Here is a 115,343-nt window from a genome sequence, read left to right on the forward strand (position 1 = left end):
ATATCAACATTAAAAGTGGAAGAGTCAAAAGATCCATTATATATAAAGAATAGAAATGAGACATTTGACCGTGTTGGAGCGTTTGTTAACATTCATGAGTTCTCTAAAACTGTGTCAAAAACCCAGTCCGTAATATCTTTTATTATAGATAGTTTCAAGATATTAAGAAGTTCTTTATATCTTGCTAAGGAAGTTGATATTATCCATGCAAGAAGTTATGGAGGAGGAATGTTGGCATATGTCCTGTCTTCAATATTAAGAAAGCCCTTCATATTTGATATGAGAGGTATTCTTCCTGAGGAAACAGTCCAAGTTGGTAAAATTAAAAATGGATCTTTTAAATATAAATTGCTTAAATTTTGTGAGCGTTTGTTGATAAATAAAGCAAGCTCTGTTTTTACTGTATCAAATAATTTTTCATCATATTTGCTAAGCAACTTTTCGATTGAAAAAAATAAAATATTTAATATCAGTAATCCAACTGTTTATGATAATTCCGTTTCCTTAAATAAGAGAACTGATATCGTCAACTTTTTATATAGTGGTTCATGCCAAGAATGGCACTGCCCAAAAGAAACTTTGCTTTTATTCAATCAGTTAAGAAAAAAATATCGGGATAAGGTTTTTTTAAGGATATGTTCGGCGGATGATGAGAAGTTTATAAAATTAGCAGATGAAGTTGGTTTACCTAAAGATTCTTTTTCAATATCTAGAGTTCCTTTTATTGAAATGAAAGATGTTTATAAAGAGGCGCATATTGGTTTTTGCTTTAGAAGGAAAGGTCTAACATCTCTTGTTAGTTGCCCCGTTAAATTTGCTGAATATATTTCATCCGGTATCTATGTAGTCTCTAATAAAGGTGTAAGTGATTTTGATGTTTTGTATCGAGATAATCCAGGGGTTGGCCTGATATATGACGAATTGTCAGATAATATGGATACCAGAGATCTCGAATTATACGTCGATAAGATTTTATCTGGTGGAGTCGATTTTAAGGCTTTGCATATACCTGAATTCGATTGGGATTATATGTCTGAACAGGTTTATAAGCAATATAAAAAAATATTAGGTGCTGACCTATGATTTATATATCTGTTGTATCTCATGGCCATTTTGATGTCATTAATAGAATTAACACACTCCCAAGTTTGGCTTTTAATGGAATTAAAGTTTTAGTTGTTGATAATATTGGTGAAGTTGCATTGAAGCTCTATTGTGAAAAGTATAATTTATGTTACTTTTTTGATGGTAAAAGAAGAGGTTTTGGTGCTAATAATAATTTAGCTTTTGATTATTTTTCTGATAAATTTGACCTTGGTTCTGAAGATAGTTTTATTTGTCTCAATCCAGATATAATAGTCTCCGCAGATTCAATTTTTCGCTTAGTTTATTTTTCTCAAGAAAGTAAATCAAAACTTTCTACTTTGAACTTGTATTTAGATGATAATTACGAAGATTGCGATCAATGTATAAGGAAGTTTCCTACCTTTAGTGATTTTTTTTACTCTTTCATCGGCTATAAGAATGACTATATTATAAATAAGAATGATATACTTGATAGCAAGCTTTATGTGGATTGGTGTGCTGGTTCGTTTTTATGTTTCAATGTCAACGCTTATGAAGATTTGAAAGGGTTTGATGAACGTTATTTCATGTATTGTGAAGACATAGATATATGTTATCGATTCTATAAAAAATTTAACGAAAAAGTGCTTTTTTTTAAAGACATTAAAGGGATACACTTGCGAGGCTTAGAAAATCGTAAGGTTTTTTCTCGTCATTTTTATTGGCACTTAAAGAGTATAATCAGGTTTGTTATGATGAGCCGTCGTTTTTTCAAAAGAACTCTATTTTAGCTTTTTATATTTTAATGGCTGTTTATCTTATTTTCGGAAGTTTGGTTAAGTTTTTAAATGCTGTATCTATTGTTTTAAATTTCAATTTATTATGTCATCTATATATGTTTTTCTAGGTTTTAGGGTTGTAGGTTTTGTGTTCGTCATTTGAGTTTTTATTGGATTGTTTTAAGCGAAATTAGTTTAAATATATTATGCAAGGTTTTTATAATGATTTTACCAGTAATAATGGCAGGTGGCTCAGGCACCCGTTTATGGCCGCTATCTCGCGGTAATTACCCGAAGCAATTTTTAAAGTTAAGTGGTGACTTTACGATGTTGCAAAGCACACTAAGTCGTTTGAATGGGATATTACATTCACCTGCTTTGGTTATTTGTAATGAAGAGCACCGCTTTATTGCTGCAGAGCAAGTTCGTCAATTAGGTGCAGAACATGGCGGTATTTTTTTAGAGCCAGTAGGACGTAACACGGCACCTGCAATAGCCCTAGCTGCTTTTAAAGCGATTGAAAATGAGCAAGACCCACTGTTACTAGTTCTTGCTGCAGACCATGTAATTGAAGATTCAGCAGCATTTCAGGCTAGTGTCAATAAAGCAGCTGCATTAGCAAATCAAGATAAACTAGTGACATTTGGCATTGTCGGTAATAGCCCTGAAACAGGTTATGGCTATATCAAACGTGGTGAAGCGGTAGAGCATGGTTATGTTGTTGACAGTTTCGTTGAAAAGCCAAACCTAGACACAGCCAAACAGTATATTGAAAGCGGTGATTACTACTGGAATAGTGGTATGTTTCTATTTAAAGCAAGCCGCTATCTAGAAGAATTAAAAGCATTCCGCCCAGATATCTATGCAGCTTGCGAAAAAGCCATTGCAGTACAAAGCAGCGATATGGACTTTATTCGCGTAGATAAAGCTGCTTTTGAAGCCTGCCCAGATGAGTCGGTTGACTATGCTGTAATGGAGCACACAAAAGATGCAGTTGTTGTGCCTATGGATGCTGGTTGGAGCGATGTAGGTGGTTTTGCTGCCCTTTGGGAAGTGTCTTCACAAGATGAAAATGGCAATGCTTTTAAAGGTGATGTAAAAGCGGTAGATACAAAGAATACGCTTGTATTTGGTGAAGACAAACTTGTTGCAACAGTAGGTGTTGAAGACCTAGTAATTGTAAATACGAAAGACGCTATTTTAGTTGCCCATAAAGATAAATCACAAGAAGTTAAAGCGATTGTAAATCAGCTGAAAGCTGAAGAGCGCTCTGAAGTTACTTTCCATCGTGAAGTGTATCGACCATGGGGAAAATATGACTCAGTTGATAATGGTGAGCGCTTCCAAGTAAAACGTATAACTGTAAAACCAGGTGCTAAGTTGTCGGTACAAATGCACCACCACCGCGCAGAGCATTGGATTGTAGTATCGGGGACGGCAAAAGTACAAATTGATGATACAGAGCAATATGTAACAGAAAATGAATCTGTTTATATTCCAATTACAGCGGTTCATGCGTTAGAAAACCCTGGTAAAGTTGACTTAGAGTTAATCGAAGTGCAATCGGGTTCGTACTTAGGTGAAGATGATATCGTGCGTTTTGAAGACCGTTATGGTCGAGTGAAATAAGGCAAACTCGAGATATTAGATGTAGATAAACATAATAGATGGCTGTTATCAGGTTTTTAGCTGTCAGTCGTCAGTTTTACAGCTAGTACAACTTACTTTGCACTAGCTGTGTACTTATTGAAGAATTAATTAGATAGGTTTTTTATGGATAGCCAGTTAGTTTGCTCTGAAGTCATTGCAAAGAGTGGTATTGCTTTTGGTACCAGTGGTGCGCGAGGCCTTGTTAAAGATTTTACCCCTAATGTAAATGCTGCTTTTGCTTTAGCCTTTATTTCAGCGATAGATAATGAATTTAATTTTGACACAGTTGCAATTGCTATAGATAACCGCCCAAGTAGTTATGCAATTGCACAGGCATGTGCTGAGGTACTAAAACAGCGTGGCTTGAATGTTGTTTATTATGGTGTAGTACCTACTCCAGCACTTGCCTACAAGGCAATGCAAGACAATATGCCATGTATTATGGTAACAGGTAGCCATATTCCATTTGATCGCAATGGCTTAAAGTTTTACCGCCCCGATGGTGAGATTACAAAAGCAGATGAGCAAACTATTCTAGCAAGCAATGCTGTTTTCACAGCTTTACCTGAAAACCTTGCAGAGCTGACATTGGATACTACCGCTAGTGAATCTTACACTAAGCGTTATACCTCACTTTTCAGTGCTGATACGCTTAAGGGTAAGAAAATTGGTATTTATGAGCATTCAAGTTCAGGGCGTGATATCTATAAGGTATTGTTTGAGCAATTAGGTGCCGAGGTTGTTAGCTTAGGCCGCAGCAATGAGTTTGTACCAATTGATACTGAGGCTGTATCAGACGAGGACAAACAAAGAGCATTAGGTTGGTCAAAAGAGTTTTGCTTTGATGCTATTTTCTCAACGGATGGTGATGGCGATCGCCCACTAGTTGCTGATGAAAATGGCAATTGGTTACGGGGTGATATTTTAGGTTTGTTATGTAGCCAGTTATTAAATATCGAAGCGCTTGCTACACCGGTAAGTTGCAATACAGCAATTGAAAAAACTAAAAGCTTTAAAGAAGTTAAGCGTACTAAAATTGGCTCTCCCTATGTAATTGCAGAGTTTGTAAATTTAGCTAAGCACTACGCATCAGTCGCTGGCTTTGAAGCTAATGGTGGTTATTTACTGGGCTCAGATATTAACTATAATACAAAGCTGCTAAGAGCTCTACCTACAAGAGATGCGTTATTGCCTGCACTTATTTTATTTTCTCAGCAAAAGGATATTTCGAAACTTTTAGATAACTTACCACAGCGCTTTACTGCAAGTGATAGGGTGCAATGTTTTCCTCGCGAACGTAGTTTAAGTCTACTAACAGAGCTCAAGGAAGATGCGAGTGTATTCTTATCTAAATTAGGTTTTGAAGGAAGTTATGAAATAGACACAACTGATGGGCTACGCATAACGCTAAACGCGGGATACATTGTTCATCTTAGGCCTTCAGGTAATGCACCTGAGTTAAGGTGCTACGCAGAGGCTGAAAGTTACGAGTCAGCCCAAGAAATCGTGAAACAAGTATTAAAATTAGTAATTCAGTAACTCTAAAATTACACATTCATAAATGTGTTAGGTAGCTTTAGCACTGTACTTAATTTTGCAACTATTTTTGTTGCAGGCATTGCTAAAGCTACTTTTATAATGCTTACAATCAGTTAAGTTTCTCACGTAAAAGTTTTGACTATTTAAAAGAAAGAAGCGTAGCGAAAACAATCTTTTTGTATTAGAATTTTATCATCAATAAATTATAGACAATCAAATTCAAGGAAGGATTATGTTTATCGACCTCACATTTACTTTTTTAATTGCCTTTGCAATTCTATTTCTAATGCGCAAAGTAGCTAAAACCATTGGTTTAGTGGATAAACCATCTGGCAGAAAGCTACATACTGGCAATGTTCCGCTTGTGGGCGGAATATCAATTTGCATTACAATAGTTCACTATATATTTTCTCATCCCGGAATGATCCCTCATGCTGATCTTTTCATGATGTCTATTACTGCGTTAACAGTAGTTGGGGCAATAGATGATCGTTTTGATTTAAGTGTTAAAATACGCATGGGAGTGCAGGCTATTGTGTCGTTAGTTATGATATCTTTCGCTGACGCTGAGTTGAATAGCTTAGGAAACTTACTCGGCTTTGGGGGGATTCAACTAGGGGCAATAGGAGGTGTTATTACCGTTTTTGCAGTGATAGGTTGCATTAATGCTTTTAACATGGTTGATGGCATAGATGGCTTATTAGGGGGCTTGTCAATTGTTACGTTTGGTAGCATTGGTCTGTTATTAGCTATTGGTGGCGAGCAACATTTGAGCTATTTATGTTTGCTTTTAGTGGTTTGTATGTTGCCGTACATTACTATGAATTTAGGTCTTGTTGGCCGTAGACGTAAAGTGTTTATGGGCGATGCGGGAAGTATGATGATAGGCTTCACCGTGATCTGGCTTCTTATGGGGGCAAGCCAGAATGAAGGTAGCCCTCTGTTACGCCCTGTTACTGCATTGTGGTTGATTGCTGTGCCATTAATGGACATGGTTGCAATTATGTTCCGCCGTATCAAACAAGGCAAATCGCCTTTTAGGCCAGATCGCGAACACCTTCACCACATTTGCCAACGTTTAGGTATGTCGCCGCTGCAAACACTTTTGTTTATTTGCACTATTGCAGCATCATTTGCAGGAATAGGTATTTTAGGTGAAGTTCTAAAAATTCCTGAATTCATCATGTTTTATGGGTTCATTGCGTTATTTGTAGTTTATTTGGCAACTCTCCTAAATTATTGCAACGTTGTGAATTTCTTTCGCAAAAAACTAAACCTCCCTGAAAAAGTTTATACTTAGGGCTGATTTACATGATTACAGCCGTTAGTTATACACTTCCTAAAGGATCAAAGTTACATTATTCTTGGCATATATTTGCGTAATATACCTACGCTGGGTATTAGTGTTTCAAAGGTGAAACTTAAGAACTATAGTTCTAAGTAATACAGGCTTAGTGCTAGACAAACAGAAGTTTAAGGAATTTCATAATGAAAATTGCAGTTGTTGGTACAGGCTATGTTGGTCTGTCGAATGCAATGTTATTAGCACAAAATAATAAAGTAGTTGCATTAGATATTGATGAACAAAAAATTAGTTTATTGCAAGACAAGCAATCACCGATTGTTGATACTGAAATAAGCGATTTTTTAGTTAATAAACCGCTTAACTTTACTGCTACCACTAACAAAGAGTCAGCCCTGTTAAATGCTGAATTTGTTGTAATTGCTACCCCAACAGACTACGACCCAGATACTAATTACTTTAACACTCGCTCTGTTGAGTCGGTAATTAGCGATGTTTTGGCAATTAACCCAACCGCAACTATGGTGATTAAATCAACCGTACCTGTTGGTTACACTAAATCGGTTAAAGAGCAGTTTGGTACAGATAATATTATTTTCTCGCCAGAGTTTTTACGTGAAGGTAAAGCACTTTACGATAACTTACATCCATCACGCATTATTGTTGGTGAACAAAGTGAGCGTGCAAAAACATTTGCAAATTTACTTGCTGAGGGCGCCTTAAAAACTAACATCGATGTTTTATTTACTGACTCAACCGAAGCAGAGGCTATTAAGTTATTTTCGAATACTTACCTAGCAATGCGTGTAGCCTACTTTAACGAGCTAGACAGCTACGCCGAAAGTCATGGCCTTGATGCAAAGCAAATTATTGAGGGCGTAGGGTTAGATCCTCGCATAGGTAAGCACTATAACAACCCATCGTTTGGCTATGGTGGTTACTGTTTACCTAAAGATACTAAGCAGCTACTCGCTAACTACCAAGATGTACCTAACAATATGATTCGCGCGATTGTAGATGCCAATACGACCCGTAAAGACTTTATTGCAAATTCAATTATTAAGCAAAACCCTAAGGTAGTTGGTATTTATCGTTTAGTAATGAAGTCGGGCTCAGACAACTTTAGAGCATCTGCTATTCAAGGCATTATGAAACGCATAAAAGCAAAAGGTATTGAGGTGGTCGTTTACGAGCCGAGCTTTGAAGGAAATGCGTTCTTCAATTCGCGTGTAATTAGAGACCTTAATGAGCTTAAAAGTATCTCTGATGTAATTGTATCGAACCGAATGGCTGATGAGCTGCAAGATGTAGCCGACAAGGTTTATACCCGTGATTTATTCGGAAGTGATTAAGGAAAAGGCGGTATCGTAGGCGTGAAATTTATTTCTTTGGTAAGTCGTATCTCTTTTACTCTTTGTAAACATCAGTATTAAAGAAAAATAAAATTAAAAAACATTCAGCTTGTATCTACTTTGGTACTGTTAGTTTGGTGTTATTGTAGATTTAATTATTAAATAAGGGACTAATTATGAAAGCTGTGATTCCTGTTGCGGGCCTTGGCACCCGTATGCTTCCAATGACTAAAGCTATTCCAAAGGAAATGTTACCTATAGTTGATAAACCGCTTATTCAGTACATTGTTAACGAATGTATTTTGGCCGGTATAAAAGAAATTGTATTAGTTACACACAGCTCTAAAAACGCCATTGAAAACCACTTTGATACCAGCTTTGAGCTAGAAGCAACACTTGAAAAGCGTGTAAAGCGCACACTGCTTGAAGAAGTGCGATCTATTTGCCCGCCAGATGTAACCATTATGCATGTTCGCCAAGGCGAAGCTATGGGCCTAGGTCACGCAGTGTTATGTGCAAAACCAATTGTAGGCGATGACGACTTTGTTGTAGTACTGCCAGATGTAATTTTAGATGGTTACACCGCAGACCAAAGAACCGAAAACATTGCCGCGATGGTCAAGCGTTTTAAGGATGTTAAAGCAAGCCAGATCATGCTTGAACCTGTACCGCAAGAAAGTGTTCATAAGTATGGTATAGCTGATATCGGTGGCGTTAAAATTAAAGCGGGCGAAAGTGCGCCAATTAAAACTATGGTTGAAAAACCAAAAGCTGAAGAGGCACCTTCTAACTTAGCGGTTGTTGGCCGTTATGTGTTATCAAAAGCTATTTGGCCTTTACTTGCTAAAACACCTGCGGGAGCTGGTGGCGAAATTCAATTAACCGATGCTATTGATGAGCTGATGAAAACCGAAGTTGTGGAGGCTTTCCACATGAGTGGCCGAGCTCACGACTGCGGTGACAAGCTAGGTTATTTAAAAGCGATTATTGAGTACGGTATGCGTGATGAAAAACTAGGTGATGAGTTCTCTGAGTTTTTAAACGATATCGTTTCACCTAAAGTGAGTCATTTGAAAGCAGTTTAATCTGTTTTTGAGTTTCTGAAATATTCAAACGCCTACACTGTGTGTAGGCGTTTTTGTTTATTAGATAGAATTTTAAACACAAAGGGGGCGAGGATTACAGATTGAGATAATTAATAGACTTAAGGTGAATGTGTAGACTCTTTACTAAAGTGATATTTGATACCGTAGGTCTGAAATTTATTATGCACGTAAGATCTCTTTTGAACCACAGAGAGCACAGAGGTAAATACGGCAAGACTAAAAACTCAGAAAGAGCTGTTTGGTAGTGTTATGTTAGTTTGTGGGATGTTTTGGATACCAAAATTTTAAGAGCTTTGAACCACAGAGGGCACAGAGGAAGAGAAAGAGGTATAAGGTGCTTTATCTTCAGCCCGGTGTTTTATGAGCTTTAGAATTAATTTAATTTTCTCTATGTAGCGCGTAGCGCCTCGGTGTGCTCTGTGGTTCAGAGTGTTTATGTCTTTAATCTAATTAGAACCGCAGAGGGCATAGAGAGCACAGAGGAAGAGAAGGAGGTATTTAAGCTTTTTTCTCTAAAGCGAAGCGTCTAATAATCTATTTGTGAATCAAAGATCTTTTTATAACCACAGAGGACATAGAGAGCATAGAGTGAGAGAAAGAGGTATAAGGTACTTTCTCTTCTGTTTGGTGTTTTATGAGTTTTAGAATTAATTTGGTTATCTCTGTGTAGCGCGAAGTGCCTCGGTGTTCTCTGTGGTTTATAGTGTTTATGTCTTTAATCTAATTAGAACCGCAGAGGGCATAGAGAGCACAGAGGAAGAGAAGGAGGTATTTAAGCTTTTTTCTCTAAAGCGAAGCGTCTAATAATTTATTTGTGAATCAAAGATCTTTTTATAACCACAGAGGACATAGAGTAAGAGAAAGAGGTATAAGGTACTTTCTCTTCAGTTTGGTGTTTTATGAGTTTTAGAATTAATTTGGTTTTCTCTGTGTAGCGCGAAGCGCCTTTGTGTTCTCTGTGGTTCAATATGTTTTTACACAATTTGCACAAAGAGAAGTTAATGAGAAAAGAATGAGTAAGCCAAAAACATCTTAATTTATTCCACTGAAGCGAAGCGTCTCTTAGCCTCTTTGTGAATATTAATTTTCTTTAATGGTTGTCATAGTCTCTAGCCAGAAGCTATTTCAATCTTGGTTTTATCGCCCAGTAGGGCTTGGTATTTTTTAGCCAAGGTTGCTTTAGCTTCGTCATCGCCGTGAACAATTTTGATTAACTTTGGTTTCTTTTTCATGCCCGCTACAAACCTTATTAAACCGCTTTGGTCTGCGTGGGCGCTGTAGCCACTGATGGTATGTATTGCTGCATTTATATAAACCTTTTCGTTATTAATATAAACGTAGCCACCTCTAGGCCCATAAGTTTGAATATCGCGCCCTAACGTGCCCTTACCTTGATAACCCACAAAAATAATATCGGTTGTTTTGTCTGGTAAAAACCGCTCTAAATAATTAACGATTCTACCACCGGTGCACATGCCACTGGCTGCGATTATAATTGCTGGCTGTTGCCTTGAACTTAAAAAGTTAATGAGTGCCATGTGCTCTTGATGGGTATCAATTGTATGCAGCTGGCTAAAGTCTAACGGGTGGCGGCCTTGTTTTATGCGCCTTTTTGCCTCGTTATCCCAAAGGGTTTTAAAGTGTTGGTACTCAGCAGTGAAATTAGCAGCCATCGGCGAGTCAACAATAACTTGCAGCTTATGCCACATTGAATTTTTGCGTGCAGAGTGAATAATTTGCTCAAGCTCATAAAGTAGCTCTTGCGTACGGCCAATACTAAACGCAGGAATAAGCACCACGCCGTTATCTGCAACGGCTCGCTCTATAATATTTTTTAAAACCTTTACCCGTGCCTTACGGCCATCATGGTTTTTATCACCATAGGTAGATTCAATCACAAGCGTATCGGCACGATAGGGCGGTTTAGGCGATGGCAATAACGGTGTGTAAGGCGCACCCAAATCACCAGAAAATACTACTCTGTGGTTATTTGGCTTTTTACCAAGCTCAATTTCTAAATAGGCAGAGCCAAGAATATGACCGGCGCGTTGTAGGCGGATTTTAAATAAAGTTTCTTGGCTTTGGGAGCTCAAGGCTGCTTTTTCGGGGCTAAAGCCCACTCCTACAGGTATGGAGTACCATTTATTAAAATCTAGACTCACTATTTGCTGTTTTAGTCTTCTTATACAGGTGTTTATTATGGCTTCATCACGTGTTACGCCTAGTTTTAAGGCGTCTTCAATAACGAGTGGTAATAGTTTTGCGGTAGCAATAGAGGTATAAATTGGCCCTTTAAAGCCAGCTAAAAATAGGTAAGGTATGCGACCTACATGATCAATATGGCAGTGGGTAATTATAAGCGCTTTTACTGTAGATATATCAAAGTCGATGTTGAGATCTTCGTGGCTGTCTTCGCCCTGAAACAGCCCACAATCAATGAGTATTGAGTTGTTGTCGTCAATAATAAGCTGGTGGCACGAGCCTGTAACACCGTTAACTGCTCCGTGGTGTTTGATATGCATAATTATATCCTTATTTTTGAAGCACATGTTCAGCATAGAGGTTATTGATTACAACGGCAACGAGCAAAGTTCAACATGGAGTGATGGAATTTTCATAAATCACGGGCCATCAGTTTTCAGCTGTCAGTTTGAGGCTGAATGGTGTTGCTTGTTGGTGATGTGATAATTTGTTAGTAGGTTGCTGAATTCAGCCTAATTTTTAAAGAACATTTGCACAAAGAGAAGTGAATGAGTAAAGAATGAGGAAACCTTAATATTGTTTTCTTTTAAGCGAAGGATTTATAACTATTTTTAAGTTTTTAACTTTTTCTGACCACAGAGTACATAGAGAGCATAGAGGAAGAGAAGGAGAGACCAAACCTCTTTTAAATATTGGTTTCTCTGTGTAGCGCGCAGCGCCTCGGTGTTGTGGTTCAAATATTGTTTTTACACAAAGAGAAGTGAATGAGAAGAGAATGAGGGATCCTATAAATCTTATAAGTTGTTTTCTCTTAAGCGCAGCGTCTCTTATCCTCTTTGTAAATTAAAGATCTTTTTTCTAACCACAGAGGGCACAGAGAGCACAGAGGAAGAGAAGGAGAGACCAAACCTCTTTTAAATATTGGTTTCTCTGTGTAGCGCGCAGCGCCTCGGTGTTCTCTGTGGTTCAAATAAGTTTTGCACAAAGAGAAGTGAATGAGAAGAAAAAGAGGGATCCAATACATCTTATAAGTTGTTTTATCTAAAGTGCAGCGTCTCTTATCCTCTTTGTGATATTTTGGTTTTATCTATGATTTAAATTTCATTTTTGTATTAACTTTTTAAAGATGAATAACTAACTAAATTAATTAATTAATGCTATATTGGCGTTAACAAAAAATTCTAATAATTCTTCATGGATTCGAGTTATGCTAAAGGCGAACACTTTACTCATTAGCGGGTTAGCTACTCTTTGCGCTCCTGTGCTAGCTTCAGAAAAAATAAATAACTATCAATCTTTTACTGGCTATACAGGCCTAATTAATACTCCTAACGCAAGTGTTATTGATGTTGGCAATATTGATATTGGTTACAACAATATGCTTGACCTAAGAGGTAAAGAGTATGTTGATGGTCATAATTTTATTTTTTCAGCTGGTTTATTTGATGGCCTTGAGGTAAGTGGCCAAATAGCAGCCGAATCAATGAATGACAATTTGTTTTATACTGAAGGCAGTGGTCAACTGCGCGATTTATCATTTAATGCTAAGTATCAATTACCTTATATACCTAAAGAGTGGTTTACTGTTGCAATTGGTGCAAAAGATATCGGCGGTGCAGCAAATAACTACGAAACCTATTATGCAGTTGCCTCTAAAGAATTATGGGATTTTAGGTTCTCAGCAGGTTACGCTGTAAGTGAGCGTATTAGCGGCCAAATGGATGGCCCGTTTGCGGGGGTTGAATGGCAACCATTTGACTGGTTTGCACTACAAGCTGAACATGACGCAGATGCTTTTAATGCCGCAGCAAAAGTTACGGTCCCTAAAAAGTGGCTATATGATATAGGTGAATTAACATTCACTAGCCGTTTTTATAGCAATACAGACTACAGTGAAGAAGACACTTCATGGGGCGTTAATTTTAAAATGCCTTTATTCACAAAACCTGAATATGAGGCTATTGAAAGTGCGCCAGAACCCGTTTTATCAGAAAGTGACGAATTAGCATACTTTAAACTAACGGCTAATAAAGAACCTGTAACCATTAAAGACCCTAATGCACACCGTTATTTCGAAAGCAATAAAGAAATGACCAAACAAGCAGCTACTTTAAAGCATGCTTTGGTTAAAGATGGCTTCGAAAGTGTACAAGTCGGTTTTAACAGTGATAAGCAAATTGCAGTAAAATTTGAAAACTCAGTATTTAACCGTAACGACCTTGATGCTATAGGCCTTGTGCTTGGGCGCATTTCTCAATATGTAACCAGCGAAGGTGCTGAGTTTAATGTAATGATGTCTAAGCAAGATATTCCTCAGCTTAGCTTAAAAGGTAATGTAGACGAATACCGCGAATTTATTCTTGCGAAAAAACACCCAGAAGTAATTGTTTTTCAAGGCTCAATGCCGTTGCCAAGAGCATTAACTTGGGTTGGTTTAATGAATACAAGTACGCCTTATTTTAAACCAAGAGTGTCACTAAGCCCTGTGCTTAGAAATAACTACGCCACTGAACTTGGCGTATATGATTTTTCATTTGCGGTGCGTGCAGACGTTGATGTGCCATTATGGCAGGGAGCTGGGCTTAATTTTGGTGGCCAAGTGCACGTAGCCGACAGTGATGACTACGAAAAAGATGCACCGTTTAGATATTATCGCGAAGAGTCAGAGTTCGACAGAGCAACACTTTATCAAACATTTGCATTGCCTTACGGTATTTATAACCAAACCCAAATTGGTTATTTTAAAGATTACCAAGACTATATGGGTATTCAAAACGAAACAACTTGGTTAAGCCCTGAAGGCCGACATAAAGTGAGTGCCAATATAGGGTATTTCGATTATCAAGATTATGATGCACACAAAGATATCCAGGTAGTTTCTTATCAGTTTAATTGGGTTGAACAAGACATTACCTTGCATGCTGAGGCTGGTAATTACTTTTATGACGACTCTGGTTTTAAAGTTGAAAGCCGCTTTTGGTTTGGCGATAGTTATCTTGCAGTTTATGCGCAAGACACGAGCGTGAAAAAAATTGGCTTTGCTTTTAGCATCCCGCTTACACCAAGAAAAGACATGAGTGTGAGCCGCTATGGCCAAATTAAAGGTAACCAAGCATGGCGTCACGTAATTGATACTCAAGTGGGTCAATCTCATAATAATGTAGTATTTAACCGTGCGTACACGCCATTTAATAATATAAGCTTAGACCGCAAGTTCTTAAATCAAGGTCGTTTATCAAAAGCTTATGTGTATGCTAACTTTAGCCGCTTGCGAGATGTATACCTAGAATATAAGTAACCAATTTACCTATGTTTTTTTTCTGTTAATTTGAATACACAGAGAATGAAATTATTTTTTGTAATCATAATTGATGGATTGTAAATATTACCTATAATTCACATTGAGCCTTTTTAGTGAAAAATAAAGGCTCAATATGCGAAATGACTGTTGCAAATGTTGTGATTGTTATTTAACCTACTAGGTAGCTGTGTAAAGTTGTTACCTAATAACTCTTAGATTAGAGTCGGGCTAATAACTTTTCATTATTAATCGACCTTATTTGATACGTTTATTTAAAAAAGGAATAAAAGGACTCCCTATGTTTACTAACAAAAAAACGCTACTAGCAATGTCTGTAGCATCTGTTTTTGCTCTTTCAGGCTGTTCGAGTGATGACGACAAAAATGAGGTCGTACCTGATCCGGTAGATCCACCTGTAACCGTCATTGTTCCACCTGAAGCGCCTGCTGAACTAGGCCTAGTTGTTAACACTAGTGTTATTGATTCTGCTACAACTGATGTGGTTGATGCTACCGTAACATTTTTAGAAGACGGTGTTGTATCTAGTAACATCGTTGATGTTGATGGTGAAGCGTTAACAACTACTACAACTGAAGACGGTAGTGTTACTTTCACCGTTAAAGACGGTGCAACACTTGAAGAAGTAACTGTAAACGTAACTGCAGATGGTTATGTTGGTAAAACATTCGCAGTTAGCCTAGTGGCTGAAGAAGGCGAAACTTCAATTGATCAAGTTTTACCTCTTACATCAAAAACTGCTGAAGGTATTGCCGATACTGTAGTTGAAGCTACAGTTGAAGCGGGTGGTACTACTTCTGCACCAATCGAAGCAGCTACTGAAGAAGGCGCTTCAAGTGCGTCTGCAACTGTACCAGCGGGTGTTATTTTACTTGATGAAAATGAAGAACCTGTATCTGGTGAAATTTCATTAAACGTAACAGGCGCTGATGCTACATCTTCTGCAGCACAATCTATTGTACCAGCAAATATTAATGACGCTGATGCAGAAACAACAGTTAAAGCTGTTGGTGTTGCTAATGTTACAATGACAAACAGCGAAGGTAAGAAAATTAAGAAATTCTCTGACCCTATCACTGTTTCAATGGCTATTCCATCTGACACTATGATCAATGGTGAAGCTATTCAAACTGGCGATATGCTAGGTCTTAAGTCTCATAACGAAGACACGGGTTTATGGCAGTCAGAAACTAATATGGTAACTGTAGGTGCTCTTAATGCAACTTCAGGTACTTACACTGGTAGCTTCCAAACAAGCCACTTAACATTCTTTGCTTCAACTGCACCGGTAGATGTTTGTAGTTCGGGTATTTCTGTAGCTGTTAGTGGTGATGATGTTCCAGCTAAAGGCTTAACGGTTTCTCTAGATTCTTCTGATGCAAGCTACACTAGTAAAATTAGCTCAAACAGCTCAAATAATATTGTAGTAACTTCGGGTCAAGCTAAGAAAGAAGGTATTTCTTCTAGTGCAACTGCATCTGTAACTGTAACTGACGGTAACGGTCAAGTTTGGTTTGAATCTAACGGCGAAGTTGATGTATGTGGTGAGGTACCTGTAGTACTAGCTAATCCAGTAACTTACACTTCAGAAGATTTCACTGTAACGGCTGCATGTTCTAACGATTCTACTCAAACAATCGATATGAGCGGTGCTCTAGTTAAGTATAGCTTAGCTAACAAGAAGAAAGTTGTTGCTTCAGGTTCAGGTGGTACATTCTCACTAGCTGACCTTGTTGAAGGTAGCACTTACAATGTAACTGTTAATGCACGTATCCCACTGTCTACAGGTGGTTCTACTGCAACTACAACTATTACTGCTGACGGTACTGCTGAGTCAATCGCATTATCTGCAGTTTGTGAAACAGTAACTGGTAGCTAATATATTTGTTAGTAATACTCAGGGTTTAATCCCTAAATAAAAAGCCGCTTTAAGCGGCTTTTTTTTGTCTGGATTATAGTAGCCGTAAGCCATCAGGCTGAATTGCGATGTGTTTGTTTACTGCTATTGTGGTGAATGCCATACGAGCCAAGCAAGCGTGACGCCTACGGTGGATGTAGGCGTGAAATTTATTTCGCGCATAAGATCTTTTTTGCGAAAAGAGAAGTGAATGAGGAAAGAACGAGAAGACAATAACATACCAAATTGTGTTTCTCTAAAGCGTAGTGCCTCTTATCCTCTTTGTGAATATAAAACCTAGCCCTTGTTTATATCTAAAATCGCTTTTAACGTGTGCTCTTTTTCAAGAATATCGCGATATAGAGCAAATTGGTTGCGGGCGCGCTCAAGGTTGTGGTTTGCATGTTTGGTGGCAAAGTAATTATCGCCATCAATAAAGTCTGTTAAAAAGCGCAGGCCAATCATAAAGGTCATGACCTTGGTGCCTAACCAAAAGCTTTCTTTTTCGGCGTTGGTGATCACATCTTGTAGTGGCTCGACATAACCTTTAACGATGGCAGCAAAGATCTCTTCACGAACACGTACATTATTTAGATTGGTTGAATCTTCTTGCTCAGGTGAGCAGAAGGTGCGCACCATGTCGCCAAAATCAAATAGCCAATAACCTGGCATACAGGTATCTAGGTCGATAACTGCTTTTGCATCATCTGACTGTGTGCAAAACAGCATGTTATTGATTTTTGTATCGTTATGGCATGGTCTTAAAGGAATGTTACCTTCAAGCTGTTTTAGCTCTTCAACAAGAGATTGCTGAGCTAAACAAAAGTCGATGTCGTCTTGGCAAAGTGCTACACGATTTACAGGATCTTTTTCGAGCACCTTTTTAAAGGCATCAAAGCGCATCGCTAAGTTATGAAAATCAGGGATCACATGATGTAGCTGTTCAGCCTGAAAATCTTGTAAAGCCAGTGCGAATTGGCCAAATGCATTGGCTGCAGTTTGTGCTTGCGAGATAGTTGCTACAACATCTTCACTATAACTGCCGCCAATAAATTCGAGTGCACGCCAAACACCTTGATCGCATTCAACTAAAAAGTCATTTTCGAGAGTTGGAATATGTCGAATAATTTCGAGGTTATATTCACCATTGCTAAGCTTTTCGCTTAGGTGTTGCTCAATTAGCCGTGCATTTTCAACTAGGTGCTCAGGATTAGGGAACACATCGGTATTTAATTTTTGCACAACTAAAGCGTTTTCTTCAGCTTTAAGCAACATGGTTGTGTTGATGTGGCCATTGCCAATTGGCTTTAGCGTTACGTTATCTGTACCTAAGCCAAAGTGCTCAGAAAGATAAGTTGCAACAGGATTCGACTTCATTAATTTTCCATTACTTATTTTTTGCAAGAAGAGGCGAGGGCTAATCGTTTTGTTTTTGACGTAACTGACATAAAGTGTGTGCTATTGCATCCAATTCAGCTTTGTAGGTCACGCCATACCATGGCTCTTTTGCAGTATAAACGGTTACAGCTTGGCGGTTATCTTTAATCGCGAGTTGTATCTCATTGGGTAAATAGTACTCTTTAATGACACCGTTGTCAGTATTTTCTAAAAACTCAATAAAGCCTTTTTCTAAGTCTTTAAATAAACTAGGTGTTATTCCCCAAAAGCTCATTGAGCCAAGTGAATCGTCAGCTATTGCTAACCTTTCACCATCTGGGTTGTTACCCTTTAAAACATTATTTTCGAGTTTAATATCTAGGTACTCAACCACATCAGTCAAGTGCTGCAGGCTATTAACAGAGCATACACCACGGTTTACACCACCCTGTGCCGAAAGGGTATCTTTTATCGGGTAACCTACCATGGCCCAGTTACTATGCTGTTTGAAGTGTTCGCTAAGAACAGCAAAAGAAGACTCGCCATAATAATCATCGGCAGTAATGACAATAGCAGGGTTATTCACATAGGGTTTTGCACAAAGTAAAGCATGGCCTGTGCCCCACGGCTTTTGGCGTTCAGCGGCTAAGTGTTCATAACCATTTGGCACAGCACTAATTGCTTGCTCAACTAGAATTACTTCAAGCGATTCAGGCAGGCGCGGTAAAATTGTTGCCTCAAACTCAGCACGAATTTTTTTATTAATGATGATCACCGCTTGGCTCACACCTGCTTTAACCGCATCTTGAATACTAAGCTCCATAATGGTACAGCCCAGCCCCGGAATTTCGGCAATTTGTTTGTTTCCGCCAAAGCGGCTACCCAGCCCGCCAGCCAATACGATTAAAGTAAGAGAGTGTTGAGTCATCGCGCATGTTAAATAAAAAACAAAGGAAAAGTGTACCAGAAACAATCACGCAGGAGGAAGAGGAAGGGAGCTTTAAGCTTTAATTCATAAGTTTTAAGTCGAGTGGTGTTGTTTGTTGGTTCTGTATTAATTTGCAGGCTTGGTGCTAAATGCAAGACGCGCCAAGCAAGCGTGACGCCTACGGTTTGATGTAGGCGCGAAGTTTATTTCGCGCGGAGAGCTTGATTGAACCACAGAGGGCATAGAGAGCACAGAGGAAGAGAAGGAGAGGCCAAACCTCTTTTAAATATTGTTTTCTCTGTGTAGCGCGAAGCGCCTCGGTGTGCTCTGTGGTTCAATATGTTTTTGCACAAAGAGAAGTGAATGAGAAGAGAATGAGGAAACCACGAGATTATTTTTACTTCCTCTGAAGCGCAGCGTCTCATAATCTCTTTGTAATAATTTGTTTTCTCTATGTAGCGCGCAGCGCCTCGGTGTGCTCTGTGGTTCAATATGTTTTTGCACAAAGAGAAGTGAATGAGAAAAGAATTAGGAAACCACGAGATTATTTTTACTTCCTCTTAAGCGCAGCGTCTCTTAACCTCTTTGTGAGTAATTGGTTTAAGCCATAAATTAGGCTTGCCAAGTAAGGGTGACACCTTCAATCGTTGTAACTTGTAACTTGTAACTTGTAACTTGTAACTTGTAACTTACCCCTCGTCTCTCAAACCTAATAGCTTCATATTTACGTAGGTGGTATATTCTCTTTGTGGTGATTAACCCTTTTAGGTAGAAGATTAATGGCAAAAGATAGATACGCGCCAAAGGCTGTTGGCGATATTATGGCGGGCTTGAGTGGTCGCTTAGCATCTTATGCTGGTAAAACCCAAGGCTTGTCTTCTCAACAAACTATTCTTGATGACTTTTTAGGTGAAACGCTTTCAAAAAAATGCCGAGTAAGTAATTACCGTGATGGTACTTTGATGATAGAAGCGGTTTCTGCACCGATTGCGCTGCGTTTAAATTACTTAAAAATGGATATGCTTTCTCATTTTCGTGCCGCTGGCATGGTTGAGCTTGGGCAAATTAAAATTACCGCAAATCCACAAGCAACACAGCGTTTATCGGCAACAAATAAGCCAGAGCAAAAGCCTGTTTCTAAACGTCAAATGAGCGAGCAAACTGCTGATTACCTCAGCGCCATCGCCGCAGACGCCCCGCCATCTTTAAAAGCCAAATTAGAGCGCTTAGCGCAACATGGGCGGAAGAAGTAAATAAAGCCGTCAGCTGTCAATTTTGAGCCGAACGGTGTGGTTTGCGTGTTCTGTATTAATTTGTAGGCTTGGTGCTTAATTAAGACGCGCCAAGCAAGCGTGACGCCTACGTTTGATGTAGGCGTGAAATTTATTTCGCGCGGAGAGCTTGATTGAACCACAGAGGGCATAGAGAGCACAGAGGAAGAGAAGGAGAGGCCAAACCTCTTTTAAATATTGTTTTCTCTATGTAGCGCTCAGCGCCTCGGTGTGCTCTGTGGTTCAATATGTTTTTGCACAAAGAGAAGTGAATGAGAAGAGAATGAGGAGACCACGAGATTATTTTTACTCCTCTTCAGCGAAGCGTCTCTTGTCCTCTTTGTGACAATTTGGTTTTTTCTGTGTAGCGCGAAGCGCCTCTGTGTTCTCTATGGTTCAAATATTTTTTTCGCAGACTGAGCAAGTAGGTCGTGCTTTAGCACGTCATTGGTGAAGGATATAATATATTGTCGCCATAAATGACTACCTACATTTACAAAATCGAATTTCGTCACTCTAATCGCCTTTTTTCACCCCTGATCTTGATTTTATTTCGATTGTCGCCATATCTACTCAGTGGTCTTGTTTTCACCTTTTTTATGGGGTTAGATCAAAGATTATGGCTGATTTTTAAATTTTCTTGCCGAAATTCCATATCTTCACACACAGAAGGTTTGATGTTGCGCAGACTCTGGTATGATAGCGCACGAAATAAGCGGTGTTTTAAACAGCGTACTGACAAATTGTTAATTAATATGCCCTACATCATGAGCATAAGCGCATATTAATTATCAATTGAAGAAAATGGGTTGGCTAATGACTAGCTAACAAAGAACATATTGTAACGGTTTTATCATGATATCTAATTTATTTACCAAGATTTTTGGTAGTCGCAATGACCGCACTATTAAAAACCTAAGAAAGACGGTCGCTCTAATTAATGCGCTTGAAAAGCAATTAGAAGCGCTTTCTGATGAAGATTTAAAAGCAAAAACAGCTGAATTTAGAGAGCGTTACGATAACGGACAAAGCCTAGATGATATTTTACCAGAAGCATTCGCTGTGGTACGTGAAGCATCTAAGCGTGTAAATGGCATGCGTCACTTCGACGTACAGCTACTAGGTGGTATGGTTTTACATCAAGGCCGCATCGCAGAAATGCGTACCGGTGAAGGTAAAACACTAACAGCAACATTACCTGCATACCTTCGTGGTTTAACAGGTAAAGGTGTTCACGTTATTACCGTGAACGATTACCTTGCAAAACGTGACGCCGAAACTAACCGCCCACTATTTGAATTTTTAGGCCTAACAGTAGGTTGTAACGTACCTGGCATGATGCCACAGCAAAAGAAAGTAGCTTACGCTGCTGACATCACTTACGGTACTAATAACGAATTTGGCTTTGATTATCTTCGCGATAACATGGCATTTAGCATTGATGAGCGTGTGCAACGCCCACTTTACTACGCAGTAGTGGATGAGGTGGATTCAATTCTAATCGATGAAGCGCGTACGCCGCTGATTATCTCAGGTCCAGCTGAAGACAGCTCTGAGCTTTACATCGAAATTAATAAAATTGTGCCAGAACTTGAGCTACAAGAAAAAGAAGATGAAGAAGGCGTTGAAGGCGACGGCGACTTCACTATCGATGAAAAGTCGAAACAAGTTCACTTAACTGAACGTGGCCAAATTAAAGTTGAAGAGCTACTGATTGAGCGTGGCTTAATCCAAGAAGGTGATTCACTTTACTCTGCATCAAGCATCACATTATTAAGCCATGTGTATGCAGCACTTCGTGCTCACAAGCTTTATCAAAAAGACGTTGATTACGTTGTTAAAGAAAACGAAGTTATCATTGTTGATGAGCATACAGGCCGTACAATGGAAGGTCGTCGTTGGTCAGAAGGTTTACACCAAGCTGTTGAAGCTAAAGAAGGTGTACGCATTCAAAATGAAAACCAAACACTGGCATCAATCACATTCCAAAACTACTTCCGTTTATACGACACTCTAGCGGGTATGACAGGTACTGCAGACACTGAAGCGTTTGAATTCCAGTCTATCTATGGTCTAGATACAGTTGTAATGCCAACTAACAAACCGATGATCCGTGACGATCGTGCTGACCTTGTATACTTAACACAAGAAGAAAAGTACGAAGCAATCCTTGCAGATATCAAAGATTGTCAAGAACGAGGTCAACCGGTACTTGTTGGTACTATTTCTATCGAAAGTTCTGAGTACTTATCGCAGTTCTTACGCAAAGAAAAAATTAAGCACAACGTACTTAATGCTAAGTTCCACGCGCAAGAAGCAGACATTGTCGCCGATGCTGGTTTACCTGGCACAGTAACCATTGCAACTAACATGGCCGGTCGTGGTACCGATATCGTGTTAGGTGGTAACTGGAATAGCGAAGTTGAAAAGCTAGAAAACCCAACGGATGAACAAATCAAAGCGATTAAAGATGAGTGGCAAAAACGCCACGATGCGGTAATCGAAGCGGGTGGTCTACACATCATTGGTACTGAGCGTCACGAGTCTCGTCGTATCGATAACCAGTTACGTGGTCGTTCAGGTCGTCAAGGTGATGCAGGTTCAAGCCGTTTCTACTTATCAATGGACGACGCGCTAATGCGTATCTTTGCTGGTGAGCGCATGACTAACATGATGCGTAAACTAGGTATGCAACGCGGCGAAGCGATTGAGCACCCTTGGGTTAACCGCGCAATCGAAAACGCACAACGTAAAGTTGAAGCACGTAACTTCGACGTTCGTAAGCAATTACTTGAGTACGATGATGTAGCAAATGACCAACGTCGTGTTGTTTACTCACAGCGTAACGAACTACTTGAAGAAGGCGATATTTCAGAAACTATCACTGCAATTCGCAGCGATGTTCTAAACGGCACGATTGACCAATACATTGCACCGCAAAGCTTAGCGGAAATGTGGGATATCCCAGGTCTTGAAGAGCGCTTAAAACAAGATTTCTTAATTGAGCTGCCAATTTCACAATGGCTAGCTGACGATAGCAAACTATACGAAGAGAAACTTCGTGAGCGTATCGAACAAGCGGTTGAACAAGCATACAAGCAAAAAGAAGAGATGGTAGGCGAGTCAGTTCTACGTCAATTCGAAAAAGCGATTATGCTACAAAGCCTAGACCAACATTGGAAAGATCACTTGGCAGCTATGGACCACCTTCGTCAAGGTATCCACTTACGTGGTTACGCACAGAAGAATCCTAAGCAAGAGTACAAGCGTGAATCGTTCGAGTTATTCTCTGAAATGTTAGAGAACTTAAAAATCGACGTTGTGGGTATTTTAAGTAAAGTACAAGTTCGCGCTGAAGAAGATGTTGAGAAAGTTGAAGAGCAACATCGCCGTAGTGAAAATGCACCTCGTGAATATCAACATGAAGAAGCTGAGCACATCGGTGGCGAAACACCAGAAGGCGCAGTAGTTACTCAACGTGCAGAGCCTAAAGTTGGCCGTAACGAGCCGTGCCCATGTGGTTCAGGTAATAAATATAAGCAGTGTTGCGGTAAATTAAAATAACCAAAACATGGTGATAAAAAGCGACGCTTGCGTCGCTTTTTTTATGATTAAGGAAACAACAAATGACTAAAAAAGTAGTGCATGTTGCAGTTGGCGTTATTTATAAAGATCAGCAGTTATTTATTTGTAAGCGTCCAGATGACAAACACCAAGGCGGCTTATGGGAATTCCCAGGCGGTAAAGTAGAGCAGGGCGAGAGCGTATTTGCAGCGCTAAAGCGTGAGCTGTTAGAAGAAGTAAACCTAACGGTTAATGGCAGTGAAGAGCTGATGGTTATTGAGCACGACTATGGCGATAAATGTGTGCGCTTAGATGTGCACATTGTAGATGATTTCTCAGGTATTGCTCATGGCGCAGAAGGCCAACAAGGCAAATGGGTTGCACTCAGCGAGCTTGATGATTACAGCTTCCCAGCTGCCAATGTTGAGATTATCGAAAAGATAAAGCAGAGATTTGAGCAATAATAGCCGCCAGCCTTCAGCTGTTAGTTTGAAGCTTAATGTAATACGCGCCAAGCAAGCGTGACGCCTACGGTTTGATGTAGGCGTGAAATTTATTTCACGCGAAAATAATTGCACAAAGAGAAGTGAATGAGTAAAGAATGAGGAAACCTTAATATTGTTTTCTTTTAAGCGAAGGATTTATAACTATTTTTAAGTTTTTAACTTTTTCTGACCACAGAGTACATAGAGAACATAGAGGAAGAGAAGGAGAGACCAAACCTCTTTTAAATATTGGTTTCTCTGTGTAGCGCGCAGCGCCTCGGTGTTCTCTGTGGTTCAAATAAGTTTTTCACAAAGAGAAGTGAATGAGAAGGTAATGAGCAAGCCAAAAGACAAATTCTCTTAAGCGGAGCGTCCCTTATCCTCTTTGTGAGTATTAAGAGCACTTTGCGATATAAAATCGCGCCTACAATGCTCACTTACTGTTTATTTTCCCCTCCCACCGCTCAAAAATGCGGCTCACCTTGTTTTGATAAGAATTGTTACATATTAGGTTTTATTGTTTAGCGCGAGAGGTTTATTATGGGGAAAGCGAAAAACTAATGATTAATTATGTTTACTAGTTTTTCGATAAATACTTCAAAAATAATTAGTACGGGACTCCCATGAAAAAAGTAACACTTACCGCGGCAAGTATCGCACTTGCGCTCGGTCTTGTTGGTTGTGGTGAAAAAGAACAAGAAACTAAAGCACCAGCAACTGCGGCCGTAACTGAAGCAAAAGCACCTTTAAATTCAGGTATTGAACTTGCGAACATGGACAAATCTGTTCGTGCACAAGATGACTTTTACTATCACGTAAACGGCGAATGGTTAGAGAAAACTGAAATTCCAGGTGATAAATCAAACTACGGTTCATTTACTCAGCTTTACGATGATTCGCAAAAAGCGATGAAAGAAGTGCTAGAAAAAGCAGCGGCAAACAAAAATGTTATGCCGGGCTCTGATGAAGCTAAATTAGCTGCATTCTATAACAGCTATATGGATGAAGCGGGTCGTGAAGCGGCAGGCATCAAACCATTATCGCCAGTTCTTGAAAGCGTTGATGCAGTAAAAAACAAATCTGATCTTGTTGCTTTAATGGCTGAGCTTCGCATTAAAGGCGGTAGCTTACCTTTTGGTTGGTACGTAAACAACGATGCGAAAAACTCTAGCGAAAACGCGATGTATGTTTATCAATCAGGTTTAGGTTTACCAGATCGTGATTACTACTTAAAAGATGACGAGAAATTCACAAAAATTCGTGAAGCTTATCAAGAATATGTAACAGCTATCTTAAGCAAAGCGGGTGTAGCTGATGCAGAATCTGCGGCTAAAGCTATTATTGATCTTGAAACAAGCATTGCCGAGGCGCAGTGGAGCCGTGTTGAAAGCCGTGATGCAACTAAGTCTTACAACAAGATGAGCGTTGCTGATGCGAACAAACTGACAGGTGACTTCGACTTTGCTGCTTATCTTGATGCGTCTGGTATCAAAACAGAAGACGTAATTATTCGCCAGCCTAGCTACCTAGAAAAGTTCGCGGGAATTTACAGCGATACAGACTTAGCTACTTGGCAGAACTACCTTAAGTTCCACTTTGTTAGTAACTATGCAGGCCTTTTAGATAAAGAGTTAGTAGACCTTAACTTTGATTTCTACAGCACAACACTGCGCGGTGTAACAGAGCAATCACCACTTTGGAAAAAAGCAGTTGATGCATCAAACGGTGTGTTAGGTGAAATACTTGGTAAAGTATACGTGAAAGACAACTTCCCACCTGAAGCGAAAGCACGCATGGAAGAGTTAGTTGATAACGTAATCAAAGGTTACGCAGTTGCGATTGAAAACCTTGAGTGGATGAGCCCAGAAACAAAAATTGCTGCAAAAGAAAAACTTGATAAGTTCACGCCAAAAATCGGTTACCCAGATAAATGGAAAGACTACTCAGCACTTGAAGTTAAAGGTGACGACTTAGTAGGTAACTACATTCGCCACAGTGAGTGGGAATATGCAGATATGACCGACAAACTAGGTAAGCCAGTTGACCGTTCTGAGTGGCACATGACACCACAAACAGTAAACGCTTACTACAACCCAGTGAACAACGAAATCGTATTCCCAGCGGCTATCTTACAACCGCCATTCTTTAACCTAGAAGCTGATGATGCTGTTAACTACGGTGCAATCGGTGCGGTAATCGGCCACGAATTAGGTCACGGTTTTGATGACCAAGGTGCGAAGTACGATGGTGACGGTAACTTACGTAACTGGTGGAGCGAATCAGACCTTAAACAGTTTGAAGAGCGTACAGGTCAGTTAGTTGCTCAATACAATGAGTACAAACCATTTGAAGATGCAAGCGTAAATGGTCAGCTTACATTAGGTGAAAACATAGGTGACTTAGGTGGCTTAACCGTTGCTTATACTGCTTACCAGTTATCACTTGGTGATGAAAAAGCACCTATCATTGATGGTTACACAGGTGATCAACGTTTCTTCATGGGTTGGTCGCAGATTTGGCGTCGTAAATATCGTGACGAAGAGTTACGTAACCGTCTAATGACAGACCCTCATTCACCAAGCCATTACCGTGTAATCGGTATTCTTTCAAACATGCCAGAGTTTTATCAGGCATTTGATGTGAAAGAAGGTGACAAGATGTATATCAAACCAGAAGATCGCGTAAAAATTTGGTAATTGATTATCGATTTAAAAAAGGCTCTGAGTGAACGCTCAGAGCCTTTTTTGTATTAGGAGCTGTCAGCTTTTGACGTGGGTCGTTTTTACACTGAACATGTTTATCTTTTTCACGGCTAAAGCCGTTCCTACGGGTGCGAGAAATTGTTTGGAGTTGTTGTTTGTTGATGGTGTTGTAGGAGGTGTTTTAACACCGAACATGCTTATCATTTCACGGCTAAAGCCGTTCCTACGAGATATGAGAAATTGTTTGGAGTTGTTGTTTGTTGATGGTGTTGTAGGAGGTGTTTCAACGCTGAACCTGCTTATCTTTTCACGGCTAAAGCCGTTCCTACGAGATGCGAGAAATTGTTTTAAAGTTGTTGTTTGCTGATGATGTTGTAGGAGGTGTTTTAACGCCGAACATGTTTATCTTTTTCACGGCTAAAGCCGTTCCTACTAGGATTTAACTTGATTCTGATTCGTCTTTGTCTAGATTTAAGATAACAAATGGAGGGTTATGGATGACCGCACATTATCAAAATCTAAGAAAGCATAGGGTATCAATCCCATTTCATTATTACTCTGTCACCACTTCAACGCTTGATAGAAACTGTTATTTCTCTGACTTTAATAATGCACGAGTTTTAATTAACACTCTAAGGTCTATAGAAGATATTAAAGCTAAAACTATTTGTTTTGTGGTAATGCCTGATCACCTACATTGGTTATTTCAATTACAAGATAAAGTACCTTTAGCTCGATTGATTCAAGAGGTTAAAGGGAAGAGTTCATATCTCATAAACAAGTCATTATGTTCTAAACGAAAAATTTGGCAGCCAGGATATTATGATTCTTTAATAAGGAGTGAAAAACATTTACTTGGAGTATCGAGGTACATCATCGCAAACCCATTGAGGGCTGGAATTGTTAAAAGTGTGCGTGATTATCCTTTTTGGGATTGTATCTATTTATAGGTAAACTCTTCACGGCTAAAGCCGTTCCTACGAGATGCGAGAAATTGTTTTAAAGTTGTTGTTTGTTGATGATGTTGTAGGAGGTGTTTTAACGCTGAAATATTTAAATGGTTGTTGTATGTAATATTCACGGCTAAAGCCGTTCCTACGAGATGCGAGAAATTGTTTGGAGTTGTTGTTTGTTGATGGTGTTGTAGGAGGTGTTTTAACACCGAAATGTTAGGTGATTGTTGTACGCGATATTCACGGCTAAAGCCGTTCCTACGGGGTTGTCGGAGTTATTTTAAAAAGCCGCATAACTTTCATTAAGCGGCTTTCTGCATACAAATTAAACCATAATCGCATCTTTAAGATACTGGAATAACTCTTTGTAACCTTTGGCAGGCTTTTCTGCTTTCACTTCTTTTGCGGCGCTACGCACTAATTGGCGCATTTTTTGGCGCTCAAGAGCAGGGTATTGATCAATTGTTGAATTGATCAACTCATCACCTTGTTTGATCAGATTATCGCGCAGAGTTTCGATTTTGTTCATCAAAACATCGGCTTGATTGTTTTTGTTAAGCATGATGTCGATCATTGCTTGGATTTCATCAACGTTTTCTGTTGTACGTAATACTTTTGCGATGTAGTTTAAGTTACGACGATAAGCATCACTTTTATCACTGACTTTATCCGAAACAACTAACGCTTCTTTTAATTCATGATTGAGTGGCAAACGATCGCGTTGCTTTTTCGGCATTTTTGCGATTTCAGCACCCAAACCATGATATTGCATGGCTTCACGTTTTAATTCGCTTTTTGATACGTAAATAATTTCTTCTTCAATTAGTGGCTTTTTCTTCTTCGCCATAAGGATGCTCATTCAGTAAACTTAACTATTCACTATTATACGTCATTTAGTTAATGATTAATATTAGCTGATGCACGTCTCTCAGTGTGTTAGCATTCGCTACACTATAAAAAATATCAGAACCTAGGACACACAAGATGAAAGATCCTATTTATCAACACATTTCTGAAGTGAAAGACGCGGTAAGCGAAGTACTAGAGCATGCAAAAAAGTTAGGTGCTACTGCGGCTGAAGCGGCAATGTCGAGTACTTCAGGTTTGTCTGTCAGCACGCGCATGGGTGAAGTTGAAACAATAGAGTTTAACCAAGATGGTGGCTTAGGTATCAGTGTTTATGTCGGTAATAACAAAGGCTCTGCATCTACAGCCGATTTAAACCCTAAAACGTTACGTACAGTGGTAGAAAAAGCCATTGATATTGCTAAGTTCACTTCTGACGACCCATTTAATGGCATCGCTGATAAAGAGTTGCTTGAGTTTGCACCGCAAGATTTAGATTTATACCACCCGTGGGAGGTAAGCCCAGAGCAAGGTATTGAGCTTTGCCATCAAGCAGAGCAAGCTGCGCTGAATGCCGATGAGCGCATTGTAAATTCGGATGGTGCGAGTTTTTCTTCTCACCAAGGTTTACGTGTTTATGGTAACAGCCATGGTATGATTGCAGGTTACCCACGCACTCGTCATAGCATTAGCACTATGGTGATTGGTAAAGAAGGCGAGCAAATGCAGCGCGACTCGGCTTATACAGTAGCGCGTCATAAAGATAATTTGAATGACGCTGCAAAGGTAGGCCTAGAAGCGGCAACAGAAACTCTGGCTAAGCTTAATAGCCAAAAGCTTGGAACCATGAAAGTGCCTGTTATCTTCAGAGCAGATATTGCTAACTCATTATTTGGCCACTTAGTGTCGGCGATTGGTGGTGGAGCGCTTTATCGTAAATCAAGCTTTTTGCTTGATAGCTTAGGCACAAAAGTATTCAGTGACTGTGTGAATATCTCTGAGCGCCCACATTTATTAAAAGGCTTAGCGTCTTCACCGTTTGATGCTGAGGGTTTAAAAACTGTAGACCGTGAAATTATTCAAGGTGGTGAGCTGCAAACTTACCTTTTAGCAAGCTACGCAGCACGCAAACTGTCTATGGCACCAACGGGTCATGCTGGTGGTATTCATAACTGGCTAGTTGAGCAAACTCATGCTGACTTAAAAGCATTATTAAAAACCATGGGGACAGGTTTATTAGTAACTGAACTTATGGGTCAAGGTGTAAATACCGTAACTGGTGATTACTCGCGTGGCGCGGCTGGTTTCTGGGTCGAGAATGGCGAAATCCAATATCCAGTGAGTGAGATCACGATTGCTGGTAACTTAAAAGATATGTTTAAAGCAGTAGTTGGTTTAGGTGGTGACATCGAGCGTCGTGGCGGTATTCAAACAGGCTCTGTATTGATTGAACAAATGCAAGTTGCTGGTAGTTAATTCATAAATAACAAATCATTTTTAAAAGCCTCACTTTAGTGGGGCTTTTTTATTTAAAAAAGTGCTTTACCTAAACTTAACTTGAGGTTTTATCTTGGTGGTAGTTTAAAAATAAAAAGGAAAACTACCATGTATTTAGAACACGTAAACCTTGTTGTTAGTAATGTTGATGCCATGCTGCACTTTTATAAAGCGGCATTCCCGCACTGGCGTGTGCGTAGCCAAGGCGATAGCAAGTGGTCTGGCAAACCGCGTAAATGGTTGCACTTTGGTGATGATTACCAGTATCTAGCATTAAGCGATAACGGTGAAGCTGAAAACCGTGATTTAGCTGGACATCAAGTTGGCCTTGCCCATTTTGCTTACGTGACAAACGATATTAATGCTGTCATTGAACGTCTAGTTTCAGCCGGTTATGAGATTGATAAGCACGGCCCAGACAACCCTTATCGTAAAAATGTATATTTCATTGACCCTGCAGGTTTCGAGGTGGAATTTGTCGAGTATTTCAGCGATATCCCAAGCGAAAGGAATAATGAGCTTTGAAGCTTTAAGCTAAATACGTCGTAGGAGGTTCTTCAGTGCTGAAAAAGAGATTGCTTTGCATGGCTATAGCCGTTTATATGAACTCCTCCTATTGCACGAATACCCTTCGTTAATTTTGTCAGACGGCGTACTCCTACGTTTGATATAGGCGTGAAATTTATTTCGCGCTATGTTGTTATTTAATGCGTAATCCAGAATAGTGTTTGTAATGCCTGCTTATATCTACTAGCAAAAACCTAGCTTTTTTTCGTTCGATATTTAACCATCAGTAATAATTACTGCGTATTACATTAAAAAAACTTCAAGATTTAGCAAAATTAGCTTAAATCCATCAGTTAATTGATGAATTTTTTTGCTACAATTGGGGGGCAAGTAATGTGAGTGAGTTCAACAACAGCTAATGCAGAATTCTGTTTCCTCTTAGTGAGGTTGATCTTGGTCAGTATATTGTTTTTTTATATGCGTTATCATAACCAGCGGCTTCATACTCGAGCTAACCTAAATTAATAATTCATTAAATAGGGTTTATTCGAGCATGAGACTGTGAATAACCTTGTTTTAATCAAGGCTTTTAATTATGATCGCGTCTATTTTGAAATTTCTAAAAATTAACCTGCTGTAACTGATGTTCTCAATATGGCAAGTGTTGGGAATCATAGTGGAGATAAGTGGATGAGCAATGCGCCTGTAGACAATGGCCGACGTCGCTTTTTAACCATAGCTACCTCTGTTGTTGGTGGTGTTGGTGCGGCTGGGGCTGCTGTTCCTTTTATTGCGTCTTGGAATCCAAGTGAGCGAGCTAAATCTGCGGGTGCGCCTGTAGAAGTAGATATCAGCAAGCTTGAGCCTGGACAATTAATACGTGTTGAGTGGCGAGGAAAACCTGTTTGGGTTATTAATCGTACACCTAAAATGCTTGAACAGATGAAAGAACACGAAGGTCAACTTCGTGATCCTGCGTCTGAAGAGCCTCAACAACCTGAATCATCAACCAATGAATACCGTTCGCAACGTCCTGAGATCTTCGTTGCTGTTGGTATTTGTACGCACTTAGGTTGTTCTCCTAGCTTCCTACAAGGTGGCTTTGGTGAAAAAGTAGAGGGCACAGACGACGGTTTCTTCTGTCCGTGTCACGGTTCTAAATTTGATATGGCTGGTCGTGTATTCCAATCTGTACCTGCTCCATTAAATCTAGAAATCCCTCCATATACCTTCCTTGATGACACGACTATTTTAGTCGGTGAAGAAAAAGGAGTGGCGTAATGTTTGGTAAAATTATTGGTTGGATCGACGATCGTATTCCAATGACACGTGTTTGGAACATGCATATTGCACAGTATCCAGCACCAAAAAACTTTAACTTCTGGTACTTCTTTGGCTCACTAGCCATGTTAGTACTTGTTAACCAAATCGTAACTGGTATCTGGTTAACAATGAACTTCGTACCGTCTGCTGAAGGTGCTTTCGCATCTGTAGAATACATCATGCGTGATGTTGAATACGGTTGGTTACTTCGTTACCTTCACTCAACAGGTGCTTCAGCGTTCTTTATCGTTGTATATCTGCACATGTTCCGTGGCATGATCTACGGTTCTTACCAAAAACCACGTGAATTACTGTGGTTATTCGGTATGTTCATTTTCTTAGCGCTTATGGCTGAAGCTTTCATGGGTTACTTACTTCCTTGGGGACAAATGTCTTTCTGGGGTGCACAGGTAATCATTTCACTATTCGGTGCGATTCCGGTTATTGGTGATGATTTAACGCTTTGGATCCGTGGTGACTACGTAATTTCAGGTGCTACGCTTAACCGCTTCTTTGCACTACACGTAATTGCATTACCTTTAGTTATTGTTATCTTAGTATTCTTACACATTGTTGCACTACACGAAGTGGGTTCAAACAACCCTGACGGTGTTGAAATCAAGCGTAAGAAAGGTTCTGTAGCTGAAGAAGATAAGCCTAAATTCAAATTCCACGAGTATTACACCAACAAGAAAGACATTGTTGATGCAATCCCGTTCCACCCTTACTACACAGTGAAAGATATTGTGGGTGTGGTTGGTTTCTTAATCTTATTCTGCTGGGTTGTATTCTTTATGCCTGCGATGAATGGTTTCTTCTTAGAAGCGCCAAACTTCGAAGCAGCTAACCCACTGAAAACACCAGAGCACATTTTCCCTGTTTGGTACTTTACGCCATTCTATGCAATCCTTCGTGCAATCCCTAACAAGTTAATGGGTGTTGCGGCGATGGGTGCATCTATCGTAGTGCTTGCGTTACTACCTTGGATTGACCGTGGCTCGGTTCGTTCTATTCGTTATCGTTGTGGTTTACACAAGTTAAACATCGCACAATTTGTGGTAACTTTCGTTATCTTAGGTTGGGTTGGTGCTACTCCACAAACTGATTTCAAAACGCTGTTATCACAAATCACGACTGTGACATACTTCATGTTCTTCGTATTGTTATTTGTTTACAGCAAGAATGAGAAAACTAAGCCATTACCAACGAGGTTGACGAAATGATGAAAAAGCTAATTATCGGTTTATTCGCATTATTGCCATCGTTGACAATGGCAGCAGGTCCTTCGGTTCCTTTAATGGATGCGAACATTGACCTTAAAGATAACGCGTCTTTACAACGCGGTGCTAAATTGTTCATGAACTACTGTCTTGGTTGTCACCAAATGCAGTATCAACGTTATGAGCGTACGTTCCGCGATATCGGTATTCCTACTGAGATTGGTCAAGAGCAACTAATTTTTGATGGCTCAAAAGTTGGTAGCCACATCAAAAATGCGATTGGTAAAGATGACGCAGCTAAATGGTTTGGCGCAGCGCCACCGGACCTTACGCTTGTAGCGCGAGTTCGTGGTACTGACTGGATCTACACTTATCTGAAGTCATTCTACAAAGATGAATCTCGTCCGTTTGGCGTAAACAATATTGTTTTCCCATCGGTAGGTATGCCGCACGTTCTTCAAGAACTACAAGGTTTACCAACACCAATCACTGAAGAAGTGGAAGAACACGGTCACACTGTGACTAAAGTTGTTGGCACTGAAACAGATGGTTCTGGTGAAATGAGTGACGACGAGTACGATCGCGCTGCTCGTGACTTAACTAACTTCTTAGCTTACGTTGGCGAACCGTCACGTTTAGAGTCAGAAGCGTTAGGTCTTAAGGTAATTGGTTTCTTAGTGATTCTATTTATCTTGGCATTCATGCTGAAGAAAGAATACTGGAGAGATGTTCACTAATCCTGGGCATTTTGAAAGGTAATTTTGTGATAGGGGCTTAAGCCCCTATTGCTGTTTTTGTAATATAATGGAGGTAGGCATGGCCGTAGCTGCCAATAAGCGCCCTGTAATGACCCTGTTTTCTGGTGCTAACTGTATGTATAGCCATCAAGTACGTATCGTACTTGCTGAAAAAGGTGTAAGTGTTGACATTCACCTGGCTGAAAAGGATAACCTGCCAGAAGCACTTCATGAGATTAACCCTTACGGTACAGTACCAACACTGATCGATCGTGAGCTTGGTTTATATCAGGCAAACATCATCATGGAATACCTTGATGAACGTTTCCCTCATCCTCCACTAATGCCAGTTTATCCGGTTATGCGTGGCCGTAGTCGTCTAATGATGCATCGTATCGATACTGATTGGTATAGCCTAGCTAACAAAATCACTAGCGGTAGCAGCGAAGCTGCGCAAGCACGTAAAGAGCTTACAGAAGCGTTACTTGCAATTGCACCGATCTTCTCTGAAGCTCCTTACTTCATGAGCGAAGAGTTCAGCTTAGTTGATTGTTACTTAGCACCGCTACTTTGGCGTTTACCTGAGCTTGGCATTGAGCTTAATGGTGCTGGCGCTAAAGAGCTTAAAGAATACATGTTACGTTTATTTGAGCGTGAATCATTCCAAGCTTCACTAACTGAAGCTGAGCGTGAGATCCGTTTATAATGACGCCTAATCGTCCTTATTTACTACGCGCCTTCTTTGATTGGATTGTTGATAATCAGTGCACACCACACTTAGTGGTTAACGCTGATTTTCCTGCTGTACAAGTACCAACACAGTTTGTACAAGACGGCCAGATCGTTTTGAACATAAGCCCATCAGCGGTAACACAATTTGCAATGGACAACCAACAACTTAGCTTTAATGCGCGTTTTGGTGGTCAACCAATGCAAGTTTACGTACCAATGGGTGCTGTGCTCGCAATTTATGCACGTGAGAATGGTGAAGGGACTGTATTTACTGCAGAAGAATTCATCGAGGACGAAGACGATTTTACTCCGGTATTAGAAAGTGTTGAAACACCTGACGATATTACGCCAGATGATGAACCACCGACAAAACCAGAGAAGAAAAAAGGTGCTCACTTACGAGTGATTAAGTAACCTTATTCAAATACAAGAAACCCGCTTATTAGCGGGTTTTTTATTATCAATTTACGGTTTGAGATTATAAATATTCAAACACTTTAATAACACGTTCAACGCCTGATACGTTACGTGCTACATCAACCGCTAAATTTGCTTCAGAGTCGCTCACTAAGCCCATTAAAAAGACTTCGCCATTCTCTGTAACTACTTTGATGTTATTACTGCTGATGCTCTCTGTGGTGAGTAATTGGGTTTTAACTTTAGAGGTAAGCCATGAGTCATGAGTTTGTGTGCTTATACCAATATTTGAACCAATGCGAATTTGGTTGTGTATCTTACGAATGCCATCAACGCCTTCGATAGCACGTTGTGCTTCGTCTTTCATTTCTTGATTGGCAACTTGACCAATCATAAGCACAATACCATTAACGCTAATGACGTTAACGTTAGCATATTTATGTAAGCGCTCATTTTCACTGATAGCAATTGAGCTTTTAATTTCGATATTGTTATCGTCGATTTGTGAACCAATTGTGCGGCGATCATTCGCGGCTGTTACAGCACCCGCTGTACCAGCCACGACAGCAGCTGCACAGCCCTGCAGCAATAAAACGGTACCAAATACAATTAAAGACTGTTTAAACATTAATTTTCTTCCTGTGGGAATAGGGTTAAATCGATAAGCTCACTTAGACAGTGTAAGTTGACTAAGTGCGACTCAACAATGCGGCTTGGGCGTTTTGAAGGCACACGAATTTCAACATCATTTGGCCCAAGTAAACCGACTAATTCACCGCCATCATCGCCAACAAGTACAATGACTTTCATATCACGAGTCAGTGCAGCTTCGACTGCTGAGATAATCTGCTTTTCATTACCATTCACCGCAATTGCTAGTAAAAGGTCACCTTGTTGTGCAAATGCTCGAATTTGTCTGGCAAAAGTTTCGTGCTCATCGTTATTTGCCGTTGAGCCTAAGTTAACTTGATCTTGTGCAAGCGCAACTGCTGGAAGACACGGGCGCTCGGTCTCATAAAAGTTAATTAATAACCCTGCCATGTGCTGTGCCAACATATGACAGCTAGGGGTGCCACAGCATAGTAATTTATTGCCGTTAATTAGGCTTTGCGCGATGGTGAACGCTGCTGATTCAAGTGCGCTCGGAAGTACTTCACCTGCAGCTATTTGAACTTGAATATTTTCGGTAAAGATTTTTTTAATCGTTTCTTGCATAACCTACCAAATTAAGCCGACGCCAGAAGGCGTTAGTAAACATTTTTAAACCAGTTAAGGCTGCTATTAAGCTCACCCGTTATAGCGACATAATCTATCCGCATTAACTGATTTGAGATCTTTTTTTCGGCAAGATAATGGCTAATCGTTCGCCTTAATCGTTGCTGTTTTAGCTTGCTGAGCGCGTAGTTTGCGCCGCCACGAAGGGCGTTTTTCCTAAATTTTACTTCTACAAATACCAGTGTTTGCCCGTCGCGCATTATCAGGTCGAGCTCACCGTATTTACAAAAATAATTACGCTCAATGGTCTTTAAGCCATGTTGTATTAAATACTGTTCAGCCTGTTTTTCGTAATACAGGCCTTTTTCGCGGCTATTTTGCCACAATTGCTTAAACCACGACATAGCTTCATCCTTGAGCTGGTAGTATTTTGAAATAACCGTTTATTTAGCAGCGTTAATCCCAACAGCAGATTGCATGAATAGTGGAATTGGTTGCTCTGTTGCTAAATCAACAGCAATAATTTTTTTGTTCTTGTACTGTGCCCAATCTAAAGAGCGTGTTACATAACCATTACTGGCAATGCTTAATTGACCACTAATACCACTAAAGCGTTTGCCTTGTACCATGCTTAACTGCTTTACATCACCCAACATACTGGCTGCATCGAATGCCATTGCGAATAAGCGCTGACTTATATCAGCGTTCTCTGGCCATAAACTATCGTATTGCTGGCGTAAATTATATTGTGCAATTTGACCGTCAAGCATCCAAGGTAGTTCCGTAAAATAAAGGCCATCTAAATCGCCTTTATCGGTTCTATCAATTTGTTTACTGTGGCTTTTTGAGCTGGCATAAAGCGGAATACGATCAGCAAAAGTACTCACGTTAACGTCTAAATATGGTTTAATTAGGCGTGTTTCGGTGGCATCACCTAAAATATAAACTACATCGATATCACTGCGTGAGCGGGTTTCGCTTTCAACTTCTTGTTTAAATAATGATTTTACGACTTTTATGCGCTCTTTACTTTGGTCTACTTCTAATAGGCCTGTAATAGTCTTAGGCATATCGTCTTTGCCAGAATAAAATCCGATTTGTGGTTTAACTTCGCTGTAGCGTTGCCATTGCGCATTGAAGTATTCAACTAAGCGTTGACCGTTACTGTTATTCGGTGCCAAAAGCATAGGTTTTTGATAGCCTGCAGTTAAAAAACGTTCTAAGGCTTGTTGAACTTCATGCTCAGGGTTTAATGCAAAGAAAAAATGCTGCTGAGAAATACGCTCACCATCAAAGGTGTTTAAATGCATTACCGGGTAATCAACAAGCGTTTGCGCGCTAGTCAACTTTTCAATGTTACTTTTTAATAATGGGCCAATAACAAAGTCGGCTTTAAACTCGCTGAGTTTAAGTGCAATTTCTGGAGCAGATAGTGACTCATCAATAAATAATGTTTGTTCTAATGATTGTCCATCAAGGGCCGCGAGAACACCCGCTTTTAAAGCATCACCTAATCGCTCATTGGCACCTGATTGTGGAAGTAATACAGCTAGGCGTTTTACATTTAAAGGCTCAATTTGTACCAGCTCAGTCACTTTTTTTGGAAGCACTTCTGCTGCCGGGTGGCCAGGGTAGCGGCGCAACCAGTTATTCATTGCTTGGTGTAATTCGACCGGCGCACCCAAATACACTTGGTGGTAAAGCGCTAGATTAACCCAACCTTGTTGTACCACAGAACCACGATTAAAGCGTTCGAGTGCGTACGAAGAAAGCTGGGTTAGGCTTTGCCATAAATCTTTATTGAGATTCGCAACGGTAAAGTTGTTTTTGCTGCTAAGTGTTGATGCCTTAAAAAAGTAAGTCATTGCTTGTTTTGGCATGCCTTGCGATGCATAAACACGCGCTGTTAAGTATTGATGCCATGCTTGATGCTCTGGTTGGCTTAACTGTGGCTCAAGTTGTTGTAATTGTGCCAGAGCTAAGTCGCTCTTACCTTGATGCTCTTGAGCTAGTGCAATATAAAGTTTGTTTTGAATTTGGTCTACGCTCGGAGTCGCTTCTAATTCAAGGCAGACCTTTTCTAAAAGTGACCAGCGCTCTTCGCTAATGGCAGCATCTCGTGCAGTGTATAAAAGCTGAATTTTATCAGCACCGTGACGATTTAGTGCCGCTTGGTACATAGATTGTGCGTCGGTTAGTTGTGATTGAGCCATACTCGATTGGCTCGATTGATTTTCTGTATTATTTCGTTGTTTTTCGGTTGTGCTACAAGCCGATAACCCTGACAATACAATTAATAGACTAACAAGTTTAAGTCGCACAATGATTTCCCGATACGTTAACGCGATTTGCTTATATTACTGACTGACGCAGGAGACCTCAATGTTAAATGAGGACAATTCAGATAAAATCGGCACTCTTTACATTGTTGCCACGCCTATTGGTAACTTTGACGACATCAGCCAGCGTGCCATTCAAACCCTATCTGAGGTTGACTTAATAGCCGCTGAAGATACTCGTCACACAGGAAAGTTGTTAAGCCATTTTAATATCAAAGCAAAAACCTTTGCTTTACATGACCATAACGAGAAACAAAAAGCGCAACAAATTGTTGATTGGCTAGAGCAAGGAATGAATATTGCTCTGGTATCTGACGCCGGCACGCCACTTATCAGCGACCCAGGTTATGCGGTAGTCAATTTATGCCGTGAACAGGGCGCGCATGTCACGCCAGTACCGGGGGCATGTGCAGCAATTACCGCTGTATGTTGTTCTGGTTTACCGACAGATCGCTTTCAGTTTATTGGTTTTACACCTGCAAAGAGTAAAGCAAGGCAAACCTTTTTTATCGAAGCGGTAAACTCAGGTATTACTAGTATCATGTATGAAAGTACCCACCGTATTATGGCGAGTCTTGATGATTTAGAGGAAGCACTCGGTACAGAGCAGCCTGTAGTGTTTGCAAAAGAGCTTACTAAAACCTTCGAAACTTTTTTCAATGGCACAGTTGCCGAGCTAAAACAGTTTTTAACGGATGATCCAACTAAGCAGCGCGGCGAAATCGTATTGATGTTACCAGGTAAGGTAAAGCAAAGTGACGATATTCCAGAAGATGCGCGTCGTATGCTAGGTTTGCTTGAAGCTGAAATGCCACTGAAAAAAGCTTGCGGTGTGGTGGCTGAGTATTTTGGTTTGAAGAAAAACGCACTTTATAAAGCAATTATTGACGAAAAAGACTAATTCTTTACTGCATAGACGTGCGCGCTCAGGTATACTGCGCGCCGAGTCAGCCGAGATAATCGCTGCCTGCAACGAAAATGCGCAGGGGGAGGAAAGTCCGGGCTCCACAGGGCAGGGTGCCAGCTAACGGCTGGGGGGCGCGAGCCTACGACAAGTGCAGCAGAGAGGAGACCGCCAACTTCGGTTGGTAAGGGTGAAAGGGTGCGGTAAGAGCGCACCGGGCCACTGGTAACAGTTGGTTGCAAGGTAAACTCCACCCGGAGCAAGACCAAATAGGGTTCCTTATGGCGTGGCCCACGTTGGAACCGGGTAGGTTGCTTGAGCCATAGAGCAATTTATGGCCTAGACGAATGATTATCCACGACAGAACCCGGCTTATTGGCTGACTCACCAAATTATACAAGAGCCTCGGTATTTACCGAGGCTTTTTGTTTTTAGGGTGGAGAAAATCCACTCCGCGCATATAAAACAGCGGCTTATTGGCTGACTCACCAAATATTATAAAAGCCTCGCAGCAATGCGGGGCTTTTTCTTTCTATATCTTTACGTAATTAAGAAAAACCACTCCGCTCATACAAAAAGTGGTTTACTGGCTTTGAATAAGAGTATTAAAGGGAGAGTGTGACGAGTTTTCACTGTTTAGTTTATGGCTACTGCGGAGTAACCATTATGTGTAGTAGTGAAATTTATCATTATTGTTAAACCACCAAATTCACCATTTTTAAACTGTGTTTTACCATTAAGAACTGAAACACGTTCAACAATTCCTAACACTCCAAACCCTCCTTTTGAATTAGAATTTGGCTGTGCAGATAAGCCAATACCATTGTCATTAATGATTACTTCAAGCTTATTTTGTAGATAAGTTATATCGATTGAAAACTCTGTGGCCAGAGAATGCTTAACAGCATTGGTTGATGCCTCTTGGCATATACGGAATATAGCTATTTTAAAATCATCATTTAAGTTATCTATCGGTCCACTTATTTTGCATTGATAAGCTATTCCAGCTTCATTTAGGTGCTCAGAGAATAACTCGCTTTTTAATGCTGCTTCTAAACCCAATTCGTCTAATAGACGAGGTCTCAGCCAGTGCATTAACCTATATACCGAGTCATACATATGGCTTGAAACGTTTTGGAGTCGTGTAATTGTCGATGCTAGCTCGTTATGGTTGGCTGTTTTCTTTTCTAATATTGCAATATTTGTTTTTAAAGCTGTTAGGTTTTGACCTATATCATCATGTAATTCTTGTGAAAGCTGGCTTCGCTCAGATTCTTGAACATTGACAACTTTAGAGGCTAAGTTTTGAGTTAGCGTGCTAAGTTCAATTAATTCTTTATTTTGCTCTAATAATGCGGATTTAGACTTATTTAATTCAGTAACAAATGCACTGAGCAAAAGAGCCAGAACGCTGTAACTTATTATGTAAAGTTGCGTAGTCAGGAGTAACTCGGTTTCATTCACACCATAGACGTTAATGAGTAAGGATATAACAGTTACACTTGCATAGCTCATAGCCCCTAAGGCCCCGTATCGATAGCTAAACCATATCAATGGAAATATAGCGAGCATTCGCAAGAGATAAAGTGATTTAGGTTCAAACAAATAAACCCCAATAAAAACAGTGAGGCAAAAACACAGCTGCACTAAGAGAGTACTAACCTCTTTAGTTATGAGTTTATTTAATTGCTGGTAAATTGTTTTAGCATGAAACGCGAAAAGCAACATGATAAGTGTCGTTATGATACCGCCAAGCTGATGAGCTAACATCATTTCAAAACGATCTTCATCAGCAATAAGCCGGTACTTGTTTTGGCTATCACTCGGTAAGATAATGAGCATTGATCGTATAAAGCGATATGAAATTGCAATAAATAATACTGTAACAGCACTTTTAACAGTTTGAATATCTAATCGAACTTTGAAAAGCTTTGCCAGCAGAAGAGGAGTAAGAATCAAAAACTCTCGGCATGCAAAGCTAACAAGCCTATAGAGGGCATCATCAAGAGGAACATCATAAAAATACCAAACATAACTGATTTGTCCTAATGTAAAACCGACTGCTAATGCTGGCCAATAACGCAAAGGAAAAAACAGATAACAAACTACTCTAAAGCCAACCGGAAAGTACCAGCTAACAAAGTCCTCATACACAACATAGTTAAAGGAAAATAAATAAAGACTATTTTCGATAATGGGTGCAATTAAAACGATTAAGCACGATAACAGTACAAACTTTACAATTTCAGTGCGCTTGATGCTTTTAAAGTGAGAAGCAAGAGTACCAAAAGAACTTTTGTTGAAGACTCTATCCATGAGTAAGCATAACCTTTTTATAATATGTAAACTTGCGTCGTATCAAACTGTTGTTTGGCGCTAGGGTTGCACAAAGTATAACGTTGTGTAACTTGGATTTCAGCTTTATTACCAATAAGTTGTAATAAATGCCCTTTAGCAATATCAGACATATTACGCTTATGCTTCACAATCACTTCACGGCCTAGAGCCCCTTGCAAGCGTGGTTTAGGGAAAGCTGTTTTGGTTACTGGCTTGATATGCTCGCACTGAGTAAAATAATCTAAACATCGCTGTTTGGCTTTATTGATGGTTTCATCGTTACTTTTAATTATGTCTACATTTTTGATGAAATGAACAAAAGCGGCATTACGTGAAGTAAAGTTAGCTGCAACATCCGTTAAGGCTTTCGCTTCTGGCCATTTTCGCATTACTACGTATTTATTTTTACCTGTTTTGACTAGGTTAGTAGACCCTTTTGTCATTTTACTTGTCCACTCAATACGATAATTTGACTCACCTATGTAATGTAGTAATACGGTGATGTTTTGAAAGTGGCTTGTTTCCCCTGCGAATTTATTCATGGCTATTTCCTTATCATTTAGGGTTAGTTTACTAGGAGGGCATCAAAAAAATTATTTCCACTTTTCTTAGGCTTATAAGAATTTTTCTTACCTGAGTGCGTTTTTACCGCGTTATAATGGGGATTAATCAATACATGGAGTTGTTATGAAATTTGCGCTTATTGACGATCATCAAATGGTAAGAGAAGGTTTTAAGGCTCTTATCGAAGAAGAAGACCCTGATTGGCAAGTTTCTTTTGAAGCTAGTAGCTACAGTGAGTGTCTACACAAAATAGATGATATTGATATCGATTGCTTCGTTATCGACATTTCTCTGCCAGATAGAAATGGGTTAGAAGTCGCTCAACTAATTGGCAAGAAGTTACCAAGTGCTAGGCGTATCATTTTGAGTATGTATGAGGAAAAGTCTTACATTCAAAGAGCGTTAGACTTAGGTGTTGATGCTTATCTATCGAAACGAGATGCAGCTGAAGAGCTAATAACTGCAATACATTCTATCGTTAAAAACCAACTATTTTTAAGCCCATCAATTAACACGCATTTCTTGAAACCTCAAAAAACTGACAATGTATTAAACAAGCTTACGCGAAGAGAGTTAGAAGTTTTTAAGCTACTTGCGCAGGGCTTTAATGCGAAACAAATTTCACAAGTGATTGATATAATGCCTAAAACGGCTCATGTTCATCGTGCTAGCATTATGAGCAAACTGAACTTAACTTCGCAAATTCAAATTACTAAACTAGCTCTTGAAAAAGGGGTAATTCTTATTGATGACATAGGGTAAATCCATCCCCGTTTTGTATGCTGTTTATCAATTGCTTAAGTTATCAAAAACGGAAATTTCTAGTTTGAACGCTATATTTTCTGAATCGTTGTGATTATTGATCTCGGACAAGGTTGCTGCGTTGACTCTGTTTGTTACAGTGATACAGTGAAATTGAACTTAAATTCTAGCCAAAGGAGTTGCCCATGCTAGGCGAAAAACACTCGTTATTGAACGAATTCCCGGAGTTTAATGAATTAATCCATAATCTTGCTAAAAATGATGCTCACTTCAAGAAAACCATGCAGCGTTATGATGAGATGGATAAAGAAATTCGTGAGCTTGAATTGCAAAATTCGCCAATTGAAGATGCGGATATGCATGAAAAGAAACACCAACGCGCCGCGCTAAAAGATGAACTTTATGACTTTTTAAAAGCCAACACTTAACAATTTAAAAAGCTAATGCCCCTACCAATTGCATACTCATAGTAGGGGCTTTTTATTTTCTGTTTTTACTACTCAATCGTAGTTAATCGCAATATCCCTTTACTCAATCAAGGTTATGGTAGTCTTAGCGCGATTTTTTCAGGCAACAATAGAATAGTGCTTTGCACTGACTAGGATTAACATGATTAAAAAAAATATTATTACTACTTCATTAGCACTAATGGGTGTTGTCGCTGTAGGTAGCGCATACGCTGATGAAGGGCAGTGGCAACCGCATCAATTAAAACAATTACAAAGCGAGTTTGACCGCGTTGGTATCGAATTACCGGCTTCACAAGTGGCAGATCTCAACCAATACCCACTCAATGCAGTGGTTGGTTTAGGTTATTGCTCTGCGTCATTTGTGTCACCAAAAGGCTTGGCGGTAACTAATCATCACTGTGCTTATGGCGCGATTCAAAATAACAGCACACCAGAAAACAACTTAATTGAAAAAGGCTTTTTAGCAGCTGACTTATCAAAAGAGCTACCTGCAGGCCCACAAGAGCGTTTGTATGTAACAGAACAAGTGGATGATGTCACTGAGCGCGTACTGGGTAACTTACCCGCAGAACTACACGGCAAAGCGCGTTATGAGGCGATTCAAGCGAACCGCAAGGCGTTGATCAGCGAGTGTGAATCAGATCCTAACTACCGTTGTACGGTTCGAGATTTTCACCATGGCTTAGAGTACTTCATGATCAAGCAACTAATGATCAAAGATGTGCGCTTAGTTTATGCCCCAGCAGAAGCATTGGGTAATTTTGGTGGTGACATCGATAACTTTGAATACCCACGTCATACAGCTGATTTTACGTTTGTACGTGGCTATGTCGGTAAAGATGGTAAACCTGCAGATTACAGCGAAGATAACGTACCTTATAAGCCAAAGTCGTTCTTAAAAGTGAATGCGAGCGGCGTAAGCTTAGGGGATGGTGTGTTGGTGGCAGGTTATCCGGGTCGTACAAGCCGCTATAAACTAGCAGACGAAGTAAATTATTCAGCGAGTTGGTATTACCCGACACTGCTTAATACTTACAACATGACCCTTGATGTGATTGCCAAGCAGAGTGAAGGCGATGAGCAAGCACAGGTAAAATATGCCTCTCGTGTAAAAAGCACCAACAACCGTTTAAAGAAACTTGAAGGTTTACAAGACGGTTTTAAAGTAACGGATATTCCGGGAATTAAAGCTGCGCAAGAGCAAGAATACCTAGCTTGGTTTGCACAAAGTGCTGAACGTAAAGCCTATGCAGAATCATATCACGCATTAAAGTCATTATTAGTTGAAGCACATGCTCAGCAACAAAGTCACTTTTACTTTGATTATGCAAAACGAGCAGACTTACTAAGCACTGCAATTCGTTTATACCGCTTAGCAAAAGAGAGCAAAAAACCTAATGCAGAGCGTGAAATGGGTTACCAAGAGCGCGATCTTCCTATGCTTAAAGCCCGTTTAGAGCGTTTACAAAAGCAGTTTACGCCTGAGGTCGATAAAGCCTTATGGTTAAGCTACTTAGGTAACTATTTAGCACAAGACAAAGCTGCGCAAGTAGCGGCATTAAACAATGGCTTAGGTATCACAGACACTACAACACAAGCCGAACTTGAAGCGATTATTGCTGACTTCTATGCTGAAACAGAGCTTGCAGATGCCGCAACGCGTGTTAGCTGGATAGGTAAATCAGTAGCCGAATTTGAAGCATCAAATGACCCATTCATTAAGTTAGCTGTTGCGCTATACGATACCAATATGGCACAAGAGGCTGACGAAAAAGAAATGGCCGGTCGTTTAGCTGAAATTCGTCCGCAGTATATGCAAGCAGTCATCGCCTTTAATAATGCTAAAGGTAAGCCAGTTTACCCAGATGCAAATGGCACATTACGTGTAAGTTACGCACAAGTTGATGGTTATCCAGCAGCAGATGCAGTGTATAAAACGCCATTTACATCACTGCGTGGCTTAGTGGCTAAACACACTGGCGAAAAACCGTTTGTTGTTACAGACAAAGTGCTTGAAGCATATAAAAAGCAAGCGTTTGGCGCGTACTACCGTGGAGACTTAGGTCTACCTGGTGTAAGTTGTAGCTTATTCAGCTTTGGTTGTGAGCCAGAGGCGGCTAAACCTCTTGAACTAAACTCAGTGCCGGTAAACTTTTTAAGTAGCGCGGATACCACCGGTGGTAACTCAGGTTCGCCAGTGATGAATGGTAAAGGTGAATTAGTGGGTCTTAATTTTGACTCTACTTATGAATCAATCACCAAAGATTGGTACTTTAATGCGAAGATCACCCGTGCGATCCACGTTGATATTCGATACATGCTTTGGTTAATGGAAGAAGTTGATAACGCAGGTTACCTACTTGATGAAATGACCCTAGTTAAATAGCCCCGCTATTTTGAAAATAACCGCAGCAATCGCTGCGGTTTTTTTATGTCTTTAATTTATGCCAATCTAACGTTTTTAATTTGTTTATTTTCAATACTTTTGTAATGTACAAAATAGATACTTTTATTTGGGAAACATAATGAGCGCCAAACAAATAATAAAAGCCATTTCAGTGAGTGTTGTGGCAATAACGGCAAGCTTTAATGCCAGTGCAACGAATACTGAAGCAATGTGGCCGGGCACAGCTTACGAAAAGCAAATACCGACATTTAAACAAGTACTAGGGTACGACGTAGGTGAGCGCATCACTAATTACAGCGATATGCGCCGTTATCTTAGCGCCCTTGAACAGGCTGCGCCTGATCGTATTAAAGTGTTTAAGTACGCAAACAGCTGGGAAGGTCGCGAGCTGGTTTATGCGGTGGTTGGAACCGCTGAGCATATTCGTTCATTAGAAACCCTTGCGAATGACACACAAGCTTTGGCTGATCCGCGTATTACCTCTGAAAAAGAAGCGAAGTCGCTAATAAAAAATTTACCGACTTCAGTTTGGCTTCAATATGCAGTGCACGGTAATGAAATTAGCTCAACCGATGCTGCATTATTTACTGCGTATCACTTATTAGCTGCTCCTAATGATGCCGTTAACAGCAAAATTTTAGACAACACCGTGGTCTTTATCGACCCATTGCAAAACCCAGATGGTCGTGAGCGCTTTGTTACACGTTACTATGCAAGCGTCGGTCTTGAGCACAGTGCTGATAGGTTAAGTGCAGAACATAATGAGCCGTGGCCAAGAGGCCGAACAAATCATTATTTGTTTGATATGAATCGTGATTGGTTAGCGCTTACTCAGCCTGAAAGTAAGGGAAGAGTGGCAGCAATCAATAAATATAAACCACAAGTGGTGGTGGATATTCATGAAATGGGCGGCGATCAATCTTACTACTTTGCACCAGCTGCTCAACCATTTAACCCGCATATGACGAAAACTCAAATCGCCAACATGGATGCAATTGGTCAAAATCATGCGAAGTATTTTGATGAATTTGGTTTTGATTATTTTACCCGAGAAATTTTTGACGCCTTTTATCCTGGCTACGGCGATAGCTGGCCAGTATTTTATGGTGCGTCTGCATCAACCTACGAAGTCGGCTCAGCCAGAGGTCATGTATTTGAGAAAAACACTGGTGAGCTGCTCACTTATTTTAATACTGTAAAACGTCAATTTGTGGCCTCAATCTCGACCGCCGAAGGTGCAGCCAATCAACGCGAAAAATTACTGGGTGACTTTTATCAATATCAAGTTGATGCAATTGATTCGGGTAAAGATAGCAAAGAGCGTGTTTATATTTTACCTAAGCAAAGTAACCGTGAAGGAGCTCATAGGTTAGCAACCTTAATGGCTGAACATGGTGTTGAAGTTAAACAAGCAACCGAAGATTTCAAAGCTTGTGGCGTTAAGTATAAAGCGGGTAGCTACTTTATTGATACCGCCCAGCCACGTGGGGTATTTGTACGCACCACATTTACAGACCAAGTAGATATGGCTGAGGCATTTGTAAAAGAGCAAGAAAGACGCCGTGCTCGTAACCTGAGTGATGAAATTTACGATGTCACAGGTTGGTCACTGCCGATGATGTTTAATGTTGATAGCGATAGTTGTGGTCGCGCTGTTAGCGCAGACAGTAAAGCAGTTAAGGCCGACGACACATTGCTTGGTAAAGTGAATAACCCAGATGCCTCAGTGGCTTATATTGTTGCCTGGGGCGATACGGCCGCAGCACGATTTTTAACAGCGGCACTACAAGCTGGCATTAAACTGAAAAGTGCTGACCAAGCATTTGTATTAGGTGATAAAACTAACTACCCAGCGGGAAGCTTAGTAATCGAGAAGCGCCTAAACGAAAAGGACTTACTAACTAAAATTAGCCAAATTGCTGAGCAAACTGGTGCAATTGTTGATGGTGTGGATTCAAGCTGGGTGATTGAAGGCCCAAGCTTTGGTAGTAACAAAATAGTGCCTATGGTGGCACCAAAAGTGGCGATTGCATGGGATGCCGCTACTCGTGAGCTAAGCGCCGGTAACACTCGTTTTGTTATCGAAAGACAGCTTGGCTACCCAGTAACCGCGATTCGTACGCCAATGCTTGCATGGGCTGATTTAAGTGATTACCAAGTGCTTATTTTACCAGAAGGTAATTACGAGCAAGCATTAGGTAAATCTGGCGCAGCTAATTTAAAAAGCTGGGTTGAAGCGGGCGGCGTGTTGATTGCTTTAGGTAATGCAAACCGTTTTACCACCAATGTTGATTACGGCTTATTAGATGTGAAGCGAGAGCAAGCTTACCGAGAAGATAAAGCCGATAGCAGCGATAATAAAAGCAGCAAAGTGGCAGGACAGTTATTCACTTCTCGTGATGATTTGAAAGCGGCAAGCATCGAGTCACACACATCGCCAGACTATGTAGCCGGTGTACTTGCTAATGTTGAAGTAGATCAAGAGCATTGGTTAACGGCTGGGGTTGATAAAGACCTCGTTGCGGTGGCTTATGGTAATGATATTTACACGCCAATAAAACTTAACTCAGGTAAAAACTTAGCGTGGTTTACAGGTAAAGACGATGTGCTGGCAAGTGGTTACCTTTGGCAGCAAAATAAAGCGCAGCTTGCATATAAACCATTGCTTGTGCATCAACCTCAAGGCAAAGGCATGGTGATTGGCTTTACACAATCACCAACCTATCGTGCCTACCTTGAAGGCATGAATGTACTTTTAACTAACACGATTTTCCGTGCTGCAGCGCATGCTCAGTAATTACTAAGCACAATAAAGACGGTACCTGCTTAGGTGCCGTTTTTATTAAGGAAGGCATGCTTTTGCTGGCTTGTTTGCATTTAAGTTTAGATCAATGATCAAGCAGCGATCGTTTTCACCATCTGCTAGCTTTTCAAAAATCATAAGGGCTTTGCTAAGACCTATCTGTAGCGTACAAACATCAACGGTTTGTGCTATTTTCCTTACTTTTTTTGGTATACATTGCCCCATTGTATTTAATTGCTGGGCCATGACTTTGTATGCTTTTAGGTGTTTTGTCGGAATGTCCTTAAATGCCAAAGATCCTGCATTTCTGAGTAAATAAAAATCGCGTATAAACTCAAATAGAGTGACTCCTTTTAGCACGCGCTCAGAGTGTCGTGTTAAAGGCTTGTTTATTGGAGTGTCGTATAGTCCTAATAGCTCGTGGAAACTGAATGAGAGTAACAAGTTTCTAAAACTTTCCGGCCATTCCCTTGGTATAAAACGCCAACGCGTAAGGCCAGCGAGGTGGCGCAAAGTAAACTGATGATAGTCTTCACTATCTAGGATATCCGCAAGCCATTTTTCATCTGGAGCATGCTCAGCTAAGTAACTGTATTCTTTTTCATAGGCAGGAAATAGCGCGTCAAAGCCAGCAATAGAATCAAGAAGGACTGTATCAACTTTGGCTTCACTGCCTTTGATGCTGACCAATTTGTACGCCGGACGGTATGCACTTATTGAAGGGGCTTGAATGTTATAAAGGGTATTTTTTGTAGTTTTAATAAAGCTGGTGTCATTCATATGCATATGGCCGCCTATATGCAAACGTAGTCCAGTTTCCGCTAAGGTCGCTTGCGTATTTCTGGTTGGCTCTCTGGTGAGCTGAAAAGCATCGCTGCCATACAGCTCTTTAATCGATGCACTTTGTTGATCGTAAAACTCACCCATCGGAAAATGGCTAAATGCAATAAGCGTTTTATTTTGCTTTTTTGCTGCACTCACAATTTGCTTTATCCAAGTTATTAAATATGGCTTTTCAGTAAGTACTTTATTGTATCCAGCGTTTCCAGAACCTTTGAATGTTAGTTGGTTGTTTTTAAACTCAGGTAAATACACATTTGCATCTATGGCTAAAAGCCACAATCCAGCAACGGGTTCCACTAGATAACTGGTGTCAGGGATCATTACACAGTGTTTTTTATCCTTGCTACACTGTTGATATTGGCGTTCTGACAAGGCTGCATGATCACTTATAAAAGGTGTTTGCCAAAGCAAATCTTGGCTATTAGGCATTAAACCAAAATCAGCCATAGCAGAGACAACTTCCTGATAGCCACCATGAGCAATGCCATCATCGCAAAACAAAGTGTCGGTCTGTGACGTTTTACAGTTTCTATGATCTCGACTAAAAATAGCAACTTCGCGTCCTTCATTGTTCAAAAAGTCAGACTTACCAGCCGCGGTTTTTATTGGTTTAACAGGATCATGGTTTCCTGGAATAGCAAAAAAACGCATGTCGAAGCGTTTTGAGTAATCATTTAATAATGCTTTTAGCCCCTTTAGGTGAGCGGGCTGTCCATCGTCAGTAAAATCTCCGGGCAAAGCGATTAATTTCACACCGCGTTCGGCAATATCATCTAAAGCCGCTATCAGAGCAAAATAGTTTTCATTGAAAAGTCGCGTTGAGTGAAGCTGGGCTTTCATACTCCGAATTGCAACGGGTTTTGTTTGGCTATCCAGTTTTACCCCTTTAAAGCCGCTCTGACTAAAGTCAGCATAGATATCGTGAAAATGAACATCGGGAATAAATGCAATTTGTGTGTTTAGCTCTTTGCCATAGGTTTGAAGCGTAACAAAAAGCAGTGAAAATAGCGTAAATAATCGCATTAAAGTTGCCTTGCTGAAAAAAAATTGGGGCACAAAGGCCCCGATAAAGTATTTAGAAATTGCCGCGTAAGCCCAGTGAGAAGCGACGACCTGAGAACTCATACATAGTTGGGAAAGTCGGAGCAATAGTGTAGCCCGTTGTTTCTTCATCTGTGATATTGATCCCCTCAAGAGTGACTTTAAACATGTCGTTTATTTGATAACCTAGCGAGATATCTGTTTGACCGTAGGCATCGCGGTAAACAGGGTACATATCGCGTTCAATATACTCTACGTATTTGTCTTTATAGTTGTATGAGATACGAGCATCAAAGCTGTCATTTTCGTAGTAAAAAGTAACATTATAGGTTTCGTCAGCTAAGCCCTCAGGTGGTGTTGGAATTGCTAAATCAGAGGCACCTGTAAGTGAGTTATCAAGCGTCGTATAGTTAGCGTTAATACCGAACCCCTGTAACATTGGGTGAAAACGTGCAAATGGAATTTGTGCAATGAACTCGATACCACTTACATCATATGAACCATCCGCATTTACTTTTTGATAAACATCAAAGTCGTAAACACCATCAACAGTACCATTGTCATTATATTTAGTTACATCATTAACAACACCTGTTAGAGATTCACGCACTACGCCTTCAATTTCTTTTTCGAAATATGAAACAGCAAGTAAACCACCTTCTTCTAAATACCACTCTAGCCCGGTTTCCCATTGATCTGCATATGTTGGTTTTAAATCAGGGTTACCATCGCGGTATTTAAATTCACTTAAACTCACAGTACGTTTATAAGCAATATCAGTTAGTGCTGGTCGGATAAATGTTTCTGATGCTGCCGCGCGGAATAATAAGTTTTCAGTTAGCTCTAAGCTAAAGTTAATGCTAGGTAGAGTTTCTTTATAGTTACCTTCTTTTGAGATAGGTGTTGGCGTATAGTTTGTGCTGCCATCATCAGCTTGCACTTGATGATACCCTGAAGAGTCAACATCGGTATCAATGTAACGAACACCAGTATTTAAAGTGGCTGGTAAGGTGCCAATTTCAAATGCAAAGTCAGCCATCATATAAATAGCGGTGGTTTTTTCTGATACTTCGTAGAATTGATCTGGTTCGTAGTCAACGCCGAAACCATCGTAACGTAATTCATTACGTGCATAACTATTTGAAATTTGACTCCAGTCTTGTTTAGACGATACGTCAGATAGGTACTCACCACCGGACACTAAATCTGAAATCGTATGTATTTCGCTATCAGCTAAGGTACGTGTGCCTACCCAAGATGAATCACCCGAGGTAGGGCCTGTGATTCTATTACTTCCATAATTACGTTGTTTAGATTTATCAGTATAACGCGCACCAAACTGAACTTTTGACAATGCAGGTAAGAAACCTAGTTGGAAATGGCGGCTGAAATCGAGTTGAGCTGCATATTTATCATCTGAGATATCTTCTAGATTTACTTCATAGTAATCAAATGTATAAGCTTCAGGAGAATTATACATATCGAATGTGTCGGGATTATCGCTGGCAATGGTTTCACCGCCTGATGATGTGTAACGAGTACGAGTTGGGCGATAAGCAGTGTGCTTTAAGTTAGTTGTTTCTGCTAACTTATCTGCACCACTGTAGCCAACGACACCGTAAACTTCCCAGTCACCTATCATCCAATCAAGGGTTAAGCTAAATTGCTGGTAGTCTGTATCGCTACTATTTTCTTTACTTAAAAACTCATGCTGGGTTGCGGCATAGTTAACATCAGTTAAAACGGTAATACCATAATCTGCAAGGGTGGTGTTATCGTAATCGTTTATTTTTTCTAATGCACTGATACTTGAGGCCGAATAAGCTGCAGCATCATACTGGTCTTCATGATTATCAAAGTTGCCCAGTAGTGCATCAAAAGTGAGGCTAAATTCACTGCTTGGTTTGTATTGTAGTGATAAAGTTGCGCCCCATTTTTCTTGTTCAGTTAAGAAAGCTCTGTCGCCGACTTTATTTATAAACACAACGCGGCTGGTTTCATCTTTGTTGAAGCGATCATTTATAGTGATCCCCGTATCGCGCTCTAAAACGTCAACAGTTTGGTCTGATTGCCATTGTGATGAACCTGATTTTTCTGTCCAACGTGACAGAGGACGAAAATCAATACCAGAGTTACTATCTGTTCTATTTGTACGCTCTGAATAAGCGAATGAAGCAAGCGCGCCCCAATAACCAAAGGTATTACTCGCTAAAAACGCAAACTTAGGATCGCTTTGTTCAGAGATATCGTTATATGCGCCTTCAACCGATGCCACTACTTGACGACCATCATAGTCAAATGGGCGAGCAGTCGTAATTGCAACAGAGCCTGCAATGCCGCCTTCTTCATCTGCAGCTGTTGGCGATTTTTTAACGGTGACACTTTGAATAATTTCTGACGCAAACATATCAAATTCAACATCACGGCCACCACTGCCAGAGGCTGTCGCAAGGTTGTTAATAGAAACAAAGGTAAATTCAGACGGTAAGCTACGTACATTTACTTTTTGACCGAGCCCTTTATTACGCTCAATCGTAACACCCGGCATACGCTGTAAAGCTTCTGCTAAGTTTTGTTCTGGGAAATCTGCGATATCAGACGCGACAATTGAATCTGAGAAGCCAATATTAGTGCGTTTTAAATCAATCGCTTTTTCTAAGCTTTTTATGTAGCTGCCAGTGACAACAATTTCTTCCATTGGCTCTGGGTTTTCTTCTGCGTAAGTGGGAGCAATTAATAATGAGCCAACAGCAAGCGCTAAAGGTGATAATGAAAATGCACGGTAAGTCATGAGGGTTAATTCCTGTTAAATGCAATATTTGGTTTAAATTCGCCTCTAAAGACGCTGCATTAACAAAGAAGGGGACCTATTTTTTAATGAAGCTTTCATGACACTTTTAAGTCGATAGTTACTTAAAACTGTCACCAAATGATCATCAAACTGCTGTCCCCTTTAGGCTAGCATTTACGTCATACTCAGATAAATAAGCTAGCCTTTAACTTAAATATGTCTTTACCTTCAATGACTAACGGCTTTGATAATAAGATCACAGAGCAAAGCAGAACACTTTTACAATGCTTCATAGCAAATCAAGACGCTTTAAAAGGCTTTTTTTGCAAAGCAGTGGCAGAGCGTGCTGATGCGGATGATTTATTTCAGAAGCTACTTCTCAAGGCACTTAGATCAGAACACCTAGACGTGATAGATAATCCGCTCGCATATGGTTATCGGATGGCTCAGCACTTGATAATAGATCACCACCGTGAGCAGAAAAAAACACCAGAAAGTTTAGAGCATGAGCCTCATTGTGAGGCGTTATCGCTTGAGTCCGCACTTGAATATGAGCAACGTATTGAACTTTATCAGCGCGTTTTGTCGCAAATGCCGGCATTGCGCAGAGATGTGTTTATTCGCCGCCGTATTAAAGGCCAAACACGAGCTGAGATTGCAAGTAGTTTGGGGATCTCAGAAGAAGCAGTTAAAAAACATATTTCACGGGCAATGGATATGCTGAAAAATGCCATGGCTGAGTATTTTTTAGTACATGAATGTCCCCGTCATGACAGTTAATCCGTCATATTAGTATTACCAGCAATTGAGACAACGATGAATTCTTCACACCAACATGATTATGAATCTGATAATGCGCTAGAAAAGGCTATTTGGGACGACCCTGCATTATTAGCCGCGCTTGAGCTGGTGGATGCACAACAGAATGAACAACTCGAACAAGCTAAAAAACGCCGTCGTTTAGCGCAGTATTCTTGGGGGGGCGGTGCTGTAGCAGCATGCTTTGCTATTTTAATGTGGACTTTCATGCCATCAAATGAACAGACGCCCATATCTTCTTCTGATTTTGTAGCTGTTCAGCAATTTGCTAGTGATAAAGCACAACAAGTGAATTTGTCTGATGGTACACAGGTCGCAATGAACGTGAATACGCAACTTGAATTCAGTGAAAATAGACATGCTCGAAAAGCAATCTTAGCAAATGGCGAAGCATATTTTTCTGTACATCGTGATGAATCGCGCCCTTTCACAATTGATACGGGCAATGCCACGATCGAAGTTCTTGGTACGGCTTTTAATGTGGACAAAACATTGCGAGAAACATTAGTTGATGTTTTTCATGGTAAAGTTTCAGTAACCAGTTTAGATGGAACGCAGCACGTTGAATTAGTGAAAGGGCAGCGTGCCCGAGTAAGTGATTCTACAATACAGGTCTTGCAATTTAATGCCTCACAACCTGATTGGCAGCAAGGATGGTTGGACTTAGATAACGTGTCTATCAATGATGCATTATTTCAGTTAAATCGTTATAGCGAAAAACCTGTGATATTAAGTAATGTACCAAGTGATATACATGTAAGTGGTCGCTTTGCTGTTGACGACATTCTTGGTGCTGCAAAGCTCATAGCTCAGCTAAATGCACTTGATGTAAACCAATACCCAGATAGTATTGAGCTAAGTCAAAAGGCTGAAAACTGACATGATGTTGTCATAAACCTTTCATTGAAAATAGGCACAATGTTTTCCTCTAGTAATGAGGATGCAAATTAATGGGGCGTATTTTCTGCTTTGCTTTGATGCTGATTGGTGTGTATGCCAAGCAGCTATATGCTGCACAAAGCACCCTAAAAGCAGCGCTTAATGCACTGGCTGAGCAGTACCAAGTTGCAATTATTTATCCAGACAACCTAGTAAGTTCAGTTATCTTAAACTCAGCTACGTTATCTGAAACAGTTAGTCTAGAGGCAAGCCTTGATGCCTTGTTGCTAAAACATGACTTTATTTGGCAACAAACATCATCGGGCATTATTATTTCTAAGCCAAGCCAGACACAACATCATTCACTGCCACAGCCCTTCATAGAGGAGGTGACTGTGAAAGGTGATAAAAACAATCAGGCTTCTTCTTTGGTTTATGCTCGTGATTATCAACAAAGTGCCGATTACGCGCAGCAGCAAAAACAAAACTATATTGGCGAAGCTGACTTTGCTAACGGCACAATGCTTTCTCTTCTACCAGCTGAAAATTTGGCTGAAGCACTGCAAGCAATTCCTGGGGTTAGTATTTCAAGGGATCGCGGAGAAGCACTTAACATTAATGCGATGGGACTAGGCCCTGAGTATCAATTAACCTTGTTAAATGGACACAGATTAGCAAATACTGAAAACGTTCGTAACTCGAATCAATATGGTCAGCAGTATCGTTTTGATACATTCAGCGCCGAACTTTTTTCCAATATTGCCGTATATAAACTCGCTGATGCAAGGTTACCTAGCGGAGCAGCTGGAGCGACAGTCAACTTAATAAGTGATGATCCGCTTTCATTTGATGATGATCATCTAAAAGTAACCTTAACCAGTGCAGCCCTTGCAGGTGAGCGTAACTTTCAACCAAGCTTTGGTTTAATCGCCAATACTATTTCAGCTGACAGTAAGTTAGCTGCTGTCGTTAAGTTTAATTACGAAAACCGCTTACAAAGGCAATTTCAATTTGAAACGTGGCATTGGGGGAATAATGGTGGGGCTCCAGCAGCATATCAGTGGCAAGGGCTTGAAAATAATAGCTTAGTTCCCACTGATACGTTAGCACTTACAATCGAGCATGAAGACAGAACTCGTGCAAGTTATTACACAAATATTGCTTGGCAGCCGAGTCAGCGATTTGAATTAAATACACTTTGGCTTCGTTCAGACACCGATTTTACCTACGATGAGCACCGGCTCTCAATTAATCCATCAAGTGATGATGCAACAGCCATACTAAGTGAACATCAAAACAGTATTCAAACTGTGCAATTTAATGCGGCAAAAAGTAAATCTTCACGCGAAGAGTCAGGGCTTTACTACCATACTCAAACCTTACAAATATTGCCTACATGGTACGCAAAAGATGGTAGCCATTGGCAAATAAGTCCGTTTTACAGCCACAGTAAATCGTTAAGTGAAACACAAACCCCAATTACCCGAACTCATGTTGAATTAAAAGCTGTACCTGCAGAGGTTTCTATTTCTGGAAAACATCTGGGCTACTATGAGTTGGACAGTAATTTAGCGCTTGTTGATAGTTACTCACAGTTATCACAATTAAGCCGCCGCCAGATTGAAGTAAATGATGAAGTAACAGAATGGGGGATAGATAGCACTTGGCAAATATCATCCATTTGGGGGTTGTCGAGTTTACAGTTTGGCGCAGTAAAGTCTACGCACTCTCATCAGTATCTTCGCCAAGATGTAAGTTTATCGCAAATACAGTTAACTGATTTACCAGCGCTTGATGGCCGTTGGTTAGAGCCATTAAATACGGAATTTCAAGCCGATTTTCTGTCACAGCCTACGCAAGCTTGGCTGATCCCAAAGCGTGACCTTTTACAGTTGTATGATATTGACCTACCATTTGCTGATCGGCAAGCCAATGATTACTTAAATAGTTATGAAACTGAATTTACTGCCTATGAAAGCTATATCCACAGCGTATGGCAAATATCAGAACTTAAAAACTTAACGACCGCTTTTGGACTCAGGCACAGCTATGTAAAAAGTAAAACATTAGGGCATCAGCTCAATGAAAGCGGCCAACTAGAAAAGCTTTCTGAGCAGGTTAACATTTCTACTTGGTTACCTTCTTTGAATTTCAAATGGCAGTTGTCTGAGAAATGGCTTGCTCGCTTAGGTTATAGCCGTGCAATGAATCGGCCTAACTATTCTGATTTAAATCCAAAACTACATGTTAATTCTGGCGGTTTACCCTATGCCGAATTAGGAAACCCAGCTTTAGAACCTGTAGTAGCAAACTCCACTAGCCTATCTTTTAGTTGGTCAGGTGAAGAAAGTAGTTTGCAATTGATGGCATTTAATCATCAGCTCGATAACTTTATTGTTGAACAAATCAAAAACGTAACCTATCAACAGCAGCAATACCCAGCTTTACAAGCCAATAATGATGGACAAGCAGCAATTAGTGGGCTGCAATTTAGTACTGATTTGAAACTACCTGTGTTATCAAATTCTCTACTGCAAAGTCGAATGATATCGAGTGTTAGTCAGTTATTGGACGCCAAATTAACGGCGGAGCAAATCGACAACACAGATATTGAAGGGGTATCTGAATTAACTGCAAATCTGCGCTTACTGTTTAACGCAAAGCAATGGCAAAGTGCTGTTAATCTTAATTACCGGAGTGATTTTTTAGAGCAGCGAGACTTATCGAATAATGCAGATGTTTATGTCGATAATTTTACAAGTGTAGACCTAAGTTACAGTTGGTTTTTCTCTGATTTGGTTGCGTTGCGATTTGATATTTTTAATGCCACAGATAAGAGCCTAGTTAGAGAGGTACAAACAAAGGACGCCTCATCACTTATGAAAGTAGAACAATTTGGTCGCCGCTTTGTACTGAGTCTTTCATTAACTCTATAAATGATCATCAAAGTATCATCATATGAATGAATAACATTGTGAATTAATAAAAAAGCCCGCAGGGCAAAGGGCGGGCTTTTTAGTATTCCAAGGAGAGAAAGTGTTAAGACACAATCCCCAGCGGCTTGCCTGTTTGCCAAGCGCCACGGGTAAAGTCTGGAATTGTTTTGCTGTTACTTCTATCAGCAACCGATGCCATACTTTGCGGGAAGATTGATGACCATGCTGCAGCATCGTATACATCTTGATCAAGTGGCTCATTATTGCGCAAGCAGTAGATCATGCGCCAAAGCATAATGAAGTCCATACCGCCGTGACCACCGTTACGAACCGCTTCTTCACCCATGCGTTTCCAAAGTGGATGATCAAACTCGGCACGCCACTTTTCCATATCTTGATCCCAGCTATGGAAATTTTGCATATGTGGCTTACGACCTTGCGAGCCGGCTTTTTCCCACGCAGCGAGCTCTGCTTCATATTGCTGTTGATAAATTTTCGCGATAGCTGGTGGCACATCTTCAAGGGCAATACGATTAGGGAAACCTGCAAATGTACCATTAGTACCTTGAATTAGGTTATGGCGGCTATACGGACGAGGGCTAGTGGTATCGTGCTGAACCATAATGCTACGACCTTTCACTGTTTTAATAATGCTGGTGTTCATGTCGCCAGCAGTAAATTTAAGTGAACGACGTTCGTGGCCTGCAGGGAATTCACGTTCTGCGTACGCTGCGCGGCCAAGAGCAGGAGAGCTGACTGATGTAACAAAGTCAAAGCGGTCACCACGGTTGATGTTCATATACTGAGAAACCGGGCCTAAACCATGAGTTGGGTATAAGTTACCGTTTACTTTCGTATGCCAGTAAGTGCGCCAAGAGCCGGTGCTACGGTCGATTTCTTTCATCTGCCAACGCAGGTCATGAATATAAGCGGCTTCACCATGTAGTAACTCGCCAAATACGCCTTTTCGAACCATGTTTAATACCATTAACTCGTCGCGACCGTAGTTAACGTTTTCCATCATCATACAGTTCTTTTGTGTGCGTTCAGCAGTGTTCACTAGTTGCCAGCATTCTTCCATTGTGGTGGCTGCGGGTACTTCAACAAAGGCATGTTTACCACTTTCCATGGTCTCAACACTCATTGGTGTGTGCCATTTCCAAGGTGTTGAAATGATCACAATGTCGATGTCATCGCGAGCAAGCATGTCTAAATAGGCTTTATCAGAACCCGTATAAGCAGTTGGTTTAGGTAAGCCTTTTTCAACAACATAGTTAACAGATTTATCAAGCATTAGCTGATCTGTATCGCAAATAGCTTTAATTTCAACACCTTCAATATGGCAAAGGTGTTTTACATGGCCGCTACCACGTTGACCAACTCCGATAAAACCAACACGTACCACATCCATTGCTGGCACAGCTAAGCCCATTACGCTTTTACCTTGTGCAGCAAGTGGGGTGCTTTGATTATCACCTTGTTGGCTTTTCGCACAGCCAGTCACGACTGTCGCGGCGGTAATGGCTGCGGCAGATTTTAAAAAACTACGTCTATCTATTGTCATAACGATACCTAAATCACTGAGATTATTTTAATAGTGGGTTTCAGTTATTTCTGTTATATCGCAACTCAAAGTTAATTACAATTAAATGCTTTCAAAATCTTTCGTAATTGCAGGGTTTATCATTTAAAGTCTTATTAAACCCTATATTAAGCGTGCTATTAACTTATTCTATATCTTTCGTTACCTTTCATTTTATTGCGAAGTGTTTCGCGCTGTGCTACTGTAATTTCAAATCACGTATCTAACCAATAGCGTAAGCTGCTTGGAGAAAACCATGAATGCATTAAAAACGATTATAAATAACAATCGAGTAGGGCAAGCGCAGGGAATTTACTCTGTGTGCTGTGCACACCCGCTCGTTATCGAAGCAGCGATGTTGCAAGCTCTCAATGATGACACTGAAGTTTTAATTGAAGCTACGGCGAATCAAGTTAATCAGTTTGGTGGTTACACAGGTATGAAGCCCCATGACTTTGTTGAATTTGTCCATGCAATAGCCGAAAAGGTAGGGTTAGGTACCCAGCGCATTATTTTAGGTGGGGATCATTTAGGCCCAGTGTGTTGGGTGAATGAGCCTGCAGAGGTTGCGATGGAAAAAGCTGTTGAACTAGTAAAAGCCTATGCAAGCGCTGGTTTTAAGAAAATTCATTTAGATGCCAGTATGCCATGTGATGGCGATGGAGAACGTTTGGCTGATGCTGTGATTGCCGAGCGTGCAGCATTGATGTGTCAAGCTGCCGAGTCGGTCTCAGAAGATAACGATATTGTCTATGTAGTGGGTACTGAGGTTCCTCCTCCGGGTGGCGCTACTGAGGAGCATGATACGATTGAAGTGTCGCATGTTGAAGGTGTACAGCAAACAATAGAATTACATCAGGCTGCGTTTGCTAAATTTAATATTAGTGATGTGTGGTCGCGTGTTATTGCTGTTGTTGTGCAGCCAGGGGTTGAGTTTGATAATCATCAAGTATTTAACTATCAACGTAATGAGGCGCAAAAACTGAAAGAATTTATAACCCATGTCGACAACCTAGTTTATGAGGCTCACTCAACGGATTATCAGCCTGATCACTGCTACCATGAGCTAGTGCAAGATCACTTTGCGATATTGAAGGTAGGCCCACAGCTTACTTATGCACTTCGTGAAGGCCTATTTGCTTTATCTTATATTGAAGACCAGTTAGTTGATCCTGCCAAGCGTTCTAATTTACGTGATGTATGTGAGCGGATCATGCTTGAAAAACCGCATTACTGGAATAAATTTTACCCAACAGAAGGCGCTCAAGCGAAGTTATTTAGAGCTTACAGTTATAGCGACCGTATTCGTTACTACTGGCCTGAAGATGAAATAAAGCAAACGGTAGAAACCTTGTTTGATAATTTAGAAGAGCAAATCATTCCACAAACCTTGCTTAGTCAGTTTATGCCAATGCAATACAAAGCATTAATCAATGGCCAAATTAACTCATCACCGCGTGAGTTAGTACTTAATAAAATAATGGAAGTAACGAATACCTATTCGCTTGCTTGTAATCAATAGGTGGTGTTGAGAGAATTTATTATGACGCAGTATTTATTATTAAACGAAACAGAACTTAAGCAAAAGAACGCTTATTGGACAGCAAGAGAAATCTCTCAGCAGCCAGAATCATGGTTTAATACCGCCGCTATTATCGAAACACATCGAGCAGAAATAAACGCATTTTTAGCCCCGCTTCTGCCATTAAAGGAATTACAAATAGTATTAACTGGCGCTGGCACATCAGCTTATGTTGGCGAAGTATTAGCACCACACTTAACTGCCAAAACAGATTTAAATGTGCGCGCAGTCAGCACTACAGATATTGTGTCTAACCCACATGGTTTTTTACAAAAGGGTACGCCAACCTTACTTATTTCTTATGCGCGTTCAGGTAATAGCCCTGAAAGTGTCGCTGCGGTCGATATCGCTGAGCAAGTTGTTGAAAAATGCTATCACTTAGTGATTACCTGTAATGAAAGCGGTGAGTTAGCTAAAAGAGCTGCGATTAAAAGCAATAGCTTTAGTGTACTTATGCCGAAAGAAACCCTTGATGAAAGCTTTGCAATGACCAGTAGTTTTACTTCGATGTTGCTTTCAACGTTATGTATTTTTACCCCTGATGTTAATCAGCTCACACAAGTGACAAGGCAAACAGAGCAGCTGCTCGAAACTCAACTCGATGAGGTTAGGAACTTTGCGCAAACTGATATTGAACGCTTGGTGTTTTTAGGGGCTGGTTCCTTAATTGGTTACGCAAAAGAAGCGGCCTTAAAGTGTTTAGAATTAACGAATGGTGACTTAATTAGTTATTTTGAAACGCCACTCGGTTTTCGCCATGGCCCTAAAACTATTATTAACGATAAAACAGCAGTGTTGTTGATGGCCTCGAGTGATTTTTATAGTAGTTTGTATGATGCTGATTTATATAATGAACTATTAAATGACCAACAATGTTCTGCGGTCAAAAAGCTGGCTTTAAATACTGAACTGGTCGAGCTAGATGATGTTTGGCAAGGTCTGTATTATATTGTCTATTGTCAGATTTTTGCATTTTATAAATCAATGTCACTCGGTTTAACACCTGATAATCCTTGCCCTACGGGCGAAGTTAACCGTGTTGTAAAAGGGGTAACTATTTACCCATTAACTTCTCGCTAAGTAGTATTGGGTAAAGCATGGCTGTTTACGGACTTGATATTGGCGGTACAAAAATCGAAACCGCCATTTTTAATGATAATTTAGAGCAACAGCAAAGTTGGCGTATTACCACGCCAACCGATGACTATCAGCAATTTTTGCAAGCAATTTATCAGCAAGTGCTCAAAGCCGATAAGCTGACAGGTTGCCAAGGTGCTGTGGGCATAGGGATGCCTGGTATTGTTAATGATGCAGGTAAAGTGTTGTCGGCTAATGTGCCATGTGCCACAGGTAAAGTGATTGCCACAGATCTTCAAGCAATATTAAAACGCCCTGTTGCGATATTAAATGACACCCGTTGTTTTGCTTTATCGGAAGCAAATGGCGGAGCCGGTGAAGGTTATAGTCGGGTATTCGGTGCAATTGTTGGCACTGGTGCGGCAGGTGGTATGTGCATTGATGGTACTTTGTTTAACCAAGGCTTAGGTATGTCGGGGGAGTATGGTCATTTACCGCTGTCTGCGTATCTGCAACAAAAATATCAGCTGCCAGTTTTAAAGTGCGGCTGTGGTTTAAATGGCTGTGTCGAAAGTTATATTGCAGGGCCAGGTGTACAAACCTTGTATCAGCATATTACGCAATCCCCTAAATCAGCGATTGAATGGGCGAACGATATCAAGCGCTCTGATGAGCAAGCTTTAAAGGTGCTCGCCTGTTACTTAGACATTCTTGGTGAAACCTTTGCTGCCATTAGTAAAAGTTTGCACCCAGAAGTTATCGTGCTTGGGGGTGGGTTGTCGCTCATTGATGCAATAGTAGAAAAACTACCTGAGGCTATTCAAACTCATTTATTTTCAGGCTTTGCCGTGCCCGAAGTGAAGCGTGCAAAATTTGGTGATTCTAGCGGCGTGCGGGGCGCTGCAATAATAGGAAGTGTTCATGCTAATTCCAAAGCATCTTAATCGCTATTACTTAAAAGCCGCAAAAGTTGTTACTGATGATGCCGTTTTACTCGATCATGCAGTATTGGTCGAGCAAGGCAAAATTAGTGCTATTACCACGCAAATAGAGCCCGAGATCGAGGTAATAGAGTTAGGCGAACATAGCTTATTTCCGGGCTTTATCGATTTGCATATTCATGGCCGTGAAGGCTGCGATATTATGGACGGTACCCCTGAATCGCTTGAGACTATTTCTCGTTCTTTAGCAAAGCACGGCGTTACGGGTTTTGTTGGCACAACGGTGACCGCAGACTGGGACGTATCAATTCAAGCTTATAAAAATATGGCGACTGCTTATAAAAAAGGCTTGGCTGGTGCACAGTTACTGGGAGCTTATAACGAAGGTCTATTCTTTGCAGAAGCGCATAAAGGGGCGCATAACGAGTCATTTTTTTTAGAGCTCACTAAACAGCGATTTGATGAAATTTATGCAGCATGTGAAGGTTGTTTAAGCTCATTTGCGTTAGCGCCAGAACTACTTAAATCACCCGACATGATCCGCTATATCACTGATAAAGGTGTGCGTGTCATGCTGGGTCATACAGATGCTAATTTTGAGCAAGCATCACAAGCACTTGCTCATGGTGCTTGTGGTGGTGTGCATATTTTTAATGGTATGCGCGGTATTCATCATCGTGACCCCGGTTGTACCGGCGCACTATTAATGGACAACGATGCCATGGTTGAGCTTATTCCTGATGGTATTCATTTGCACCCGAGCATAATGAACATGGTATATCGTTTAAAAGGAGCAGATAAAATTGCTCTAATTACAGACTGTGTGAGCGCTGGAGGTTTACAAGATGGTCGCTACCGTTTAGGTGAGCTTCCTATTGTGGTTGAGCAAGGTGTTGCGCGAACTGAAAGCGGCTCTTTAGCTGGCAGCACATTAACCATGGAAGTGGGCGTTGAACGATTCTATAGCCTAACCGACGCGAGCCTAGTTGAAGCAACTAAAATGGCGAGTTTAGTACCCGCTGAGTTTTTAAATAAAGCGGAGCAAATAGGGAGTATTGCGGTAGGTAAACAAGCTAATTTTGCGCTGCTCGATAAAGACTTTTCTGTTCAAGCAACGATATGTGCGGGCAAGCAAATCTTTTAAAAGTTAAGTGAGAATGCAGGCAAAAGTATTCGATGCCATTGTTATTGGCAGTGGCATTACTGGCGGCTGGGCTGCTAAAGAACTGACCGAAAAAGGGCTCAATGTACTGCTACTGGAACGTGGTAGGCAGGTTGTGCACGGTACTGACTATATCACTGCCTTTAAAGATGATTGGCAACTGCCATTTCGCGACAGGCCCAGCTTACTAGAAAAACAGAATCAAGCTAAACAAGCACGCACTGGCTATGCCACCAAGCAGTCAATAAAGCACTGGTTTGTAAATGACTTACAGCACCCTTATCAAGAATCACAGCGTTTTGATTGGATCAGAGGTTACCACCTTGGCGGGCGTTCATTAACTTGGGGACGGCAATGCTTACGCCTCAGTGATATAGATTTTGCAGCCAACAAACAAGATGGTCACGGTGTTGATTGGCCTGTGCGTTATCAAGATATTGCGCCTTGGTACGATAAAGTCGAAGCCTACATTGGGGTTATTGGCGAAGCGCTGAACTTACCTCAGCTACCTGACGGACCTTACTTGCCTCCCTTCGCACTTAATGCAGTAGAACAGCAACTTAAACAAAGTTTATTAACCCACTACACTAATCGGCACCTAACAATCGGGCGAGTGGCGCATTTAACCAAGGCAAAACCTGAACAAGGTCGTGCCGTATGCAGCAAGCGCAACCGCTGTATGCGTGGTTGCCCAACCGGTAGTTACTTTAGTAGTTTAGCCTCGACCTTACCTGCAGCGATGCGTACTGGGCGACTCACTATTCAGACTCACTCCATTGCCAAAGAGATTATTTACAATCCAGATAGCGGGCAAGCCACAGGTGTGAAAGTAATTGATGCTGAATCTAAAAAAGAGCGTATCGAGCGAGCGAACATCATTTTTTGCTGTGCATCAACGGTAGCCACAACAGCCTTGTTATTAAATTCAACCTCTGCACGTTTCCCAAATGGCTTAGGGAACGATAGTGGAGAGCTTGGCCATAACCTCATGGATCACCATTTTAGGGTTGGTGCAACGGGTGAACCAAAAGGTTTTGCTGAGGACTTTAATGATGGCGACAGACCCGTTGGTTTTCATATCCCGCGTTTTCGAAACCTTGATGATAACGAGCAGCATAGCTTTATTCGCGGCTATGGCTATCAAGGATACGCAACACGCAAAGATTGGCGACGGGGCTTTAAAGAACTTAGCTTTGGTAAGGCTTTTCGAGAAGAACTTGCCAAACCTGGGCCTTGGCAAGTTGCATTGATAGGTTTTGGTGAATGCCTGCCTTATCATCGTAATAAAATGAGCTTAGATCCGGTATTAAAAGATCAATGGGGATTACCTTTAGTTAATTTCGATTGCCAATTTGGTGAAAACGAACAGCGAATGCGCGAGGATATGAAAGCGCAAGCTGTCGAGATGCTAACCAAAGCAGGTTACCAAAATGTGCAAGCTTACGATAAAGGCTCAGCACCGGGGCAAGCTATTCACGAGATGGGAACCGCGCGAATGGGGCATGATGCTAAAAGCTCAGTGCTTAACCGTTATAACCAAATTCATAGTGTGCGTAACGTCTATGTCACTGATGGCTCGTTTATGTGCTCGTCGGCTTATCAGAATCCTTCGTTAACCTATATGGCATTTACTGCAAGAGCCGCTGATCATGCTGTGCGGCATTATCAAAATGGAGTGTTTAATGGCTGATCTACAAAGGCGAAATGCGATTAAATGTTTAGCAGCATTATTAGGTGTCGCTATTACGCCAGTGGCTGCGACTCAATTATTTGATAAAACGGATGATAGCCATTTTGAGGTACTTAAAGCTGCGGCGCATCGGGATGTGGTCACGCAAATGCAGGCGGTTATTTTAGAGCTAGAGCCAAATGAGCAGCTGTACTTTGATTTAGTCGCATTTACAGATTTAATGCTAGCAAATACACTAACAGTGACTGAACGTACGGCATGCTTAAAAGGCGCTGAGCTGATTGCTGCAGGTGCTCTTTCATCGTCGCAATTAGCAGATAAACTCACTGGTTTATTTACTATCTCTTTGCAGCAGCAACAGCACATAATAGCGCAGCAAGCCTTACCTCTTTCAGAAGTGAGCCCTGATAAGCGTGACGAGTACTTAATTTATAAGTGTATTTTTACTGTGCGTGAATTTTTGCTACTGGGCTATTTCACATCAGAAAAATTGCAGGCTAGTTAAATAGTAAAACAACTGAGCCTGCGAACACGTTACTAACGCCAACTTGTTAGCTTGTGACCAATCAGCGCGTAATAAAGAATAAACGCATAGCAGGGGATCAACAAATAGTAAGCTTGTTGTGCATTGCCTGTGTACTGTGCAAATACACCGTATACCAAAGGCAATAGAGCGCCACCAGAAATCCCCATAATGAGTAATGCCGCGCCGGTTTGAGTTTTATCGCCAAGGTTTGCAAGGGCCATAGGCCAAATGGTTGGCCAAACGAGCGCATTCGATAAGCCAAGTAATGCAACAAATAACACGGTATCTGGAAAACTGTTATCAGCAAGCCAAAAGAGCACTAAGTTTGCAATCGCTGTTTGTTGCGGTTCAATCAAAATGATACCAAGTGAAAACACACAACCACTTAACGCAGAAAATATCAGCGCCTGTTGCTGACTAAAAAAGCGAGGAATTAACACAATACCTAAAACATAACCTAGCACCATAAAGCCCATGGTGTAAGAGGTGAGCTCAGCGAACTGCAATACCCCTTGCTCTTTGCCGTAAAGGCCAATGGTGTCGCCAGCAATGACTTCGGCACCTATGTAAAAGAATAGGGCTATCACGCCTAAAACTAAGTGTGGAAATTGCAGAACTGATTTACTCTCGCTGTTGTTACTTGATTGTGGTTGCTCGATATCAGGTAAGGGGGCTAGCATGATTAAAGCTGCTAAAATGGCTAACGCAATTGCCATTACAAAATAAGGTGTGATTAAACGATTTGCCAGTTCTTGTAACTGTAATTGCTTTTGAATGCTGTTCAATTGAGCAAGGGCTTCTGGACTAAAGCTAGCAATATCGCTAAACACAATCGCAGAGAAGAGTAGTGGAGCCACCACACCTGCGCTTTTATTAAGAATACCCATAATACTAATGCGCACGGCTGCAGTGTCTTTAGATCCAATTAGCACGATGTAAGGATTCGCAGCGGTTTGTAGTAAGGTGAGGCCACTACCTAGAGTAAATAAAGCAACTAAAAATAACCAATACGCTTGAGTTTGTGCCGCAGGAATAAACAGCAGTGCGCCTAATGCCATGGTGCCTAAACCAAACGACATACCATGCTTATAACTGAAGATTTGTAATATCTTAGCGCTTGGCAGTGCCATCACGGTATAGGCAATATAAAACACCAGAGTCACCATGTAGGCTTCTATATGGTTGAGATCGCAGACCATTTGTAAAAATGGGATCAAGGAGCCATTAAGCCAAGTTATAAAGCCAAATAAGAAAAACAAGCCACCAATGATCAACATCGGCAGTAACTGCGTGCGGTTGGTGTGTTCTGTTTGCTCTAACAGTGAGCTTTGTGTTGTCATTTTTGTCACCAAATAAGTTTATTGTGAAACAATCATAAAACAAATTTCGTAAGTTTTGAAAGTTTTATTTAATTTCGAAACTAAGTTTGGCTTTAAAACTGTAAATTGTGTAATATTGAACTACAAATTTGAAAGCAGCTATTAAAACAACAGGCCAGCTATGCTAACCACAATAGAAAGAAGACAAAAAATCGTCCTGATGACCGAGGAACATGGCAAAGTAAACGTTAAAGAACTTGCTAAAACCTTTGATATTTCGGAGGTTAGCATTCGCCACGATCTTAACGAGCTAGGTAAACGTGGCTTAGTTGTTCGTTCGCGTGGCGGAGCAATTGCTTGCGATAAACTCGCTAAAGAGCTTTCGGTGAAAGATAAGCATAATGAAAACTACGCTGTGAAAGTGCTACTAGCTAAAGCTGTAGCAAACTTAGTTGATGATGGCGACTCATTAATTATTGATTCTGGCACCACCACAGAAGAAGTTGCCAAAGCATTAACCAATAAGCAGGGCCTTACGGTGATGACAAACGGCCTTAATATAGCCCATGTGCTGGCTGATATTGATGATGCAAATGTGTTTATGCTGGGTGGACAATTACGAAAGAAATCAATGTCTTTCTATTCAAATGAAGTTGAACAAGCACTCAGTAAGTATAACTTTAAAAAGGTTATTTTAGGGGTTGATGGTATCGACTCGGAAGCGGGGATCACCACCCATTATGAGCCTGAGGCAATGTTGAATCGAACTATGTGTACCCGTGCAGATAAAGTTATTGCTGTGACCGACTCAAGTAAATTTGGTAAGCGTGCCTTGTATAATGTACTACCTCTAAAATCAATCGATGTGCTGGTTACAGACAAAAATATGCCAGCGGAGTTCATTGAATCATTAACGAGCTTAGGTATCGAGGTGATTACAGTTTAACTTTCCAGTTAAAAATAATTGCAAAAAGGTGGCTGTAGCTGCCTTTTTTATTATCTAAAAAGACCAAACTAGCCCACCTCACAGAAAATCTTCGAAAAAAAATATTATCGAAACTTTCGAAATTAAAACCTTATCTTTAAAGGCGTTCAGCGCCTTTTTTATTATTTTGAAATACCATTTCGTAACTATCGAAAGTTTCGTTAGGTAATTAATTGTTGATAGATTGTTTCGTTTTGTTATAAATTAAATGTAAGGCCTTACTCATTACCATTTTTATGGTGAAGAAATCTGAACATTTAAAAACAGGAAATCATCATGGCAACAACAACTAGAAAAAAATATTTGAGTGTGCTGATAAGCTCAATTCTGGCTTCATCAGTCAGTTTCGCCACAACTGCTCAACAACAAGAAAACGATAGTAAGGCCGAAGAAGATGTTGAGGTTATTGAGGTCACAGGGATCCGTAGCAGTATTAAAGAATCAAACTTTCGAAAGAAGGAAGCAACGACAGTAGTAGATGTTGTTGTTGCAGATGACATCGGTAAGTTCCCTGATGAAAATTTAGCCGAGGCATTACAGCGTATTCCAGGAATTACGATTACTCGTAATGGGGGGGAAGGGCAAAATATCCTCGTGCGTGGCTTAGGTGGCGGCTACAACATTACCACTTTGAATGGTCGTAAACTGGCTTCTGAAAACTCAGGACGTGACTTTAACTTTGACACAATTGCCTCAGAGTTAGTGGGAGCGCTTCAGGTTTATAAGTCGCCAGAAGCACGTTTAATTGAAGGGGGCATTGGTGCGGTTGTTGATATCGAAACTCGTAAACCATTAGATCAAGATGGCTTTACTTTGAGTGCTTCTGCAAAAGGGATTTATGAATCGCGAACAGGCGATGTTCACCCACATGCTTCATTCATCATAGGTGACAATTTTAATGACGATACCTTTGGTGTGCTTTTCTCTGGTGCTTATTCAAAGAAAACCTTACGTGCAGATACTTACTCAGCAAGCGGCTTTTTTGATGAAGAAGAAGGTTGGGGGGCAGACAGCGCGGGTGTGCCAGTCGACATGAATGGCAACGGAGAAATTGATGGGCAAAGTGAAATATTTGCCTCAAAAATCCCGAGTTACATGTATTTTGCCAATGCGCAGGATGTGCGTGAACGCGTCGGTGCGACGTTAGCAATGCAGTGGCGCCCAACTGATACCCTCGATATTAACTTCGATGCCCTTTATTCACGTTACAACACCGATGGTCATCGCTATCAAATCGGTTTTGTTAACTACGATGAAAGCTGGACGCCAGGCACGCCAGTCTTTACCGATGCAGAATTTGATGACACAGGTCGAGTTGTTTCCATGACGCAAACCGGTAACACTATGGTGGAGTTACTCAACTTAACGAATCCACGTAAAACTGATACTTATCAGTTTGCCCTTAATGCAAAATGGTATCCAATGGATGGCCTAACACTGGCTATGGATGTTGCTCATTCAAAAGCGAAAAACGAAAACGGTGGTGATAACCGCTTTATTGTAGCGCGTGGTTTTATTGACTCTATAGGTATTGATTACAACACTGGCAACATGCTGCCAGATGTTACCTTATCGCCAGGCTTGACTGCGGATCAATCTTACGGAGCTCACTATAGCCGTAACACAGGTACAGGTGTTGAAGACACGGTTAATGACTTTAAGTTCACAGGTACGTTTGTGCCTGAAAGTGATTTGGTGACCCGTATCGACTTTGGTTTAACTTATCTTGAGCAAACTAAGAGCCAACTTGAATATGCATCAAAAAATGCCAGCCAATTTAGTAATGGTGGTCAATATTTAGAACGCGATGGTTATGAATTTGATGACAGCACTGTTGTGAATGTAGGTGACTTTAACCTATTTGAAATTCCAAGCGATGTGTTTGTTGAGGCCAATTTCGATAACTTCTTAGAAGGCGAAAGTAGTATTACACCTGAGCCTTGGCCAAGTTTTGATTACGATAAGTTACTTGCTTACTATCGTTCAATTAATGCTGAAGCAACTGATAAAAGTATCGTTGCATCGCTTAATTCATCAGGTACTTATGAGGTAACCGAAGAAGTCTTGACTGCATATGCGCAAGTGACGCTCGAAAGTACTTTTGCAAAAATGCCGTACATGTTAAATGTCGGTATTCGCGGCTCGCAAACTGAAGTAAGCTCAAAAGGGTCTGTTTACGATTTATCATTAATTGACTTACAAGATGATGGTAAACCACTTGAAAATGGTTGGCGTGAAACCGTTGAGCAATCATTTAAAGGGGATTACAGCAACATTTTACCCAGCATGAACTTTAAGCTTAGTATTACTGATGATTTGATTTACCGTTTCTCTGCGGCACAAGTTATTAGCCGTCCATCGTTAGGTTATTTACGCCCATGGCTTGCGCCAAACTTTGATACTTACCGTGAAGGTTTACCTCAACTTTCTATGGGCGATTCATCGTTAACGCCTGAAGAAGCCAATCAAGCCGATATGACACTAGAGTGGTACTTTGAAGACAGTAGCTCGTTAAGTGGTGGGGTGTTTGTAAAAGACCTAAAATCATTTATCGATTACGTTGAAAGTCCTGTTGAAATCGAAGGTGTGCGCTACTTTGCATCTTACCCGGGTAAGAGTAAATATGGTGCGACTATCAAAGGTGCTGAGTTTGCTTATCAGCAATCACTAGAAAACTTACTGCCTGAACCCTTCAATGGTTTAGGGTTTCAACTTAACTACACCTATGTTGATAGTAGCTACGATGAGCCAGAACTGAAAGAGTCAGGCTTACCATTTAGAGGTATGTCGAAAAACTCTTATAATGCTGTGGTTTACTATGAACAATATGGTTTCCAAGCGCGTTTAGCTTATAACTGGCGTAGTAAATTCTTGTCGGATCCAGATGCGTGGGGTGGCCCTTATTGGATCTCTGATTATGGTCAGTTAGATGCCAGCATGAGCTATAACATCAGTGATCAATTCACTGTGTTTGCTGAAGCAACTAACTTAACGAATGAGCGTTATTGGGGTTACACCAAACGCACTGACCAAGTGAGTTATCTTGAGCGCTTTGGTACTCAAGTCGCCTTGGGTGTTCGAGCTAGTTTCTAATCTTTGAATTCCCAGTTGTTAGTGTTGTTCAAGCGCCTGCAAAGGCGCTTTTATTTTAAAATGAGGTTGTTATGGCAGGAATTAGTGTTTGGCAATTAGCCATTATTGCTGCAATTGTGGTGCTGTTATTTGGCACAAAAAAGTTATCCCGAATAGGTGGAGATTTAGGGACGTCAGTCAAAGGGTTTAAACGCGCTATGCAAGATAAACCCAATGATGAAGTTTAGTTCGCGATGACGATTAAATTATATTACTGCCTTGTTCAGGATCGCGAGATTGATCGGCTTGTTCGCGAATATCATCGGCGTCACTGCTAACGTCATCAAGGCTATGATCGTCGAGTGATTTTGGTGTTTGTTGCTCAGCGGTTGCATTGATACTTGGTTGCTCTGTATCGTTCTCGCTATTTAAGATAATACGTTCACGGGCGTCATCTGGCATACTAATTTGCTCTTCTAAGTAGGTATTTACTAGCTCTCGCATCAACTGTGAGGCTACCTTGATATGACTATGTTCTGCACTATTTACCCAAAAATAAATAGTTAAATTCAGTGTCGCTGAACCTAGTGAGTCAATCAGAACTTGGCTGGGTGGATCATTAATAACTGCGGGATGTTGATTGACCACTTTCATTGCTAATTGCTGGGCATAGCGAATGTCATTATCATAACCAATACCTACTGCAAAGTGGCCGCGCATTTTAGGGTTAGCAGTTAGATTTTTAATAACGTTTTTATATACAGTCGCATTGGGAATTTGAATATGATTACCATCAAAGTCAACTAAGGTGGTAGCGCGGGCTGTAACCTTTTTAACTACCCCTAAACGACCATCGACTTCAATAACATCATCAATACGAAAGGGGCGTTGCACACTGAGCAGCATGCTTGAGATAAAGTTTTCGGCGATATCGCGAAACGCAAAACCTAAAATAAGCCCGACTAATCCAGTACCACTCATAATCGCCACAGCAAAACTGGTGAGCCCAGCTAGACGCAAAAATAAGTACACACCAAACAAAATTATAATGATACTAAAAAAGCGCCTCGTGACGACATGTAAGAGTTTGCTTTCACTTACAAAACCAAGTGGTTTTATCAATAGATAGGATAAAGGACGGGCCAATAAATAGCAGATAATGATGGCTACAATACCTAATGTCAGGGCGGGTAACATTTGCCATGTAGTATGTAAAAAATGCGTAACCTGAGAATTTAAGTCTTGCCAAGATAAGCTTTCTAAGACTGGTTGCGATGCTACGGAAAGTGTTGGTGTAACTAAGTTATGTATTTGATTTTTTAATATTAAATAATAATTCATCGCACCACTCCATGGGTTTATTTGCAGTTTTTATAAGCTTAGCTTAATGCAAATCAGACGCCATTATTACTGGCAAGTTGTTTGCTACTTTATATCCATTAAGGCAAATTTTTAGGTCACTTATGACTAAGAATAATCGTGGTTTCAAAGCTCGTTCACCCATTGAGATCCCAATTCGAGGCTGGTGGGACATTAGCAAGCGGGTTTATCACAACCTATCACAAGACAACTTATCTTTCGTGGCGGCAGGCGTGGCATTTTATGCTCTGCTTGCGATCTTTCCTGCATTAGCCGCTACAGTCTCTGTTTACGCTTATTTTGCGTCCCCGACCGATATCCATGAGCAGCTTGATAAAGTCACAGCTATTTTACCAACAAGTAGTCGAGACATTATTTTGCTACAGGTTGCAGAGGTGACTCAGCAATCGCAAAAGGTGTTAAGTGTTAGTGCCATAGGGACTTTATTGTTAACGATTTGGAGTAGCAGTAAGGGCTGTCAGGCGCTAATAACAGCCTGTAATATCACTTATCATCAGCATAACAAACGACAATTTTTTATGGCGTTACTGGTACGCTTTTTATTTTCGCTAGGTGCCATTGTTGTTGCGCTGGTGGCCTTATTGATCATCGGTATTTTACCGATTGTGCTTAACCTAGTTGGTTTAACAGAGCTTATTGATTTGTTGATCAAGCTCATTACGTGGCCATTGTTGGCCATCACTTTTAATTGCGCTTTGGCATTTTTATATCGTTATGCGCCTCATCGAACTCCGGCAAAATGGCGCTGGATCACACCAGGCTCAATACTGGCTACTTTGCTGTGGATCATCGCATCAATTGGTTTTTCATATTATGTTTCCCAATTTGCAAGCTATAACGAAACGTATGGCTCATTAGGTGGAGTAGTGATTATGTTGATGTGGCTCTATATCAGCGCATACATCATTATTTTTGGTGCAGCAATCAATGCCAGTGCTGAGCAGCAAACTGTGGTTGATAGCACTATAGGGCCTGAGAAAGAGGTGGGTCAACGCGGAGCGACTGTGGCGGATAAATTAACTAAGCAGCAAAATAAACATTCTCTTAAACAGAATGATTAGCGCGAATTTTACTCATGGTTGTTAACTAAATTAGCTCCTACAATTATTTCATACAATTTACGGGAGTAAAGTTATGAATGTGATTCAACAGTTAAATAGCCATGCCACACAAGATGGTGATGGCGTAAACATTAGCCGTATTCCGGGCTTTGATGGCAAGTATTTAGATCCCTTTTTAATGATCGATGAGCTTAAGTCAGATGATCACAGTGATTTTATGGGGGGGTTTCCTGCGCATCCTCACCGTGGTATTGAAACATTTACGTATATTATTAAAGGCGGCTTCGAGCACCAAGACCAAATGGGTAACAAAAAAGCCATCCGTGCTGGCGATGTGCAGTGGATGAGTACTGGTTTTGGTGTAATCCACAGTGAAATGCCTTTGGCGGATGCCAAAGAGGGCATGCATGGCTTTCAGATTTGGTTAAATATGCCAAGTGCTGAGAAGCTTAGAAAACCGCGTTACCAAGATACCACTGAAGCGCCGGCGCCAACGACTCGAAATGAGCAGGGCGTTGAGCTAAAAGCGTTAGCTGGAAGCTGGGAGTTTGCAGATGAAAATCAGGTTTCTAGCCTACAAGATCTCGCCGCTAACGGCATGCTTGCCGATGTGACTTTACCGGCTGGAACACAGTTTTACCATGCACCGCTTACACAAACTAAGGTGATGCTTTATATCCACACAGGTGAAATTCATACTGAGCAGGGTGGGCTAGTTAAAGCAGGCAGCTTACTTATTTTAGAGCCTGGTAGTGATATTGAATTTAACTCTCAAACTGGTGCGGGCGTGTTGTTGCTTGCTGGTGAGCCGCTTAAGCAACCAATCGCGCATATGGGTCCGTTTGTAATGACAACACAAGCTGAGTTACAGCAAGCAGTACGTGACTATCAGTTAGGTAAATTTGGCACTCTATAGGAGGTTATTGTGGGATTACTCGTAAATGGCCAATGGCAAGATAAATGGTACGACACCGATAACAATCAAGGTGAATTCAAGCGTGAGGCGGCCCAGTTACGTAATTGGGTCACCGCAGATGGTAGTGCGGGAGAAAGCGGTGATGCAGGCTTTAAAGCAGAAAAAGATCGCTATCATCTTTATGTATCTTTGGCCTGTCCTTGGGCACACCGCACCTTGATATTTCGTCATTTAAAAGGCCTTGAAGACTATATTAGTGTATCTGTAGTAAGCCCTGACATGCTTGAACATGGTTGGACATTTGACAAAGATAATCACAGTACGGGGGATGCATTATTCAATACTGATTATTTGCACCAAATTTATACTCGTAATAAACCTGACTACTCTGGTCGCGTAACAGTTCCTGTGCTTTGGGATAAAAAGTCTCAGCGTATCGTGAGTAATGAGTCTGCAGAGATTATTCGCATGTTTAACAGTGCATTTAATGATCTAACAGGCAATGAGCGCGACTTTTACCCTGCGTCGTTGCGTACTGAAATTGATGAAATTAATGATCTTGTTTATAACAATATCAATAACGGTGTTTATCGTGCTGGCTTTGCGACAACGCAAGAAGCCTATGAAGATGCATATGACGACTTATTTGCTGCCCTTGATAAAATTGAGCTGCGTTTGACAGATAATCGTTATCTAGTGGGTGATACATTGACTGAAGCCGACTGGCGACTGTTTACCACTTTAATTCGCTTCGACAGTGTTTACGTGGGTCACTTTAAATGTAATTTGCGTACCATCGAAAGTTACCCTGCGATCAGCAATTATTTGCGTGAGTTATATCAAACTGAAGGAGTGAGTAAGACGGTTGATTTTTACCATATTAAACGCCATTACTACTTCAGCCACACGATGATTAACCCAACGCAGATCGTGCCTAAAGGGCCAGCAATAGACTACTCGCGCCCACACAATCGAGGATAAAAAGTGACTAAAACTAACAGTTTAATTTAGCAATTAAGCTGTTAGTTATAACTATCCATGACCTTGCTAATTGTGTCGATGCCAAACATCACTTTTTGAATAAATGACTCTGAACTTTTCACTAAATTAAAATTAGGGTGCTGTGACCAAATTGCTTGTAGTTTGTCATCAAGCAAGATAGCTTGCTGATCAGATTCGTTTCTTACTGGATTGTTAGAGTGAATGCTTTGCCCAGATTTAGCAGCAGTTTCAAAAAAGATCACTGCATCGTATTGGTTGAGTTCTATTTGTAGGCTGGTATTTAAGCATTGAAAAAACTCATCTTGTTCACCAGGCCAATAGGCAAGCCCATCTAAACTGCCACGATCGCAAAGCATCAAACGATTTGGATGCATGGTTCGCTGAATATGTTCTAGGTGTTTTTGTAAGCTGAAAATGGCTTGCTGGTGTGCTTTGATAAGATGAGGTGAGTCACTACGTTCTATTCCGCCACCAAAAAGCATGGTTGCAGACTCTGGTACTACGACAATTTGTTTAGAAAATTCTCGTCTTAGCAAGTCGATGGCTGTTGTTTTTCCACCACCTGGACCACCTGTTAATACAATCCTTTTTTTCACCTTAAGTTTCCACACATAGCTAGTTTGTGTTTAAGGTAATGAAAATAGCTTGCAAAGAGAAGTAAAAAACAAACTTTACATGATAAAGATCACAACAAGCGTAATAACCAGCTAAAGCGACTGACTTGTTTAAGTTTACCGTCTTTGTTATCTGAGTTATTGAGAGCTTCGTAGCCCATACCTGCAGTGAACGCACTGGCAATACCGACTTTACTTACAGCAAATCGCTTTAATCTGTACTTAAATGCCTGATGATGCTGACGTTTAATCTCATCTTGCAGATCCATTTGTTGACTCAGCTCAGTTACTTTATGCTGTGGCTTATTGATAAAATAATCAATTAACATCACTCATCCTTATTTAATATTCAATAATTGACGAACACTTTTAAGAGTGTGATCAAAACCAATCTTACTACTTACATAACCAATGTTTTTCCAAAGCCAAGCAAGGCAAAGTAGTTGTAATGCAATCAGTGAGATAGCTGATAGCCACAATGATTGGCTAAAACTGAATATGGCGATACCCACGGTAGCAAGTAAACCAGCCCAAAGCAGTACTAACCCTCCAGCAAAACAAACAAGTAAGATAATAGTTAAGGCGAGAGAGCGTGTTGATAGGCGCCACTCAGCAGCTGCAATCTTTTTGCAAGTACCTGTTTGTTTTCGGTAGTCAATGTATAGCTGTTTGGCGTAATCAGATAATTTAGCAAGATGATCTTGCCACTGATCAGCGTTTGGCGGCTGATCAGTGGCACCTTGCGTTTTCTCATCTGTAGATTGAGAAGGCTGCATAACAATTACTTACGACGAATAAGCGCAGATACTAACATGCCTGCAGCAAAGGCAATACCCGCTGTTGCAAGTGGGTTTTCTGATGCAAGCTGACGAGTTTTACCACTGTATTCGTTAATTTTAGCACGTGCTACAGCTTGTTTTTCAGAAAGCGTTTGGGCAGAGCTAGACGCACCTTGACGTACACTTTGCTCGGCACTTGCAGCACGCGTTGATAATGCATCTACAGCGTGATGTGCTGCTTCAGTTGCTTTTTCTGTAAATGGCGCCTCTACTTGAGCCGCTTTCGAGTTTGCACTGCTGTCCGTTGCTGTACTTGTGTTCGATTTTGAAGTTGCGGTAGTCATAATCATTCCTTAAAAAATTGCCATTGAATTGGTAGCTAGTCTGTCGCAACCTTTATACCAAATTGTAAAAGGTATATTTTTCAATGTGTTAATATTGTAGTTGAGTTCTAGGATGGATATTTCCCGTAACTCTTGCAGGGTGATTAAGTAAAAATTACAGCATAAGATAATTTTGTAATTATTCATTGGTTATTCATTAACCATTTTTCCCTAATCCATTACCAAGAAAATTGAAAAAAAATTTTTTTTCGATGTTTTCCACTTTTTCCCACGTAATTCATAGGCTTTGCCTGAGCCCTTATTTTTTCTGGCTTCACAAGGCGCTTATGATGATCTGCTTACTTGACAAAATGGCTTGTCAAGCCCTAAACTGGAGCACTGTGGTAAAAAGTGGTTTTTAGTGGATCAAACTGGATCGGAAATAATCATTAACGATTAATAACCTATTTTTAAGGCAATTTATGTTTCGGGGTGCGAGCTCTCTGAGTTTGGATGATAAAGGACGCTTTGCGGTACCAACTAAGTACCGAGATGCGATCTTGTCTGAAGATCAGGGAACGGTTATTTGCACTGTGGCCTTAAACGAACCTTGTTTATGGTTATACCCGTTAGCAGAATGGCTCGAAATCGAAGAACGATTATTAAAGATTTCGAACATGAATCCACGTGCTCGCCGCATGCAACGTATGTTGCTTGGTAACGCTACAGAGTATCAACTAGATAAAAATGGCCGAATTCTGCTGGCGCCGTCTTTACGAGCACACGCAGAACTTGGAAAAAAAATCATGTTGGTTGGCTTGATGAACAAGTTTGAAATTTGGGATGAAGATCGTTGGCATGAACAAATGCGCCAAGATACTGAAATTGAACGCCAAGGCGATTTTGAGGCGAATCCTGAGTTCGATAACTTCTCACTCTAACCACAATAATAAAAAGGCAAAAACTAGCTAATGACAGCGCAATTTGAACATGTCTCTGTACTGATGGACGAAACCATAGATGCTTTGGATATTAAACCCGAAGGCATTTATATGGATGGCACATTTGGTCGCGGCGGACACTCAGGGCAAATTCTTGCGCGTTTAAGTGAACAAGGTCGCTTGCAAGCGATTGATCAAGATCCACAAGCTATTAAAGCTGCTGAAAAATTTGCTGATGATGCACGTTTTTCGATTGCCCACACGCGTTTTTCAAATCTTAAAGCCGTTGCTGAAGATAATGATTTAATCGGTAAGGTTGACGGCATTTTGTTAGATATCGGTGTTTCTTCACCACAGCTTGATGATGCTGAACGCGGTTTTAGCTTTATGAAAGATGGCCCGCTCGATATGCGCATGGACCCAACCAGTGGTCGCAGTGCTGCACAATGGTTAGCTGAAGCTGAACTTGAAGATATTACCCATGTGATTAAAACCTACGGTGAGGAAAAGTTTGGTCGTCGCATTGCCCATAAAATCATTGAGACTCGTGAGCACACACCTATTACTAGCACTAAGCAGCTTGCTGATTTAGTCGATGAAGCTGTGCCGGTTAAAGACAAGTATAAGCATCCTGCAACACGAACATTCCAAGCGATCCGTATTTATATCAACAGTGAACTTGAAGAAATTCAAACTGCACTGCAAGCCGCTGTTGACGTTTTAAAGCCAGGTGGACGTTTAGTCGTTATTTCGTTTCACTCGTTAGAAGATCGCATTGTTAAGCAGTTTATAAAAAAACAGAGTAAGGGAGAGGCGATACCCAGAGGTCTGCCTTTGACTGACGCACAAATAAATAAAAACCTGACGTTAAAGGCAGTGGGTAAAGCCATTAAGCCAAGTAAGGCGGAAATTGAAGCTAATCCGCGTTCACGTAGTTCGGTATTAAGGATTGCACAGAGGCTGTAATGAAAGCTAAAGCGGTGAATCGACAACCCAACTTATTTGTGGAAATTTTTAAAGGCCTAGGAGCTAATAAGCTGACCTTGGCCTTATTGGTTGTGATTCTTGCTTCTAGTTTGAGTGTGGTTCAGGTGACGCACTTAGCGCGTCAACAATTGATAGAGCAAGATAAATTATTGCAAGAGCGCGATGAACTCGATCTTGAGTGGCGTTACTTGCTAGTAGAAGAAGAGTTTTATTCGCAGCATGCGCGCATTGAAGAAGTGGCAACCATGCAATTAGAAATGAAGCGGCCAACAAGCAAAGATGAACAGGTGGTAATACTGCAATGAGAAGCAGAGGGAAAAAGCCAACAAATACTTTGATCACATGGCGTTTTTCGCTGGTGTGTTCAGTCGTATTTTTAGTATTCATGTCGCTGGTCGCACGTGCCGCATTTTTACAAGTAATTGAGCCTGATAAAGCGCGCTCAGAAAGTGATAAACGCACGGTACGTGTTGAAAAACAACATGTGCAACGTGGCATGATCTTCGATCGCAATGGTAAAGAACTAGCTGTAAGTGTGCCTGTAGTGAGTGTTTATGCCGACCCTAAAGCGTTAAACAAGTCATTGATCAGTAAGGTACTGCGTCAAGCACGCAAAAACGGTGAAGACCAACAAGCGCTTGCTGAAAACACGGCAGAATTAAACAAACGTATTGCTGCTTATTACAATAATGATATTCGTTGGCGTGAGCTTGCGGATGTACTACGTATTGAACCTAGCAAAATTAACTCTCGTCTTCGTGATAATCCAAAGCGACGCTTTGTCTATTTAAAACGTCAAGTCACTCCTGCGGTTGCTAACTATATTGGCGATCTTCGTTTACCGGGTATCCATTTGCTGGATGAATCAAAACGTTATTATCCAGCCGGTGAAGTGACGGCTCATGTTATTGGTTTCACTAACATTGATGGCCATGGTATTGAAGGGATTGAAAAGCTTTATGAAAAGGCGTTAACGGGCGTTGAAGGTCAGCGCACTATTCGTAAAGATGCCCAAGGTCGTGAAGTAGAGGTGCTTGATGAACGTGAGCGCGTAGAGCCAGAGAGCATTCACTTAAGTATCGACCAACGTATTCAAGCAATTGCTTATAAAGCAGTAAAATCAGCGGTGTTATCTTACAAAGCGACCTCAGGTTCAGCCATGGTTGTGGATGTTAAAACAGGTGAAGTGTTAGCGATGGTAAATAGCCCATCGTTTAACCCAAACAACCTTAATGACGCCGCACCGCATAAGCGTCGTAATCGAGCGATTACCGATTTATTTGAACCTGGCTCCACTGTTAAGCCACTAGCCATTTTAGCTGGTTTAGACTACGGCACAATTCAACCGGATTCAATCGTTGATACATACCCCGGCTGGATGCGAGTAGGCGGTAGTCTAGTACAGGATACCCGTAATCATGGTGAGATGACTTTAAGAGAAATCTTAAAATATTCAAGCAACATGGGGGTGACTAAGGTTAGCCAAGAACTTCCAAAAGATTACTTTGTTGGCCTATATCAAAAAGTTGGCTTTGGTAGCGATAGTGGTACTGGCATGGTTGGTGAGAGTAGTGGTTTATTTTACCCAAATCGCCGTTGGTCTGATCATGAAATTGCTGCACTATCATTTGGTTATAATCTAGCAGTAAGCACCGCACAAATGGCGCGTTTTTATGCCATGTTAGGTTCAGGTGGTGTCATGCGCCCATTGACTGTACTTAAACAAGATTCGGTACCTGAAGGCGAACGTATTTTTCAACAAAAAGACGTTGAAGCTGTTGTCCACATGATGGAAAGCGTATTCGAAAAAGGCGGTACTGCACAAAAAGTTCATGTTGATGGTTATCGTGCCGCAGGTAAGACAGGTACTTCTAAGAAAGCGGCTGTCGGTGGTTATGGTGACGAATACGTTGGTTACTTTGCTGGTATTGCACCTGCGAGTAACCCGCGTTTAGCAGTAGTAGTATTGATTAACGAACCGGGTGGAGATGTTTATTACGGCGGTGCGACGGCAGGCCCTGCATTTGCAGAGATTGTCTCCAATGCCTTAAGAATTCTAAACGTCGCACCGGACAAAGATGCGGTTGCGTACGTAGAAGGCAAAGATAACGATGCGTGATTTAAAACCGATTCTTAATCATATTGATATTGAGGCCAATAGTTTATTGGTCAATCAACTACGTCTTGATAGTCGAGATGTGAAAGCTGGCGATGTGTTTGTTGCCATTAAAGGTCATCAACTTGATGGCGGACAGTTTATTGAAAAAGCCATTGAAAATGGTGCGGTGGCAATAATTGCTGACCGTTTATGTGAGTTCGATTGTGAATTTGAACCACTTTATTTAGTAACAGATTTAGCAAAAAAGTTGCCAGCACTCGCGGCTGCTTTTTATCATCAGCCATCAAAGCAACTTGATTTAGTGGGTGTAACAGGCACCAATGGCAAGTCAACGACAACAGCGATGATCGCGCATTTAGCAGCGTACTGTCAAAAACGCACAGCGGTGATTGGTACACTTGGCTATGGGCACCCTGATAATCTCACTGAGCTTGCTAACACCACACCATCAAGTGTTGATTTGCAGCGTATTTTATCTGAACTCGTAGAGCAACAGAGTGATGTTGTGGCTATGGAAGTTTCGTCACATGGCTTAGTACAGCACCGTGTTGATCATTGTCAGTTTAAAGCTGCGGTGTTTACTAACCTTTCACGTGATCACTTAGATTATCATGGCACTATGGATGCCTATGGCGATGCTAAGTTGATGTTAATGCGTAACCATATGCCAGAGCTTGTGGTGCTTAACCAAGATGATGCTCAAGTTGAGGCATGGTTGGAAAAGTACGACTTTAATAACCTGATTTGTTATGGTCATAAAAATTTAACGCCTGAAAATGCACGCTTTGTGTATTTCAGTGATGTGACTTACGATAATGCAGGTATTTCGGCGAAGTTTGATACCAGCTGGGGGCAGGCTGAGGTTAATTGCACACTATTCGGTGAATTTAACTTATATAATTTAGCCGCTGCAATGGCCACTTTATTAGGTATGGGCTACCCACTCACTTTGTTAGTTGAAGCCTGTAAAACACTGCAACCAGTCGCTGGGCGCATGCAAGCATTTAGTGAGCCAGGTCAACCAACCTGCATTGTTGATTATGCTCATACTCCAGATGCACTTGCTCTTGCATTACAAGCACTACAAAAACATGTACCGGGTGGAGTGAGCTGTGTGTTTGGTTGCGGTGGTGATCGTGATAAAGGTAAACGCCCGATGATGGCCAAAGCCGCAGAAGGCAATGCAGACCGTATTATTGTTACTAGTGATAACCCGCGTAGTGAAGATCCAAACGCCATTATCGCAGATGTGGTTGCAGGGCTTGAACAGCCAGAACTTGCACATTGTGAAGCAGACCGAGCGCTAGCAATTAGTTATGCTATATCACAAGCCGGTGCTGATGATGTGATTTTGATTGCAGGTAAAGGCCACGAAGATTATCAAATTATTGGCGATCAACGAATCGACTTCTGCGATCGTCAATATGTACAACAACAACTAAAAGAAAAATCGCAAGGGGCGCAGTTATGATCCCTATGGATTTTGATTGGCTAGCAAATGTTCTAGCAACAGATTACCAAGGTGGTAATCAAAAGGTAAAAAACATCAACACAGACACTCGTACTTTGTGCGATGGTGAAGTGTTTTTAGCGCTACAAGGCCCCAACTTTGACGGCCACAAATTTGTTGCGCAAGCAAAAGAAAAAGGGGCGATAGCTGCTATTGTTGCGCGTCCCGTTAATGTCGATATTGTACAGTTTGTGGTTAGCGACACGCGCATTGCGTTAGGCCAAATTGGTACTGCTGTCATGGCTCAGGTCGCACCAAAAACGATTGCTATCACAGGTAGCGTAGGTAAAACGACCGTTAAAGAAATGTGTGCGGCGATTTTATCTGATCACGGTGAAGTCCTAGCAACAAAAGGCAACTTTAATAATGACATTGGTGTACCACTGACGTTATTACGCCTTGAGCCACAGCATCAATATGCGGTAATTGAATTAGGTGCCAATCATATTGGTGAAATAGCTTACACTGTTGCAATGACGAAACCTGATGTTGCTGTGGTATGTAATGTTGCAGCTTCTCACTTAGAGGGATTTGGGTCATTACAAGGTGTAGCAACGGCAAAGGGTGAAATCTATGACGGCTTAAAGCCTGATGGTGTCGCTGTGGTTAACTGCGACAGTGATTTTGCCGATTTTTGGCTCGAAAAATTAAATGATCGCAACGTAAAACGCTTTTCTACTAGCCAACAACTAGATTATTGGGCAGAAGATGTGGTGCTTGATGAACAAGCCCGTGCTTCTTTTGTGCTTTGTAATAAAGATAAAAAAGTGCCTGTCACCCTCGCATTACCTGGAAAACATAATATTGCCAATGCTTTAATTGCCACAGCCTTAACTACTGAGTTGGGTGTAAGCCTTGAAAATGTTGCATCAGCATTAGCAACCATGGGTGAAGTGAAAGGCCGTGTTAACGTCCTTAAAGTATCAGACACTTTGACAGTTATTGATGATACCTACAACGCAAATGTGCAATCGGTTAAAGCGGCAATTGATTTATTAAGTGATATGCCGGGCCGTCGTATTTTTGCGTTAGGAGATATGGGGGAGCTTGGCGAAGAAGCTCGTTTTTATCATCAACAAGTCGGTGAATACGCGCAGCAAAAAGGCATTGATGAGCTGTACAGCCTAGGGGTATTAAGCAAATCAGCCAGTGATGTATTTGAAAAGCCAAACCGCCACTTCTCAAGCCGTGAACAATTATTACAACAATTACAAAGTGAGCTTGCTCAATCGATGCAAAAAACCACGATCGTTGTAAAAGGTTCGCGTAGTTCTCGTATGGAACTTGTGGTCACAGATTTAGTAAATGGCCAGCAAAATGGCAACAATGGAGTATCGTCATGTTAGTTTGGCTGGCAGAGTATTTAACACAGTATTACAGTGGTTTTAATGTTTTTTCTTACCTTACGCTACGTGCGATTTTAGGTATTTTAACGGCGCTGCTTATCTCTCTTTATTTTGGCCCTAAGCTGATTCGTGCATTGCAAAAAATGCAAATTGGTCAGGTTGTTCGTCACGATGGTCCTGAGTCTCATTTATCTAAAAAAGGCACGCCAACCATGGGCGGCATTTTGATTCTAGGGGCAATTTTTACCAGCACATTACTGTGGGCTGACCTTTCAAATAAATATGTATGGGCAACCCTATTTGTAGTGGGCTCGTTAGGTGTGGTTGGCTTTATTGATGACTACCGTAAAGTGATCCGTAAAGATCCTAAAGGCTTAATTGCGAAGTGGAAATACTTTTGGCAATCAGTGATTGCCTTAGTAGTTGCAAGTGCACTTTATTTTACGTCGCAGCAAGGCAGCGAAACCTCGTTAGTAGTACCGTTTTTCAAAGATGTGTTACCTCAGCTTGGGCTGTTTTATATCGTTATGACTTACTTTGTAATTGTAGGTACGTCGAACGCGGTAAACCTGACAGATGGCCTTGATGGTCTAGCGATTGTACCTACGATTTTAGTGGCGGCGGCACTTGCCATTATTGCTTACTTGACCGGTAACGTTAATTTCTCAAGCTATCTACATATTCCACACTTACCATTAGCTAGTGAGCTTGTGGTTGTGTGTACTGCGATTGTAGGTGCAGGACTAGGCTTCTTATGGTTTAACACTTACCCAGCACAAGTATTTATGGGTGATGTAGGCTCATTAGCACTTGGTGGAGCACTGGGTATTATTGCAGTGCTTGTTCGTCAAGAACTGATACTTGTCATCATGGGTGGTGTGTTTGTAATGGAAGCATTGTCGGTGATTTTACAAGTAGGCTCTTACAAATTACGTGGCCAACGTATTTTTAGAATGGCGCCTATTCACCACCATTATGAATTAAAAGGTTGGCCTGAACCGCGCGTTATTGTGCGCTTTTGGATTATTTCAATCGTGCTAGTACTTGCTGGCCTTGCGACATTAAAGATCAGGTAAATGACAGTCATTAACGAGATTAAAAACAAACAAATTTCAGTGCTTGGACTCGGTGTAACCGGTCTGGGCATTGTGCGTTTTTTATTATCTCAGAATATTAAGCCAATCGTTGTTGATAGCCGCTCGGCTCCTCCTGGAGCTGATTGGTTAAACGAGCATGCCAGTGAGTTAACAACTCACTTTGGTGATTTAGAACAGGCTGACTTAGCTAATAATGACATTATTATCATCAGTCCAGGTCTAAGCCTAGCTACACCTGCTGTAGCAAAAGCGATTGCTGCTGGTGTTGAAGTAATTGGCGATGTTGAATTATTTGCCCGCTTAACCGATAAACCTATCGTTGCTGTGACCGGCTCAAATGGTAAGTCGACTGTAGTTACATTGGCGTTTGAAGTACTTAAAGCGGCCGGTTATAAAGTTGGCCTTGGTGGCAATATTGGCACGGCAGTGCTTGATTTACTGTCTCAAGACTATGATGTATATGTACTTGAACTATCTAGTTTTCAACTTGATACCACTTACAGCTTAAAAGCGAAAAGTGCCTGTGTATTGAATGTCAGCGAAGATCACCTCGATCGTTATCCAAGTTATCAAGCATACATAGATTCTAAGCAAAGTATTTATAACGGCTCAGAGCTTGCTGTAGTTAATGCGATTGATGTGGCTACGCACACTGCAAAGCAACCACAAGTGAGTTTTGCGCTTGCGAATGCAGATTTTGCTTTGGTTGAACATCAAGGTGAACAATACTTTGCAGCACAAGGCAATCCTGTATTACCTGTAAGCTGCTTGAAAGTAGTAGGCTCACATAATCAACAAAATGCGTTAGCGGTCATGGCGTTACTGAGCCCGTTTGCTATCGCGAAAGAGCATTATCAGCAAGCATTCAGTGCCTTTACAGGGCTTGCACATCGTTGTCAGTTTGTCGCTGAAATAAATGAAGTAAAATATTTTAATGATTCAAAGGCGACTAATGTAGGCGCAACCATCGCAGCTATTGATAGCTTGGCGGGCCAAGCAAAGCAATTGATTGTGATTGCTGGTGGTGATGCGAAAGGGGCTGATTTAGATGCCTTAAAGCCATACTTAAACGACAAAGTGAAAGCGCTTGTTTGTTTTGGTAAAGATGCTAAAGCGTTAGTGGCACTAACTGATAAAGGCCACCTAACAACCAATATGCATGAAGCTGTGCTGTTGGCAAAAAAGTTAAGCACGAGCGGCGATATCGTATTATTAGCACCGGCTTGTGCCAGCATTGATATGTATAACAACTATATGCAACGTGGTGATGACTTTGCACAGTGTGTATTGGCGGAGGCAGTATGATTGCATTTGCTGACATCCGTGAAGCATTAACACCAAAACAATCGCCACAGCTTTATGATGTGCCTTTGTTGTATTGCATGTTGATGTTGATTGGCGTTGGCTTTGTGATGGTAACAAGTGCCTCTATGCCAACAGCAGAACGATTATTTGATAATCCATATCACATTATTATTCGCCACGGCATGTTCTTAATTATGGGCTTTTTCTTGTTTTGGATTGCCACTAACGTGCCTATGGATTGGTGGAAGCGCAGTAACGCCTACTTATTATTACTAGGTTTAGGTTTGCTCGTTTTGGTGCTTATTGTTGGCCGTGAAGTAAATGGTGCAAAGCGTTGGATACCAATTGGTCCTGTTGGCTTTCAGGTTGCTGAGGCCGCCAAGTTGTATTTCTTTAGTTACATTGCAGGTTATTTAGTGCGTAAACGTGAAGAAGTACAAGAGAACTTGAAAGGCTTCTTTAAGCCATTAGCTGTATTTGGTGTTTATGCATTTTTGATTTTGATGCAACCAGACTTAGGAACAGTTGTTGTACTGTTTGTGACGACTGTTGGTTTGTTGTTTTTAGCAGGTGCTAAGCTATGGCAATTTTTTGGTCTTATCTTAACTGGTATTGCAGCAGTTGTGGTGTTGATCATCGCTGAACCATATCGTATGGCTCGAGTAACAGGCTTTTTGGAGCCATGGGAAGATCCATTCGGTAAAGGATATCAGTTAGTACAATCGCTAATGGCATACAGCCAAGGTGGCTGGTTTGGTCAAGGGTTAGGTAATAGCGTGCAAAAACTGCAATACCTACCTGAAGCACATAATGACTTTATCTTTGCTGTGATTGGTGAAGAGCTTGGCTTCTTTGGCGTATTAAGTATTTTGATAGTGCTCGGTGTGTTTGTATTTAGAGCCCTGTTAATTGGCCAAAAAGCGCTGAAATGTGGCAAAGAATACGAAGGCTATTTTGCCTTTGCTATCGGTATCTGGTTTGCGTTTCAAACCATGGTCAATGTTGGCGCTAGCGCGGGTATTTTGCCAACGAAAGGCTTAACATTACCGTTTATTTCATACGGTGGTTCTAGTTTATTAATTATGACCATAGCAACAGGTGTACTTTTGCGAATAGATTTTGAAACCAAAATGGCGACTAAGCAGGCAACCTCACGTGGAGGTAAGCGATGAGTAAAAAGTTACTTGTTGTTGCTGGCGGTACCGGTGGGCATATTTTCCCAGGTATTGCGGTTGCTGACTTTTTAAAGCAACAAGGCTGGCAGGTTAGCTGGATTGGTACCCCTGACAGAATGGAGGCAACTGTCGTTCCTAAGCACAACATTGAGATTGAATTTATCAATGTGAAAGGTGTGCGCGGCAACGGGGTTAAGCGCTTGATTAAAGCACCATTTATGGTGATGAATGCCATTTTTCAAGCACGTAAAATTTTAAAAAAGCAAAAGCCTGATGTTGTTTTAGCTATGGGTGGTTATGTAACTGGACCCACTGGACTTGCAGCGAAAAGCTTAGGTATTCCTTTGGTTATTCATGAGCAAAATGCAGTTGCAGGTATGAGTAACCGTTGGTTAGCAAAGTTTGCTAATAAAGTGCTGGCAGCTTTCCCATCGGCTTTTGCAAAAGAACAATGTGAAGTGGTTGGCAATCCGGTGCGAGCAAGTGTTGCTAATGTCACTGCTAAAAAAACGACTTCGCCAATCAATGTGCTTGTGGTAGGTGGGTCACTGGGCGCTCAGGTACTCAATGAAACTTTACCTGCTGTATTCAGTGAACTTTCAGCGCTAACAGCGCTTAATATATGGCATCAAACGGGTAAAAATAATGAACCTAATGTGACTGCTAGCTATCAACAGTTAGGGTTAGCTGAAAATAGCAAAGTTGCTGAATTCATTGATGATATGGATAGTGCATATCAATGGGCCGATTTGGTAATTTGCCGCGCTGGTGCGTTAACGGTTAGTGAGATTGCTGCTGCGGGTCGAATGGCGTTATTTGTGCCCTTCCCACATGCTGTAGATGACCATCAAACTGCTAATGCAAAGTATTTAGTCGCTGAGCAAGCTGCATTGATTATGCAGCAAAGTGAGTTTAATCAAGCGGCGGTTGTGGAGTTATTAACACCGTATGTCAGCGCACCAGAAAAAATTTCAACAATGGCAAGCAAAGCAAAACAGCTTGCTATTTTAGATGCCACAGCCAATGTTGCAAAGCGCTGTGAGCAACTAGCAGATAGAAGAGATTAGTAGTGAAAGAAAGCACGATGAAAGAAAACAACACTCGCCCTGCGATGCGTCGTATCGACACCATCCACTTTGTTGGTATTGGTGGCGCAGGTATGGGTGGTATTGCCGAAGTACTTGCTTTTGAAGGCTACCGCATCACAGGTTCAGACATTGCGCACAGTGCGATGACTGAGCGCTTAATTCAACTGGGTGCAGAAGTATTTATTGGTCATGACGAAAATAATGTAAAAGATGCCAGTGTTGTGGTGGTATCAAGTGCGATTAATGAGCAAAACCCTGAGATTAAAGCAGCCAAAGCGGCGCGTATTCCAATTGTTCGCCGTGCAGAAATGCTGGCTGAATTAATGCGTTTTCGCCACGGTATCGCAGTGGCAGGCACCCATGGTAAAACCACAACAACCAGTTTAATTGCCAGCATTTATGCACAAGCAGGCCTTGATCCAACCTTTATTATTGGTGGCTTGTTAAATAGTGCAGGGAGTAATGCCAAGGTAGGTAAAAGCGATTTTTTAATAGCTGAAGCTGATGAGAGTGATGCGTCATTCTTACATTTACAACCTATGGTATCGGTGATCACCAATGTAGAAGAAGATCACATGGACACCTATGGCGGTAGCTTAGAAAAAATGAAAGATACTTACGTCGATTTCATTCATAACTTACCGTTTTATGGTTTAGCTGTAGTGTGTATTGATTCTGAAGTTGCGGCAGAACTTATTCCTCGTTTTGGACGCCCTGTTATCACCTATGGTGAATCAGCAGAAGCTGATTATCGAATGGCTGATTTTAGCCAAACAGCGAATACTTGCTCATTCAATGTGGTGAATAAACAAGGTGAAAGCCTAGCAGTAACGCTTAATATGCCGGGCAAGCACAACGCGCTTAATGCAACGGCTGCAATTGCAGTTGCTAAAGATCAAAACATTGCTAACCATGCAATTTTAGAAGCGCTAACAAAATTTGAAGGGGTAGGCCGTCGTTTTCAGCATTACGGAACGTTTGAAAATGAACGTGGCAATGTCATGTTAGTTGATGATTATGGTCACCACCCATCAGAAGTGGCAGCGACAATTGCGGCGGTTCGTGAGGGATGGCCGGATAAACGTTTAGTGATGGTTTACCAGCCGCACCGTTATAGTCGTACTCGTGACTTGTACGAGGATTTTGTCAAAGTACTGGCTGACGTTGATCAGTTGTTATTGCTTGATGTGTATTCAGCAGGTGAAGAGCCAATTGTCGGTGCTGACAGCAAGAGTTTATGCCGTAGCTTACGACAGCGAGGTAAAGAGCCATTACATGTTGCTAGTAGCTCTGAGCTTGCCAGTGTACTTGCGAATACACTGCAAGATAATGATTTAGTTTTAACACAGGGCGCTGGTAACATAGGCCAGTTAGTGAAAAAGTTAGCAGCAACTAAGTTGTCTATTGAACAACTAAAGCAGGTAAATGTATGAGCCAGTTAAGCGACAAATTTGGCAAAGTAGCGGTACTTTTTGGTGGCACATCTGCCGAACGAGAAGTTTCTCTAAAATCAGGCCAAGCCGTATTGAGCGCTTTGCAAAGTGTGGGTGTTAATGCCATTGCTTTTGATCCTAAAGATCAGCCGTTATGGCAATTAAAAGAGTTAAAAATTGAACGTGTATTTATTGCTCTTCATGGCCGCGGTGGTGAAGATGGCACTATTCAGGGCGCTCTAGAATTTATGGGGATCCCCTATACCGGTAGTGATGTTCTTGGCTCAGCGCTTGCGATGGATAAGGTGCGTTGTAAGCATTTATTTAAAGCAATGGGGTTGAGCACAGCACCCTATGCTGTAGTTGATAGCCGCCATGAATTTGATAGCCAAGCGATTATCAATGAATTTGGCAAAGTGATGGTAAAACCGTCACATGAAGGTTCAAGTATTGGTATGGCAGAAGCAAATAACGCAGAGCAACTAGATACTGCACTTAATGCCGCATTTAAGTTTGATAGCCAAGTACTGGTGGAACAGTGGATCTCAGGCCGTGAATTTACCGTTGCTGTGCTTGGACAGGATGTTCAACCTGTCATTGAGATGACGACGCCAAATGGCTTTTATGACTATCAAGCTAAGTATCAATCAAATACAACTCAGTACCATTGCCCTGCAGATTTATCTGTGCAAGAAACTGAATTATTGCAAGATATGGCATTAAAAGCGTTTGATTTAGTCGGTGCAAGTGGTTGGGGCCGTGTTGATGCAATGCGTGATCAGCAAGGTAACTTTTACTTATTAGAAGTAAATACGGTACCTGGCATGACAGAAAAGTCTTTAGTACCAATGGCGGCAAAAGCGAATGGTTCAAGCTTTGAGCAATTAGTTGTTCGCATTTTGGAGCAAACACTTTAATATGCATTCTTTTTTAGAAAAAGTGCAACAATTAAAACAGCAGTTAAACTGGTCGCTGATTTTTGGTGTGAGCTTTTTTCTATTGGTGATTTTTGCATTAGTAAAAATCACCACAGGCGTCTCAGATTGGTTGGTAGAGAACAAAGACGCGCAAATAAAGCATTTATCAGTTTTAGGGCAGCCCCAATACACTGATGAAAAAGCAATTATTGGTGCAATAAGAAAAGCCGACTTATCGAGTTTTTTTGAATTAGACGTAAAACATGTGCAACGCTTAGTACAAAGCTTGCCTTGGGTTGCTACGGCATCGGTCAGAAAACAATGGCCTGATACCTTGCAGGTATATGTAGTAGAGCACCAAGCTGTAGCGCACTGGAATAGTGATTTACTGTTAAATCAAGCTGGTGAAGTGTTTCAAGCAAGTAGTGACAAATTACCCACTAGCTTGCCTCAACTATATGGCCCAGAAGGCAGTGAAATCGAAGCGTGGACAGCATTTCGTCAATTTCAAGAAATGCTAAAATTGAATAACTTAGAGCTGACCAGTTTAGCGCTTTCTGAGCGCTTTTCGTGGCAGTTATGGCTTGATAACGGCATTCGCCTGAACTTAGGCCGCAAAGAAAAAGCAAAGCGTGTACAGCGTTTTATTGACGTGTATCCGCGCATGGAACAACGTGCAGATGCACAAATCGATGTTGTTGATTTACGGTATGATACCGGCCTTGCAGTGAGCTGGAAGCCATTGCAAGAAGAACAATTAGAAAATAAGAGTAAGGCATGACCAAGTCAGCAGAAAGAAACCTAGTGATTGGATTAGACGTTGGCACATCGAAAGTTGTGGCCACCGTTGGTGAAATCACCGCAGATAATAAACTAAGCATTGTGGGTGTTGGCAGCCAAGTATCGCATGGTATGGATAAAGGTGGCGTTAACGACCTTAACCTTGTTTCTGAGTCGATTCGTCGCGCTATAGACGAAGCTGAGTTGATGGCTGATTGTCGTATCAGCTCTGTTTATTTGGGTATTTCTGGAAAACATATCCAGTGCCAAAACGAAAGCGGTGTCGTTGCGATTAACAACACTGAAGTGACTGACGAAGATATTGAAAATGTGATCCACATTGCTCGTTCGGTCCCTATTTCGGCAGAACGAAAAATGCTGCATGCACTGCCACAAGAGTACAGCATCGATATGCAAGAAGGGATTAAAAACCCATTAGGTATGAGCGGTGTACGTATGGAAGCTCGGGCGCATATCATTACTTGCTCAAACGATATGGCTAAGAATATCGAAAAATGTGTTGAGCGTTGTGGGCTTGAAGTTGATCAGTTGATCTTCACGGCATTGGCATCATGTTATTCAGTATTAACCGACGATGAAAAAGAGCTCGGTGTAGCTGTTCTAGATATTGGTGGTGGTACGATGGATATCACTATTTATATTAATGGTGCGCTTCGCCACTCAGCCGTTATTCCGGTAGCTGGTAACCAAGTGACTGGTGATATTGCAAAAATATTTAGAACTCCTATATCACATGCTGAGTCACTCAAAGTACAATATGCGTGTGCAAGTAGCCAAATGGCAAGCAACGAAGATACGATTGAAGTACCGAGTGTAGGTGGCAGACCTGCGCGTATTATGTCGCGCCATACCTTATCTGAGGTTGTTGAGCCACGTTTTAGAGAGTTATTTGAGCTGGCTATGGAAGAAATACGTCGCTCAGGTTTTGAAGACCAAATTGCTGCAGGTCTCGTCATTACTGGCGGAACAGCAAAAATGGCTGGGGCAATGGAAGTGGCAGAAGACATTTTCCAAATGCCAGTCAGAATTGGCAAGCCGATCGGGATGGTTGGTTTGACAGATTATGTAGATGATCCTTCGTACGCGACCGCGGTTGGTTTGTTACAATACGGCCGTACTATGCAATCGATGAATGCACAAAAATCGAAAGCTGAAGGTGATAATAATTGGTGGAACCGTATTACTAAATGGTTCCAAGGTGAGTTTTAAAACTCAAGTCGGAGAGTAAACATGTTTGATATGATGGAACAGCACAGCGAAGAAGCTGTCATTAAAGTAATTGGCGTGGGCGGTGGCGGCGGTAACGCTGTTGAGCACATGGTAAAACAACAAATTGAAGGCGTACGTTTCATTGCCGCGAATACGGATGCACAAGCATTACGTAATTCATCAGCTGATGTAACTGTACAGCTAGGTACACAAATCACCTCTGGTCTAGGTGCGGGTGCTAACCCAGAAGTGGGCCGTAATTCAGCTGAAGAAGACGCTGAAACTATCCGTGCCAGCCTTGAAGGCGCTGACATGGTGTTCATCGCAGCTGGTATGGGTGGTGGTACCGGTACAGGTGCTGCGCCAGTGGTTGCTAAAATTGCTAAAGAGTTAGGCATTTTAACGGTTGCAGTTGTAACGCGCCCGTTTGACTTTGAAGGTAAAAAGCGTGCTGCAGCTGCTGAACAAGGCATTAATGAATTGTCAGAAACTGTAGATTCACTTATTACAATTCCTAACAACAAATTGCTTAAAGTTTTAGGCAAAGGCACTACACTATTAGATGCCTTCGCAAAAGCGAATGACGTTTTATTTGGTGCGGTACAAGGTATTGCAGAGCTAATCACCCGTTCTGGTCTAATCAACGTGGATTTCGCCGACGTACGTACTGTTATGTCAGCGATGGGGACTGCGATGATGGGTACAGCATCTGCGTCTGGTCCTGACCGAGCACAAGAAGCGGCAGAAGCAGCTATCTCAAGCCCACTACTTGAAGATGTCGATTTAACAGGTGCTAAAGGTATCCTAGTTAATATCACTGCAGGTATGGATATTGCGATTGAAGAATTTGAAATTGTTGGTAACCACGTTAAAGCACTTGCGTCAGAAAACGCAACAGTGGTTGTAGGTGCGGTAATTGACCCTGAAATGAGCGACGAGTTACGTGTAACGGTTGTTGCAACAGGTTTAGGCGGCGACCGTCGTCCACAGTTTGGTATTGTTGATAATGGCTTTAAGAAAGCATCAGGTTCTGATGTACAAAGCTCAATGAACCAAACAACGAGCAGCATGTATGTACCAAGCTTTGCAAGTCAAGGTAGCAGCGATGATGTAAGCATGTCATCTGCGTCTGAAAAGCAAGAGCCAGTACAACAAAGTACAACGAGCAGCTCAGTATCTAGCAGCACTGAGAGCAGCAAAAAATCTGATAAGTCAGAAGGGGGAGATTATTTCGATATCCCTGCTTTTCTTAGAAAGCAAGCTGACTAAATAGACTTTTACTGGTTATTTTGTTCGATAAATAAACAAATTGGCAGCTGGATGTATTTATGATACAATTCGCCGTCTAACTGTAACTATAAGTGAGCGAACCTATGATTAAACAGCGTACGATTGCAGAAGTAGTCAAAGCCATAGGAATTGGACTTCATAAAGGTGAGAAGGTCACTATTACTCTCCGACCTGCGAGCGCAAATACTGGGATAGTATTTCGTCGCGTAGACCTTGATCCGGTTGTTGATTTTGAAACAACACCAGAAGCCGTTGGTGATACGCAACTGTGTACCTGTTTAACAAACAAAGATGGCGTTCGTTTATCTACGACTGAGCACCTTATTGCGGCGGTAGCGGCAATGGGTATTGATAATCTAATTGTTGAATTAGACAGCTCAGAAGTACCAATCATGGATGGTAGTGCATTACCATTCATCTATTTGTTACAAAAAGGCGGCATTAAAGAAGTAAATGCAGCTAAGCGCTTTATTCGTATTAAAGAAAAAGTACGTATTGAAGAAGGCGATAAATGGGCTGAGATCGAACCATACGATGGTTTCCACATCGATTTTGAAATTGCGTTTGATCACCCAGCAATCAATGAAAGCCGCCAACGTATCGGTTTAGATATCACGGCACAAAGCTTCACTGAAGAAATCAGCCGCGCACGTACTTTCGGCTTTATGAAAGATATCGAGTATATGCACGCTAACAACCTAGCATTAGGTGGTAGCATGGATAACGCAGTTGTATTGGATGAGTTTAAAGTACTAAATCCAAACGGCTTACGTTATAGCGATGAGTTTGTGAAACACAAGATCTTAGACTGTGTGGGCGATATGTTTATGACTGGCCACAACATTCTAGGTAAAATCACGGCTTATAAATCAGGCCATGATTTAAACAATAAACTACTTCGTAAAATTATGGCGACTGAGTCAGCATGGGAATGGGCAACATTCGATACCCCAGTAACGATGCCAGCACCAGGCCTAGAAGTAGCGACAGCTTAATCGCAAGCATATTACAGTTATAAAAAATGACGCTTTAAGCGTCATTTTTTTTGCCAATCATTTATCTAGAACTATAAGCCAAGAATCGCTTCAAGCTCGACCAACTGATTGATTTGATAGGTTGGTTTAATATCTTCTGGTAACTCAACCCCAGGATGTTGCAACCAGCAAGTGTCGATACCGACATTGTGTCCGCCTAAAATATCGCTGGCGGCGGTATCACCAACCATTAAAATCTGCTCTTTTGGCGGATTACCCATGAGTTGAAATGTATGTTGAAAAATTTCTGGGGCAGGCTTTGCTTTACCGACTAATTCTGAAATAACAAGCCAATCGAACATATCCTGTAGACCAGTGTGCTCTAGGCGTTTTTGTTGTAACTTAGCAAACCCATTGGTAATGATGCCTAGCTTGGCGTGTGGTTTTAATTTTGTTAGTAATTCAATGGCACCGGGTAGTGGCACACAAATAGAAGCCATAGCGTCTAAGAAGCCATCGTTCAGTGCTTTTGCTGGCACATCGAGTTTATTCGCCCATTCTGTAAAGCGAGTTATCTGCAGCTCACTAGCAGTAATTTCGTGCTTTTGATAAGCAACCCAAAGCGGCTTATTGGTTGCTTGGTAATGATGATAATCTGAATCAGTAAATTCTACGCCGTAATTAGCGAACATCACTTTTAAACCTTCAAATGCATTAAAGCTAAATAGCGTTTCATCGGCATCGAATAATACGTGGCTATACTTCATGGTTATCCTAATTACTGATTGAATAGAGTAGGGTGTAAAAATGGCGCCATTGCCAGTGTCAGCGCTTGTACATAAGTGCTTTCACGCGTAGCAAGGTGATTGGTTAGTAAGCCAATAGCGCCACCTTGTTGTTTAATATTAACGGTATTGAATGCATCATCCATGACATCACCTAGTTCTTTACCAGCTAGCAAGGCATCGTAAAAAGGTTGCGGTAACGGCAGGTTACTACTGCGACCAACGCTAAATTGTTGCGTGTTTGCAATCACCACAAAGGCAAAGGTTGCTGCGCCATAACTAAATTGTTCTGCGCCACCTTCCATTGCTGCATAAAAGTCGGCATCAAAGTGGTTTTGGCAATATTTAACACGGTTTTCAGCGCCAATACGGGTTTCGTCTTCGCCTAGCGGCTGATCTGGAACACCAGAAGGCGCATGTTCGCCTAGGCATTCAATCGTATGGTTTGGAAAGTAAAGACTAAAGACATGTTTAGCTGCGTTAATTTTAACAGGGTTCTTTGAACCGACAATAACACGTAATGTTTGTTTCAAGCCGACGACTCCATTATTTTCGACAGAGTCAGCAGTGTACCCGAGTGAGTTAAATCGGCAAGTCAACCGGGGCTAAATTTTCAAGTGCGCGCTTTTTCAAAATAATATCTTTAATTAACGGCGTTAAAACGAGCTCCATTGCTAAGCCCATTTTGCCTCCAGGCACCACAAGCGTATTAATACGAGACATAAAACTGCCTTCAATCATGCTCAAGTAGTAGGGAAAATCCACGTCATCTATGCCGCGAAAGCGGATAACAACAAAGCTTTCATCTAAAGAAGGAATATCTTTTGCGCTGAATGGGTTTGAGGTATCAACGGTAGGCACTCGCTGGAAGTTAATATGAGTACGCGAAAACTGCGGAGTAATATGGTTTATGTAGTCGTCCATTGAACGCACAATAGAGCCCATTACCGCTTCACGAGAGTGGCCTCGTTCAGAGGTGTCGCGAATGAGCTTTTGGATCCACTCAAGGTTAATAATAGGCACCATGCCAATCAATAAATCAACATGCTTAGCAACATCATGATTTTCATCGACAGCACCACCATGTAGACCTTCATAGAATAAGATATCTGTATTTGATTCTAAATCTTGCCAAGGGGTAAAGGTGCCCGGTAGTTGGTTATAAGGAACCGCTTCGTCGAAAGTATGTAAGTAGCGTCTGATTTTACCTTGTCCGGTTTCGCCATATTGGTAAAAAAGCTCCTCAAGGGCGCCAAAATCGTTAGCTTCTCGGCCAAAGTAGCTAATATGCTTGCCTTCTTGCTGTGCTTCACGGACTTTTTTATCCATTTCTGGACGTGTATAACGATGAAAGCTATCGCCTTCGATGAAGGCTGCATCAATGCTTAAGCTTCTAAAAATGTGCTTAATCGCATTGGTGGTTGTGGTAGTCCCCGCCCCAGATGAACCGGTAATAGCGATGATAGGGTGTTTAGCTGACATAATTATTCTCGTTATTGTTGATACCAGTCGGCTTAAATTGTTAACCATTCTAGCGTGTTAAATGGTCAGTTACTTAGCTCGATTGGTATTATCGTGCATAAAATCAATCAGTAGAAACTGATAAAAAACGAACACGTCCTAGTTATAAAGGTCGAGCATGGTAAGGTCAAGTGACTGGCGGATTAATTAACGCTATCATGGGCTGATAAAAATTAAAACGAGAGAACAACATGAAATTGATTTCGTCTTTACTTTTCGTCGCAGCAGGGACATTTTTAACTAGTCACGCACATGCAGCGATGCCTAAAAGCGAAATATTACTCGCTGATTTAGACACCCCATATGGTATGCAGGTGTCGCGAGTAACAGATGATAAAGCTTATAATAATCAACCATTTTTAGTTGATACAGGGCTTTACTATACCCATGAGGTTGTTGACGAAAATGGCCAGTCACAAACCGATATTGCGTTTTATAACTTTACATCTAAGAGCAGCGTGAATATCACCAACACGCCTGTCAGTGAATACTCGCCTACGCTGATGCCAAATCAGCAAGCCTTGTCGGCAATCGTGGTCGAAGCAGATGGCAAGCAAAAGTTATGGCAGTATCCATTAGCAGAAGAATCTGTTGCTAGCCGAGTTTTTGAATGGATTGAGCCGGTTGGCTACCACGCTTGGGGCGCTGATGAAGACCTGATCATGTTCATCTTAGGTGAGCCGCATACGTTGCAATACACTCGTGTTGCAGCTGCTAAACCGCGTGTCATTGCCGGTGATATTGGCCGTACTTTAATTTTTGATGAACACACAAACAGTTATTTGTTTAGTTATAACAAAAACAACCAGCATTGGGTTGCACGCTTTGCGCCGCAAACTGAGGAAGTTAATGACTTATTTAGATTACCGAAGTCGGTGCAAGACTTTGCTTTAATTGACAAAGACACTGTAGCCTATGCGGTTAATAACCGAGTTCATAAGCGCAGTTTGACAGAGCCTGAAGTAGTATCACAGTGGCTCGATTTAAGACGCTTTTGTGAAGGTTCAATCTCGCGTTTAAATTACAAACAGAGCAAGCTGGCATTTGTATGTAATAAATGAGTAACGGTTTCAGCCTGATTGCTGTACTGTGGCTAAACTATCCACGTTATATGTAAGGAACGCCTTTGTCTTTTTCTGCCGAGCAAGTGAGTGTACAGCTGGTAAAAGCGGGCTGCCGCAGTAATTTTAAAATTAAGAATATTAACGAATTTATGCCAGCTAGCTCAAAAGAGGCATTTTATGTTCATGAGCAAAGTGGCCAAGCAAAAATCGTTATTAGACCTATTTTTGAAGTATTCAGTGCTGATTTCGAGTCAATAGAGGGCATTACGCGTATCAAAGACTACTTTCACAGTAGTGAAATGACCCGTTTTCCGACGCGCATTTATAAAAGTGCACAGCCCATTCATTATGGTATTGCATTTAAAGTCACCTCACCTGAAGCGGCTGAGCAATTTATAACTAAGTTAACTGCTATTTTAGCGCAATAGAAAAGGGCCACATTGTGGCCCTTTTCGTATTTGCTTTAATTAGCGTTTAAGGAAGCTATTCACCGAGTTTAGCTCACGGTTTTTCAGTGCAATACAATCATTGACGCTTTCTTCAAGCTTACTAAGAGAGCGAGCATAACCTGGTACTTCAGTGATTTTATCGTTGAAGAAGGTTTTGGTTTTCTCTAGGCTTTTCGCATCGCAGCTTGCGGTTGTGAAGAATGGTAAGTTTGGAACAAAGAACGGCGGTAAGTTCTTAGTGATCGCATCGTAATTGTTGTAAATCCACTCAATAAACAGTGCTTCACGCTCTTTACCATAGCCTAACCCACCTAATAACGTACGCATATCAGAGGCTGTTACGTTATCTGTTAAGCTGTACTCTAGAACCGCTTTTTGTAACTCAGGTTTACCAAAGTAACCCATCGCTGCCAGCATCTTAGTACGCACTTGAGGATCTTTGGTGGTTTTAAAGGTTTGCTTGTACTTTTCAAGTAACTTGGCATCACCATGGTAAGCCGCAAGGTTTAAGTAAGTTGATGCTAAATATGGGTCAACATTTTCAGGGTTGCTTAAGTACAACGCCGCTTGCGCTTTTGCTGTATCAATCACTTTTTGATCTTGGCCATCAAAACCTAAACGGGCAATAACTTGCGCACGTAATTGCGATACCGCAGCGTCTTCACCTACTTTTGCTGTTAAGCCATACTGCTTCGCCGCAGGTGCAATGCTGTTACGGATAAACTTAGGCCATAGGTCACGGTTGCTGTCGTCTTCGAATACGCGTTTTTGAGCAGCAAGGTAACCTAATGCTGTGTTTGCCACTAATGGGTGAGCATCACTCACAAAAGCTTCTAAAGTTTGCATTAAGTGAGCCGCAGAGATAACACCTGCATCAAGTAATGAATCAACTGCAGAAAGTAGCGCTAAGCGCTCACGCACCGTTAGCTTGTCAGCAGCATTCTCTAATAGAGCATTAAACTGTGAGTCATTTAACACCCAACGGTAATAACCCATAGCCCCTTGATCTGGGTAAATCCACTCAGGTTCAAAGTCGAGAGTCAGTTGCTGTGTTTCTTTATTCAGCAGTACACTTGCGGTTTTAACTTTGTCGCCCGCACCATACTTAATAGAAACCGGAACATTCCAAAGCTGTGCAGGTGCATCAACGCCAGCATTTACAAAGCGGCTTTGGCTGATATTAATTTTCTTACCATCTTGCGTTACTTTAATAAGAGGGAAAGATGATTGTTCGATAAACGATTTCAGAACACTTGCTACATCTTTATTAGACGCTTCGCCTAATGCTTGCCAAAGATCGGCTGCTTCTGCATTTTTATAAGAGAATTTCTTCAAATAAGCACGAATACCCTGTTGGAATGCCTCTTCGCCTATCCAGTTTTCAACCATAGATAACACCGCGCTGCCTTTACTGTAAGCAAGGCCTAAGCCATCCATGATATCTGCTTCGGTTTTGATGGGCTTACGAATAGGCTTAGTACTTAAACGCGCGTCTAATGCCATTACATAATTTTGTGGTAAGTCTAAGTGTGATTCAAACTCTGGGTTGATTTGCGCAGTGATCTTCGCTGCCATCCAGCTTGCGAACGCTTCGTTTAACCATAAGTCATTCCACCATTTCATGGTAACTAGGTTACCGTACCATTGGTGCGCTAATTCATGGGCAATGATTGATACATTACGCTCTTTTTTACTGCGCGTTGCTGTTGCTAGATCTACCAGTAAAATGTCTTCACGGTAAGTAACTAGACCAGCATTTTCCATCGCGCCAAATGGGAATTCTGGCACTGCCACTGAGTCTAGTTTTTTGTAAACGTAAGGAATGCCAAAATAATCTTCCAGTGCTTTTAACACTCGAGGCATATTTTCTTTTGCGTAGTCAGCAAGATGAATTTTACCTTGTGGAGTCAGAACACGGCCAGGAATTGGCATGCCTTTAATTTCGAGCTCTTCAAATGGGCCGACAGCCATTGCTACTAAGTAAGAAGGAATCGGTGGTGTTTTGTCGAAAAAGTGCGTTGTCATATCGCCATCAACTTTGGTTTTTAATACCGGTGTATTGGCATACACTTTTTGTGATGTTGGCGCAGTGATTGTTAGTTGAAATGGAATTTTATAACTTGGCTCATCAAAAACAGGGAATGCGCGACGAGCATCACTCATTTCAAATTGTGTGAAAAGATAAGGCGTACCTTGATCTAGAGTTTTATATAAACCAACACTTTGACGGTTGTAAGGTGCTGTAAAATCAACTTTTAATGTGTATTTCCCAGGTTGAATTTTTTCATCACAAGAAAATTTAACTTTACCTGTTTTTAGCATTTCAGCGCTTAGGTCACAGTTTTCTGCACCTAAAATTTTTGCCATGCTAACGGCATAATCAATACCGTTTAATTCGATATAATTTGTCGCTTTTAGAACTTCTAGGGCAATTTCGGTATGACCAGAAAAATTGTCCTTTGCAGGATCAAGCGTAAGTGCTACTTGTTGTGAACTAGGCTTGGCAAGCTTTTCGATAACATATTCATTGGCATGGGCAGAGCTAACAGCAAGTGCAACACTCACCGTTAATAGGCTTTTTAAGAACATAAGTATCCCTGATTTTTTGTTGTTAGAAAGGCACCTGCTATGAGGGGCGAATCACCATGCTATCAGGTTTTAATTTGAACAGTAATAAATAGTTAGTAACAAAGTTTGTCAGCTAATTATGGCGGTCGATGAAACGTTGCCAATGCAGTTGTGGGTTTATTTGTCGCACATTTTGTAGCACGGTATTTAATAACTGCATATCAATAAAGCGTTGCTCATTGTAATCTTTAAAACCAAGTAAGTAGTTAAAGGCGTCTTTACAGTTGGCTTGCAGTGCGTGAATGCGAACTTGTTGTTCAAAGTTAAGTCGTAAGCTACTAATCGCAGTTTTCATACCTTGTTGATCAACACTGGGAATAGCGCATTTTTGTAAATAACCAGCGCGTTCACCTTCACCAGAAAACCAAATACGCACTTTTTCGCTATAGCGACCTGATTTAGCAGGTAAATCAAACATCAGCCGTTGCTGGTTTTGTTCGCTTAAATAGCTTAAGTATTGGTTAAGTCCTGCATCGAGTAATGCATTGTGGATAGGCACATAGCGGGGCTTTATCTTGCCATGAGTATGAAAATCAAAGCAGCGGACACCATCTAGGGTGACAATATTATCAAGGGTTAAATGGCCAATTTCATCACTGTATGCACCGGTGTAGTAGGCAAATAAAGGAAGCCAAAAGTGCCAGTGCTTAGCTTGTTCACGCACCAAACGCTGATCACCGTAAATGTAACCATTATATAGGGTATGTAATTCCATAGCCGAAAAGGGCCTACGGCCAAGATGGGACTTCAACCTAATACCTTGATAATAAAGATGTGTCGAAGAGTATACCTGATATACCCAAACCTCCTCAAGATGCGAGTTTCAGTTGGAATTAAAAGCGATTTAGGCAAGGCATTGATTGCAAGTAATAGTGGTTCTATTGTTAAAATCAATAACGCAGTATAAATCGCTTTTAAACCAACCCTTCGGGCGCTTCACAGGCACTTACTCTCATCGTTGTTACTTTTTAAAAGGGACTGCCATTGTTGCAAAGTAACGCCTTGATATTAAGCACCTGTGAAACGCTGAATTCTGCATCTTGAGGAGGTTTGGGTATAAGTATCAAGTTTCCAGCTTAACGACACTGCTATAAAAGTAGCAGTGTCGTTGTAAGACTAAGGATTGCTATTAATCACAAAGCGCTTTAGCTAGGCCAACCGGTTCGATTTCAACGCAAACTTGATCATCGTTCCAGTTTAAACCCACAAGTGCATCATCTTCGTTAAGGTCTTCAACCCACTCATCAAGAAATTCGTCTAGGCCAATTTCAACGGGCGTATAGTCTTGCCACTCGTCTTTACATTGTGCTTTTGCAGCATCTTCAGTGCCCCAAAGTAATAGCACATCTGTGTCGCTAAATTGGTTTGATTCACAGACAACAAAACCACCATCTTCGGCACCCAGTGCCCACATAGATTCGTTCAAACGAACTTTTTCTACAAAGCTAACTAATTCTGATTCAATTTCGATATCGCTCATTTGCGTAACCCTTATCTTTATATTCGTGGATCTGTTTGTTGTACCGCCGCTTTATCGGCGAATTTATGATAAAAATCAACTAAGTTTTTTAGTTGGCTAAAATCAGTTAATTCACGGAAGCGGATCCAATCTAGCAAGCAGTATAAACTGATGTTGAGGTATTCACAGCTTTTAAATACTGGCTCTGATAAATGACTATTTAAATAGGCTAATGTTTCAACAATTCGTTCATTCTGTAAATTAAAAAATAGTTTGTCGCTGTTGGTATCAAACCCTGAACGCTGACAAAGTAAAATTTCTACCAGTGAATCATTGCAGGCATTGATAATGGTTAAATAGTTCTCTTGCTGCCAGCTAAGTAACGGCTGATCAGCTTTCTCGAGCAAGTAGCGAATAATTGAGTTGGAATCACATAAGGTAAAATCATGGTCGATTAATACAGGAATTTTTCTGGCAGGGTTGTGGGCAATCATGGTTTGTCTGTCTTGCTCAGAGAAAATATCCAAATTAATAAAATCAATAGGTAGGTTATTAAGTGCCGCCCAAATTCGAATACGGCGCACAAAAGGTGATGTGGTCGAGCCTAGTAATTGCATGATGGTATCCTTTGCAAAAAAAAGCCGCTGTGAAGCGGCTTTTTGAAATCAATTTGTAAATTAGTCAGTACGGCTTGTTACTTCGAGAAGGTGATAACCAAACTGGGTTTGCACTGGACCTTGTACTTGGTTAATTGGTGCAGAGAATACGACTTTGTCGAATTCAGGAACCATCATGCCAGGGCCAAACTCACCTAATGCACCGCCATCTTGACCTGATGGGCAATTAGAATGAGCACGAGCAAGTTCTGCAAAGTCAGCTCCTTGCTCAATTTGCTGTTTTAAATCTAAACAGTGAGCTTCACTGTCTACGAGAATGTGTCTTGCACTGGCTACTGCCATAACATCTCCTAATGTGTGTTTTAGTATTAAATTACTAGTTTAGTTCAATATTTACCGAACGAAAAATTAAATTTATTTTGCAGTCAGCTCAGCTTCAATTGCATCGCGTAAAGTCTGCGATTGTGGCTTGGTTTTACTGTTAAAGCGCTGCACTGTCTTACGATCTGCAGACACTAAGTATTTGTAAAAGTTCCAGTTAGGTGAGCTTGTAACTTCGTTTAAATGTTTGAATATGGGGTTTGCATCACTTCCGCGAACGGCACTGGTAGCCAACATATTAAAAGTCACCCCATAATTGATGAAACATACTTTTGCAGTGTCTTTTTCATCGTCTTCTTCTTGGAAAAAGTCATCAGATGGAAAACCCAATACAACTAAGCCCTGGTCTTTGTATTCCTTATGGAGAGCTTCTAAGCCTTCAAATTGACCTGTAAAGCCACAATTACTTGCGGTATTGACGATTAAAAGTGGTTTGTTTTTGAATTCGCAAAAATTAATAGACTCTTTCGAACGCAATTTCCTCATCGTAACATTGGTGAAATCATCACATTGGCTGCTTGCTTTAGGCGCTTCTGCGGCTTCAGTGGTTTGTGCTGCAAGGTTTGTTGTTATTAGGCCTGCTGCAAGTAACAAGGCATATTTATACATAGTTATTTCCCGCTAGTTATTTGTGTTGAATATACGCTAATATGCGGCAAAGTGATCATTTAATTTCAGCTATTTATGACGATTCGAAAAGCAACACAAAACGATTTAACTGACATAGTCGCTATTTATAACGAGACCATTCCTGGGCGTATGGTAACCGCAGATACAGAAGAGGTATCGGTTGCAGACAAACAAGCTTGGTTTGAAAGTCACACAGAAAAAAGACCGATCTTTGTTTTTGAGCAACAAGGTAAAGTGCTCGCTTGGTTAAGCTATAAGTCTTTTTATGGCCGCCCAGCCTATGATGGTACTGTTGAAATTAGCATTTATATCACACAACAAGCTCAAGGGCAGGGGCTTGGAAAACAATTGCTTACATTTTCAGAACACCATGCAAAAACGCTCGGCATTAAGGTTTTGTTGGCCTTTATTTTTAGTCATAATCTACCAAGCATAAATCTGTTTAATCGTTTTAATTACAAGGTCTGGGGAGAACTTCCTGAGATTGCGATTATGGATAATAAAGCATACAGCCTGACAATTTTAGGTAAGCGTTTAGACAGTTAATTCGTTAAAAGCTAATAAAAAATGCGGTACAAATTGTGACCCATTGCGATTTTAGGCTACGCTAAAATAGGTATTTATTATTAAGCGAGTCTAGTCTACTGTGCGAAGAATTTTAATTGTTGATAGCAATAGTGTTTTAGCAATGCGGGTCAAGGTTCTACTTGAGCTCATTGGTTGTAGGGTTGAGCTATTACATTTTGCAATGGTCGATGATGCTGTTTTAGAGCAAGACTTTGATCTTGTGGCTGCGTCTCATGGTGTGCCAACCACAGTTATTAAAACGCTAATGGGGGTATTCTCACAAGAGCACTTCTTGCTGTTAGCGCCTAAAGCGCAGCGTAGTGATTTACTTGAACATTTTAGTGAAGTAAATCGCTTGTTACCTAATGCTGTGGTGATTTACCCCTTTTTTGCAAATAAAGAAATTAGCTCTTTATTAGAGGGGGTGCTTGAGTTAGAAAGTAACAATATTCTTCAACTTCCTACAGTACTTCTTGTTGACCATAGCGCAGAACGTTTGGCTCAAGTTGCCCTAAATCTAAAAGGGGCACATATTAAAACTTACACCGCAGATAACACAGCATCAGCTCTGGATGTTTTTAAAGAGCACAATATTGATTTACTCATCAGCGATTTTACTTTTCCTAATGGTACAGGCCTTGAGCTCTTTAATAAGCTCAAAACACATCAGCCAAATAGTCGTTGCTTGCTTTATACCTCAAAGCCTGACCAAGTCTCAATGGTAGCGGCTATTCGCCAAGGGGTGGAAGATGTTCTTATTAAGCCGGTTGATGATAATAGTTTATTGCAATCAGTACATAAACTTTGGCAAACCGAATTATTAAGACGCCACAACACTGAATTAGTTGAGCGTTTGCAAAATACCGTTGATGCACTCATTGAAAAAGACAGTTTACTTCGGGTCATTTTTAAACATACCCCAGATGCCATTATTTTATTTGAACGCGGTGGTAAGGTTATAGAAACTAACGACGCCTGTGAGCAGCTTTTTGAAAAACCGTTAAAAGAGTTTGAGAATTGCTCGGTATTTGAGTTTTTTGATGTTGCTTCAACTGAGCGAATTAAAGATAAGATCGCGACTTTAAATAAGAACCGTCAGTTTAGTTGTGACTTGCGACTACTCAAGAAAAACGGCAGCGAGGTGCCTTTAGTTGGCTCGTTTAACGAAATTGATCATCATGGTGAAATAGCATTAGCGGTGATCTTTAAAAATGTAACGCACCTTAAAGAGAAAGAAGATTTACTCGTTGAAGCTAAAGACTTACTTGAAGAAGAGGTTAAAGCACGTACCGCACAGCTAGAGCATGCTAAAAATGTGGCAGAAGCAGCAAGCCATAGTAAATCTGAGTTTTTGGCTAATATGTCTCATGAGCTAAGAACACCGATGCATTCTATTTTAAGCTTTGCTCGGTTTGGGCTTGATAAGGTTGCCAACGATGATTTAAGTAAAGACAAGTTAAACAAATACCTATCGAGAATTGAGCAAAGTGGTGAGCGATTATTGTCGCTTCTAAATAACTTGCTCGATCTATCGAAACTTGATGTCGGGAAATTCCCGTTCAATCCGCAAAAGCATAACTTAAGCAATATTATAAAAACTAGTATTGATGATGTGTCAGGCACAGCCCTTGAAAGAAATATAGCAATTCGGCCGATAGGTTTTGAACAAGGTATTGTGCTTGATTGCGACGAAGAACAAGTGAACCAAATTATGCGTAACTTGATAGGTAATGCACTGAAATTTAGTGAACCGAATAGTGAAATTGATATTAGTTTAGCGGTCAATGAGCAGATGGCCGAAATCGCTGTTATTGACCGAGGAATAGGTATTCCTGAACAAGAGCTCGAAAAGATTTTTGCTAAGTTTGAGCAAAGCAGTAAAACCAACAGTGGTGCGGGAGGCACCGGGCTTGGATTAGCTATTTGTCGTGAATTTGTAGCCTTACATCAAGGCACTATTTCGGCAAGTAACAATGAGTACGGGGGCGCCACTATTTTGGTGCGGTTACCCTTAGAAATAGACTTGCCGCAACACTTGGCAAACGAGCAGCAATCTATATCGATCAATTAATAAAAGGGAAGAGATAATTATGGCCTTGAAACGTATTTTAGCGGTAGATGATGAACCATTTAATTTAGAGATAATTGAAGAGATCTTAGAGGATCTTGAATTTGAGTTGAAAATGGTTAATAGCGGCCCTGAATGTTTAGAAGTCGTAGAGAAGTTCGACCCACAAGTGATTTTACTTGATGTGAGTATGCCACAAATGAGTGGTTATGACGTATGCCGTAAGCTGAAAGAAAACCCCAATACGCAAAAAATTATTGTGATGTTTGTCTCAGCCAGAGGCACTGTTGAGGAGCGCATGGAAGGCTACTCCGTCGGAGCAGAAGACTACATTGTGAAGCCATTTAGCCATAATGAGCTCAAGCTTAAGCTACAGCATTTAAATCAAGTGCTGATTGAAAAAGAATCGCTAGAACAGCAAGTTGAAGATGCGACTTCAACTGCATTTAATGCTATGGCAAATAGCAGCGAAATGGGTCAAATTGTTAACTATATAGAGCATATAGGCTCGATTGATAATGAACAAGAACTCGGTAGAGCCTTTTTAAATTGCCTAAGCGCATTTGAGTTGCAAAGTAACGTTGAGTTTCGGTTACATAATGAAATATTACATTTTTCGGTGTCGGGTGTGTGTTCGCCAATTGTGATCGAGCTGTTTGAAATGCTGAAAAGTAAAGGGCGTTTGCATGAGTTCTCAAATCGGATTTTAGTTAACTATGAAATGATTAGTTTGCTTATCTTGAACATGCCGGAGCAAGATCCAGATAAACACGGTCGAATTCGAGATCATATTTGCTTTTTAGTGAGTGTTACTGAGCAGCAGCTTAAAGCGATTATTACAAAAAAAGAGCTCCTTGAGCAGCAACAACAATTGAATGATGCCGTGAGTAAGGTGCATAGTAAATTTACGGGCTTGATTGAGCTTTTAAACGAAAACCGTATCAATAACGAAGCGATTTTTAAGCAGCTTCAAGAAGATTTAGAGCAACGTATACCGACTATGGGCTTAGATGAAGATCAGGAGGTGTTTATCTACCAAAAGGTCGACGAAACCATTCAAAACTCAGTGGCCCGTGAAGAGTCGGTTAAAGGCGTAAAAGCGGCTTTTAAAGAGATTGAGAATGACCTATCGCAATTATTAAAACGATAGAGTAAAGCTAGCTATCAAGCATCTCTTGGCAGACCTTTTTCAACAATACGAATTAAGCGCGCAGTTTTACGAAGCTTTAACTGGAGCTTATTTTTTTGTTGAGCAAGTGCCCACTCGATATGCTCTGCGACTAAAGGCGTGGCTGTTGTTAATCTTTGCTCTAAAGCCTCGATTATTTGCTCGTGGTAATCAGCGTTACCCAGTCCTACTGCCAGATTTCTTAACCAACGCTCGTGGCCAATCCGGCGAATAGGGCTGCCTTCGGTATTTTTAAGAAAGGTTGCTTCATCCCATGCAAATAAAGTCAGTAAGTCTTGATCTTTAAGCTGCTTTCTTGGGTGAAAGTCAGCTTCATCGGTGAGCTGACCATAGCGATTCCATGGGCACACTAACTGGCAGTCATCACAGCCATAGACGCGATTACCTAATAGTGGGCGATACTCTTCTGGAATAGCGCCTTGCAACTCAATAGTAAGATAAGAGATACATTTACGGGCATCAACTACATAAGGCTCGACAATTGCACCAGTTGGGCACAGTGTCATACAGGCAACACATTTACCGCAACCTTCAAAACTATTTTCTTCATCAATAGGCAGCGGTATATCAACAAACAGCTCACCTAAAAAAAACCAAGATCCCGCTTCTTTATTGATTAATAAACTATGTTTTCCACGCCAACCTAAGCCTGCTTTTTCGGCCAGTTGCCTTTCAAGTACAGGGGCAGAGTCAACAAAAGGACGAAAACCGAGCTGGCCAACTTGCTGCTCTATTTGCTGGCCTAACTTTTTCAAACGGTTACGAATTAACTTGTGATAATCACGACCTAATGCATAGCGACTGATGTACGCTTTGTCGGTTTGTTTAAGGTTTTTAGCAAAACTCGCATCAGGCGGCAGGTAGTTCATTTTTACTGAGATGACTCGCTGCGTGCCAGGGACCAGCTCTGCAGGGCGCGCTCGCTTCATACCATGGGCTGCCATGTATTCCATCTCACCGTGATAGCCTAAATCTAACCAGCGTTGTAGCTGAGCTTCGTGCTTAGTTAGGTCAATATCAGTGATCCCGACTTCTGCAAAGCCAAGGTCTTTACCCCATTGCTTTATTTGCAGTGCGAGTTGTTCATAATCAATAGCGGGTGTTGTCACGGTCAATAAAAAAGTAGCCAAGAAGCGGCTACTTTAACATAGTTTGAGGTAGGCCCTGAACAATAATCACTTATTGCAGGGTAATTCTATCGTCAGTAATAACAGCGATTAGTAATCCGTACTCGACGTCGTTTTCAGTAAAAGCACGCGATAATCCACCTTTACTGTTTTGTCTCAAAGTGTTGTTGCTGATCAAATCATCTAGGCTCTGACTAATGGCATCTGTATTATTACTTTGCAGGATAATGCCGCATAGTTGATTTGAACACTGCATATCATAAACATTAATGTTTGCGTGCTGTTCCTGATATTTCATTGCTTAATCGTAAACCAACTCTCTAATTTGCGCTTTGTTGGCATCAGTTAAGCCATTTGCTAATTCAGCAACATAATCTTGAATTTGTGCAAATCCCATTTCATTTAATGGCTGTGTATTAAACACTTTTTGACCGCTTTCTTTGTCTGTTACGAGTTCATCAAATGAGCTTAGTGCATTGATAGAGGTTTCTGTGTTGGCAAAAGCATCGTTAGAACTTAGTGAGTCTGTTTCTTGTGTTGAATGCGGGTTTATTTTTGCTTGAACTGTTGATGATTCAGTAGCAAGGGATGTGGTTTCTTCTGCTGTTACTACAGCCGAAACACTGTATATAGTGTTATCCTCAAGCAGGTTAACAACTTTATAAGTAATAAAAAGCGTGCATAGCGTGAGCACTGCAAAGAAAACATTTTTCATTTAAATTCCCTTTTTATGTTTTCTTATACAGTACTGTAACTAAATGAATTAAGTCAATTTTTACACAAAGCGTTTTAATTGCTCTTGGGTTTGTTGGCTTAGTTTGTGCGACTGCTGGCAATCCGCGAGTGATTCATCAATTTGTTGTTTCGCTTGCTCGCCTAAAGCAACTATTTGCTCAACCGTTTGATGAGTGTGGGTTTGGGTTTGCTCTAATAAGTGCACTGCGCTAACAATTTGCTGCAGTTGTTGTTGATTTTGCTCAAATTCACCAAGCATATTAGTAAAACCTGTAGAGGTATTACTAATAGCGGTTTCAGCTTCACTCGAATGGCTAATTAATTGCTCAGATTCTTTATTTGTTTCGCTTACCAGACTATTCATTTGATTAATAAAGTCACTGATCTGGCGGGTTGCGTCGTTCACTTTGACAGATAGCGATCTGACTTCATCGGCAACCACAGCAAAACCACGGCCGGCTTCACCAGCTCGTGCTGCTTCAATTGCAGCATTGAGAGCAAGCAAATTGGTTTGATCCGAAAACTCTTCAACCATTTTTAAAATGGCACGAATGTTCTCGCTGTTTTCTTTAAGGCCAGACACTGTTGCTGAGAAGTTACCCAAAATTTGGCTAATCATCGCGACCTTTTTAACTAATGCCGATAACTCAGTGGCTGAGTGCTTTACAAAGTTTAAGTGCTCACTATTAACATGGTGCACGCTATCAGTGTTCGCTGAGATATTCTCAAGGCTTGAAGTTATTTGGTTACTCGAATCAGTAATGGTTTGACTGAATTTTATTTGCTGGTGGCTCATTTCTGCGGTTTGCTGCATTGAATGAGTCATCTTTGAACTACTATCTGCACTGGCTTGTGCACTTTGATAAGTAGTTGCTAATAGGTTTGCTAAATGAACTGTAAAGGTATTGTACTGTTCACTTAAATCACGAAATTCATCGTAGGTAAAATGCGGTAACTTGGCAGATAAATCGGCATCATGGCGGTTGATTTGCTCAAGTGTATCGCGCATTGCTTGCACTGGGCGCACAATTAAAAAGCGCATGTAGAAAATAGTAAAAATAAAGCTCGCGATGATAACAAAGGTCATTAACCAAAATAGTCCCATGCCAGCTTGTTGCTCTGAAAGACTGCTATAAAGCCAGATCAAAGTAATGGCTTGAAACGCAAACACAAAACCTAAATTACCGACAATTTTACGTGTAAGAGTGTAAAAGAAAGTTTGTTCGATAAAATTGTAAATGCGCATATAGCTACTCATTAAGGTGTTGTGTTGATTCATTTTGGCGTAATTTTTTATTATTCAATGTCACATAATTCAACAGTATAGCTTAGTTTTGTTGAGTTACAGTGACTGCAGTGTCATTTGTGTATGACACGGGAAATTAGTAAAAATACCATCTACGCCATACTCTAGCATTAATTCGATATCTTCCACTTTATCGACCGTGTAAGCATAAACTTGAAGGCCGCGTTGTTTTGCATCAGCAACAAACTCATGGTTTATAAAGTTTTTATCTACATGAATGCTATAGGCATGCAGTTTTTGCGCAAACTCGCTGTAATTAATTGGAATAGAAGCGGTGAGTGCGCCAATCTTTACCCAAGGCAGTTTTTGCTTGAGCCACATTAGTTGGTGATGATCGAATGAAGAGACTAACAGGTTATCTCTAGATATCTTTCCTGCACTGACATTTGACTCAATAAGCTCAACAAATTTATCTAGCGAAAAAGTATGTTTAAGCTCTAAATTAAGTAAAGTTTTATCACCAACCCAATCGATTGCCTGTTGTAAAGTGGGCACGCACTCGCCATTGCCTGCATCGTATTGTTGAATTTGCTCTTTTGAGCAGGCGTTTACTTTACCGCGACCAGAGGTTGTACGATCAAGCCAAGTGTCGTGAATAATCATGTAATCATCAAGGCAGCTTTGCACATCAATTTCGATGCCATCTACTGCTAAATCAACAGCTGCGATAATGGCGCTTTGAGTATTTTCTGGATAGGTACCACTGGCACCTCTGTGAGCGAATACTTTCATCATTGCTTATACCTACGAGTCACTGACCATGTTTCATAAAAAGCGGCACTAATTATTAATGCGCCACCAATAAGAGTGCTAATTGAAGGTTGCTCATGCAAAATTAAAAAAGCGAAAAACGTACCGTATAAAGGCTGCAAACACGATATCAAACCGGCGGTTGAGGCTGATAAGTTTTTTAGGCTTGCTGCAAACAGTGAATGCGGTGCTGCTGTAAAAATAACCCCTACGGTAATTAATAGCAGCCAATTTATTGTATCAACTTGTAATGGCGGTACTTCGACAAAGGCGCACAGCATAATGCAGGCGATCCAGGTTTGATAAAGCATGGTTTGTGGGCCACCATATTGACTAAAATAACGCTTGTGAACGATATTCCTAAAAGCAAAAAAGAACGCTGATAATATACCAATTGCAATTCCTAAGGTTACATCATTGCCTAAGCTGGCATCAGGAATAAGTAAATAAATACCCAGCATCACCACCAAGGCACTAAAAATATCTTTGAGCTGCGGTTTGCTGCCATGAAAAAAAGGCTCTAAAAATACCGTGATAACAGGGTAAGTAAAAAAGGCAATCATACCGACAGCAATACCTGCCAATTGCATGCCTGCAAAGTAGGTGAGCCAATGAATTCCGACAGTTACACCAAGTAATAAGGCTATAAGATAATCACGACGAGAGTGAAGCTTGATGGCTTTCTTTTGCAATGCGAGTAAGACCAGTAGCGCACAGCCTGCAATTGCTGTTCGGTAAACGGTAATATCTAATGCACTCAGGCTAACCAGCTTGGCGAATAATGCAGTACCACCAAATAGGAGTACTGCAATGTGTAAGTACATTAGGCTTTGTTTGTGCGCCTGCATTACAAACCTTATTATTGTTGTTATTAACTCTCTTTTTAACGGTAATCCTTTACTTTGTAAACTCCCCAAATGGGCTAATCCATTCGTTTAGTTCCAATATTTCCAACCTTGTAAGTAATAGTGCAGCACATTTGGCTCATCAAGTGTCGATACTTTTTCATTGCTAGCGCTAATGTCTGGAGTAAAAATAAACAGTTGTGCGTCATTTTCAGGGCGGTAATAGCGGGTGTTAACAGGCAATACTTGGTGGTTGCTACACATTAAGTTGCAAGCCATAACAAAGCCCCATTCACCAAAAGAAGGCACATTCAAGTGATAAGGCAAGGTATGAGCAAAGCCTGCAGCACTGAGCGTGTTGTTGATAGACCAAAATGCCTGTTTCGCAAAAAATGGACTGGTAGCTTGGGTTACCACAATACCGTTATTTAGCATTCGTGTTTTTACCAGTTGATAAAACTGCTGGCTATAAAGCCGTGCTAAATTGATTGCTTTTGGATCCGGTAAATCAATAAAAATAATATCGAACAGCTGTTCGCTTTGCTCAATAAAGACATAGGCATCTTGATGAATAACAGTCACTTTAGGGTCACTGAGTGAGTGCTTGTTAAGTGTTGTGAGGTTGTGATTAGTTTGCGCAAGCCTAGCGACTGCTGGGTCTAAATCGACGAGGGTAATAGACTCTACTTGCGGGTATTTCAAAAGTTCTCTCGCTGCTAAGCCATCGCCACCGCCTAAAATGAGAATACGCTTTGCATTGCCATGACGCACCATAGCTGGATGAATAAGCGCTTCGTGATAGCGATACTCATCAATCGATGAAAACTGTAAGCCACCGTTTAAATAAAGCCGAATATCATCTTTATGACGAGTCAGTACAATTTGTTGGTAGGGCGTTTGTTCTGAGTGTACAACACGGTCATCGTAGATTTGGCTTTGCCAAATATGGGTGAGCTGTTTACTGGCAAATAAACAAAGCACCAATATTGAGCTAACTAAAACAAGAGTGAGCCTCAGTACTTTTCGACGGTTTGGGCTGATATGGTCGATAAAGTACCACAGCAATAATAGCGCAATACTCAGATTCATTAAGCCAAAGCTTAGGGCTGTTTTAAAAACCCCAAGCCAAGGTAAAAAT

Annotated in this window: 97 protein-coding genes and 1 other RNA gene (2 of these 98 running past the window's edge); 63 read left to right on the plus strand and 35 right to left on the minus strand. The window is 41.0% G+C overall.

All coding sequences use genetic code 11. The annotated features are described in order from the left end of the window. The 7 genes from J3455_RS07245 to galU all read left to right on the plus strand — a co-directional run. On the plus strand, positions 1–1,083 hold the 3' portion of the coding sequence (locus J3455_RS07245; RefSeq protein WP_130050490.1) for a glycosyltransferase family protein. The gene continues 114 nt to the left of window position 1, outside the view; only the last 1,083 of its 1,197 coding nucleotides appear in the window; its start codon lies off the left edge, out of view; its stop codon occupies positions 1,081–1,083. Next, positions 1,080–1,856 (plus strand): glycosyltransferase family protein, encoded by a 777-nt coding sequence (locus J3455_RS07250; RefSeq protein WP_130050491.1) that lies wholly within the window; start codon positions 1,080–1,082, stop codon positions 1,854–1,856. The genes J3455_RS07245 and J3455_RS07250 overlap by 4 nt, the downstream gene beginning before the upstream one ends. A gap of 210 nt (positions 1,857–2,066) precedes the next feature. Beyond that, a complete protein-coding gene (locus J3455_RS07255; protein WP_130050492.1) occupies positions 2,067–3,473 on the plus strand; it encodes a mannose-1-phosphate guanylyltransferase/mannose-6-phosphate isomerase in 1,407 nt (468 codons plus the stop codon). A 144-nt stretch (positions 3,474–3,617) separates the two neighbouring features. Continuing rightward, positions 3,618–5,033: a phosphomannomutase gene (locus J3455_RS07260; RefSeq protein ID WP_349561426.1), complete on the plus strand. Its 1,416-nt coding sequence runs from the start codon at positions 3,618–3,620 to the stop codon at positions 5,031–5,033. A 232-nt stretch (positions 5,034–5,265) separates the two neighbouring features. Beyond that, entirely contained in the window at positions 5,266–6,333 is a 1,068-nt protein-coding gene (gene wecA, locus J3455_RS07265) for a UDP-N-acetylglucosamine--undecaprenyl-phosphate N-acetylglucosaminephosphotransferase (protein ID WP_130050494.1), read from the plus strand. Between the two features lie 188 nt (positions 6,334–6,521). Further along, entirely contained in the window at positions 6,522–7,688 is a 1,167-nt protein-coding gene (locus J3455_RS07270) for a nucleotide sugar dehydrogenase (RefSeq protein WP_130050495.1), read from the plus strand. Between the two features lie 176 nt (positions 7,689–7,864). Continuing rightward, positions 7,865–8,773 (plus strand): UTP--glucose-1-phosphate uridylyltransferase GalU, encoded by a 909-nt coding sequence (gene galU, locus J3455_RS07275; protein WP_349561427.1) that lies wholly within the window; start codon positions 7,865–7,867, stop codon positions 8,771–8,773. Positions 8,774–9,903: 1,130 nt separating this feature from the next. On the opposite strand, the gene J3455_RS07280 is transcribed toward galU, so the two are convergent. After that, positions 9,904–11,316, minus strand: a complete 1,413-nt coding sequence (locus J3455_RS07280) for an MBL fold metallo-hydrolase RNA specificity domain-containing protein (protein WP_349561428.1) — start codon at positions 11,314–11,316, stop codon at positions 9,904–9,906. A gap of 887 nt (positions 11,317–12,203) precedes the next feature. Here J3455_RS07280 and J3455_RS07285 point away from each other — a divergent pair. Both J3455_RS07285 and J3455_RS07290 read left to right on the plus strand, forming a co-directional pair. Then, positions 12,204–14,294, plus strand: coding sequence for a YjbH domain-containing protein (locus tag J3455_RS07285; protein WP_349561430.1), 2,091 nt, complete (start codon positions 12,204–12,206; stop codon positions 14,292–14,294). Between the two features lie 301 nt (positions 14,295–14,595). Continuing rightward, positions 14,596–16,194, plus strand: coding sequence for a hypothetical protein (locus J3455_RS07290; protein WP_130050500.1), 1,599 nt, complete (start codon positions 14,596–14,598; stop codon positions 16,192–16,194). Between the two features lie 315 nt (positions 16,195–16,509). Here J3455_RS07290 and J3455_RS07295 read toward each other — a convergent pair whose 3' ends face one another. Both J3455_RS07295 and J3455_RS07300 read right to left on the minus strand, forming a co-directional pair. Beyond that, entirely contained in the window at positions 16,510–17,589 is a 1,080-nt protein-coding gene (locus J3455_RS07295) for a phosphotransferase enzyme family protein (protein WP_349561432.1), read from the minus strand. Between the two features lie 40 nt (positions 17,590–17,629). Beyond that, on the minus strand, positions 17,630–18,517 hold the full coding sequence (locus J3455_RS07300; RefSeq protein ID WP_349561434.1) for an NTP transferase domain-containing protein: 888 nt from the start codon (positions 18,515–18,517) through the stop codon (positions 17,630–17,632). 779 nt (positions 18,518–19,296) lie between these two features. On the opposite strand from J3455_RS07300, the gene J3455_RS07305 reads away from it, so the two are divergent. From J3455_RS07305 to J3455_RS07325, 5 genes are all read left to right on the plus strand, one after another. After that, positions 19,297–19,770, plus strand: coding sequence for a DUF721 domain-containing protein (locus tag J3455_RS07305; protein WP_055022438.1), 474 nt, complete (start codon positions 19,297–19,299; stop codon positions 19,768–19,770). 873 nt (positions 19,771–20,643) lie between these two features. Beyond that, positions 20,644–23,352: a preprotein translocase subunit SecA gene (gene secA / locus J3455_RS07310; protein WP_130050504.1), complete on the plus strand. Its 2,709-nt coding sequence runs from the start codon at positions 20,644–20,646 to the stop codon at positions 23,350–23,352. A gap of 62 nt (positions 23,353–23,414) precedes the next feature. Further along, positions 23,415–23,816: an 8-oxo-dGTP diphosphatase MutT gene (gene mutT / locus J3455_RS07315; protein WP_130050505.1), complete on the plus strand. Its 402-nt coding sequence runs from the start codon at positions 23,415–23,417 to the stop codon at positions 23,814–23,816. A gap of 644 nt (positions 23,817–24,460) precedes the next feature. Further along, positions 24,461–26,533 carry a M13 family metallopeptidase gene (locus J3455_RS07320; RefSeq protein ID WP_349561435.1) on the plus strand — a complete coding sequence of 691 codons (2,073 nt, stop codon included), beginning with the start codon at positions 24,461–24,463 and terminating at the stop codon, positions 26,531–26,533. 503 nt (positions 26,534–27,036) lie between these two features. Beyond that, a complete protein-coding gene (locus J3455_RS07325) occupies positions 27,037–27,489 on the plus strand; it encodes an REP-associated tyrosine transposase (RefSeq protein ID WP_286259728.1) in 453 nt (150 codons plus the stop codon). 328 nt (positions 27,490–27,817) lie between these two features. On the opposite strand, the gene yjgA is transcribed toward J3455_RS07325, so the two are convergent. Next, positions 27,818–28,339: a ribosome biogenesis factor YjgA gene (gene yjgA / locus J3455_RS07330; protein ID WP_130050508.1), complete on the minus strand. Its 522-nt coding sequence runs from the start codon at positions 28,337–28,339 to the stop codon at positions 27,818–27,820. Between the two features lie 137 nt (positions 28,340–28,476). Between yjgA and pmbA the strand changes: the two genes are divergently transcribed. The 7 genes from pmbA (at position 28,477) to J3455_RS07365 (ending at position 34,768) form a co-directional block, all read left to right on the plus strand. Continuing rightward, a complete protein-coding gene (gene pmbA, locus J3455_RS07335; protein WP_349561436.1) occupies positions 28,477–29,814 on the plus strand; it encodes a metalloprotease PmbA in 1,338 nt (445 codons plus the stop codon). Positions 29,815–29,943: 129 nt separating this feature from the next. Then, complete coding sequence (locus J3455_RS07340; protein ID WP_130050510.1) at positions 29,944–30,360, plus strand: VOC family protein; 417 nt, start codon at positions 29,944–29,946, stop codon at positions 30,358–30,360. Positions 30,361–31,032: 672 nt separating this feature from the next. Next, positions 31,033–31,623, plus strand: a complete 591-nt coding sequence (gene petA, locus J3455_RS07345) for a ubiquinol-cytochrome c reductase iron-sulfur subunit (protein WP_063702692.1) — start codon at positions 31,033–31,035, stop codon at positions 31,621–31,623. After that, positions 31,623–32,888, plus strand: a complete 1,266-nt coding sequence (locus J3455_RS07350) for a cytochrome b (protein ID WP_130050511.1) — start codon at positions 31,623–31,625, stop codon at positions 32,886–32,888. Before petA ends, J3455_RS07350 begins: the two co-directional genes overlap by 1 nt. Then, positions 32,885–33,622 (plus strand): cytochrome c1, encoded by a 738-nt coding sequence (locus J3455_RS07355; protein WP_130050512.1) that lies wholly within the window; start codon positions 32,885–32,887, stop codon positions 33,620–33,622. The genes J3455_RS07350 and J3455_RS07355 overlap by 4 nt, the downstream gene beginning before the upstream one ends. Before the next feature lie 79 nt (positions 33,623–33,701). Beyond that, positions 33,702–34,328, plus strand: coding sequence for a stringent starvation protein SspA (sspA, locus tag J3455_RS07360; protein WP_054554181.1), 627 nt, complete (start codon positions 33,702–33,704; stop codon positions 34,326–34,328). Then, positions 34,328–34,768 (plus strand): ClpXP protease specificity-enhancing factor, encoded by a 441-nt coding sequence (locus tag J3455_RS07365; protein WP_130050513.1) that lies wholly within the window; start codon positions 34,328–34,330, stop codon positions 34,766–34,768. The genes sspA and J3455_RS07365 overlap by 1 nt, the downstream gene beginning before the upstream one ends. A 64-nt stretch (positions 34,769–34,832) precedes the next feature. On the opposite strand, the gene dolP is transcribed toward J3455_RS07365, so the two are convergent. Genes dolP through J3455_RS07385 form a run of 4 tightly spaced genes read right to left on the minus strand, consistent with a single transcriptional unit; the run spans position 34,833 to position 38,307 of the window. Beyond that, positions 34,833–35,399, minus strand: coding sequence for a division/outer membrane stress-associated lipid-binding lipoprotein (gene dolP, locus J3455_RS07370; RefSeq protein WP_130050514.1), 567 nt, complete (start codon positions 35,397–35,399; stop codon positions 34,833–34,835). Further along, positions 35,399–35,986 carry an SIS domain-containing protein gene (locus tag J3455_RS07375; RefSeq protein WP_130050515.1) on the minus strand — a complete coding sequence of 196 codons (588 nt, stop codon included), beginning with the start codon at positions 35,984–35,986 and terminating at the stop codon, positions 35,399–35,401. Before J3455_RS07375 ends, dolP begins: the two co-directional genes overlap by 1 nt. Positions 35,987–36,018: 32 nt before the next feature. Continuing rightward, entirely contained in the window at positions 36,019–36,390 is a 372-nt protein-coding gene (locus J3455_RS07380; protein WP_130050516.1) for a YraN family protein, read from the minus strand. A gap of 39 nt (positions 36,391–36,429) precedes the next feature. After that, positions 36,430–38,307: a penicillin-binding protein activator gene (locus J3455_RS07385; protein ID WP_349561439.1), complete on the minus strand. Its 1,878-nt coding sequence runs from the start codon at positions 38,305–38,307 to the stop codon at positions 36,430–36,432. A gap of 61 nt (positions 38,308–38,368) precedes the next feature. On the opposite strand from J3455_RS07385, the gene rsmI reads away from it, so the two are divergent. Beyond that, positions 38,369–39,226, plus strand: a complete 858-nt coding sequence (rsmI, locus tag J3455_RS07390; protein ID WP_167658643.1) for a 16S rRNA (cytidine(1402)-2'-O)-methyltransferase — start codon at positions 38,369–38,371, stop codon at positions 39,224–39,226. 42 nt (positions 39,227–39,268) lie between these two features. Continuing rightward, positions 39,269–39,620: RNase P RNA component class A (gene rnpB / locus J3455_RS07395), an RNA gene on the plus strand. A gap of 245 nt (positions 39,621–39,865) precedes the next feature. Here rnpB and J3455_RS07400 read toward each other — a convergent pair. Both J3455_RS07400 and J3455_RS07405 read right to left on the minus strand, forming a co-directional pair. After that, on the minus strand, positions 39,866–41,545 hold the full coding sequence (locus J3455_RS07400) for an MASE1 domain-containing protein (protein WP_349561440.1): 1,680 nt from the start codon (positions 41,543–41,545) through the stop codon (positions 39,866–39,868). Positions 41,546–41,562: 17 nt separating this feature from the next. Next, positions 41,563–42,108, minus strand: coding sequence for a hypothetical protein (locus J3455_RS07405; protein ID WP_130050519.1), 546 nt, complete (start codon positions 42,106–42,108; stop codon positions 41,563–41,565). Between the two features lie 145 nt (positions 42,109–42,253). Between J3455_RS07405 and J3455_RS07410 the strand changes: the two genes are divergently transcribed. The 4 genes from J3455_RS07410 (at position 42,254) to J3455_RS07425 (ending at position 48,566) form a co-directional block, all read left to right on the plus strand. Beyond that, the gene (locus tag J3455_RS07410; RefSeq protein WP_130050520.1) at positions 42,254–42,892 is read left to right on the plus strand and encodes a response regulator transcription factor; all 639 of its coding nucleotides are present in this window, start codon (positions 42,254–42,256) and stop codon (positions 42,890–42,892) included. 185 nt (positions 42,893–43,077) lie between these two features. Further along, on the plus strand, positions 43,078–43,320 hold the full coding sequence (locus tag J3455_RS07415; RefSeq protein ID WP_130050521.1) for an HP1242/YdcH family protein: 243 nt from the start codon (positions 43,078–43,080) through the stop codon (positions 43,318–43,320). A 181-nt stretch (positions 43,321–43,501) separates the two neighbouring features. Beyond that, on the plus strand, positions 43,502–45,748 hold the full coding sequence (locus J3455_RS07420) for a S46 family peptidase (protein ID WP_349561442.1): 2,247 nt from the start codon (positions 43,502–43,504) through the stop codon (positions 45,746–45,748). A gap of 139 nt (positions 45,749–45,887) precedes the next feature. Beyond that, positions 45,888–48,566, plus strand: a complete 2,679-nt coding sequence (locus tag J3455_RS07425; protein ID WP_349561444.1) for a M14 family metallopeptidase — start codon at positions 45,888–45,890, stop codon at positions 48,564–48,566. Between the two features lie 45 nt (positions 48,567–48,611). Here J3455_RS07425 and J3455_RS07430 read toward each other — a convergent pair whose 3' ends face one another. After that, positions 48,612–50,438, minus strand: coding sequence for a metallophosphoesterase family protein (locus tag J3455_RS07430; protein ID WP_349561445.1), 1,827 nt, complete (start codon positions 50,436–50,438; stop codon positions 48,612–48,614). A 52-nt stretch (positions 50,439–50,490) separates the two neighbouring features. Then, positions 50,491–53,247, minus strand: a complete 2,757-nt coding sequence (locus J3455_RS07435) for a TonB-dependent receptor (protein ID WP_349561447.1) — start codon at positions 53,245–53,247, stop codon at positions 50,491–50,493. A 216-nt stretch (positions 53,248–53,463) separates the two neighbouring features. Between J3455_RS07435 and J3455_RS07440 the strand changes: the two genes are divergently transcribed. The 3 genes from J3455_RS07440 to J3455_RS07450 all read left to right on the plus strand — a co-directional run bounded on the left by J3455_RS07440 (position 53,464) and on the right by J3455_RS07450 (position 57,881). Next, positions 53,464–54,027, plus strand: coding sequence for an RNA polymerase sigma factor (locus J3455_RS07440; RefSeq protein WP_135923466.1), 564 nt, complete (start codon positions 53,464–53,466; stop codon positions 54,025–54,027). A gap of 36 nt (positions 54,028–54,063) precedes the next feature. After that, on the plus strand, positions 54,064–54,945 hold the full coding sequence (locus J3455_RS07445; protein WP_349561448.1) for a FecR family protein: 882 nt from the start codon (positions 54,064–54,066) through the stop codon (positions 54,943–54,945). 71 nt (positions 54,946–55,016) lie between these two features. After that, positions 55,017–57,881 (plus strand): TonB-dependent receptor, encoded by a 2,865-nt coding sequence (locus J3455_RS07450; protein ID WP_349561449.1) that lies wholly within the window; start codon positions 55,017–55,019, stop codon positions 57,879–57,881. 103 nt (positions 57,882–57,984) lie between these two features. On the opposite strand, the gene J3455_RS07455 is transcribed toward J3455_RS07450, so the two are convergent. After that, positions 57,985–59,445, minus strand: a complete 1,461-nt coding sequence (locus J3455_RS07455; protein ID WP_055199196.1) for a Gfo/Idh/MocA family protein — start codon at positions 59,443–59,445, stop codon at positions 57,985–57,987. Between the two features lie 274 nt (positions 59,446–59,719). On the opposite strand from J3455_RS07455, the gene J3455_RS07460 reads away from it, so the two are divergent. The 6 genes from J3455_RS07460 to J3455_RS07485 are packed head-to-tail and all read left to right on the plus strand — an operon-like array spanning position 59,720 to position 66,420. Then, positions 59,720–60,985 carry a D-tagatose-bisphosphate aldolase, class II, non-catalytic subunit gene (locus J3455_RS07460; protein WP_349561451.1) on the plus strand — a complete coding sequence of 422 codons (1,266 nt, stop codon included), beginning with the start codon at positions 59,720–59,722 and terminating at the stop codon, positions 60,983–60,985. Between the two features lie 21 nt (positions 60,986–61,006). Continuing rightward, a complete protein-coding gene (locus J3455_RS07465; protein WP_349561452.1) occupies positions 61,007–62,125 on the plus strand; it encodes an SIS domain-containing protein in 1,119 nt (372 codons plus the stop codon). A gap of 17 nt (positions 62,126–62,142) precedes the next feature. Then, positions 62,143–63,066: an ROK family protein gene (locus J3455_RS07470; RefSeq protein ID WP_349561454.1), complete on the plus strand. Its 924-nt coding sequence runs from the start codon at positions 62,143–62,145 to the stop codon at positions 63,064–63,066. Beyond that, a complete protein-coding gene (gene nagA, locus J3455_RS07475) occupies positions 63,044–64,207 on the plus strand; it encodes an N-acetylglucosamine-6-phosphate deacetylase (RefSeq protein WP_130050527.1) in 1,164 nt (387 codons plus the stop codon). Before J3455_RS07470 ends, nagA begins: the two co-directional genes overlap by 23 nt. Positions 64,208–64,220: 13 nt before the next feature. Then, positions 64,221–65,915 carry a GMC oxidoreductase gene (locus J3455_RS07480; RefSeq protein WP_297330565.1) on the plus strand — a complete coding sequence of 565 codons (1,695 nt, stop codon included), beginning with the start codon at positions 64,221–64,223 and terminating at the stop codon, positions 65,913–65,915. Then, the gene (locus J3455_RS07485) at positions 65,908–66,420 is read left to right on the plus strand and encodes a hypothetical protein (RefSeq protein WP_256854260.1); all 513 of its coding nucleotides are present in this window, start codon (positions 65,908–65,910) and stop codon (positions 66,418–66,420) included. The genes J3455_RS07480 and J3455_RS07485 overlap by 8 nt, the downstream gene beginning before the upstream one ends. A gap of 32 nt (positions 66,421–66,452) precedes the next feature. Here J3455_RS07485 and J3455_RS07490 read toward each other — a convergent pair whose 3' ends face one another. After that, positions 66,453–67,781 carry a sugar MFS transporter gene (locus J3455_RS07490; RefSeq protein ID WP_349561455.1) on the minus strand — a complete coding sequence of 443 codons (1,329 nt, stop codon included), beginning with the start codon at positions 67,779–67,781 and terminating at the stop codon, positions 66,453–66,455. A 160-nt stretch (positions 67,782–67,941) separates the two neighbouring features. On the opposite strand from J3455_RS07490, the gene agaR reads away from it, so the two are divergent. From agaR to tatA, 3 genes are all read left to right on the plus strand, one after another. Continuing rightward, positions 67,942–68,706, plus strand: a complete 765-nt coding sequence (agaR, locus tag J3455_RS07495) for a transcriptional repressor AgaR (protein ID WP_130050530.1) — start codon at positions 67,942–67,944, stop codon at positions 68,704–68,706. A gap of 315 nt (positions 68,707–69,021) precedes the next feature. Continuing rightward, a complete protein-coding gene (locus J3455_RS07500) occupies positions 69,022–71,838 on the plus strand; it encodes a TonB-dependent receptor (RefSeq protein ID WP_349561456.1) in 2,817 nt (938 codons plus the stop codon). A 71-nt stretch (positions 71,839–71,909) separates the two neighbouring features. Further along, positions 71,910–72,065 (plus strand): twin-arginine translocase TatA/TatE family subunit, encoded by a 156-nt coding sequence (tatA, locus tag J3455_RS07505; RefSeq protein WP_130050532.1) that lies wholly within the window; start codon positions 71,910–71,912, stop codon positions 72,063–72,065. 13 nt (positions 72,066–72,078) lie between these two features. Here the strand turns inward: tatA and J3455_RS07510 are convergent, their stop codons facing one another. Then, a complete protein-coding gene (locus J3455_RS07510) occupies positions 72,079–73,158 on the minus strand; it encodes a mechanosensitive ion channel family protein (protein WP_130050533.1) in 1,080 nt (359 codons plus the stop codon). 122 nt (positions 73,159–73,280) lie between these two features. Here J3455_RS07510 and J3455_RS07515 point away from each other — a divergent pair, with 122 nt between their 5' ends. From J3455_RS07515 to J3455_RS07525, 3 genes are all read left to right on the plus strand, one after another. Continuing rightward, the gene (locus J3455_RS07515; protein ID WP_349561457.1) at positions 73,281–74,258 is read left to right on the plus strand and encodes a YihY/virulence factor BrkB family protein; all 978 of its coding nucleotides are present in this window, start codon (positions 73,281–73,283) and stop codon (positions 74,256–74,258) included. Between the two features lie 73 nt (positions 74,259–74,331). Then, positions 74,332–75,174, plus strand: coding sequence for a pirin family protein (locus J3455_RS07520; protein ID WP_349561458.1), 843 nt, complete (start codon positions 74,332–74,334; stop codon positions 75,172–75,174). A 9-nt stretch (positions 75,175–75,183) separates the two neighbouring features. Continuing rightward, positions 75,184–76,155 (plus strand): glutathione S-transferase family protein, encoded by a 972-nt coding sequence (locus J3455_RS07525; protein ID WP_130050536.1) that lies wholly within the window; start codon positions 75,184–75,186, stop codon positions 76,153–76,155. 41 nt (positions 76,156–76,196) lie between these two features. On the opposite strand, the gene J3455_RS07530 is transcribed toward J3455_RS07525, so the two are convergent. The 4 genes from J3455_RS07530 to J3455_RS07545 all read right to left on the minus strand — a co-directional run bounded on the left by J3455_RS07530 (position 76,197) and on the right by J3455_RS07545 (position 77,913). Further along, complete coding sequence (locus J3455_RS07530) at positions 76,197–76,772, minus strand: AAA family ATPase (RefSeq protein ID WP_233786762.1); 576 nt, start codon at positions 76,770–76,772, stop codon at positions 76,197–76,199. 89 nt (positions 76,773–76,861) lie between these two features. Beyond that, positions 76,862–77,119, minus strand: a complete 258-nt coding sequence (locus J3455_RS07535) for a hypothetical protein (RefSeq protein WP_178927429.1) — start codon at positions 77,117–77,119, stop codon at positions 76,862–76,864. A gap of 9 nt (positions 77,120–77,128) precedes the next feature. Next, complete coding sequence (locus J3455_RS07540) at positions 77,129–77,566, minus strand: hypothetical protein (RefSeq protein ID WP_130050539.1); 438 nt, start codon at positions 77,564–77,566, stop codon at positions 77,129–77,131. Between the two features lie 5 nt (positions 77,567–77,571). Continuing rightward, positions 77,572–77,913 carry a DUF883 domain-containing protein gene (locus J3455_RS07545; RefSeq protein WP_130050540.1) on the minus strand — a complete coding sequence of 114 codons (342 nt, stop codon included), beginning with the start codon at positions 77,911–77,913 and terminating at the stop codon, positions 77,572–77,574. Between the two features lie 461 nt (positions 77,914–78,374). Between J3455_RS07545 and mraZ the strand changes: the two genes are divergently transcribed. The 16 genes from mraZ to lpxC all read left to right on the plus strand — a co-directional run bounded on the left by mraZ (position 78,375) and on the right by lpxC (position 96,105). Further along, entirely contained in the window at positions 78,375–78,833 is a 459-nt protein-coding gene (gene mraZ / locus J3455_RS07550) for a division/cell wall cluster transcriptional repressor MraZ (protein WP_130050541.1), read from the plus strand. A gap of 30 nt (positions 78,834–78,863) precedes the next feature. Continuing rightward, positions 78,864–79,799 carry a 16S rRNA (cytosine(1402)-N(4))-methyltransferase RsmH gene (gene rsmH / locus J3455_RS07555; RefSeq protein WP_130050542.1) on the plus strand — a complete coding sequence of 312 codons (936 nt, stop codon included), beginning with the start codon at positions 78,864–78,866 and terminating at the stop codon, positions 79,797–79,799. After that, positions 79,799–80,125, plus strand: coding sequence for a cell division protein FtsL (ftsL, locus tag J3455_RS07560; RefSeq protein WP_130050543.1), 327 nt, complete (start codon positions 79,799–79,801; stop codon positions 80,123–80,125). Before rsmH ends, ftsL begins: the two co-directional genes overlap by 1 nt. After that, positions 80,122–81,939, plus strand: a complete 1,818-nt coding sequence (locus J3455_RS07565; RefSeq protein ID WP_130050544.1) for a penicillin-binding transpeptidase domain-containing protein — start codon at positions 80,122–80,124, stop codon at positions 81,937–81,939. Before ftsL ends, J3455_RS07565 begins: the two co-directional genes overlap by 4 nt. Further along, entirely contained in the window at positions 81,932–83,410 is a 1,479-nt protein-coding gene (gene murE / locus J3455_RS07570) for a UDP-N-acetylmuramoyl-L-alanyl-D-glutamate--2,6-diaminopimelate ligase (protein ID WP_349561460.1), read from the plus strand. The genes J3455_RS07565 and murE overlap by 8 nt, the downstream gene beginning before the upstream one ends. Then, a complete protein-coding gene (locus J3455_RS07575; protein ID WP_130050546.1) occupies positions 83,407–84,795 on the plus strand; it encodes a UDP-N-acetylmuramoyl-tripeptide--D-alanyl-D-alanine ligase in 1,389 nt (462 codons plus the stop codon). The genes murE and J3455_RS07575 overlap by 4 nt, the downstream gene beginning before the upstream one ends. Then, entirely contained in the window at positions 84,789–85,871 is a 1,083-nt protein-coding gene (mraY, locus tag J3455_RS07580) for a phospho-N-acetylmuramoyl-pentapeptide-transferase (protein WP_130050547.1), read from the plus strand. Before J3455_RS07575 ends, mraY begins: the two co-directional genes overlap by 7 nt. Next, on the plus strand, positions 85,872–87,197 hold the full coding sequence (gene murD, locus J3455_RS07585) for a UDP-N-acetylmuramoyl-L-alanine--D-glutamate ligase (protein WP_349561462.1): 1,326 nt from the start codon (positions 85,872–85,874) through the stop codon (positions 87,195–87,197). It begins immediately after the preceding gene. Continuing rightward, positions 87,194–88,369 (plus strand): cell division protein FtsW, encoded by a 1,176-nt coding sequence (gene ftsW, locus J3455_RS07590; protein WP_130050549.1) that lies wholly within the window; start codon positions 87,194–87,196, stop codon positions 88,367–88,369. The genes murD and ftsW overlap by 4 nt, the downstream gene beginning before the upstream one ends. After that, the gene (murG, locus tag J3455_RS07595; RefSeq protein WP_167658662.1) at positions 88,366–89,439 is read left to right on the plus strand and encodes an undecaprenyldiphospho-muramoylpentapeptide beta-N-acetylglucosaminyltransferase; all 1,074 of its coding nucleotides are present in this window, start codon (positions 88,366–88,368) and stop codon (positions 89,437–89,439) included. Before ftsW ends, murG begins: the two co-directional genes overlap by 4 nt. A gap of 17 nt (positions 89,440–89,456) precedes the next feature. Further along, positions 89,457–90,893, plus strand: coding sequence for a UDP-N-acetylmuramate--L-alanine ligase (gene murC / locus J3455_RS07600; RefSeq protein WP_502935091.1), 1,437 nt, complete (start codon positions 89,457–89,459; stop codon positions 90,891–90,893). Next, on the plus strand, positions 90,890–91,810 hold the full coding sequence (locus J3455_RS07605) for a D-alanine--D-alanine ligase (RefSeq protein WP_250661228.1): 921 nt from the start codon (positions 90,890–90,892) through the stop codon (positions 91,808–91,810). Before murC ends, J3455_RS07605 begins: the two co-directional genes overlap by 4 nt. A 1-nt stretch (position 91,811) precedes the next feature. Beyond that, positions 91,812–92,591: a cell division protein FtsQ/DivIB gene (locus tag J3455_RS07610; RefSeq protein ID WP_130050553.1), complete on the plus strand. Its 780-nt coding sequence runs from the start codon at positions 91,812–91,814 to the stop codon at positions 92,589–92,591. Then, a complete protein-coding gene (gene ftsA, locus J3455_RS07615) occupies positions 92,588–93,820 on the plus strand; it encodes a cell division protein FtsA (RefSeq protein ID WP_130050554.1) in 1,233 nt (410 codons plus the stop codon). The genes J3455_RS07610 and ftsA overlap by 4 nt, the downstream gene beginning before the upstream one ends. Positions 93,821–93,841: 21 nt before the next feature. Next, positions 93,842–95,089, plus strand: coding sequence for a cell division protein FtsZ (gene ftsZ / locus J3455_RS07620; protein WP_054561045.1), 1,248 nt, complete (start codon positions 93,842–93,844; stop codon positions 95,087–95,089). Positions 95,090–95,193: 104 nt separating this feature from the next. Beyond that, positions 95,194–96,105, plus strand: coding sequence for a UDP-3-O-acyl-N-acetylglucosamine deacetylase (lpxC, locus tag J3455_RS07625; protein WP_036971181.1), 912 nt, complete (start codon positions 95,194–95,196; stop codon positions 96,103–96,105). Positions 96,106–96,176: 71 nt separating this feature from the next. On the opposite strand, the gene yjjG is transcribed toward lpxC, so the two are convergent. From yjjG to J3455_RS07640, 3 genes are read right to left on the minus strand one after another with little or no spacing between them, the layout of a single operon-like run. Next, complete coding sequence (gene yjjG, locus J3455_RS07630; RefSeq protein ID WP_349561464.1) at positions 96,177–96,851, minus strand: pyrimidine 5'-nucleotidase; 675 nt, start codon at positions 96,849–96,851, stop codon at positions 96,177–96,179. Positions 96,852–96,862: 11 nt separating this feature from the next. Continuing rightward, a complete protein-coding gene (gene yjjX / locus J3455_RS07635; RefSeq protein ID WP_130050557.1) occupies positions 96,863–97,402 on the minus strand; it encodes an inosine/xanthosine triphosphatase in 540 nt (179 codons plus the stop codon). Positions 97,403–97,451: 49 nt separating this feature from the next. Next, positions 97,452–98,351, minus strand: a complete 900-nt coding sequence (locus tag J3455_RS07640; protein WP_054561042.1) for a phosphoribulokinase — start codon at positions 98,349–98,351, stop codon at positions 97,452–97,454. Positions 98,352–98,581: 230 nt separating this feature from the next. Here J3455_RS07640 and J3455_RS07645 point away from each other — a divergent pair, with 230 nt between their 5' ends. Together J3455_RS07645 and J3455_RS07650 are read left to right on the plus strand one after the other, a co-directional pair. Then, on the plus strand, positions 98,582–99,451 hold the full coding sequence (locus J3455_RS07645) for a hypothetical protein (protein ID WP_349561465.1): 870 nt from the start codon (positions 98,582–98,584) through the stop codon (positions 99,449–99,451). A gap of 65 nt (positions 99,452–99,516) precedes the next feature. Continuing rightward, positions 99,517–99,882, plus strand: a complete 366-nt coding sequence (locus tag J3455_RS07650) for a hypothetical protein (RefSeq protein ID WP_130050559.1) — start codon at positions 99,517–99,519, stop codon at positions 99,880–99,882. A gap of 39 nt (positions 99,883–99,921) precedes the next feature. Here the strand turns inward: J3455_RS07650 and J3455_RS07655 are convergent, their stop codons facing one another. From J3455_RS07655 to J3455_RS07680, 6 genes are all read right to left on the minus strand, one after another. After that, the gene (locus tag J3455_RS07655) at positions 99,922–102,492 is read right to left on the minus strand and encodes a M1 family metallopeptidase (RefSeq protein ID WP_349561466.1); all 2,571 of its coding nucleotides are present in this window, start codon (positions 102,490–102,492) and stop codon (positions 99,922–99,924) included. Positions 102,493–102,604: 112 nt separating this feature from the next. After that, positions 102,605–103,282 (minus strand): site-specific integrase, encoded by a 678-nt coding sequence (locus tag J3455_RS07660; protein WP_130050561.1) that lies wholly within the window; start codon positions 103,280–103,282, stop codon positions 102,605–102,607. Positions 103,283–103,660: 378 nt separating this feature from the next. Continuing rightward, positions 103,661–104,011, minus strand: coding sequence for a DUF2750 domain-containing protein (locus J3455_RS07665; protein WP_054552718.1), 351 nt, complete (start codon positions 104,009–104,011; stop codon positions 103,661–103,663). 17 nt (positions 104,012–104,028) lie between these two features. After that, on the minus strand, positions 104,029–104,607 hold the full coding sequence (locus tag J3455_RS07670) for a glutathione S-transferase family protein (protein ID WP_130050562.1): 579 nt from the start codon (positions 104,605–104,607) through the stop codon (positions 104,029–104,031). 60 nt (positions 104,608–104,667) lie between these two features. Then, positions 104,668–104,949, minus strand: coding sequence for a peptidylprolyl isomerase (locus J3455_RS07675; RefSeq protein WP_054552716.1), 282 nt, complete (start codon positions 104,947–104,949; stop codon positions 104,668–104,670). 72 nt (positions 104,950–105,021) lie between these two features. Beyond that, positions 105,022–105,597 (minus strand): glutathione peroxidase, encoded by a 576-nt coding sequence (locus J3455_RS07680; protein ID WP_130050563.1) that lies wholly within the window; start codon positions 105,595–105,597, stop codon positions 105,022–105,024. A gap of 75 nt (positions 105,598–105,672) precedes the next feature. Here J3455_RS07680 and J3455_RS07685 point away from each other — a divergent pair, with 75 nt between their 5' ends. The 3 genes from J3455_RS07685 to J3455_RS07695 all read left to right on the plus strand — a co-directional run bounded on the left by J3455_RS07685 (position 105,673) and on the right by J3455_RS07695 (position 109,403). Next, positions 105,673–106,164 (plus strand): GNAT family N-acetyltransferase, encoded by a 492-nt coding sequence (locus J3455_RS07685; protein WP_167658671.1) that lies wholly within the window; start codon positions 105,673–105,675, stop codon positions 106,162–106,164. A 142-nt stretch (positions 106,165–106,306) separates the two neighbouring features. After that, on the plus strand, positions 106,307–108,256 hold the full coding sequence (locus tag J3455_RS07690) for a hybrid sensor histidine kinase/response regulator (RefSeq protein WP_167658688.1): 1,950 nt from the start codon (positions 106,307–106,309) through the stop codon (positions 108,254–108,256). 19 nt (positions 108,257–108,275) lie between these two features. Then, the gene (locus J3455_RS07695) at positions 108,276–109,403 is read left to right on the plus strand and encodes a response regulator (protein ID WP_178927420.1); all 1,128 of its coding nucleotides are present in this window, start codon (positions 108,276–108,278) and stop codon (positions 109,401–109,403) included. 14 nt (positions 109,404–109,417) lie between these two features. Here J3455_RS07695 and queG read toward each other — a convergent pair whose 3' ends face one another. The 7 genes from queG to J3455_RS07730 form a co-directional block, all read right to left on the minus strand. Next, positions 109,418–110,551, minus strand: a complete 1,134-nt coding sequence (queG, locus tag J3455_RS07700) for a tRNA epoxyqueuosine(34) reductase QueG (RefSeq protein ID WP_349561538.1) — start codon at positions 110,549–110,551, stop codon at positions 109,418–109,420. Between the two features lie 70 nt (positions 110,552–110,621). Beyond that, positions 110,622–110,867 (minus strand): hypothetical protein, encoded by a 246-nt coding sequence (locus J3455_RS07705; protein ID WP_349561467.1) that lies wholly within the window; start codon positions 110,865–110,867, stop codon positions 110,622–110,624. A gap of 3 nt (positions 110,868–110,870) precedes the next feature. Then, entirely contained in the window at positions 110,871–111,284 is a 414-nt protein-coding gene (locus J3455_RS07710) for a hypothetical protein (RefSeq protein WP_349561469.1), read from the minus strand. Positions 111,285–111,344: 60 nt separating this feature from the next. Beyond that, positions 111,345–112,562: a methyl-accepting chemotaxis protein gene (locus tag J3455_RS07715; RefSeq protein WP_349561540.1), complete on the minus strand. Its 1,218-nt coding sequence runs from the start codon at positions 112,560–112,562 to the stop codon at positions 111,345–111,347. An 84-nt stretch (positions 112,563–112,646) separates the two neighbouring features. Then, positions 112,647–113,345, minus strand: coding sequence for a glycerophosphodiester phosphodiesterase (locus J3455_RS07720; protein ID WP_138598853.1), 699 nt, complete (start codon positions 113,343–113,345; stop codon positions 112,647–112,649). Further along, positions 113,342–114,208 carry a DMT family transporter gene (locus J3455_RS07725; RefSeq protein WP_349561471.1) on the minus strand — a complete coding sequence of 289 codons (867 nt, stop codon included), beginning with the start codon at positions 114,206–114,208 and terminating at the stop codon, positions 113,342–113,344. Before J3455_RS07725 ends, J3455_RS07720 begins: the two co-directional genes overlap by 4 nt. Before the next feature lie 87 nt (positions 114,209–114,295). After that, positions 114,296–115,343, minus strand: partial view of a polyamine aminopropyltransferase gene (locus J3455_RS07730; protein ID WP_250661222.1) — the 3' portion only. It continues 479 nt past the right edge of the window; 1,048 of the gene's 1,527 nt are visible here — the last part of the coding sequence; its start codon lies off the right edge, out of view — the gene reads right to left on this strand; the stop codon is at positions 114,296–114,298.

Origin of the sequence: Pseudoalteromonas sp. NFXS39 (genome assembly GCF_040148775.1) — a bacterium.
GTDB classification, from domain to species: Bacteria; Pseudomonadota; Gammaproteobacteria; order Enterobacterales; family Alteromonadaceae; genus Pseudoalteromonas; species Pseudoalteromonas apostichopi.

Bases quoted from the DNA above. Each gene is read 5' to 3' on its own strand.
- murC (WP_502935091.1), top strand. From the start codon at position 89,457: ATGAAAGAAAACAACACTCGCCCTGCGATGCGTCGTATCGACACCATC.
- J3455_RS07365 (WP_130050513.1), top strand. From the start codon at position 34,328: ATGACGCCTAATCGTCCTTATTTACTACGCGCCTTCTTTGATTGGATT.
- J3455_RS07675 (WP_054552716.1), bottom strand. From the start codon at position 104,949: ATGGCAGTAGCCAGTGCAAGACACATTCTCGTAGACAGTGAAGCTCAC.
- J3455_RS07255 (WP_130050492.1), top strand. From the start codon at position 2,067: ATGATTTTACCAGTAATAATGGCAGGTGGCTCAGGCACCCGTTTATGG.
- J3455_RS07540 (WP_130050539.1), bottom strand. From the start codon at position 77,566: ATGCAGCCTTCTCAATCTACAGATGAGAAAACGCAAGGTGCCACTGAT.
- yjjG (WP_349561464.1), bottom strand. From the start codon at position 96,851: ATGAAGTATAGCCACGTATTATTCGATGCCGATGAAACGCTATTTAGC.
- J3455_RS07465 (WP_349561452.1), top strand. From the start codon at position 61,007: ATGACGCAGTATTTATTATTAAACGAAACAGAACTTAAGCAAAAGAAC.
- J3455_RS07510 (WP_130050533.1), bottom strand. From the start codon at position 73,158: ATGAATTATTATTTAATATTAAAAAATCAAATACATAACTTAGTTACA.
- mraZ (WP_130050541.1), top strand. From the start codon at position 78,375: ATGTTTCGGGGTGCGAGCTCTCTGAGTTTGGATGATAAAGGACGCTTT.
- J3455_RS07420 (WP_349561442.1), top strand. From the start codon at position 43,502: ATGATTAAAAAAAATATTATTACTACTTCATTAGCACTAATGGGTGTT.
- lpxC (WP_036971181.1), top strand. From the start codon at position 95,194: ATGATTAAACAGCGTACGATTGCAGAAGTAGTCAAAGCCATAGGAATT.
- J3455_RS07290 (WP_130050500.1), top strand. From the start codon at position 14,596: ATGTTTACTAACAAAAAAACGCTACTAGCAATGTCTGTAGCATCTGTT.
- ftsA (WP_130050554.1), top strand. From the start codon at position 92,588: ATGACCAAGTCAGCAGAAAGAAACCTAGTGATTGGATTAGACGTTGGC.
- J3455_RS07440 (WP_135923466.1), top strand. From the start codon at position 53,464: ATGTCTTTACCTTCAATGACTAACGGCTTTGATAATAAGATCACAGAG.
- J3455_RS07400 (WP_349561440.1), bottom strand. From the start codon at position 41,545: ATGGATAGAGTCTTCAACAAAAGTTCTTTTGGTACTCTTGCTTCTCAC.
- J3455_RS07405 (WP_130050519.1), bottom strand. From the start codon at position 42,108: ATGAATAAATTCGCAGGGGAAACAAGCCACTTTCAAAACATCACCGTA.
- J3455_RS07500 (WP_349561456.1), top strand. From the start codon at position 69,022: ATGGCAACAACAACTAGAAAAAAATATTTGAGTGTGCTGATAAGCTCA.
- J3455_RS07455 (WP_055199196.1), bottom strand. From the start codon at position 59,445: ATGACAATAGATAGACGTAGTTTTTTAAAATCTGCCGCAGCCATTACC.
- J3455_RS07680 (WP_130050563.1), bottom strand. From the start codon at position 105,597: ATGTATAAATATGCCTTGTTACTTGCAGCAGGCCTAATAACAACAAAC.
- J3455_RS07430 (WP_349561445.1), bottom strand. From the start codon at position 50,438: ATGCGATTATTTACGCTATTTTCACTGCTTTTTGTTACGCTTCAAACC.
- J3455_RS07655 (WP_349561466.1), bottom strand. From the start codon at position 102,492: ATGTTCTTAAAAAGCCTATTAACGGTGAGTGTTGCACTTGCTGTTAGC.
- agaR (WP_130050530.1), top strand. From the start codon at position 67,942: ATGCTAACCACAATAGAAAGAAGACAAAAAATCGTCCTGATGACCGAG.
- rsmI (WP_167658643.1), top strand. From the start codon at position 38,369: ATGTTAAATGAGGACAATTCAGATAAAATCGGCACTCTTTACATTGTT.
- yjgA (WP_130050508.1), bottom strand. From the start codon at position 28,339: ATGGCGAAGAAGAAAAAGCCACTAATTGAAGAAGAAATTATTTACGTA.
- J3455_RS07640 (WP_054561042.1), bottom strand. From the start codon at position 98,351: ATGTCAGCTAAACACCCTATCATCGCTATTACCGGTTCATCTGGGGCG.
- J3455_RS07295 (WP_349561432.1), bottom strand. From the start codon at position 17,589: ATGAAGTCGAATCCTGTTGCAACTTATCTTTCTGAGCACTTTGGCTTA.
- J3455_RS07545 (WP_130050540.1), bottom strand. From the start codon at position 77,913: ATGACTACCGCAACTTCAAAATCGAACACAAGTACAGCAACGGACAGC.
- J3455_RS07515 (WP_349561457.1), top strand. From the start codon at position 73,281: ATGACTAAGAATAATCGTGGTTTCAAAGCTCGTTCACCCATTGAGATC.
- J3455_RS07435 (WP_349561447.1), bottom strand. From the start codon at position 53,247: ATGACTTACCGTGCATTTTCATTATCACCTTTAGCGCTTGCTGTTGGC.
- J3455_RS07445 (WP_349561448.1), top strand. From the start codon at position 54,064: ATGAATTCTTCACACCAACATGATTATGAATCTGATAATGCGCTAGAA.
- J3455_RS07270 (WP_130050495.1), top strand. From the start codon at position 6,522: ATGAAAATTGCAGTTGTTGGTACAGGCTATGTTGGTCTGTCGAATGCA.
- pmbA (WP_349561436.1), top strand. From the start codon at position 28,477: ATGAAAGATCCTATTTATCAACACATTTCTGAAGTGAAAGACGCGGTA.
- J3455_RS07670 (WP_130050562.1), bottom strand. From the start codon at position 104,607: ATGCAATTACTAGGCTCGACCACATCACCTTTTGTGCGCCGTATTCGA.
- J3455_RS07605 (WP_250661228.1), top strand. From the start codon at position 90,890: ATGAGCCAGTTAAGCGACAAATTTGGCAAAGTAGCGGTACTTTTTGGT.
- J3455_RS07260 (WP_349561426.1), top strand. From the start codon at position 3,618: ATGGATAGCCAGTTAGTTTGCTCTGAAGTCATTGCAAAGAGTGGTATT.
- J3455_RS07725 (WP_349561471.1), bottom strand. From the start codon at position 114,208: ATGCAGGCGCACAAACAAAGCCTAATGTACTTACACATTGCAGTACTC.
- J3455_RS07305 (WP_055022438.1), top strand. From the start codon at position 19,297: ATGGCAAAAGATAGATACGCGCCAAAGGCTGTTGGCGATATTATGGCG.
- dolP (WP_130050514.1), bottom strand. From the start codon at position 35,399: ATGTTTAAACAGTCTTTAATTGTATTTGGTACCGTTTTATTGCTGCAG.
- J3455_RS07535 (WP_178927429.1), bottom strand. From the start codon at position 77,119: ATGTTAATTGATTATTTTATCAATAAGCCACAGCATAAAGTAACTGAG.
- J3455_RS07340 (WP_130050510.1), top strand. From the start codon at position 29,944: ATGTATTTAGAACACGTAAACCTTGTTGTTAGTAATGTTGATGCCATG.
- rsmH (WP_130050542.1), top strand. From the start codon at position 78,864: ATGACAGCGCAATTTGAACATGTCTCTGTACTGATGGACGAAACCATA.
- J3455_RS07470 (WP_349561454.1), top strand. From the start codon at position 62,143: ATGGCTGTTTACGGACTTGATATTGGCGGTACAAAAATCGAAACCGCC.
- secA (WP_130050504.1), top strand. From the start codon at position 20,644: ATGATATCTAATTTATTTACCAAGATTTTTGGTAGTCGCAATGACCGC.
- J3455_RS07350 (WP_130050511.1), top strand. From the start codon at position 31,623: ATGTTTGGTAAAATTATTGGTTGGATCGACGATCGTATTCCAATGACA.
- J3455_RS07645 (WP_349561465.1), top strand. From the start codon at position 98,582: ATGAAATTGATTTCGTCTTTACTTTTCGTCGCAGCAGGGACATTTTTA.
- J3455_RS07520 (WP_349561458.1), top strand. From the start codon at position 74,332: ATGAATGTGATTCAACAGTTAAATAGCCATGCCACACAAGATGGTGAT.
- galU (WP_349561427.1), top strand. From the start codon at position 7,865: ATGAAAGCTGTGATTCCTGTTGCGGGCCTTGGCACCCGTATGCTTCCA.
- J3455_RS07355 (WP_130050512.1), top strand. From the start codon at position 32,885: ATGATGAAAAAGCTAATTATCGGTTTATTCGCATTATTGCCATCGTTG.
- J3455_RS07705 (WP_349561467.1), bottom strand. From the start codon at position 110,867: ATGAAATATCAGGAACAGCACGCAAACATTAATGTTTATGATATGCAG.
- J3455_RS07325 (WP_286259728.1), top strand. From the start codon at position 27,037: ATGACCGCACATTATCAAAATCTAAGAAAGCATAGGGTATCAATCCCA.
- J3455_RS07320 (WP_349561435.1), top strand. From the start codon at position 24,461: ATGAAAAAAGTAACACTTACCGCGGCAAGTATCGCACTTGCGCTCGGT.
- J3455_RS07710 (WP_349561469.1), bottom strand. From the start codon at position 111,284: ATGAAAAATGTTTTCTTTGCAGTGCTCACGCTATGCACGCTTTTTATT.
- J3455_RS07425 (WP_349561444.1), top strand. From the start codon at position 45,888: ATGAGCGCCAAACAAATAATAAAAGCCATTTCAGTGAGTGTTGTGGCA.
- J3455_RS07575 (WP_130050546.1), top strand. From the start codon at position 83,407: ATGATCCCTATGGATTTTGATTGGCTAGCAAATGTTCTAGCAACAGAT.
- J3455_RS07665 (WP_054552718.1), bottom strand. From the start codon at position 104,011: ATGAGCGATATCGAAATTGAATCAGAATTAGTTAGCTTTGTAGAAAAA.
- J3455_RS07685 (WP_167658671.1), top strand. From the start codon at position 105,673: ATGACGATTCGAAAAGCAACACAAAACGATTTAACTGACATAGTCGCT.
- J3455_RS07695 (WP_178927420.1), top strand. From the start codon at position 108,276: ATGGCCTTGAAACGTATTTTAGCGGTAGATGATGAACCATTTAATTTA.
- J3455_RS07490 (WP_349561455.1), bottom strand. From the start codon at position 67,781: ATGACAACACAAAGCTCACTGTTAGAGCAAACAGAACACACCAACCGC.
- J3455_RS07380 (WP_130050516.1), bottom strand. From the start codon at position 36,390: ATGTCGTGGTTTAAGCAATTGTGGCAAAATAGCCGCGAAAAAGGCCTG.
- J3455_RS07280 (WP_349561428.1), bottom strand. From the start codon at position 11,316: ATGCATATCAAACACCACGGAGCAGTTAACGGTGTTACAGGCTCGTGC.
- ftsL (WP_130050543.1), top strand. From the start codon at position 79,799: ATGAAAGCTAAAGCGGTGAATCGACAACCCAACTTATTTGTGGAAATT.
- nagA (WP_130050527.1), top strand. From the start codon at position 63,044: ATGCTAATTCCAAAGCATCTTAATCGCTATTACTTAAAAGCCGCAAAA.
- mraY (WP_130050547.1), top strand. From the start codon at position 84,789: ATGTTAGTTTGGCTGGCAGAGTATTTAACACAGTATTACAGTGGTTTT.
- J3455_RS07480 (WP_297330565.1), top strand. From the start codon at position 64,221: ATGCAGGCAAAAGTATTCGATGCCATTGTTATTGGCAGTGGCATTACT.
- J3455_RS07410 (WP_130050520.1), top strand. From the start codon at position 42,254: ATGAAATTTGCGCTTATTGACGATCATCAAATGGTAAGAGAAGGTTTT.
- murE (WP_349561460.1), top strand. From the start codon at position 81,932: ATGCGTGATTTAAAACCGATTCTTAATCATATTGATATTGAGGCCAAT.
- tatA (WP_130050532.1), top strand. From the start codon at position 71,910: ATGGCAGGAATTAGTGTTTGGCAATTAGCCATTATTGCTGCAATTGTG.
- J3455_RS07460 (WP_349561451.1), top strand. From the start codon at position 59,720: ATGAATGCATTAAAAACGATTATAAATAACAATCGAGTAGGGCAAGCG.
- ftsZ (WP_054561045.1), top strand. From the start codon at position 93,842: ATGTTTGATATGATGGAACAGCACAGCGAAGAAGCTGTCATTAAAGTA.
- J3455_RS07610 (WP_130050553.1), top strand. From the start codon at position 91,812: ATGCATTCTTTTTTAGAAAAAGTGCAACAATTAAAACAGCAGTTAAAC.
- wecA (WP_130050494.1), top strand. From the start codon at position 5,266: ATGTTTATCGACCTCACATTTACTTTTTTAATTGCCTTTGCAATTCTA.
- J3455_RS07450 (WP_349561449.1), top strand. From the start codon at position 55,017: ATGGGGCGTATTTTCTGCTTTGCTTTGATGCTGATTGGTGTGTATGCC.
- sspA (WP_054554181.1), top strand. From the start codon at position 33,702: ATGGCCGTAGCTGCCAATAAGCGCCCTGTAATGACCCTGTTTTCTGGT.
- J3455_RS07250 (WP_130050491.1), top strand. From the start codon at position 1,080: ATGATTTATATATCTGTTGTATCTCATGGCCATTTTGATGTCATTAAT.
- J3455_RS07375 (WP_130050515.1), bottom strand. From the start codon at position 35,986: ATGCAAGAAACGATTAAAAAAATCTTTACCGAAAATATTCAAGTTCAA.
- J3455_RS07285 (WP_349561430.1), top strand. From the start codon at position 12,204: ATGCTAAAGGCGAACACTTTACTCATTAGCGGGTTAGCTACTCTTTGC.
- mutT (WP_130050505.1), top strand. From the start codon at position 23,415: ATGACTAAAAAAGTAGTGCATGTTGCAGTTGGCGTTATTTATAAAGAT.
- J3455_RS07715 (WP_349561540.1), bottom strand. From the start codon at position 112,562: ATGAGTAGCTATATGCGCATTTACAATTTTATCGAACAAACTTTCTTT.
- J3455_RS07415 (WP_130050521.1), top strand. From the start codon at position 43,078: ATGCTAGGCGAAAAACACTCGTTATTGAACGAATTCCCGGAGTTTAAT.
- J3455_RS07300 (WP_349561434.1), bottom strand. From the start codon at position 18,517: ATGACTCAACACTCTCTTACTTTAATCGTATTGGCTGGCGGGCTGGGT.
- J3455_RS07565 (WP_130050544.1), top strand. From the start codon at position 80,122: ATGAGAAGCAGAGGGAAAAAGCCAACAAATACTTTGATCACATGGCGT.
- ftsW (WP_130050549.1), top strand. From the start codon at position 87,194: ATGATTGCATTTGCTGACATCCGTGAAGCATTAACACCAAAACAATCG.
- J3455_RS07485 (WP_256854260.1), top strand. From the start codon at position 65,908: ATGGCTGATCTACAAAGGCGAAATGCGATTAAATGTTTAGCAGCATTA.
- murD (WP_349561462.1), top strand. From the start codon at position 85,872: ATGACAGTCATTAACGAGATTAAAAACAAACAAATTTCAGTGCTTGGA.
- J3455_RS07690 (WP_167658688.1), top strand. From the start codon at position 106,307: ATGCGGGTCAAGGTTCTACTTGAGCTCATTGGTTGTAGGGTTGAGCTA.
- J3455_RS07720 (WP_138598853.1), bottom strand. From the start codon at position 113,345: ATGATGAAAGTATTCGCTCACAGAGGTGCCAGTGGTACCTATCCAGAA.
- petA (WP_063702692.1), top strand. From the start codon at position 31,033: ATGAGCAATGCGCCTGTAGACAATGGCCGACGTCGCTTTTTAACCATA.
- murG (WP_167658662.1), top strand. From the start codon at position 88,366: ATGAGTAAAAAGTTACTTGTTGTTGCTGGCGGTACCGGTGGGCATATT.